Source organism: Micromonospora sp. SCSIO 07396, assembly GCF_053667945.1.
In genome coordinates this window covers 112384-227052 of the sequence record NZ_CM132210.1, presented here as the reverse complement: position 1 = coordinate 227052, position 114669 = coordinate 112384, and the positions used below count along the sequence as shown (strand labels likewise).

102 protein-coding genes and 5 pseudogenes (2 of these 107 cut by a window edge) are annotated in these 114669 nt (G+C 72.6%); 48 read left to right on the top strand and 59 right to left on the bottom strand.

All coding sequences use genetic code 11. The features are described 5' to 3' along the window. A protein-coding gene (locus ACWCHM_RS01095; RefSeq protein ID WP_454221280.1) for a S8 family serine peptidase crosses the window boundary here: on the bottom strand, nt 1-1387 show its beginning. 1955 nt of this gene lie to the left of the window's left edge; the window shows 1387 of its 3342 coding nt (coding positions 1-1387); the start codon lies at nt 1385-1387; its stop codon lies off the left edge, out of view. A gap of 217 nt (nt 1388-1604) precedes the next feature. Here ACWCHM_RS01095 and ACWCHM_RS01090 point away from each other — a divergent pair, with 217 nt between their 5' ends. Further along, nucleotides 1605-2162, top strand: a complete 558-nt coding sequence (locus ACWCHM_RS01090; RefSeq protein ID WP_281894408.1) for a sugar O-acetyltransferase — start codon at nt 1605-1607, stop codon at nt 2160-2162. Between the two features lie 91 nt (nt 2163-2253). After that, complete coding sequence (locus tag ACWCHM_RS01085) at nt 2254-4824, top strand: hypothetical protein (RefSeq protein WP_454221279.1); 2571 nt, start codon at nt 2254-2256, stop codon at nt 4822-4824. On the opposite strand, the gene ACWCHM_RS01080 is transcribed toward ACWCHM_RS01085, so the two are convergent. The 5 genes from ACWCHM_RS01080 to fdxA form a co-directional block, all read right to left on the bottom strand. After that, nucleotides 4807-5448, bottom strand: coding sequence for a nucleoside/nucleotide kinase family protein (locus ACWCHM_RS01080; RefSeq protein WP_204957834.1), 642 nt, complete (start codon nt 5446-5448; stop codon nt 4807-4809). The two genes, ACWCHM_RS01085 and ACWCHM_RS01080, sit on opposite strands and share 18 nt — an antisense overlap. Beyond that, a complete protein-coding gene (locus ACWCHM_RS01075) occupies nt 5448-6086 on the bottom strand; it encodes an SIMPL domain-containing protein (RefSeq protein ID WP_421490126.1) in 639 nt (212 codons plus the stop codon). Before ACWCHM_RS01075 ends, ACWCHM_RS01080 begins: the two co-directional genes overlap by 1 nt. Before the next feature lie 47 nt (nt 6087-6133). Continuing rightward, complete coding sequence (locus tag ACWCHM_RS01070; RefSeq protein WP_421490125.1) at nt 6134-7138, bottom strand: prephenate dehydrogenase; 1005 nt, start codon at nt 7136-7138, stop codon at nt 6134-6136. 10 nt (nt 7139-7148) lie between these two features. Continuing rightward, complete coding sequence (gene dapC, locus ACWCHM_RS01065) at nt 7149-8252, bottom strand: succinyldiaminopimelate transaminase (RefSeq protein ID WP_421490124.1); 1104 nt, start codon at nt 8250-8252, stop codon at nt 7149-7151. Between the two features lie 95 nt (nt 8253-8347). Beyond that, complete coding sequence (gene fdxA / locus ACWCHM_RS01060; protein ID WP_007072862.1) at nt 8348-8674, bottom strand: ferredoxin; 327 nt, start codon at nt 8672-8674, stop codon at nt 8348-8350. Nucleotides 8675-8753: 79 nt separating this feature from the next. Between fdxA and ACWCHM_RS01055 the strand changes: the two genes are divergently transcribed. Beyond that, a complete protein-coding gene (locus tag ACWCHM_RS01055) occupies nt 8754-9791 on the top strand; it encodes a GNAT family N-acetyltransferase (protein ID WP_421490123.1) in 1038 nt (345 codons plus the stop codon). Between the two features lie 139 nt (nt 9792-9930). Here ACWCHM_RS01055 and ACWCHM_RS01050 read toward each other — a convergent pair whose 3' ends face one another. The 3 genes from ACWCHM_RS01050 to mshB form a co-directional block, all read right to left on the bottom strand. Beyond that, nucleotides 9931-10395, bottom strand: coding sequence for a hypothetical protein (locus tag ACWCHM_RS01050; protein ID WP_421490122.1), 465 nt, complete (start codon nt 10393-10395; stop codon nt 9931-9933). Nucleotides 10396-10476: 81 nt separating this feature from the next. Continuing rightward, nucleotides 10477-10920, bottom strand: a complete 444-nt coding sequence (locus ACWCHM_RS01045) for a hypothetical protein (RefSeq protein WP_204958193.1) — start codon at nt 10918-10920, stop codon at nt 10477-10479. 17 nt (nt 10921-10937) lie between these two features. Next, the gene (mshB, locus tag ACWCHM_RS01040; RefSeq protein WP_421490121.1) at nt 10938-11927 is read right to left on the bottom strand and encodes an N-acetyl-1-D-myo-inositol-2-amino-2-deoxy-alpha-D-glucopyranoside deacetylase; all 990 of its coding nucleotides are present in this window, start codon (nt 11925-11927) and stop codon (nt 10938-10940) included. Between the two features lie 86 nt (nt 11928-12013). Here mshB and ACWCHM_RS01035 point away from each other — a divergent pair, with 86 nt between their 5' ends. Then, complete coding sequence (locus ACWCHM_RS01035) at nt 12014-14158, top strand: S9 family peptidase (protein WP_204957828.1); 2145 nt, start codon at nt 12014-12016, stop codon at nt 14156-14158. A gap of 119 nt (nt 14159-14277) precedes the next feature. Here ACWCHM_RS01035 and ACWCHM_RS01030 read toward each other — a convergent pair whose 3' ends face one another. Next, entirely contained in the window at nt 14278-15039 is a 762-nt protein-coding gene (locus ACWCHM_RS01030; protein ID WP_421490120.1) for a class I SAM-dependent methyltransferase, read from the bottom strand. Between the two features lie 340 nt (nt 15040-15379). On the opposite strand from ACWCHM_RS01030, the gene ACWCHM_RS01025 reads away from it, so the two are divergent. After that, the gene (locus ACWCHM_RS01025; RefSeq protein ID WP_454221278.1) at nt 15380-15853 is read left to right on the top strand and encodes a hypothetical protein; all 474 of its coding nucleotides are present in this window, start codon (nt 15380-15382) and stop codon (nt 15851-15853) included. Nucleotides 15854-15944: 91 nt separating this feature from the next. Here ACWCHM_RS01025 and ACWCHM_RS01020 read toward each other — a convergent pair whose 3' ends face one another. After that, on the bottom strand, nt 15945-17132 hold the full coding sequence (locus tag ACWCHM_RS01020; RefSeq protein WP_454221277.1) for a helix-turn-helix domain-containing protein: 1188 nt from the start codon (nt 17130-17132) through the stop codon (nt 15945-15947). Continuing rightward, nucleotides 17122-17328: a hypothetical protein gene (locus tag ACWCHM_RS01015; RefSeq protein ID WP_204958238.1), complete on the bottom strand. Its 207-nt coding sequence runs from the start codon at nt 17326-17328 to the stop codon at nt 17122-17124. Before ACWCHM_RS01015 ends, ACWCHM_RS01020 begins: the two co-directional genes overlap by 11 nt. Nucleotides 17329-17440: 112 nt before the next feature. Between ACWCHM_RS01015 and ACWCHM_RS01010 the strand changes: the two genes are divergently transcribed. Further along, nucleotides 17441-18178 carry a helix-turn-helix domain-containing protein gene (locus tag ACWCHM_RS01010; RefSeq protein WP_204957825.1) on the top strand — a complete coding sequence of 246 codons (738 nt, stop codon included), beginning with the start codon at nt 17441-17443 and terminating at the stop codon, nt 18176-18178. Between the two features lie 37 nt (nt 18179-18215). Here ACWCHM_RS01010 and ACWCHM_RS01005 read toward each other — a convergent pair whose 3' ends face one another. From ACWCHM_RS01005 to ACWCHM_RS00975, 7 genes are all read right to left on the bottom strand, one after another. Beyond that, complete coding sequence (locus ACWCHM_RS01005; RefSeq protein WP_454221276.1) at nt 18216-18740, bottom strand: PIN domain-containing protein; 525 nt, start codon at nt 18738-18740, stop codon at nt 18216-18218. Between the two features lie 3 nt (nt 18741-18743). Next, nucleotides 18744-19202: an excisionase family DNA-binding protein gene (locus ACWCHM_RS01000; protein ID WP_204957823.1), complete on the bottom strand. Its 459-nt coding sequence runs from the start codon at nt 19200-19202 to the stop codon at nt 18744-18746. A 278-nt stretch (nt 19203-19480) separates the two neighbouring features. Then, the gene (locus tag ACWCHM_RS00995; RefSeq protein WP_454221275.1) at nt 19481-21223 is read right to left on the bottom strand and encodes an ABC transporter substrate-binding protein; all 1743 of its coding nucleotides are present in this window, start codon (nt 21221-21223) and stop codon (nt 19481-19483) included. A gap of 119 nt (nt 21224-21342) precedes the next feature. Then, the gene (locus tag ACWCHM_RS00990; protein ID WP_281894441.1) at nt 21343-22329 is read right to left on the bottom strand and encodes an ABC transporter permease; all 987 of its coding nucleotides are present in this window, start codon (nt 22327-22329) and stop codon (nt 21343-21345) included. Between the two features lie 12 nt (nt 22330-22341). Next, nucleotides 22342-23346: an ABC transporter permease gene (locus ACWCHM_RS00985; protein ID WP_421490114.1), complete on the bottom strand. Its 1005-nt coding sequence runs from the start codon at nt 23344-23346 to the stop codon at nt 22342-22344. Continuing rightward, nucleotides 23343-24473 carry an ABC transporter ATP-binding protein gene (locus ACWCHM_RS00980; RefSeq protein ID WP_454221274.1) on the bottom strand — a complete coding sequence of 377 codons (1131 nt, stop codon included), beginning with the start codon at nt 24471-24473 and terminating at the stop codon, nt 23343-23345. The genes ACWCHM_RS00985 and ACWCHM_RS00980 overlap by 4 nt, the downstream gene beginning before the upstream one ends. Further along, a complete protein-coding gene (locus tag ACWCHM_RS00975) occupies nt 24470-25516 on the bottom strand; it encodes an ABC transporter ATP-binding protein (protein ID WP_204957819.1) in 1047 nt (348 codons plus the stop codon). Before ACWCHM_RS00975 ends, ACWCHM_RS00980 begins: the two co-directional genes overlap by 4 nt. A 195-nt stretch (nt 25517-25711) precedes the next feature. Here ACWCHM_RS00975 and ACWCHM_RS00970 point away from each other — a divergent pair, with 195 nt between their 5' ends. The 6 genes from ACWCHM_RS00970 (at nt 25712) to ACWCHM_RS00945 (ending at nt 33225) form a co-directional block, all read left to right on the top strand. Then, nucleotides 25712-26260: a Uma2 family endonuclease gene (locus tag ACWCHM_RS00970; RefSeq protein WP_421490112.1), complete on the top strand. Its 549-nt coding sequence runs from the start codon at nt 25712-25714 to the stop codon at nt 26258-26260. Between the two features lie 32 nt (nt 26261-26292). Beyond that, the gene (locus ACWCHM_RS00965) at nt 26293-27729 is read left to right on the top strand and encodes a TldD/PmbA family protein (RefSeq protein ID WP_454221273.1); all 1437 of its coding nucleotides are present in this window, start codon (nt 26293-26295) and stop codon (nt 27727-27729) included. Continuing rightward, the gene (locus ACWCHM_RS00960; RefSeq protein WP_454221272.1) at nt 27726-29153 is read left to right on the top strand and encodes a TldD/PmbA family protein; all 1428 of its coding nucleotides are present in this window, start codon (nt 27726-27728) and stop codon (nt 29151-29153) included. The genes ACWCHM_RS00965 and ACWCHM_RS00960 overlap by 4 nt, the downstream gene beginning before the upstream one ends. A gap of 271 nt (nt 29154-29424) precedes the next feature. Continuing rightward, nucleotides 29425-30231, top strand: coding sequence for a hypothetical protein (locus ACWCHM_RS00955; protein WP_204957815.1), 807 nt, complete (start codon nt 29425-29427; stop codon nt 30229-30231). A 13-nt stretch (nt 30232-30244) separates the two neighbouring features. Next, nucleotides 30245-32158 carry a fumarate reductase/succinate dehydrogenase flavoprotein subunit gene (locus tag ACWCHM_RS00950; RefSeq protein ID WP_204957814.1) on the top strand — a complete coding sequence of 638 codons (1914 nt, stop codon included), beginning with the start codon at nt 30245-30247 and terminating at the stop codon, nt 32156-32158. Then, complete coding sequence (locus ACWCHM_RS00945; protein WP_204957813.1) at nt 32158-33225, top strand: succinate dehydrogenase/fumarate reductase iron-sulfur subunit; 1068 nt, start codon at nt 32158-32160, stop codon at nt 33223-33225. Before ACWCHM_RS00950 ends, ACWCHM_RS00945 begins: the two co-directional genes overlap by 1 nt. A 197-nt stretch (nt 33226-33422) precedes the next feature. Here ACWCHM_RS00945 and ACWCHM_RS00940 read toward each other — a convergent pair whose 3' ends face one another. Then, nucleotides 33423-33863: a (deoxy)nucleoside triphosphate pyrophosphohydrolase gene (locus tag ACWCHM_RS00940; protein WP_204957812.1), complete on the bottom strand. Its 441-nt coding sequence runs from the start codon at nt 33861-33863 to the stop codon at nt 33423-33425. Nucleotides 33864-34045: 182 nt separating this feature from the next. On the opposite strand from ACWCHM_RS00940, the gene ACWCHM_RS00935 reads away from it, so the two are divergent. Continuing rightward, on the top strand, nt 34046-34354 hold the full coding sequence (locus ACWCHM_RS00935) for a 4a-hydroxytetrahydrobiopterin dehydratase (protein WP_204957811.1): 309 nt from the start codon (nt 34046-34048) through the stop codon (nt 34352-34354). Nucleotides 34355-34512: 158 nt separating this feature from the next. Here ACWCHM_RS00935 and ACWCHM_RS00930 read toward each other — a convergent pair whose 3' ends face one another. Next, nucleotides 34513-35721, bottom strand: coding sequence for a septum formation family protein (locus ACWCHM_RS00930; RefSeq protein WP_454221271.1), 1209 nt, complete (start codon nt 35719-35721; stop codon nt 34513-34515). Between the two features lie 112 nt (nt 35722-35833). Here ACWCHM_RS00930 and ACWCHM_RS00925 point away from each other — a divergent pair, with 112 nt between their 5' ends. Further along, nucleotides 35834-36196 carry a PH domain-containing protein gene (locus ACWCHM_RS00925; RefSeq protein WP_088647519.1) on the top strand — a complete coding sequence of 121 codons (363 nt, stop codon included), beginning with the start codon at nt 35834-35836 and terminating at the stop codon, nt 36194-36196. Here ACWCHM_RS00925 and ACWCHM_RS00920 read toward each other — a convergent pair. Continuing rightward, nucleotides 36184-36600: a MerR family transcriptional regulator gene (locus ACWCHM_RS00920; protein WP_454221270.1), complete on the bottom strand. Its 417-nt coding sequence runs from the start codon at nt 36598-36600 to the stop codon at nt 36184-36186. The genes ACWCHM_RS00925 and ACWCHM_RS00920 overlap by 13 nt on opposite strands. Before the next feature lie 60 nt (nt 36601-36660). On the opposite strand from ACWCHM_RS00920, the gene ACWCHM_RS00915 reads away from it, so the two are divergent. From ACWCHM_RS00915 to ACWCHM_RS00905, 3 genes are all read left to right on the top strand, one after another. After that, entirely contained in the window at nt 36661-37554 is an 894-nt protein-coding gene (locus ACWCHM_RS00915; protein ID WP_454221269.1) for an NAD(P)-dependent oxidoreductase, read from the top strand. An 80-nt stretch (nt 37555-37634) separates the two neighbouring features. After that, nucleotides 37635-38141 carry a GNAT family N-acetyltransferase gene (locus tag ACWCHM_RS00910; protein WP_204957807.1) on the top strand — a complete coding sequence of 169 codons (507 nt, stop codon included), beginning with the start codon at nt 37635-37637 and terminating at the stop codon, nt 38139-38141. Between the two features lie 197 nt (nt 38142-38338). Beyond that, on the top strand, nt 38339-39067 hold the full coding sequence (locus ACWCHM_RS00905; protein ID WP_204957806.1) for a class I SAM-dependent methyltransferase: 729 nt from the start codon (nt 38339-38341) through the stop codon (nt 39065-39067). Between the two features lie 99 nt (nt 39068-39166). Here ACWCHM_RS00905 and ACWCHM_RS00900 read toward each other — a convergent pair whose 3' ends face one another. After that, nucleotides 39167-39739: a hypothetical protein gene (locus ACWCHM_RS00900; protein ID WP_454221268.1), complete on the bottom strand. Its 573-nt coding sequence runs from the start codon at nt 39737-39739 to the stop codon at nt 39167-39169. A 95-nt stretch (nt 39740-39834) separates the two neighbouring features. On the opposite strand from ACWCHM_RS00900, the gene ACWCHM_RS00895 reads away from it, so the two are divergent. After that, on the top strand, nt 39835-40176 hold the full coding sequence (locus ACWCHM_RS00895; RefSeq protein ID WP_454221267.1) for a Uma2 family endonuclease: 342 nt from the start codon (nt 39835-39837) through the stop codon (nt 40174-40176). A gap of 45 nt (nt 40177-40221) precedes the next feature. Here ACWCHM_RS00895 and ACWCHM_RS00890 read toward each other — a convergent pair whose 3' ends face one another. The 6 genes and pseudogenes from ACWCHM_RS00890 to ACWCHM_RS00865 form a co-directional block, all read right to left on the bottom strand. After that, nucleotides 40222-40734 carry an N-acetyltransferase family protein gene (locus ACWCHM_RS00890; RefSeq protein WP_454221266.1) on the bottom strand — a complete coding sequence of 171 codons (513 nt, stop codon included), beginning with the start codon at nt 40732-40734 and terminating at the stop codon, nt 40222-40224. A 189-nt stretch (nt 40735-40923) separates the two neighbouring features. Further along, complete coding sequence (locus ACWCHM_RS00885) at nt 40924-41337, bottom strand: hypothetical protein (protein ID WP_454221265.1); 414 nt, start codon at nt 41335-41337, stop codon at nt 40924-40926. After that, nucleotides 41319-41603: a hypothetical protein gene (locus ACWCHM_RS00880; RefSeq protein WP_282344024.1), complete on the bottom strand. Its 285-nt coding sequence runs from the start codon at nt 41601-41603 to the stop codon at nt 41319-41321. Before ACWCHM_RS00880 ends, ACWCHM_RS00885 begins: the two co-directional genes overlap by 19 nt. A gap of 70 nt (nt 41604-41673) precedes the next feature. Then, the gene (ychF, locus tag ACWCHM_RS00875; RefSeq protein ID WP_454221264.1) at nt 41674-42759 is read right to left on the bottom strand and encodes a redox-regulated ATPase YchF; all 1086 of its coding nucleotides are present in this window, start codon (nt 42757-42759) and stop codon (nt 41674-41676) included. A gap of 58 nt (nt 42760-42817) precedes the next feature. Beyond that, nucleotides 42818-43553: pseudogene (locus ACWCHM_RS00870) on the bottom strand (Type 1 glutamine amidotransferase-like domain-containing protein). A gap of 72 nt (nt 43554-43625) precedes the next feature. Continuing rightward, nucleotides 43626-44087: a hypothetical protein gene (locus ACWCHM_RS00865; RefSeq protein ID WP_454221263.1), complete on the bottom strand. Its 462-nt coding sequence runs from the start codon at nt 44085-44087 to the stop codon at nt 43626-43628. Nucleotides 44088-44230: 143 nt separating this feature from the next. On the opposite strand from ACWCHM_RS00865, the gene ACWCHM_RS00860 reads away from it, so the two are divergent. The 9 genes and pseudogenes from ACWCHM_RS00860 to valS all read left to right on the top strand — a co-directional run bounded on the left by ACWCHM_RS00860 (nt 44231) and on the right by valS (nt 55868). Then, entirely contained in the window at nt 44231-44740 is a 510-nt protein-coding gene (locus ACWCHM_RS00860; RefSeq protein ID WP_454221262.1) for a SigE family RNA polymerase sigma factor, read from the top strand. Then, complete coding sequence (locus ACWCHM_RS00855; RefSeq protein ID WP_454221261.1) at nt 44737-45324, top strand: hypothetical protein; 588 nt, start codon at nt 44737-44739, stop codon at nt 45322-45324. Before ACWCHM_RS00860 ends, ACWCHM_RS00855 begins: the two co-directional genes overlap by 4 nt. 112 nt (nt 45325-45436) lie before the next feature. Continuing rightward, a pseudogene (locus tag ACWCHM_RS00850) lies at nt 45437-46474 on the top strand (bifunctional transcriptional activator/DNA repair enzyme AdaA); the annotation flags it as partial. 198 nt (nt 46475-46672) lie between these two features. Further along, nucleotides 46673-47047: pseudogene (locus ACWCHM_RS00845) on the top strand (DNA-3-methyladenine glycosylase family protein); the annotation flags it as partial. Beyond that, nucleotides 47044-47556, top strand: a complete 513-nt coding sequence (locus ACWCHM_RS00840; protein WP_454221260.1) for a methylated-DNA--[protein]-cysteine S-methyltransferase — start codon at nt 47044-47046, stop codon at nt 47554-47556. The pseudogene ACWCHM_RS00845 and the gene ACWCHM_RS00840, both read left to right, overlap by 4 nt. 37 nt (nt 47557-47593) lie before the next feature. Continuing rightward, nucleotides 47594-49402 carry an ABC transporter ATP-binding protein gene (locus ACWCHM_RS00835; protein ID WP_454221259.1) on the top strand — a complete coding sequence of 603 codons (1809 nt, stop codon included), beginning with the start codon at nt 47594-47596 and terminating at the stop codon, nt 49400-49402. A gap of 95 nt (nt 49403-49497) precedes the next feature. Then, on the top strand, nt 49498-51330 hold the full coding sequence (locus ACWCHM_RS00830; protein WP_281894553.1) for an ABC transporter ATP-binding protein: 1833 nt from the start codon (nt 49498-49500) through the stop codon (nt 51328-51330). Nucleotides 51331-51541: 211 nt separating this feature from the next. Beyond that, nucleotides 51542-53116, top strand: coding sequence for a trypsin-like serine protease (locus ACWCHM_RS00825; protein ID WP_454221258.1), 1575 nt, complete (start codon nt 51542-51544; stop codon nt 53114-53116). A 136-nt stretch (nt 53117-53252) separates the two neighbouring features. Next, nucleotides 53253-55868, top strand: coding sequence for a valine--tRNA ligase (gene valS, locus ACWCHM_RS00820; protein ID WP_454221257.1), 2616 nt, complete (start codon nt 53253-53255; stop codon nt 55866-55868). 102 nt (nt 55869-55970) lie between these two features. Here the strand turns inward: valS and ACWCHM_RS00815 are convergent, their stop codons facing one another. From ACWCHM_RS00815 to ACWCHM_RS00785, 7 genes are read right to left on the bottom strand one after another with little or no spacing between them, the layout of a single operon-like run. Beyond that, nucleotides 55971-56681: an ABC transporter permease gene (locus ACWCHM_RS00815; RefSeq protein ID WP_204957795.1), complete on the bottom strand. Its 711-nt coding sequence runs from the start codon at nt 56679-56681 to the stop codon at nt 55971-55973. Continuing rightward, complete coding sequence (locus ACWCHM_RS00810) at nt 56681-57631, bottom strand: ABC transporter ATP-binding protein (protein WP_281894489.1); 951 nt, start codon at nt 57629-57631, stop codon at nt 56681-56683. The genes ACWCHM_RS00815 and ACWCHM_RS00810 overlap by 1 nt, the downstream gene beginning before the upstream one ends. Continuing rightward, nucleotides 57628-58509: an ABC transporter permease gene (locus ACWCHM_RS00805; protein ID WP_281894491.1), complete on the bottom strand. Its 882-nt coding sequence runs from the start codon at nt 58507-58509 to the stop codon at nt 57628-57630. Before ACWCHM_RS00805 ends, ACWCHM_RS00810 begins: the two co-directional genes overlap by 4 nt. Further along, on the bottom strand, nt 58502-59473 hold the full coding sequence (locus ACWCHM_RS00800; RefSeq protein WP_421490098.1) for an ABC transporter ATP-binding protein: 972 nt from the start codon (nt 59471-59473) through the stop codon (nt 58502-58504). Before ACWCHM_RS00800 ends, ACWCHM_RS00805 begins: the two co-directional genes overlap by 8 nt. A 52-nt stretch (nt 59474-59525) precedes the next feature. Next, the gene (locus ACWCHM_RS00795; RefSeq protein ID WP_454221256.1) at nt 59526-61283 is read right to left on the bottom strand and encodes a CotH kinase family protein; all 1758 of its coding nucleotides are present in this window, start codon (nt 61281-61283) and stop codon (nt 59526-59528) included. Then, nucleotides 61283-61960: a DUF4956 domain-containing protein gene (locus ACWCHM_RS00790; protein ID WP_454221255.1), complete on the bottom strand. Its 678-nt coding sequence runs from the start codon at nt 61958-61960 to the stop codon at nt 61283-61285. Before ACWCHM_RS00790 ends, ACWCHM_RS00795 begins: the two co-directional genes overlap by 1 nt. Nucleotides 61961-61966: 6 nt before the next feature. Beyond that, nucleotides 61967-62893 (bottom strand): polyphosphate polymerase domain-containing protein, encoded by a 927-nt coding sequence (locus ACWCHM_RS00785; RefSeq protein ID WP_421490095.1) that lies wholly within the window; start codon nt 62891-62893, stop codon nt 61967-61969. A gap of 175 nt (nt 62894-63068) precedes the next feature. Here ACWCHM_RS00785 and ACWCHM_RS00780 point away from each other — a divergent pair, with 175 nt between their 5' ends. The 4 genes from ACWCHM_RS00780 to galT all read left to right on the top strand — a co-directional run bounded on the left by ACWCHM_RS00780 (nt 63069) and on the right by galT (nt 67306). Then, on the top strand, nt 63069-63665 hold the full coding sequence (locus ACWCHM_RS00780; protein WP_454221254.1) for a DM13 domain-containing protein: 597 nt from the start codon (nt 63069-63071) through the stop codon (nt 63663-63665). A 128-nt stretch (nt 63666-63793) separates the two neighbouring features. After that, nucleotides 63794-65323 (top strand): adenylyl-sulfate kinase, encoded by a 1530-nt coding sequence (gene cysC, locus ACWCHM_RS00775; RefSeq protein WP_454221253.1) that lies wholly within the window; start codon nt 63794-63796, stop codon nt 65321-65323. Between the two features lie 103 nt (nt 65324-65426). Beyond that, nucleotides 65427-66233: a DeoR/GlpR family DNA-binding transcription regulator gene (locus ACWCHM_RS00770; RefSeq protein ID WP_204957789.1), complete on the top strand. Its 807-nt coding sequence runs from the start codon at nt 65427-65429 to the stop codon at nt 66231-66233. Further along, on the top strand, nt 66230-67306 hold the full coding sequence (gene galT, locus ACWCHM_RS00765; protein WP_204957788.1) for a galactose-1-phosphate uridylyltransferase: 1077 nt from the start codon (nt 66230-66232) through the stop codon (nt 67304-67306). Before ACWCHM_RS00770 ends, galT begins: the two co-directional genes overlap by 4 nt. Nucleotides 67307-67609: 303 nt before the next feature. On the opposite strand, the gene ACWCHM_RS00760 is transcribed toward galT, so the two are convergent. The 3 genes from ACWCHM_RS00760 to ACWCHM_RS00750 form a co-directional block, all read right to left on the bottom strand. Continuing rightward, nucleotides 67610-68827 (bottom strand): NADP-dependent isocitrate dehydrogenase, encoded by a 1218-nt coding sequence (locus ACWCHM_RS00760; RefSeq protein ID WP_204957787.1) that lies wholly within the window; start codon nt 68825-68827, stop codon nt 67610-67612. Between the two features lie 696 nt (nt 68828-69523). Then, nucleotides 69524-70474, bottom strand: coding sequence for a malate dehydrogenase (mdh, locus tag ACWCHM_RS00755; RefSeq protein ID WP_421490092.1), 951 nt, complete (start codon nt 70472-70474; stop codon nt 69524-69526). A 186-nt stretch (nt 70475-70660) separates the two neighbouring features. Continuing rightward, entirely contained in the window at nt 70661-71521 is an 861-nt protein-coding gene (locus ACWCHM_RS00750) for a bifunctional methylenetetrahydrofolate dehydrogenase/methenyltetrahydrofolate cyclohydrolase (RefSeq protein WP_204957785.1), read from the bottom strand. Between the two features lie 403 nt (nt 71522-71924). On the opposite strand from ACWCHM_RS00750, the gene ACWCHM_RS00745 reads away from it, so the two are divergent. From ACWCHM_RS00745 to ACWCHM_RS00725, 5 genes are all read left to right on the top strand, one after another. Continuing rightward, nucleotides 71925-73529, top strand: a complete 1605-nt coding sequence (locus tag ACWCHM_RS00745; RefSeq protein ID WP_454221252.1) for a peptide ABC transporter substrate-binding protein — start codon at nt 71925-71927, stop codon at nt 73527-73529. Between the two features lie 151 nt (nt 73530-73680). After that, the gene (locus tag ACWCHM_RS00740; protein ID WP_204924948.1) at nt 73681-74619 is read left to right on the top strand and encodes an ABC transporter permease; all 939 of its coding nucleotides are present in this window, start codon (nt 73681-73683) and stop codon (nt 74617-74619) included. Nucleotides 74620-74637: 18 nt separating this feature from the next. Next, the gene (locus ACWCHM_RS00735) at nt 74638-75594 is read left to right on the top strand and encodes an ABC transporter permease (protein ID WP_204957783.1); all 957 of its coding nucleotides are present in this window, start codon (nt 74638-74640) and stop codon (nt 75592-75594) included. 40 nt (nt 75595-75634) lie between these two features. After that, the gene (locus tag ACWCHM_RS00730) at nt 75635-76672 is read left to right on the top strand and encodes an ABC transporter ATP-binding protein (protein WP_281894514.1); all 1038 of its coding nucleotides are present in this window, start codon (nt 75635-75637) and stop codon (nt 76670-76672) included. After that, nucleotides 76656-77693: an ABC transporter ATP-binding protein gene (locus ACWCHM_RS00725; RefSeq protein ID WP_281894516.1), complete on the top strand. Its 1038-nt coding sequence runs from the start codon at nt 76656-76658 to the stop codon at nt 77691-77693. Before ACWCHM_RS00730 ends, ACWCHM_RS00725 begins: the two co-directional genes overlap by 17 nt. 90 nt (nt 77694-77783) lie before the next feature. Here the strand turns inward: ACWCHM_RS00725 and purH are convergent, their stop codons facing one another. Both purH and purN read right to left on the bottom strand, forming a co-directional pair. After that, nucleotides 77784-79355 (bottom strand): bifunctional phosphoribosylaminoimidazolecarboxamide formyltransferase/IMP cyclohydrolase, encoded by a 1572-nt coding sequence (gene purH, locus ACWCHM_RS00720; protein ID WP_454221251.1) that lies wholly within the window; start codon nt 79353-79355, stop codon nt 77784-77786. Then, nucleotides 79352-79972 carry a phosphoribosylglycinamide formyltransferase gene (gene purN, locus ACWCHM_RS00715; protein ID WP_088647168.1) on the bottom strand — a complete coding sequence of 207 codons (621 nt, stop codon included), beginning with the start codon at nt 79970-79972 and terminating at the stop codon, nt 79352-79354. Before purN ends, purH begins: the two co-directional genes overlap by 4 nt. Before the next feature lie 185 nt (nt 79973-80157). Here purN and ACWCHM_RS00710 point away from each other — a divergent pair, with 185 nt between their 5' ends. Next, nucleotides 80158-80454 carry a CD225/dispanin family protein gene (locus tag ACWCHM_RS00710; protein WP_454221250.1) on the top strand — a complete coding sequence of 99 codons (297 nt, stop codon included), beginning with the start codon at nt 80158-80160 and terminating at the stop codon, nt 80452-80454. A gap of 26 nt (nt 80455-80480) precedes the next feature. Next, the gene (locus ACWCHM_RS00705; protein WP_204957779.1) at nt 80481-81083 is read left to right on the top strand and encodes a DUF4190 domain-containing protein; all 603 of its coding nucleotides are present in this window, start codon (nt 80481-80483) and stop codon (nt 81081-81083) included. A gap of 236 nt (nt 81084-81319) precedes the next feature. On the opposite strand, the pseudogene ACWCHM_RS00700 reads toward ACWCHM_RS00705, so the two are convergent. Next, a pseudogene (locus tag ACWCHM_RS00700) lies at nt 81320-82594 on the bottom strand (cell division protein PerM); the annotation flags it as partial. 156 nt (nt 82595-82750) lie between these two features. Between ACWCHM_RS00700 and ACWCHM_RS00695 the strand changes: the two are divergent. Further along, nucleotides 82751-83008, top strand: coding sequence for a hypothetical protein (locus ACWCHM_RS00695; RefSeq protein WP_281894526.1), 258 nt, complete (start codon nt 82751-82753; stop codon nt 83006-83008). 61 nt (nt 83009-83069) lie between these two features. Here ACWCHM_RS00695 and sucD read toward each other — a convergent pair whose 3' ends face one another. From sucD to ACWCHM_RS00680, 3 genes are all read right to left on the bottom strand, one after another. Continuing rightward, a complete protein-coding gene (sucD, locus tag ACWCHM_RS00690; protein ID WP_454221249.1) occupies nt 83070-83957 on the bottom strand; it encodes a succinate--CoA ligase subunit alpha in 888 nt (295 codons plus the stop codon). 2 nt (nt 83958-83959) lie between these two features. Continuing rightward, a complete protein-coding gene (gene sucC, locus ACWCHM_RS00685) occupies nt 83960-85138 on the bottom strand; it encodes an ADP-forming succinate--CoA ligase subunit beta (protein WP_454221248.1) in 1179 nt (392 codons plus the stop codon). Between the two features lie 498 nt (nt 85139-85636). After that, nucleotides 85637-86041, bottom strand: a complete 405-nt coding sequence (locus ACWCHM_RS00680; RefSeq protein WP_454221247.1) for a cobalamin B12-binding domain-containing protein — start codon at nt 86039-86041, stop codon at nt 85637-85639. A 385-nt stretch (nt 86042-86426) separates the two neighbouring features. Between ACWCHM_RS00680 and ACWCHM_RS00675 the strand changes: the two genes are divergently transcribed. Next, on the top strand, nt 86427-87143 hold the full coding sequence (locus ACWCHM_RS00675; protein ID WP_145921671.1) for a M23 family metallopeptidase: 717 nt from the start codon (nt 86427-86429) through the stop codon (nt 87141-87143). Between the two features lie 343 nt (nt 87144-87486). Continuing rightward, on the top strand, nt 87487-88254 hold the full coding sequence (locus ACWCHM_RS00670; protein WP_454222990.1) for a M23 family metallopeptidase: 768 nt from the start codon (nt 87487-87489) through the stop codon (nt 88252-88254). A 58-nt stretch (nt 88255-88312) separates the two neighbouring features. Here the strand turns inward: ACWCHM_RS00670 and pcrA are convergent, their stop codons facing one another. Then, a complete protein-coding gene (gene pcrA, locus ACWCHM_RS00665; RefSeq protein ID WP_454221246.1) occupies nt 88313-90715 on the bottom strand; it encodes a DNA helicase PcrA in 2403 nt (800 codons plus the stop codon). Nucleotides 90716-90929: 214 nt separating this feature from the next. On the opposite strand from pcrA, the gene ACWCHM_RS00660 reads away from it, so the two are divergent. Beyond that, nucleotides 90930-92780 (top strand): bifunctional metallophosphatase/5'-nucleotidase, encoded by a 1851-nt coding sequence (locus ACWCHM_RS00660; RefSeq protein WP_454221245.1) that lies wholly within the window; start codon nt 90930-90932, stop codon nt 92778-92780. Between the two features lie 268 nt (nt 92781-93048). Further along, the gene (locus ACWCHM_RS00655) at nt 93049-93417 is read left to right on the top strand and encodes a chorismate mutase (protein ID WP_204957772.1); all 369 of its coding nucleotides are present in this window, start codon (nt 93049-93051) and stop codon (nt 93415-93417) included. 139 nt (nt 93418-93556) lie between these two features. On the opposite strand, the gene ACWCHM_RS00650 is transcribed toward ACWCHM_RS00655, so the two are convergent. The 8 genes from ACWCHM_RS00650 to ACWCHM_RS00615 all read right to left on the bottom strand — a co-directional run bounded on the left by ACWCHM_RS00650 (nt 93557) and on the right by ACWCHM_RS00615 (nt 103400). Continuing rightward, entirely contained in the window at nt 93557-94570 is a 1014-nt protein-coding gene (locus ACWCHM_RS00650) for an ABC transporter ATP-binding protein (protein ID WP_204957771.1), read from the bottom strand. Next, entirely contained in the window at nt 94563-95591 is a 1029-nt protein-coding gene (locus ACWCHM_RS00645) for an ABC transporter ATP-binding protein (protein ID WP_421490520.1), read from the bottom strand. Before ACWCHM_RS00645 ends, ACWCHM_RS00650 begins: the two co-directional genes overlap by 8 nt. Nucleotides 95592-95617: 26 nt before the next feature. After that, nucleotides 95618-96589, bottom strand: a complete 972-nt coding sequence (locus ACWCHM_RS00640; protein WP_204957770.1) for an ABC transporter permease — start codon at nt 96587-96589, stop codon at nt 95618-95620. 75 nt (nt 96590-96664) lie between these two features. Beyond that, nucleotides 96665-97591, bottom strand: coding sequence for an ABC transporter permease (locus ACWCHM_RS00635; RefSeq protein ID WP_204957769.1), 927 nt, complete (start codon nt 97589-97591; stop codon nt 96665-96667). A gap of 156 nt (nt 97592-97747) precedes the next feature. Beyond that, nucleotides 97748-99391, bottom strand: coding sequence for a peptide ABC transporter substrate-binding protein (locus ACWCHM_RS00630; protein WP_204957768.1), 1644 nt, complete (start codon nt 99389-99391; stop codon nt 97748-97750). 715 nt (nt 99392-100106) lie between these two features. After that, nucleotides 100107-101306, bottom strand: a complete 1200-nt coding sequence (locus ACWCHM_RS00625; protein WP_239484973.1) for a thioester domain-containing protein — start codon at nt 101304-101306, stop codon at nt 100107-100109. Between the two features lie 164 nt (nt 101307-101470). After that, complete coding sequence (locus tag ACWCHM_RS00620) at nt 101471-102157, bottom strand: response regulator (RefSeq protein WP_421490084.1); 687 nt, start codon at nt 102155-102157, stop codon at nt 101471-101473. Nucleotide 102158: 1 nt separating this feature from the next. Further along, nucleotides 102159-103400, bottom strand: coding sequence for an ATP-binding protein (locus ACWCHM_RS00615; RefSeq protein ID WP_281902857.1), 1242 nt, complete (start codon nt 103398-103400; stop codon nt 102159-102161). Nucleotides 103401-103596: 196 nt separating this feature from the next. On the opposite strand from ACWCHM_RS00615, the gene ACWCHM_RS00610 reads away from it, so the two are divergent. The 3 genes and pseudogenes from ACWCHM_RS00610 (at nt 103597) to ACWCHM_RS00600 (ending at nt 107013) form a co-directional block, all read left to right on the top strand. Then, nucleotides 103597-105171, top strand: a complete 1575-nt coding sequence (locus ACWCHM_RS00610; RefSeq protein WP_454221244.1) for a PspC domain-containing protein — start codon at nt 103597-103599, stop codon at nt 105169-105171. Beyond that, nucleotides 105168-105354 (top strand): annotated as a pseudogene (locus ACWCHM_RS00605) (hypothetical protein); the annotation flags it as partial. The gene ACWCHM_RS00610 and the pseudogene ACWCHM_RS00605, both read left to right, overlap by 4 nt. 411 nt (nt 105355-105765) lie before the next feature. Further along, on the top strand, nt 105766-107013 hold the full coding sequence (locus ACWCHM_RS00600; protein ID WP_281902853.1) for a phosphatidylserine decarboxylase: 1248 nt from the start codon (nt 105766-105768) through the stop codon (nt 107011-107013). Nucleotides 107014-107079: 66 nt separating this feature from the next. Here ACWCHM_RS00600 and ACWCHM_RS00595 read toward each other — a convergent pair whose 3' ends face one another. From ACWCHM_RS00595 to ACWCHM_RS00585, 3 genes are all read right to left on the bottom strand, one after another. Then, nucleotides 107080-108009, bottom strand: a complete 930-nt coding sequence (locus tag ACWCHM_RS00595; protein ID WP_281902851.1) for a CDP-alcohol phosphatidyltransferase family protein — start codon at nt 108007-108009, stop codon at nt 107080-107082. Nucleotides 108010-108376: 367 nt separating this feature from the next. Further along, a complete protein-coding gene (locus ACWCHM_RS00590) occupies nt 108377-109378 on the bottom strand; it encodes an NUDIX domain-containing protein (RefSeq protein WP_454221243.1) in 1002 nt (333 codons plus the stop codon). Between the two features lie 70 nt (nt 109379-109448). Then, entirely contained in the window at nt 109449-110399 is a 951-nt protein-coding gene (locus ACWCHM_RS00585) for an NUDIX hydrolase (RefSeq protein ID WP_088645791.1), read from the bottom strand. 144 nt (nt 110400-110543) lie between these two features. Between ACWCHM_RS00585 and ACWCHM_RS00580 the strand changes: the two genes are divergently transcribed. Beyond that, nucleotides 110544-110852 carry a PspC domain-containing protein gene (locus ACWCHM_RS00580; protein WP_204957763.1) on the top strand — a complete coding sequence of 103 codons (309 nt, stop codon included), beginning with the start codon at nt 110544-110546 and terminating at the stop codon, nt 110850-110852. Nucleotides 110853-110859: 7 nt separating this feature from the next. Here the strand turns inward: ACWCHM_RS00580 and guaA are convergent, their stop codons facing one another. Continuing rightward, on the bottom strand, nt 110860-112416 hold the full coding sequence (gene guaA, locus ACWCHM_RS00575; RefSeq protein ID WP_204957762.1) for a glutamine-hydrolyzing GMP synthase: 1557 nt from the start codon (nt 112414-112416) through the stop codon (nt 110860-110862). A gap of 68 nt (nt 112417-112484) precedes the next feature. Then, nucleotides 112485-114194, bottom strand: a complete 1710-nt coding sequence (locus ACWCHM_RS00570; RefSeq protein WP_281902848.1) for an FAD-dependent oxidoreductase — start codon at nt 114192-114194, stop codon at nt 112485-112487. A 130-nt stretch (nt 114195-114324) separates the two neighbouring features. On the opposite strand from ACWCHM_RS00570, the gene ACWCHM_RS00565 reads away from it, so the two are divergent. Beyond that, on the top strand, nt 114325-114669 hold the 5' end (the start) of the coding sequence (locus tag ACWCHM_RS00565) for an LCP family protein (protein ID WP_204957760.1). The gene runs 780 nt beyond the window's last position; 345 of the gene's 1125 nt are visible here — the first part of the coding sequence; the start codon lies at nt 114325-114327; the stop codon falls past the right edge of the window.

The following is a 114669-nucleotide window of genomic DNA, read 5'->3' as shown; positions in this document are numbered from 1 at the left end:
CCTTGAGCTGCCCGGCCTTCCAGCCCGGGTGCTGCTGGGCGAGCAGCGCCACCGAGCCGGCCACGTGCGGGGTGGCCATCGACGTGCCGGAGAGTGCGACGTACCTCGTGCCGACCGGGTCGCCGATCTGGCCGTCGACGGAGCGGGCGGCCACGATGTCGACGCCGGGGGCGGTGATGTCGGGCTTGAGCGCGTCGTCGCCGAGGCGGGGGCCCCGGCTGGAGAAGTCGGCGAGTTCGTCGTCCCGGTCGACCGCGCCGACGGTCAGTGCGGCGTCGGCGGTGCCCGGTGAGCCGACCGAGCCGTCCCGGCCGTCGTTGCCGGCGGCGATGACGAAGAGGCTGCCGGTCTGGGCGGTCAGCGTCTGGACGGCCTCCTCCAGCGGGTCGACCTCGGGGGTGTCGCCGCCGCCGAGGCTCATGTTGACCACGGCGGCCTTCTTCTCGGTGGTGGCCCACTGCATGCCGGCCAGGATCGCCGACTCGGCGCAGCCGAACTCCTCGCAGACCTTGCCGTCGAGCAGCGTCGCGTCCGGCGCGACGCCCCGGTACTTCCCGCCGGAGGCGGCACCGCTGCCGGCGATGGTGGAGGCGACGTGGGTGCCGTGCCCGACGATGTCCCGCTGGTCGGGCAGGTCGCTGAAGTTGCGGGCCTCGGCGACCTTGCCGGCGAGGTCCGGGTGGGTGGCGTCGATGCCGGTGTCCAGCACCGCGACGGTCACCCCCTTGCCGGTCCAGCCGGCCGCCCAGGCGGTGGGCGCGCCGATCTGCGGCACGCTGTGGTCGAGGGAGAGCGCGCGCCGACCGTCCAGCCAGATCCGCTCGACGCCCCCTGCCGCGTCGAGCCGGGCTCCGGCGTCGCCGCCGGTCAGCGTCGACCAGACCGCGCCGGTCGAGGACTTGCCGGCGGTCAGCGCCGCGCCCTGGATCGCCGGCAGGTCGCGGGTCACCCGGGTGCCCGGCAGCCCGGCCGCGCCGCGCCGGGCCTGCCCCTCGCGGTACGACACCAGCAGCGGCAGGTTGTCGCGGTGGGCGTCGTCGTAGCGGGCGGCGATCAGGCCGGTGACGTCGAACAGCCGCTTGTCGACCTGCCCGGAGCGCACCAGCGGCACCGCGTCGCGGGGCACCACGGACAGGTGGCCGCGTTCCCGGCGGACCAGGAACTGCTGGTGTTCCCGGCCGGGGCCGGGGCGCACGGCGGCACCACCGGTGCGGGTGACGGTGACCTGGTCCCCGGTGATCAGGGTGACGGTGCTGGAGCCGGCGGCCGGCGTGATGGGCCGGGGCGCGGTGGGGCCGGCGGGCGCGGCGTGCGCGCCCGTCGCCGGCAGACCGAGGGCCAGGGCGAGCACCAGCCCGCCGGCCGCGGTTCTTCTGCTTCGGTGCAACGGAACCTCCTTCTGGGACGTTTACCTGACGTGAGCCCATCGAGCCACGTGAACCATCGACGACCGGCCACATCGACGACCGGGCCACATCGATGCCCCAGAATTACATACTCGGTATGTAAAAAGAAGTCCGCGGGATGACCGTCCGGACACATTGCCGAGACACGACCGACGCGATTTCGTCCCACCGGCCCGCCCGATCGGCGACGATCGCCTGGTGACGTCCATGAGGGAACGCATGCTCGCCGGCGAGCCGTACGTCGCCGACGACCCCGAGATCGTCGCGGATCTCGACCGCGCCGCGCGGCTGGCCGAACGGTTCAACCGCAGCCCCGCCGACGACCCGCAGGGCCGGCTCGCCGCCCTGCGCGACCTGCTCGGCAGCGTCGGCGAGGACGCCCAGGTACGTCCACCGCTGTACTGCGACTACGGCTGGCAGACCCACCTCGGGGACCGCAGCTTCGTCAACTTCAACGCCGTCCTGCTCGACGTCGCCCGGATCACCATCGGCGCGGACGTCCAGATCGGACCGAACGTGCAGCTGCTCACCGCCACCCACCCCGTCGAGGCCGAGGCGCGGAGAGCCAAGTGGGAGGCCGCCCAGCCGATCACCATCGGGGACAACGTCTGGCTCGGCGGCGGGGTGATCGTCCTCGCCGGAGTGACGGTCGGGGAGAACACGGTGGTCGGCGCGGGCGCGGTGGTCACCCGCGACCTACCCCCCAACGTGGTCGCCGTGGGTAACCCCGCACGAGTGATCCGTACCCTGCAATAACAGCTTGAGCTGCGAAAACACCGACGCAACCGTGGGCGAACGGCAAATTCCGATGCACTCTGGGTAGTGACTTCGTCACCAGGGAGCACCGATGGCCGAGCGGGTACTCGAACTCCGGGTACACGGCGTGTCCAACACCCCGCCCGACCAGATCCTCGGCCTGCCCGCCGACCCGACCGGCACCGGCCCGCAACCCCGGCTCGTCTCCGGCGGCGACGTCACCGGCTTCTACCGCGCCAGCGACTCCGCCCCGGACGACCCCGTCGTCGTCGAGGCGTACAGCTGGGGGCAGTTGACCTCGGGGGCGCGGACCGCGCGGGACGTCGAACGCGCCCTGTGGACGCTGCTGCTGCCGTTCACCCTGGCCAACGTCGCCCTGTACGCCCGCCCCGGCATCCCGCCCGACCCGGACACCGAACGCTGGGGCAGCCGCTCCGGCATCACCGCCTGGCTGATCCGGCTGTTCTGCCTCAGCCTCACCGGCACCCTGGTCCTCGCCGCCACCGGCATCGGGGTCGACCTGATCGCCTGGCAGTGCGTCGACCAGGAGTGCCTGCGGCAACTGCCCGGCCCGTGGGAGTTCCTCGGCCGGGGCTGGTGGCGTGCCGACGCCCACGCGCTCGCCGTCGGCCTGCTGGTGCCGTTGGCGATGCTGCTGGTGCTCGGCCTCGTCTCCTGGCGCACCTACCAGTACGAGGCCGAGATGCCCGCCGAACCCCGCCCCCCGGCGGGCGACGGGGAGCACCCGGCCGAGCCGGCGCCCAACCCGGCCAACCCGTTGCAGGACCCCACCTTCTGGGGCGGGGAGGGACAGCTGCGCCGGGCCGCCGTGCTGCACCTGTGCGTCGGCGCGGCGCTCGCCGCGGCGGTACCCGTCGGCGCGGTGCTGGTGCTGGACCCGGCCCGGGGCGTCCGCGCCGTGGTCGCCGTCCCCACCGTCGCCGCCCTGGTCACGGTCGTGGTGATCGCCGTGGTGGCGGTCGGCCGTCCCTGGCTGACCCGACGCAGCGGGGCCGCCCCGCTCGGCCGGTGGAGCCTCGCCGTCGGCGTGCTCACCGGCCTCGCGCTGGCCGGCACCTTCACCCTCCTGCTGCTGCCGGACGGCCCCGCCGGCACCCCGCTCGCGCAGTTCCGCCCACCGGCCGGCTGCATCCGCGACCCCGGCCTGGCCGGCTGCCGCGCCGACCACTCGCTGCCCGGCTACGACGGGCTGGTCGCCTGGCTCGCCACCTACCAGGTGCTGCTGCTGATCGCCATCGGCACGGTCGCCCGCTCCGGCCGCCGCGCGCTGCCCGTCCCCGCTGCCGCCGCCGTGCTGCTGCCCCTCGGCATGGCCTGGCTCGACGGCCGGCTGCCCGGCCTCCCCGCCGCCCCCGACGGGCTGCGGATCTGGATGCTCGCCGCACCCGCCATCGCGCTCGCCACGACCGGACTGCTGCTGCCCCGCACCGGCAGCGACGCCGGACAGCAACCACTGGGCGTGCACACCGACGTCGCCTGGGGCGGACGCGGGGCCGCCGTGATCGCCGGCTTCGGCTGGATGATGGCCATCGCCTACTGCGCCGGCCTGCTCTACTGGGTCACCGACCGGCTCGACGGGGCCGCCTCACCCAGCGGTTTCTCCCCGATCGTGCCACCCCTGCCGGTGATCTGGGCCGGACTGGCCTTCACCGTCGCCACCGCCGCCCTGCTCGGCACGCTGATCCGCGCCGGGGTGCTCTTCCACCGGCTGCGCCGCGTCGAATACCACCGGCTCACCGCCGCCGGGCAGGCCCTCTCCGCGCACGACCTGCGCCGCTGCCGGCACGTCAGCACCTTCCGCGCGCTGCACCGCCTGGTCGGCGAGCACGCGGTACGGCTGATCGGCTGCTACGCCACCATCGCGGCGGTGCTGGTGGCGCTGTCCTGCGTGGCGGCGCTGACCCGGGCCCGCCCGGTCCCGGCCGGCGCGTCGGGCTGGCCGGGGCTGGTGCACGCCGCCGCCGACCTCGGGGACACCCTGCTGGGCTGGCTGCCGCTGGTGGTCGCCGGGCTCGGCATGCTCGTCTACCGCAACGACACCGTCCGGCGCAGCGTCGGGGTGCTGTGGGACGTCGGCACCTTCTGGCCGCGCGCCGCGCACCCGCTCGCCCCACCCAGCTACGCCGAACGCGCCGTCCCCGAGTTGCAGACCCGGATCGCCGGCCTCCTGGCGCTGACCGAGCGCGACCCCCGCCGGATGGACGGGGTGATCCTCTCCGGGCACAGCCAGGGCACGGTGATCTGCGCGGCGACGCTGCTGCAACTGCCGACCCGGTGGCGGCGACGGATCTGGTTCCTGTCGTACGGCTGCCAACTCACCCGACTCTACGGGCGGGTCTTCCCCGCCTACTTCGGCCCGGCCCGGCTCCGGGTGCTCGCCGACGCCCTGACCTGGCCCTCCGGCCACGTCGCGTGGACCAACTTCTGGCGGGACACCGACCCGCTCGGCTGGCAGGTCAACGCCGGGGAACGGGACGTGCCGGTGACCGACCCGGAGGCGCTGCACCCCAGCGGGGGCGAGGTCGCCGACCCGCCGATCCGCAACCACAGCGGCTACCCGGAGGCGTGGGAGTTCCACCGGGAACGGGCCCTGGTGGCCCGGCTGCTGCGGCGTAGCGTCCCGTCACCCCGGGTCGGTTGACCGGATCACCAGGTCGGCCCGGTCGGCGGTGCCCGCCACCACGGCGGCGTTCGCCTCGTCGCTGCCGTACGCCCAGGCCTGCGCCGCCTCCGGTGACCGCCCGTACGCCACGTGCCGGGCCACCAGTCGACGCAGCCGGGCCCCCGCATCCAGGTCGAGGAACCACGCCTCGTGCAGCAACGACCGCACCTCGTCCCACGGCGGCTCGCCGAGCAGCAGATAGTTGCCCTCGGTCACCACCAGCCGGACCGAGGGCGGCACCTCCACCGCCCCGGCCACCGGCTCCTCCAGGTCACGGCGGAACAGCGGCGCGTACACGGTGGTCGGCTCCAACCGGTGCAGCCGGCGCAGCAACGACACGTACCCGTTGGCGTCGAACGTGTCGACCGCGCCCTTGCGATCGGCCCGGCCCAGCCGGACCAGCTCCGCCTGGGCGAGGTGGAAGCCGTCCATCGGCACCAGCCGGGCGCTCGGGCCGACCGCCGCGACGATCCGCTCGGCCAGGGTGGACTTGCCCGCCCCGGGCGCCCCGGCGATGCCCAGCAACTGCCGGGGGCCGGCGTCGGCCAACGACCGGGCCCTTGCCACCAGGTCGTCGAGGGAGAACGGACGTGCCCCGGGCATCAGGTCAGGACCGGCTCGCTGATGGTGAACCGGGCCCGCACCACCGCGTGCACCGACTGCGGACGGGGGTCCAGATCCAGCTCCGGCGGGCCACCCTGGCGGGCCTGACGGGCGAACAGCGCCCCGCCCATGCCGGAACTCTCGTCGCTGTCGGCCAACTCCAGCAGCGCGGTCACCCGGACGCCGAGCGCCTCGGCGTACTCCCGGGCCCGGCGCAACGCGTCGGCGATCGCCGCGTGCCGGGCCTCCCGGTGGGCCGGGCTGTCCGGGCGCAACGACCACCAGGGGCCGGCCACCTCGACGTGGTCCAGTTCGGCCAGCCGCAGCATCAGCTCCGCCAGGGAGCCGAAGTCGGTGACGGTGACGGTGGTGGAGACGCTGCCCAGGTAGCCGACGACCCGTTCGCCGGACCGGTTCGTCTCGGGGCGGACCCGCAGCTCACCGGCCTCCCGGCGGTCCACCGCCGGCTCGTGCTCGTCGAGCAGCACCCGGACGGCGGCGGCCCGCTCGGCGAGCCGGGCCAACGCGACCTGACGGTCACGTTCCCGGGCCGTCGCGGTCACCTCGAAGCGGGCCAGCTCGGGCGGCACCTCCCGGTACGCCTCACCGCGCACCGCCACCACCGGTCCGTCCGCCACGCCCCCACCCTAGCGGCGCGACCGGCGTGCCGCCGGTATCCGCGCGGTCAGGCCGGCCGCAGCCCGGTGTACGTCACCGTCCCCCGTGCCACCACGCAGCCGGTCAGGTGCCCACCGGACTCGCCCACCGACCTGACGAACGCCAACTCCCCGGCGGGATCGGCATCGAGGTCGAACGCCCGCTGGACGGGCTGTTCCCGGCCCGACCCGGCCGCCCGCACCGCGCCGGCCCGCTCGTAGTGGGCCACCAGCGTGGGCAGGTCGTCGTCGCGGACCGCCTCGGCGAGCACGTCGAGCGCGGCCCGCACCTCGGCCAACTGCCGCAGCACCTGGTCCCGGTTCGCCAGCAGCATGGCGGCGGTCCGCCGGGCCGGGGTGGTCGCCACCCGGGTGCCGTCGCGGAAGCTGCCGGCGGCGAGCCGGACCACCGCGTCGCGCACCGTCGAGTCGGCGGCGGCCCCGGCCAGACCGCCGGCCAGCAGGTGCGGCACGTGCGAGGACAGCGCCACGACCCGGTCGTGCACCTGCGGCGACATCGGCACGACGTGCGCGCCGAAGACGTCGACCACCAGCCCGACCAGCGCCCGGAACGGCACCAGCCCGTCGGCGCTCGGGCAGAGCACCCAGGCCGCGTCGGCGAACAGGTCCTCCCGGGCGGCGGTGAGCCCGGCCCGTTCGGTCCCGGCCATCGGGTGCCCGGGGACGAACCGGCCGGTCAACCCGTGTGCCCCGGCGAACCCGGCGACGGCCTCCTTGGTGCTGCCCACGTCGGTGACGATGCATCGGTCACCGGTCAGCCCCGCCACCGTGAGCAGGGTCTGCGGCAGGCTGGGCAGCGGGCCGCCGAGGAACACCACGTCCCGGTCGCGGACCGCGTCGCCGAGCTCGTCGGCGAAGTCGAGGCCCCGGCGGCGGCCCTCGGCCCGGGTCGCCGGGTCCGGGTCCCAGCCGGTCACCGGGACGCCCGCCGCGTGCAGGCGCAGCAGGATCGACCCGCCGATCAGGCCGGTGCCCACCACGGCGACCCGGGGTCGGCCGACGTCGTCACCCACCACAGCCGCCCTACGGCTGGGCGAGCCGCTGCGCGACCGCCCCGACGTGCGCGTCGGACCCGGTCAGCGCCACCCGGACGTGCCGCTGCCCGGCCGGGCCGTAGAACGCCCCGGCGGCGACCAGGATGCCCCGGCGGGCCAGCCAGTCGACGGTGTCCCAGCAGTCCTCGTCGCGGGTGAGCCAGAGGTAGAGGCCCGCCTCGGAGTGCTCCAGCCGGAACCCCGCCCCGATGAACGCGGCGAGCAGCGTCTCCCGCCGGGCCCGGTAGCGTTCCCGCTGCTCGTCGGCGTGCGCCTGGTCGCCGAGCGCGGCCACCATGGCGGCCTGCACCGGCGCCGGGACGATCATGCCGGCGTGCTTGCGGATCTTCAGCAGCTCGGCGACGAGCACCGGGTCACCGGCGACGAACCCGGCCCGGTAGCCGGCCAGGTTGGAGCGCTTGGACAGCGAGTGCACCGCCAGCACCGAGTCGTACGACCCGCCGCAGACCTCCGGCGCGAGCACCGACACCGGGGCGGCGTCGGCCGTCCAGCCCAGCGGGAGGTAGCACTCGTCGCTGGCCACCACGGCACCGCGCTCCCGCGCCCAGTCGACCACCTTGCGCAGGTGGGCGGCGGGCAGCACCCGACCGGTCGGGTTGCCCGGCGAGTTGACCCAGACCAGGCGTACCCGTGAGGTCGGGCCGACCGCGGTCAGCGCGTCGGCGCGGACGACAGTGGCGCCGGCCAGCCGGGCACCGTCCTCGTATGTCGGATAGGCGACCGTGGGCACCACGACCACGTCGCCGGGGCCGATCCCGAGCAGGGTGGGCAGCCAGGCCACCAGTTCCTTGGAACCGATGGTCGGCAGCACCCCGAGCCCGTCGACACCGGCGGCGCAGGCGCGCGCCACCCAGCCGGCGATGGCCTGCCGCAACGCCGGGGTGCCCGCCGTCAACGGGTAACCCGGCGCGTCGGACGCGTCGGCCAGGGCCTGCCGGATCACCGTGGGCACCGGATCGACAGGGGTGCCCATGGAGAGGTTGATCAGGCCGTCCGGGTGCGCCGCGGCCAGGGTGGCCGCGGCGTCCAGGGTGTCCCAGGTGAACTCGGGCAACCGGGCCGACACCGGCACGGCCGGTGCCGGCCCGACCTGACGCTCCGGCGCGGCCCCGGCCGGTGCCGCTGCGGGCCCGGCCGGTGCCCCCGGTGTCGCGGCGGCGGGCCGGTTCAGTGGCCCTCGCCGCGCGGCGGCTGGCCGGCGACGAACGTCGCGTCCTTCTCCACCTTGCCGATCTTCGACGCACCGCCCGGCGAGCCCAGGTCCTCGAAGAACTCGTAGTTGGCGCCGGTGTAGTCCTTCCACTGCTCGGGGACGTCGTCCTCGTAGAAGATGGCCTCCACCGGGCAGACCGGCTCACAGGCACCACAGTCGACGCATTCGTCGGGGTGGATGTAGAGCATCCGGTTGCCCTCGTAAATGCAGTCGACCGGGCATTCCTCGATGCATGCCTTGTCGAGCACATCCACGCACGGCTCGGCGATGATGTAGGTCACCGGTCTTCTCCTCCGCAAGACTCGTCGCGATCACCCGCGACGCTAAGAGCCTAGTATCTCGCCGGGGAGGAGGTCGATCGTGCTCCGACAGCAGGATGTGGGACACCGGATCGTGGTTCGCCGCATTGTGGGGATTCGTGAGGGCCGGCCCCTCTTCTCGGACGCCCTCGGTGAACTGGTCGAGCTGAGCGAGACCCATCTCACCATCGCCACCGCGCAGGGCCGGGTCCGGGTGCCGGTGGCCGAGGTGCACCGGGCCAAGCGGGTGCCGCCCACCCGCCGGCCCACCGCGTCCGCCGTGGTCGAGCTGGAACTCGCCGCCGACGAGGCGTGGCCCGCGCCGGTACGCGGCCGGCTCGGCGACTGGCTGCTGCGTTCCGCCGACGGCTGGACCGGACGCGCCAACTCGGCCCTGCCGGTCGGCGACCCCGACCGGCCGCTGCCGGCGGCGATCGACGCCATCGAACGCTGGTACGCCGGACACGGCCAACCCGCCATGGTCAACACCCCGTTGCCGCTGGCCGTGCCGGTCGGTGCCGAACTGGACGCCCGGGGCTGGACCGCCCGCCCGCTGACCCTGGTCCAGACCGTCCCGCTGGCCACCCTGCTCACCCCGCAGCCACCACCCGCGCCGGATACGCCGGACCCGGCCGACACGCCGGGCGCGGCGATCCAGGCCGACACGCCGGGTGCGGCGGACCCGGCCGGCGGGCTGCCGGTCGGGCTCGACGCCGCGCCGTCCGAGGAGTGGCTCGCGGTCGCCGCCGGGCGCAAGGGCGGGCTGCCCGACTCCGCCCGGCACATCCTCACCGCCGTGGCCCGGGTCCGCTTCGCCCAGGTGTACGCCGACGGCAGGCTGCTGGCGACGGGCCGGGGCACGGTCACCGGGCAGGGCCGCTGGCTGGGGCTCAGCCTGATCGAGGTGACCCCGTCAGCGCGCCGGCAGGGGCTGGCCGCCCGGGTGATCCGGGCCCTGGCCGAGTGGGGCGCGGCAGAGGGGGCGACACACGCCTTCCTCCAGGTGGAGCAGCGCAACACCGCGGCGGTGACGCTCTACCGCAAGCTGGGCTTCACCACCCACCACACCTACCTGACGCGGGTCGCCCCGCCCACCTGACCCGCCCCGTCCCATCCCGCGACCTGACCCGGCCCGGGCGCCTTGATCGGCTCCTGGGGGCCGATGTTGCGACATCGCACCGGTCCGGATACCGCTATGTGCGCCCCCAAGAGTTGATCAAGCCCGGCGGGCGCGCGGGTCAGCGCCGGACCACCCGACGGGGCTTGCCCACGTTGCGCTCGGCGTACCGCCGCAACTGCTGCGAGCGGTAGTCCGACCCGAGCGCGACCAGCACCAGGTAGCCGAGCGCCACGCCGGCCCCGGCGGCGACGAGGTAGAGCCAGATCTGGGCGAAGAACAGCCCCGCGCCCCCACCGAACGGGTTGTTCCCGACCAGCAGCGGGCCGACGAGCACCGTCAGCAGCAGCGCCACGGCCACCGCCGCAGCCACGTCGGCACCCCACCGCGCCGCCGGAACAGCCTTACCCCAGGTGAACACCACCCCGGCCAGGACCAGCCCGATCACGACGAACATGCCCAGCGAGACCCGGTCGGCGGCGGCGTCGTTCCCGTCGAAGCCGAGTTTGATGATCACCCGGGCCACCACGTTGACCGCGAACAGGGCCGCCGCGAGTACGCCGACCGCCCGCCACCGCTGTGTCATCACACGCCTCCCGCCGTACCACCCGCCCCGTCGGCGGGTCTCCTGGCAGGAATATCTACCACCGCAGGCTGTGTGTCGTCATCACCCGTCGTGGCGACGCGGCTGCGGGCTGAGCATCTGCCGGAACGCCATCACCGCGAACGTCATCGCCCCGGTGGTGATCATCGCCAGTCCGACCCAGTTGTCCCCCGCCACCAGCAGGTCACCCTCGGCGGTCCGGACCGCCGCCACCGCCATCAGCACGAACCACGGCAGCGCCGGCAACGCCACCGCCCACTTCCGGCCGACCGCCGCGTACGCGAACCAGCTCACCGCGACCGCGCCCAGGATGGTGACCACCACCGACACCCCGATCAGCTGCCCGCCGGCCCGGACGGTGGACAGCAGCAGCCCGGTCACGGCGGTGAGCACCCCACCGACCACGGCGACCAGCCCACCGACCACCCGCAGCACGACGTCGAGCAGGCGTACCGTCCAGCCGGGCGGCGGCGGGACGGCGGCGGCCTCCTCCTCGACGACCGGCATCGGCGTGGCGGGCAGGGTCACCGGAGCCCGGCCGACGCCGTGGCCGCCGACGCGTCACCCGCCGGGGTCGCCTGCTCCGGCCGACGCGCCGCCGCCACCGGCCGGCCGTCCGGCAGGTCCACCGGGTCCGGGTCGATCCCGGCGAAGAGGTCGTTCTCCCAGCCGTTCGGGCCGCCCGCCGGGCCGGGCTCCCCCACCGCCAGGGTGAAGTACTCGACGCCCATGAACTCCGCGCCGAAGTTACCGGCGATCGCGTACAGCCAGGAGTCGGCCGGGATCTGGGTGGCGTGCGCCCGCATCGCCGCCTCCTTGGCCGCGTGCTGGTCGGTGGCGTCGATCCGGGCGGCGATCTGCTCGTCGGGGGTGCCGAACGGCAGGTCGTCGACGCTGTCGATGGCGGCGAAGGGGTTGTCCGACGACTCGGTGAACTGGCTCATCCCGGCCTCCAGGACGCTGCGCGGCAGCGCCGTCCAGTAGACCTTGGCCGGGGCGATGCCCTCCGCGCCGGCCAGCTCGTGGGCCCGCATCGCCACCCGGTGCGCCTGGATGTGGTCCGGGTGCCCGTAGAAGCCGTTCGGGTCGTAGGTGACCAGGACCTGCGGGCGGATCTCCCGGATGACCTCCAGGAGCAGCCCGGCGGCCTCGTCGAGGTCGGCCCGCCAGAACGCCCGAGGATGCTCGTTGGTGGGCATGCCCATCATCCCCGAGTCCCGGTAGCGGCCCGCGCCGCCGAGGAAACGGTGGTCGGTGACACCGAGCGCGGCGCAGGCGGCACCCAGCTCGCCGATCCGGAACCCGCCGAGCTGGTCGGCCTCGGCGGCGACGAGCTGCGCCAGCGCCGGAACGTGGACCTCGCCCTCCTCGCCGAGGGTGCAGGTCACCAGCGTGACGTGGGCCCCGGCGGCGGCGTAGTGCGCCATCGTCGACCCGGTGCCGATGGACTCGTCGTCGGGGTGCGCGTGGACCAGCAGCAGGCGTCGGTCGGGCAGCGTCGTCACGACCGTCACTCTAACCGGCGGTCCGGCGGCACCGGGGCGTACGCGTCCACGCAGGTCGGCCACATCACGCCCGACACGGCTCTACGATCCGGGTTGTGGACTTTCCCGAGCTGGCCGCCCGTACCCGTCGGTTCAGCCACGGGGCGCCGCGCGCCGTTTCCGTGGCCGACGACGGTTCCCGGGTGGTCTTCCTCCGCTCGGGCGGCCCGCAGGACCCGGCCGACGCGCTCTGGGCGCTGGAGACCGCCTCCGCCGAGGAACGGCTGATCGCCGACCCGGCCGTGCTGCTCGGCGAGGACGCCGACCCGGTGGCGCTGGCCCCCGGCGAACGGGCGTTACGCGAACGCCGCCGGCTCAGCGCCGCCGGCATCGGCTCGTACGCGCTGGACGGCGCGGGCCGGGTGGCGGTGTTCGCGCTGGCCGGCCGGTTGTTCCGGGCCGACCTGGTGCACGGCGACGTGATCGAGGTGAGCACCGTCGGGCCGGTGGTCGACCCGCGCCCCGACCCGACCGGGCAGCGGGTGGCGTACGTGACCGATGCCGCCGACGGGGTACGCCGGGGCGAGCTGCGGGTGGTCGCCCCGGACGGCACCGACACCCTGCTGGCCGGCGAGGACGGCGGGGTGACCTGGGGGCTCGCCGAGCACGTCGCGGCAGAGGAGTTCGGCAGGTTCCGGGGCTACTGGTGGGCCCCGGACGGGCGGATGGTGCTCGCCGCCCGGGTCGACGAGTCCCGGCTGCCCCGCTGGCACCTGCACGACCCGGCGGACCCGGCGACCCCGCCGACCACCGTCGCGTACCCCCGGGCGGGTGGGCCGAACGCCGAGGTCAGCCTGCACCTGCTCGACCTCGATGACGGCTGGGTCGACGTGCACTGGGACCGGGAGACCTACCCGTACCTGGCCTCGGTCGACTGGGCCGACGGGAACCCGCTGATCACCGTGCTGCGCCGGTCGCAGCAGCACGGCCTGGTGCTGGCGGTGGACCCGCGTACCGGGGAGACCCAGGTGCATGCCGAGCTGGCCGACCCGCGCTGGGTGGAGCCGATCCCGGGCACCCCGGCGCACCTGCCCGACGGCCGGGTGCTGGTCGGCGGTGAGTTGGCCCACGACGGGTACGACGCCCGCTGCCTGTTCGCCGACGGCACCCTGCTCACCCCGCCCTCGCTGTACGTGCGGCGGGTGGTGGGCCGGCTGCCCACCGGCCCCGGCCCGGCCGACCTGCTGGTCGAGGCGAGCGAGGGCGAACCGAGCCAACGGCACCTCTACCGGGTCCGTACGGTGATCGGCGGTGGGGTGGACGCCCGCCGGATGAGCAGTACCCCCGGCTGGCACACGGCGGTGGTCGGCGGGGACACCCTGGTCGTCGGCACCGCCTCGCTGGACGAGGCGGGGACGACCTGGTCGGTGTGGCGCGGCGACGGCGAGGTGGCCCGGCTGCGGTCGCTGGCCGCCACCCCGTCGTCGGCGCCCCGGCCGATGCTGGTCCGGGTGACCGACAGGCGGTTGCCGACGGCGGTGCTCTACCCGTCCGAGCACGTCAAGGGCACCCGGTTGCCGGTGCTGCTGGACGTCTACGGCGGCCCCGGCCACCAGGAGGTGGTGGCCGCCCGGTCGGCCTGGCTGGAGCGGCAGTGGTGGGCGGACTCCGGGTTCGCCGTGGTCACCGTCGACAACCGGGGTACGCCGGGCGTGGCACCCTCGTTCGAGAAGGCGATCCACCGGCGGGTGGCCGACGTGATCCTGACCGACCAGGTGGACGCGCTGACCGCGCTCGCCGGCAAGCATCCCGACCTGGACCTGGACCGGGTGGCGATCCGGGGCTGGTCGTTCGGCGGCTGGCTCGCCGGGCTGGCGGTGCTGCGCCACCCGGAGCTGTTCCGGTGCGGCATCGCCGGTGCCCCGGTCACCGACTGGGCGCTGTACGACACCGCGTACACCGAGCGCTACCTCGGCCTGCCCGACGACGGCATCGACGTGTACGGGCACCACTCGCTGGTGGAGCTGGCGGCGGAGCCGCTGCATCCCGGCGAGCCGGCCCGACCGCTGCTGCTGGTGCACGGCATGGTCGACGACAACGTGGTGGCCGCGCACACGCTGCGGCTGTCGGCGGCGCTGCTGTCGACCGGCCGGCCGCACGCGGTGCTGCCGCTGACCGGTGCCACCCACATGGCAGCCGGGGGGTTGTCCGAACGGCTGCTCCGCCTGGAACTCGACTTCCTCCGCACCCACCTGGGCTGAGCCGTGGCCGGACCGTCCCGCCGGACCGGGTCGGGGGTCGCCGGGCCGCCGACCGGGCGGGTCAGCGGGCGGCGGCCGGGCAGGTCAGCCGGCGGGTCAGCAGGCGGCGGCCGGGCAGGTCAGCCGGCGGGGCGGCGGGCCAGCAGGGCGAACGCGTTGGGCAGGCGGCCCCGGAAGGCCGCCGCGTCGACGTCGCCCATCCGCCAGAACGGCTCCGCGTACTCGTCGAGCTGCCGGATCTCCAGGCCGGCGGTGACCACGGCGGTGACGATCCGGCCGAGCGTCCACTGCCACATCACCGCCCCGTGGGCCGGGAAACTGTCGTCGGGGCAGACGAACGAGCGGCCGAAGTAGCTGCGGTCGGGTCGGATGCGCGGCTCGTCCAGGTCCCAGGTCCACAGGTCGGTGGCCGGGTGACCGTCGTGGACGAACAGGTGGCCGCCGGGGCGCAGCAGCCGGGCCATCTCCCCGGCCCAGGCGTCGATGTCGGGCATCCAGATCAGCGCGCCCTTGCCGGTGTAGACGAGGTCGGCACAGCCGTCGCGCAGCGGCACACCGGGGACCGTCCCGAGCAGGTAGTGGCAGGCGGCATCGAGGGCGTCGGCGCGCCCGCGCGCACCCTGGATCGCGTGCTCGCTGTAGTCGACGCCGATCACCATCCGGGCGCCGGCGTGGACCAGTGCGACGTCGTCCTGGCCGTTGCCGCTCTGCGGGTGGACCACCAGCGGGCGGGTCGCCAGGATGTCCCGGAGCAGCGCCCGTTCACTGGGGATGAGCGTGACACCGGCCGCCGCCTCGGCCGTCATCTGGTCGTCGGCCCAGACCCGCTCCTGGTGGGCCAGTTCCCAGGCGGTCCGGTTGGCACGCGACGTCGGGTCCATACCCGAACTGTCCCGACCGACGGACCGGCGGTCAATCGAATTGCGTCCCTGTCCGAGGGTCGACGCCGGCCCGGATCGACTCAACGTCACGGATATAGCGGTATCCGAGCCCCATGACACCCCAACATCGCCCCAATGACCCCACCCGCCCGCCCACGCCCCGCCTTGCCCCGGTGATCAAGAGGTTCGCGTCATCCTGCGGCCGGAATCTGACGCAAAGCTCTTGATCACCGGGGTCGGGTGGTGGACGAAGCGACCGAACGTCGAAACGGGGCTGCGGGAGAGGGCAGCGTCGATCACACTTTCGGGGGTCCCGCCCGCCCCACACCCCGGAGACCACATGCAGCCCTTGTACGAGGAGCGGACCGTACGACGTCGTCCCGGGTGGATGTGGGCCGGTGCTGCCGCTGGGCTGCTGCTCGCCGGGGGCATGTTCGTGGGCAACAGCACCAGGGCCCGAACCCCGGTCGCGGCGAACCGGCCGCCGGGAGAGACGTTCACGGCCTCCGGCACGGTGCTGCTCGGCGACAGGGGGTCCTTCGTCGCCGACGGTCATGGTGGCTGCGCCGGGACGGGCGGCCACGCCGACGTCCAGGCGGGTGCCCAGGTGGTCATCTTCGCCGGTCTCGGATTCGCCGGTGGACGGTTGACCGACGCCCGTGCACTCGCCGACGGCACCTGCCAGTTCCGGTTCTCGGTGTCGGGAATTCCGGCCCGCCAGGACAGCTACCTGCTGATGGTCGCCGACCGGGATTCCCGGCAGTACGTCGAACAGGAACTGAAGAGCACCCTGCTGGCCCTGCGGGTCGACTGACCGCCGGCCCGTCGCGCGACCCGGTCAGCGGATCATCTTCACCGCCCGGGTCGACGCCGCCGGGCGATCCGGCAGGCAGGACCGCTTCTCGTCAGAGCAGCCCGAGGCTGACGGCGAGCGGGGTGATCGTGGTGGGAGCACGCGGGTCGCGGGCGAGTTGATCGACCACCTTCCGTACCGCCGGCCGGTGCCGGACCTCGGCGGGCGCGACACGGTCGGCGCGGATCAGCGCCCGCGCCGCGCCGACCGGATCGCCGGTCAGCAGGTACCCGCGCGCCGCGTCGATCAGGTGGGCGGCTCGGTGCTCGACCGGCAGCCAGCGCCACCCGTCCCACCCGATCACCTCCTCGTGCCGGGCGACCGCCTGCGGGCCGTCGCCCAGTTCCACGGCGGCGGTGACCAGTCCCGCCTCGACGGCCGCCGGCCCGAACCCCGTCCGGTGATGGTCGTGACCGTCGCCGACCTGGGCGGCCATCTCGGTGGCCTCGTCCAACAGGCCGTCGGCCGCCCGATCGTCCCCCGTCCGTGCCGCGATCAATGCAGCCTGCACCAGTAGCGATCCGCACAACGACCACTCCTGCGGCATACCACGGTTGGGGTCGACCGGGGCGATCTGGTACGCGGCGGCCAGCATCACCGACCGCGCCCGCGCCACCGTCCGCAGCACCTGACCGAGTTGCACCGCCGCGCCCGCCAGCAACACCCGGTCACCGGTGGCGGCGGACATCGCCCGATCGGCGGCCAACCAGGCAAGGCTTCCCTCGTCCAGCTTCACCAGCAGCGCCGCCGTCAGCCGGTACGCCTGCACCACCGCCGCCCGGCCCGCCTCCGGGTCCCGCACGTGGGCACGATGCACCTCGGTCAACAATCCCGGCAGCAACTCCACCAGGCGCGGATACCGGGCCTGCTGGTACGCCGTCCACGCGTGCCCCAGCGCCCGCGCCAGCCGATCCGTCGACATCGTTTCCCGGCCCGTCGCCCGGCCAAGAGCCATCTCGTACGTCGACAGCGCCGCCCTGATCCGGGCGACGCTCGTATCGCGCGTGGCCATCTCGGCGGGTTGGGCGTCCCGACCGAGCAGCGTCGCGGTGTCGACCCGCAGCACCGCCGCGACCTCCCGGATGGTCGACATCCGTTCCAGCGGACGGACTCCACGCTCGACCTTGTCCACCCAACTCTTCGACTTGCCGAGCCGGTCGGCGAAGGACTGCTGCGACAGCTTCCGCCGCACCCGCAGGTACGCCACCCGCCGACCGATCGGCAACGCGTCACCGCTCACCGCGCCACCGCCGATCCGGCACCGCCCGGGTTGTTTCCTCCACGGGTATCCGCTCCGCCTCGGCCTGCGCCAGAATCCGCTGCCGGGCCGCCTCCCGCTCGGCGGCGTCGATCTGCTCACCCCGGCTCCCCGCCGATCCGTCGCCACGACGCTCCATCGCCACCTCCATCGACAACGCGGCAGCAGGTTCAGCCACCGCGCACTACGTGGATTCGACGCTGAAATGTCGCTGCGCACGACGTCATAGCAAGTGACAAAACGGTCGCCGATAGGACGACATTAGGGCGACAAATCGGTACCGTGACGGCATGGCTGCCCCCAACATCGCACTGCGCGCCGTTCGGACCAGGATGCGCATGAGCCAGGACGACTTCGCCCGCGCGCTGCAGGCCGCCGGCTACCGTGCCGGCGAACCCAACGACGCCAACAAGCGGCTCGTCCAACGCTGGGAGTCCGGGATGACCGCCGCCCCTCGGCCCGTGTACGCCCGTGCGTTGGAGGTCGTCACCGGCCTGCCCATCACACTGCTCGGCTTCGCCACGACCCCTGACGGCGACGCGGTCGACGACCAGGACGGCGGCGACCGCTCGCCCATGTCCGACCTGGCCACCCCGACGCCCAGATCAGCCGCCGCGCACGGGTCACACGAGGGGGTGTGGCTCAGCCGCTATCAATACCACTCCAGCAGTCGCGGCGAGTCCTTCGCCGGACAGCACTTCGTGGTGGTGCTCCAGCACGGCGACCGGTTGACCGTGCGCAGCCTGCCCGGCTCGGCGGCATCGTCGCTGTCGCTGGATCTCAGCGTGGACGGCGCCGTCGTCACCGGGACCTGGGTGGAGCAGACCGACCCCGCCGGCCACTACCGGGGAGCCCGCTACCACGGCGCGATCCAACTGCTGGTGGAGCCGACCGGTCGACGGATGGCCGGGAAGTGGGTCGGGTTCGGCAAGGACATGGACGTCAACACCGGCCCCTGGGAGCTGACCTTCCAGGACGCTTCCACGTCCAAGGCGACGCTCGACCGCTACAACGCCCCGCCCGAGTAGTCTCTCGACGCCGTGTGCCTCCCCGGTCGAGATCCGACTACTCACCTACCGAGGCGCGGGGGTGCGATTCCCTCGCCGCCACAGGGCCGTCCATGGGTAGCGTGCTGCGTCGGCCCGTACCGGCCGCTTGCTCGCCGAGAATCCGCAGCAGGGTTCGCGGCTCACGGGCCCACAGATCGAGGAGAACGGTGTCGGGGTGTTCGGCGACCACCCCGTGCGGTTCGCAGGCGGCGAGGGGGAAGTCCCGCAGGTTGCAGGTGATGATCGAGTCCGCTCCGGCTGCCACCGCGGCGGCCAGCACGTGCCGGTCCTTGGTGTCGTTGCGCATCTGGTCGATCAGGGTTTCGTAGCCGGTGACCAATGCGTCCTCGAAGGCAGCGTTCATGAACGCGATTCGCCGGTCGATCGCGGCTGCCGGCACCGGCACGTGCCGTCGGACCTCCGCAAGAATGTCCGGTGACCAGCGCGGCTGATAGAGGTCTTCCTCGGCCAGCCGCAACAGGAAGTCGCACAGTGCGTTGGGGATCAGAACGTTGGCGTCCAGGACCGCGATCGTCGTCACCCGTCAGGCCGCGTCATCCGTCTCGACCGGCGCGGGCTGCCCGTACATGCCCATCTCGACCGCGTCTGCAGTCAACTCGTCGAGGAGCGCCCGCCGGGCCTGCCCACGCCGATCCCGATAGGCCAGAACCTGGTCAAGCGGGATGCGGCGCGACGAGTTCGGCCGCGAATAGCCGATCTCGCCAGCCTCCAGCAGCTTGATCAGGGTGGGACGGGACACTCCGAGCAACCCCGCCGCCTCGGTGGTCGTCAACTCCCGGTCCACCGGCACGATTGCCACCCCCCGACCGGATGCCAGGACATCGGCGATCCGGGTCAACACGTCCCGCACGGACGACGGCACCTCGACCTGCGCCCCACCACGGGTCATCGCCAACGCCCCCGAGCCGTCGTGGAGCAAGCCGACCAACTCGGTAAGCGAATGGCGTTCGCTGTCCCCCGGCATGATCGCTTTCGCAGCCATAGCCCCTCCCTACCATTCGACGCCATCTCCATCATCCCCCGAAGTGAAAAAAGTGCAACCACCTTCGCGGTTCGGAGCGGCCCGAGCCGGTGGCGAGCGGGGTGGTCGTGGCGGGGCCACCCGGGCAACCGGGCCCGCTCGTGGCACCAATTGTGCAAATCGCGTGATTCACACGAGCGTTGACGGGCCAGCCAGCACCACGCAGCGCGCCCACGAGAGCCGACGGGCTCCCTCCCGATCGGCGTCGGGAGGGAGCCCGGTTCCGGCTCAGTGCGACGTCACTGCTTGACGTGGGCGTTGACGAAGGACGGGTAGCCGAAGACGCTGGAGATGAACACCCCGCCCACCTTCGAGCCGTGCACCGTGTAGGCCACATCCACGAAGAGCGGCACCACCGGGGCGTACTCGGTCATGATCCGCCGGTCGAGCTTGCCCCACTCGGGGCCCTGGTCGGCCGGGGGCATGGCCTGGATGCGGTCGATCTCGGCGTTGACCGCCGGGTCGTTGAAGTACGCCTGGTTGCTGTTGCCCTCGGCCTTGATCGTGCGGCCGTCGTAGAGCACCGGCAGGATCGACGCGCCGCTGGGCCAGTCGGCGGCCCAGTTGCCGATGTAGAGGTCCCACGGGTTGTTCTTCTTCTTGATCTCGTCGAGCTTCGCGTCGTCCGGGATGTTCCGCAGCGTGATCCTGAACCCGGCACGTTCCAGGTTGGCCTTGAGCTGGGTGCCCATCTGCTGCTCGGTGGTGTTGTCGGCGACCCCGAGGACCAGTTCCGGGGTCTTGCCGGCGAGCAGTTCCTTGGCCTTATCGACATCGCCGTTGGCGCCGGCCGGGTAGGCGTCGTACGCCTGGTAGCCGATGGTGGACGGCGGCATCAGGGTGGTCATCGGCTGGGCGACGGTCTGCCCGCCGAGCGCCTTGACCAGGCCGTCGCGGTCGATGGCGTAGTTGAGCGCCCGGCGGACGGCGAGGTCGGTGACCCGCTGGTTGTTGATGACGAGCTGGTTGGCGCTCGGCGTCGGCGACAGGACGCTGCGCGACTTGAGACCCCGGTCCTGGGCGACCCGGGCGACCAGCGAGGCCGGCACGTAGTTCCAGGCCAGCGCGCTCTGGTCGGCACCGTTGTCGGCGATCACCCGGTTGACGGCCGCGTCGGCGGTCGGCCCGAAGGTCCAGACGAACTGGTCCGGGTACTGGTGGCGGACCGGGTCGGTGGCCGGGTCCCAGTGCGGGTTGCGCTCCAGGGTGAGCTGCACGCCCGCCTGGTTCTTGGCGATCTTGTACGGCCCGGAGGAGAACGGCCGCTGGTCCAGGTTGACGCCGGTGTCCTGGTCCGGCCGCAGCGGCGCGGTGGTCGGCAGCGAGACCGCGAACGGCAGGTCGCAGCGGGGCTTGGCGAACTCGAACCGCAGCGTCTTCGCATCCGGGGTGGTCAGCCCCGGCGGCAGCGACGTCTTGTTCTTCGTGAAGTCCCACTTCGTGTCGTACTGCGGGGTGTCGGCCAGCCACTCCTGGAGGTAGGTGGGGCCGCCGGTCAGGTCGGGGTCGAAGGAGCGGGCGATGCCGTATGCGATCTCCCTGGACGTGACGGGGCTGCCGTCCTCGAACTTCACCCCGTCCTTGATGGTGTACTCCCAGACCCGGCAGTCGCTGTTCACGTTGTTGCCCGGGTTCTGGGCCAGGTCACCGACGAGGACCAGACTACCGTTGCCGTCGTCCTTCCAGGTGGTGAGGTAGCGGGCGAACAGCGGGTTGGCCATCAGGCCGGCGAACGAGTACGTCCGCTGCGGGTCCAGGTGGGAGATCGGGGTCTCCCGGATGATGGTGAAGGTGCCGCCCCGGGTCGCCCCCTCGATCTCGGCGGCGGGGCCCTGGGAGTCCTTCGGGTCGGTGGCGATCACCCCGGTCTGCTGCCGGTCGGTGTCCACGGTGGTGCCCTCGCCCGTGTTCTCCGAGCAGGCCCCCAACGCCACCACCAGGGCGATCGCCCCGCCCACGGCGGCTGCTGCGCGTGGTCGCATCTCCTACCTCCTCCACCCGGTCACCGGCGGAGGTGGCCGCCGACACCCGGGGATCGTCAAGAAGAAAAACTTCGGACTGTCTAGCAGATTCCGGTAACTTCCACCGCCCGACGGGCCGGTCAGCGCAACCGCACCCGGGGGTCGATCGCCGCGTACAGCAGATCCACCAGCACGTTCGCCAGCACCACGAAGACCGCCGCGATCAGCACGGTCGCCATGATGGTGGGCAGGTCACCGGCGCGTACCGCGTCGACCGCCGTACGGCCCATACCGTTGAGGCCGAAGGTCGTCTCGGTGATCACCGTGCCGCCCAGTGCGCCGCCGACGTCCAGGCCGGCGATCGTCACCACCGGCGTGATCGCCGCGCGCAGCGCGTGCCGGCCGTACACCGTGCGTTTGGCCAGGCCCTTGGCCCGTGCGGTCCGCACGAAGTCCTCCGAGAGTGTCTCCAGCATCTGCGCCCGGGACAGCCGGGCGTAGATGGCGGAGAAGAGGAACGCCAGCGACAGCCAGGCCAGCACCAGCCCGCCGGCCCAGCGCACCGGGTCGTCGAGCAGCGGCGTGTAGCTCGGTACCGGCAGCCAGCGCAGCGTGTAGACGAACACCAGCAGCAGCACCGCGCCCACGAAGTAGAGCTGCAACGACGCCCCGGCCAGTGAGAAGCCGATCGCCGCCCGGTCCAGCCAGGTGCCCCGGCGCAGCGCCGAGACCATGCCCAGGCCCACCCCGAGCAGCAGCCACAGCACCGCCGCCGGCACGACGATGCTCAACGTCACCGGCAGCACCCGGGCGATGGTGTCGCTGACCGCCTCGTTGGCGACGTACGACCATCCCAGGCAGGGTGCGTCGCACCTGCCGCCCTGGGCGCTGCCGAGGTCCCGGCCGGTCACGATGCCCTTCATGTAGCCGGCGTACTGGCTGATCAGCGGATCGCGCAGGCCCAGCTCCTGACGGACCCGCTCCAGCCGCTCCGGGTTGCAGTTCTTGGGGCACATCCCGGTGACCGGGTCGCGGGGCAGGGCGAAGAACATCAGGAAACTGAGCACGCTGACCGCGAAGAGCGTCAACACCGCCGAGAAGAGCCGCTTGACCAGGAACCGCGCCATCGCCGGGCCCTCCTACCGGGACGACTTCGGGTCGAGCGCGTCGCGCAGCGCGTCGCCGAAGAGGTTGAAGGCGAACACGAGCGCGAAGATCGTGATGCCGGGGAAGAAGACGTACGCCGGGTCGGTCTGGAGGTAGTCCAGGCTGCGGTAGATCATCCGGCCGAAGCTCGGGGTGGCGTCGGTCAGCCCGACCCCGATGAACGACAGCGCCGCCTCACTGGTGATGTACGCCGGCACCGCCAGCGAGAAGGACACCAGGATCGGCGCCCAGAGGTTGGGCAGCAGTTGTCGGAACAGCATGTGTCCCAGCCCCGCGCCGCTGGCCCGCGCCGCCTCCACGAACTCCCGTTCGCGCAGCGCGATCACCTGCCCCCGGACCAGCCGGGCGGTGCTCGTCCAGCCGAACAGCGCGAAGATGGCGATCAGCACGCCGATCTGGAACGCGGCAGGCACCTCCTCGCGCTGGCCGTAGAAGCGCAGCGCGACGGTGGGCGTCAGCGCCAGCGCGATGATCAGGAACGGCATCGCCAGGGTCAGGTCGGTGACCCAGTTGACCACCGCGTCCAGCCAGCCGCCCAGGTAGCCGGCCAGGGTGCCGAGCACGACCCCGATCGCCGCCGTGGTCACCGCCGCCGCGAACGCGATGAACAGCGAGGTACGCAGCCCGTGCACCATCCGGACGAAGATGTCCCGGCCCAGCCCCGGCTCAAGCCCGAACCAGTGTTCCCCGGTCACCCCGCCGGCGTAGCCGAGCGGCATCCCGAACCCGTCCAGCCGGGACTGGAACTGCTCCCGGGGGCCGATCCCGTACGCCCACTCGATCAGCGGCACGGCGAGCGCCACCAGCACGAAAAAGACCAGCATCCCGCCGCTGACCAGGCCGGTCCGGTCGCGCCGCAGCCGGGCCCAGGCGAGTTGGCCGGGCGAGCGCCCGACGAACCCGGAGCCGGGCCGGTCGCCACCCGTTGCGGCCTCGGCCTCGGCCAGCGTCGCCGGATCGACCGGGGACACACTCATCTCGGCACCTCCTCGGCGTTCCCGTCCGCCCGGCCCGCGCCCGGGGTGGCCGGGCCCGTCCCGCCAGCCGTGCCCGCCCGTGCGTCGCCGGGACCGGACGGGGTCGGTCCGGTCTCCGGGAAGTGGCAGGCGGTGGCGTGCCGGCCCCCGGCGTCGACCACCAGCACCGGCTCCTCGCGGGCGCAGACGTCGCGCGCCCGGGGGCACCGGGTGCGGAACCGGCAGCCCGACGGCGGGTCCAGCGGCGTGGGCACGTCCCCGGTCAGCCTGATCCGCCCCACCGCACCCGTGGCGGTCACGTCCGGAACCGCCGACAGCAGTGCCCGGGTGTACGGGTGCCGGGGCCGCCGGTAGATGTCGTCCCGGTCGCCGATCTCGACGATCCGGCCCAGGTACATCACCGCGACCCGGTGGCAGAAGTGCCGCACCACGGCCAGGTCGTGTGCGATGAACACGAACGCCAGGTCGAGGTCGCGTTGCAGGTCGCGCAGCAGGTTCACCACCTGTGCCTGGATCGAGACGTCGAGCGCGGAGACCGGTTCGTCGGCGACGATCAGCCGGGGTCGCAGGGCCAGCGCGCGGGCGATACCGATCCGCTGCCGCTGCCCGCCGGAGAACTCGTGCGGGTAGCGGTTGTAGTGCTCCGGGTTCAGCCCGACCACTTCCAGCAGTTCGCGGACCCGCGCCTTCACCCCGCCCGGCGGGTCGATCCGGTTGACCTGTAACGGCATCGCCACGATCCGTCCGACGGTGTGCCGGGGGTTCAGCGAGGCGTACGGGTCCTGGAAGATGATCTGGAGGTCCTGCCGCAGTGGACGCAGCGCACGCCGACGGGCGTGGGTGATGTCCCGGCCGGCGAACTCGATCGTCCCGGCGGTCGGCTCCAGCAGCCGGGCCAGCATCCGGCCGGTGGTGCTCTTGCCACAGCCGGACTCCCCCACCAGGCCCAGCGTCTCGCCGGGTCGCACGTCGAAGTCCAGCCCGTCCACCGCCCGCACCAGCCCCCGGGACCGCAGGCCGGTGCGGACCGGGAAGTGCTTGGTCAACCCCCGTACCCGCAACAACGGCTCACCGGCGCTCACCGGCCCGCCCTCCGCTCGCGACCGCGGCACGTCCGTCGTGCTCACCGGGACACCCCCGCCCCGGGAACGGCCTGGTGGGAGAGGGCCGCGCGGTCGCCGGCGGGAAGGTGGCAGGCGACCAGGTGGCCGGCCGCGCCCGCCGGGCCGAGCGCCGGCACCACCGTACGGGAGCGGTCACCTGCGTACCGGCAGCGCGGGTGGAACGCGCAGCCGGGCGGCGGGTCGATCAGCGAGGGCGGGTTGCCGGGGATGGGCACCAGGTCCGCGTCCGGGTCGCCGTGCAGCGACGGCACGCTGGAGAGCAGCCCCCAGGTGTACGGGTGCTGCGGCCGGCGGAGCACCTGCGGCATGCTGCCCTGCTCGACCACCCGCCCGGCGTACATGACCAGCACGTCGTCGGCGACCTGGGCGACCACCCCCAGATCGTGGGTGATCAGCACGATCGCGGTGCGGAACTCGGCCTGGAGGTCGGCGAGCAGGTCGAGGATCTGGGCCTGCACCGTCACGTCCAGCGCGGTGGTCGGCTCGTCGGCGATGACCAGGGCCGGGTCGTTGACCAGCGCCATCGCGATCATCGCCCGCTGCCGCATGCCGCCGGAGAACTCGTGCGGGTACTGGTCGTAGCGGCGGGCCGGCTGCGGGATGCCCACCCGGTCGAGCATGTCCACGGCACGGGTCCGTGCCGCCCGCCGCCCCGTCCGGGGGTGGTGTACCCGGTACGCCTCGGCGATCTGTCGCCCCACGCTGTAGTAGGGGTGCAGTGCGGAGAGCGGATCCTGGAAGATCATCGCCACGTCCCGGCCGCGCAGCCGGCGTACCCGGTCCTCGGCCAGGCCGACGAGTTGCCGCCCGCCGACGCTGATCGTGCCGGTGACGGTGCCGCGTCGGGGGTCGTGCAGGCCGAGCACGGCCAGCGCGGTGGCGCTCTTGCCGGAGCCCGACTCGCCGACGATGCCGAGCGTCCGACCGCGCGGCACGGCGAAGGACACCCCGTCCACCGCACGTACCACGCCGTCGGCCGTGTCGAACCGCACCCGCAGGTCGTCCACCCGCAGGTACGGGTCGTCGCCTGCCTTCGGACTGTCCACGACCGCCTCCCCGGGGTTGTAGGGAACCTACAACAAAGAGCCGAGGCTGAAAATAAGCTACGGAGCGGGAGCTGTCACCGGACCACAGCGTAGTCGCCGCACGGTGTCGTCGCCGTCCGGTCGCACCCGGGGTGCGACCATGGGCGAGGTGCCCGGTGGAGGATGCCCGGCGACACGAGGTGGAGGTGACCGACCATGACCGCAGCGGTGTTCGGCCACGACGGACCGTGGACCGAAGAGGAGTACCTCTCCCTCGGCAAGACGTCCCAACGCGTCGAACTCTTCGACGGGAGCCTCCACGTGACCCCAGCCCCAACCCCCCGCCACCAGAACATCTCGGGAGAACTCCGGGCCGCGCTACGGCAGCCGGCCCGCAGTGCGCACCTGCGGGTCCTGGAGGCGGTCAACGTCCGCCTCAAGCCGGGTCGGATCACCATTCCCGATCTCGTCGTCACCGGCGAGATCGACTTCGACGAGGTCTACGTCGAGGCACACGACGTCCACCTGGTGTGCGAGATCATCTCGCCCGGCAACGCGGCGACCGACAAGGTCCTCAAGATGCACTATTACGCCACCGCCGGGATCGAGTGGTACCTGCTGGTCGAGCAGCAGAACGGCAACCTGCACCTCTACCGCCGACACGGCCGGCACTACCTGGAGCACGCGGTCGCCAAGGTCGGGGAGACGCTCGACCTCACGGAGCCGGTGCGGGCCACGATCCGGCCCGAGGATCTGCTGCCCTGACGGATGTCGGTGGACTGGCCTAGGGTCGGTCCATGACCGAGTTCGATGCGGCGTCCGCAGCCGTCCAGGCCGCTCTCGACGCGGGCGCCCGGTACGCCGACGCCCGGGTGATGCACCTGCGCTACGAGTCGATGTCCGCGCGCAACGGCGACATCGAGGAGCTGACCCAGGACGAGAGCCTCGGCCTGGGGGTGCGTGCGCTGGTCGGGTCGGGGTGGGGCTTCCACGCCGTACCCGAGCTGTCCGACGCGGCGGCCCGCGCGGCCGGCCGGCGGGCCACCCAGGTCGCCGCCGCGAGCGCCCGGGTGCCCGGCCCACCGATCACGCTGACCCCGGCCGAGCCGGTGGTGGCGAGCTGGGCCTCCGACTGCGCGGTCGACCCGCTCGGCGTGCCGTTGTCCGACAAGGGCGACCTGCTGGTCCGGGCCACCGAGGCGGCCCGTGGGCAGGGGGCCGACCTGGCCCAGGGGCTCTACCAGGTCTGGGACACCCGCAAGTGGTTCGTCTCCAGCGAGGGGCACCGCATCGACCAGCACATCCGCGAGTGCGGCGGCGGCATCTCGGCCACCTCGATCGGCGAGCACGAGACCCAGCGCCGCTCCTGGCCGAGCTACCGGGGCCAGTACGGCACCACCGGGTGGGAGCTGGTCGAGTCGCTCGACCTCACCGGGCACGCCGCCCGGATCGCCGACGAGTCCCGGGCGCTGCTCACCGCGCCGGAGTGCCCGGCCGGCGAGACCGACCTGATCCTGGGCGACGAGCAGCTCGCGTTGCAGATCCACGAGTCGGTCGGGCACGCCATCGAGCTGGACCGCATCCTCGGCTGGGAGGCCGCCTTCGCCGGCACCTCCTGGCTCGACCTGGCCCAGCTCGGGTCGCTGCGCTACGGCTCCGAGCTGATGAACGTCACCATCGACCCGACGATCCCCGGCGCGCTGGGCAGCTTCGGCTTCGACGACGAGGGCTCCCCGGCGGTGAAGCGCGACGCGGTCCGCGAGGGCCGCTGGGTCGGGGTGCTCGCCGGCCGGGACTCGGCCGCCGTCGCCGGCCTCGGTCACGGCGGCAGCGTACGCGCCGACGGCTGGTCCCGGCTGCCGATGGTGCGGATGACCAACGTGGGCCTGGAACCCGGCCCGCACACCCTCGACGAGATCATCGCGGCCACCGACGACGGGGTGCTGATGGACGTCAACCGGTCCTGGTCGATCGACGACCGACGACTGAATTTCCAGTTCGGCTGTGAGATCGCCTGGGAGGTGCGCAACGGCCGGCGCGGCCGGATGCTGCGCAACCCCACCTACACCGGCATCGGCCCACTGTTCTGGCAGTCGATGGACATGCTCTCCTCCGAGATCGTCCCGTGGGGCACCCCGAACTGCGGCAAGGGCCAGCCGGGCCAGATCGGGCACACCGGGCATCCGGCGGCGCCGGCCCGGTTCCGGGGCGTCCGGGTGGGGGTGCGGGCATGACCGGCCTGCGCGACACCGGGGCGACCGAGCTGGACGTCGCCGCCCGGGTGGTGGAGCTGGTCCACGAGATCGCCGGTCCGACCGCCGAGGCCGAGGTCACCGTCGTCCGGCACGATCTGGCGTTGACCCGGTTCGCCAACTCGTTCATCCACCAGAACGTTGCCGAGTCGCAGGTGACGGTCCGGCTGCGGGTGCACGTCGACGGTCGGACGGCCGCCGGGGGCGGCAGCCTGATCGGCCCCGACGGGCTGCGGGCCCTGGTCGGGCGGACCCTCGCCGCCGCCCGGCTCTGCCCGCCCGATCCGGCCTGGCCGGGGCTGACCCCGCCGTCGGCGGTGCACTCCAACGGCCTGCTCGACGAGGCCACCGCCTATGCCGAGCCGGCGGCCCGGGCCGACCGGGTGCGCGCCTTCGTCGACGCGGTGGGCGGGCTGGAGGCGGCCGGGTACTGCCGGACCGCGTACCGGTCGGGGGCGTTCGCCAACTCGGCCGGCCAGTCGGCGCAGGGGCGCACCACCGAGGCGGCGATGGACGGCATCGCCCGGGTGGACGGCGCGGACGGGGTGGCCCGGCTCTGCGCCGGTCGCCTCGACGAGCTGGACGGCGCGGCCCTGGGGGCGCGGGCGGCGGCGAAGGCACGGGCCGCCGCCGACCCGGTCGAGCTGCCCCCGGGCCGGTACGAGGTGGTCCTCGAACCGGCCGCCGTGGCCGACCTGCTACAGAATCTCGCCTGGTACGGCTTCAACGGCAAGCGGCACGTCGAAGGCCAGTCGTTCGCCCGGCCCGGCGTCGCCCAGTTCGATCCGGCGGTGACCCTGGTCGACGACCCGACGTACGGCGGGGCGATGCCGTTCGACCTGGAGGGCACCCCGCGTACGGCGTTGACCCTGGTCGAGGCGGGCACCACCCGCGCGGTGGCCCACGACCGGCGCAGCGCCGCCGGGGCGGGCACGTCGTCGACAGGGCACGGGACGCCGGGCGGCGCCACCTTCGGCCCGATCCCCCGCAATCTCCTGATGCCCGGGTCGGCCGGCGACCCGGTGGACCCGGCGGTCGGCGGCGACCCGGCCGGCGGCCCGGTCGCGGGGGCGGTGGCGGACGCGGACACCGCCGCACTGGTCGCGCCGATGGCCCGAGGGCTGCTGGTCAGCGACTTCTGGTACACCCGGGTGCTCGATCCGTTGAGCCTGGTGGTCACCGGGTTGACCCGCAACGGGGTGTGGCTGGTCGAGGACGGCGTGCCGGTGCGGGCGGTGCGGAACCTCCGGTTCACCGAGGCGTACCCCCGGGCGTTGGGGCCGGGGGCGGTGCTCGGCCTCGGCCGGCGGCCGGTCCGCCAGCCGGACCGGTTCGACGGCGGCTGGTGGGAGGGGCCGGCACTGCGGCTGGCCTCGTGGAACTTCACCGGCGGCGCGTCGGGCTGACGGTGCCGCAGCGCCCGCGCAGCCGACTGACGCCGACTACACATTGATCATGGTTCGGGTCTTTCCAAGGTGCGGGACACACGGGACACTGCGTTGCGCGGCCCGAACGTGATGATCGGCGTAACGTGTGTCACTTAGCTGCGCCGATGTTTCGGCGTGGTCGCCTGCTTGCGCACGACGCGGCAGTGGACACGGTCCGGCCGGTCCACTGGCCGGCACGGAACGTGAACCGCCGCCCGCGAGGGCCCGTCCCGTCAGGAAGACGACTCGAATGACATCAACGGCAACGAAGCCGCGGGGTGCGCGGGCGCGCGCCGCCATCGCGGCGAAGACGTTGCGGACCGACCGCTGGTGGTTCGCCCCCCTGATCACCGTCGTCGGGCTCAGCGCCTGGGTGGCGTACGCGACCGTCCGGGTGTTCATGCACAAGTGGTACTGGGTGGACCAGTACCACTACCTGACGCCGTTCTACTCCCCCTGTGTGACCGACAGGTGCGTCGAGGGCTCCTCGCACTTCGGCACTCTCCTGCCCGGCTGGTGGATCATCCCGGACGCGGCGCTGACCCTGCCGTTCCTGCTGCTGTTCCGGTTGACCTGCTACTACTACCGCAAGGCGTACTACAGGTCGTTCTGGCTGTCGCCGCCGGCCTGCGCGGTTCCCGACGGGCACAAGTCCTACTCCGGGGAGACCCGGTTCCCGCTGCTCGGGCAGAACCTGCACCGCTACTTCTTCTACGCCGCCGCGATCATCTCGCTGATCAACACCTGGGACGCGGTGCTGGCCTTCCACTCGCCGGAGGGCTTCGGCTTCGGGCTGGGCAACATCGTCCTGCTGGTCAACGTGGTGATGCTCTGGGCGTACACGATCTCCTGCCACTCCTGCCGGCACATCATCGGCGGGCGGCTCAAGCACTTCTCCGCGCACCCGGTGCGGTACCGGGCCTGGACGTTCGTGTCCAAGCTGAACACCCGGCACATGCAGCTCGCCTGGATCACCCTCGGCACGCTGGCCTTCACCGACTTCTACGTGATGGCCATCGCCGCCGGCTGGTTCACCGACCTGCGGTTCATCAACTAGAGGGCGCGGCGACATGACCACTACCACTCGCATCGAACGACACCACTACGACGTCGTCGTGATCGGGGCCGGCGGCGCCGGCCTGCGCGCGGCGATCGAGGCCCGGCTCGCCGGCAAGAAGACCGCGATCATCTCCAAGTCGCTGTTCGGCAAGGCGCACACCGTGATGGCCGAGGGCGGCGCGGCGGCCGCGATGGGGAACGTGAACAGCCGGGACAACTGGCAGGTGCACTTCCGTGACACCATGCGCGGCGGCAAGTTCCTCAACAACTTCCGGATGGCCGAGCTGCACGCGAAGGAGTCGCCGCAGCGGATCTGGGAGCTGGAGACGTACGGGGCGCTCTTCGACCGGACGAAGGACGGCAAGATCTCCCAGCGCAACTTCGGCGGGCACGAGTACCCCCGGCTGGCGCACGTCGGTGACCGCACCGGCCTGGAGCTGATCCGCACCCTCCAGCAGAAGATCGTCTCCCTCCAGCAGGAGGACAAGCGCGACCTCGGCGACTACGAGGCCCGGATCCGGGTGTTCTCCGAGACGACCATCACCGAACTGCTGCTCGACGGGGACCGGGTGGCCGGGGCGTTCGGCTACTACCGGGAGTCCGGGGAGTTCATCCTGTTCGAGGCCCCGGCGGTGGTGCTGGCCACCGGCGGGGTCGGCCGGTCCTACAAGGTCACCTCGAACTCCTGGGAGTACACCGGGGACGGGCACGCGCTGGCGCTGCGCGCCGGGGCCACGCTGATCAACATGGAGTTCCTCCAGTTCCACCCGACCGGCATGGTCTGGCCGCCCTCGGTGAAGGGCATCCTGGTCACCGAGTCGGTCCGGGGCGACGGCGGCGTGCTGAAGAACTCCGAGGGCAAGCGGTTCATGTTCGACTACGTCCCCGACGTCTTCCGCAAGCAGTACGCGGAGACCGAGGAGGAGGCCGACCGCTGGTACACCGACCCGGACAACAACCGACGTCCGCCGGAGCTGCTCCCCCGCGACGAGGTCGCCCGCGCGATCAACAGCGAGGTCAAGGCCGGTCGGGGTACGCCGGCCGGCGGCGTCTACCTGGACATCGCCTCCCGGCGTTCGGCCGACGAGATCCGCCGTCGACTGCCGTCGATGTACCACCAGTTCAAGGAGCTGGCCGACGTCGACATCACGGCTGAGCCGATGGAGGTCGGGCCGACCTGCCACTACGTGATGGGCGGCGTCGAGGTGGACCCGGACTCCGGGGCCGCGTTCGGCACCGTGCAGGGGCTGTTCGCCGCCGGTGAGGTCTCCGGCGGCATGCACGGCTCCAACCGGCTGGGCGGCAACTCCCTGTCCGACCTGCTGGTCTTCGGCAAGCGGGCGGGCGGACACGCGGCGTCGTACACCGATCAGCTGGCCTCGCGCCCGAAGGTGCCGGTGGCCGCGGTGGAGACCGCCGTGGAGACGGCGCTGGCGCCGTTGCAGCGGGACACCGGGGAGAGCCCGTACACCCTCCAGCAGGATCTCCAGGCGGTGATGGGGGATCTGGTCGGCATCATCCGCCGGGAGGGCGAGCTGGTCGACGCGCTGCGCCGGCTGACCGAGCTGCGGGAGCGGGTGGCGAAGGTGAGCGCGGCCGGCGGCCGGCGTTACAACCCGGGCTGGCACCTGGCGCTGGACCTGCGCAACATGCTGGTCGTCTCGGAGTGCACCGCGAAGGCGGCGCTGGAGCGGCAGGAGTCGCGCGGCGGGCACACCCGGGAGGACTTCCCGACCATGGACCCCCGCTGGCGGCGGATCAACCTGGTCTGCACGCTCGACGGTGACACCGTCCGGCTGGAGCACAAGCCGCTGCCGAAGATGCGGGCCGAGCTGATCGGCCTCTTCGACCGTACCGAGCTGGCCAAGTACCTGACCGACGAGGAGCTGGCCGACGTCGACGCCGTCGGCGAGGAGGCGAACTGATGGGAAGCAAGAGGGAGTTCCGCATCTGGCGGGGCGACGAGACCGGCGGTGACCTCCAGGACTACTCGGTCGAGGTGAACGAGGGCGAGGTCGTCCTCGACGTCATCCACCGGCTCCAGGCCACCGACGCGCCGGATCTGGCCTGCCGGTGGAACTGCAAGGCCGGCAAGTGCGGCTCCTGCTCGATGGAGATCAACGGCAAGCCCCGGCTGAGCTGCATGACCCGGATGTCGACGTTCGAGGAGTCCGAGACCGTCACGGTCACCCCGTTGCGTACCTTCCCGGTGATCCGGGACCTGGTCACGGACGTCTCGTTCAACTACGAGAAGGCGCGCGAGACGCCGGCCTTCGCCCCGCCGGCCGACCTGGCGCCTGGTGAGTACCGGATGCAGCAGGTCGACGTGGAACGCTCGCAGGAGTTCCGCAAGTGCATCGAGTGCTTCCTGTGCCAGAACGTGTGCCACGTGATCCGCGACCACGAGGAGAACAAGCCGGCCTTCTCCGGCCCCCGGTTCTTCATCCGGGCCGCCGAGCTGGACATGCACCCGCTGGACGCGAAGACCGACCGCAAGCAGTACGCGCAGCAGGAGCAGGGGCTCGGCTTCTGCAACATCACCAAGTGCTGCACCGAGGTCTGCCCCGAGCACATCAAGATCACCGACAACGGGATCATCCCCATGAAGGAACGGGTCGTCGACCGCAGGTACGATCCCCTGGTATGGCTCGGTAGCAAGATCTTCCGTCGGGGCGAGACGCCCCAGAGCACCGCGAACAGCGCGGGAAAGGGGTCCGTGGTGCACAGCGGCGCACGTCAGGCTGGAGTCCACTCGCACGCCGGCGGCTCCGGCGACCCGGCCGCGGAGGCCCAGGCCCAGCAGGGCGTGAACTGGCACCGCGAGGTCCCGCACCCGACCATGCCGGCGGTCGACGACCGGGGCAAGCTCCCGCTGACGGAGTTGACCTTCGACCGGGCGGCGGCCCCGTCGCCGTTCGGTGACGACGTCACCTTCCCGCTGCCGCCGGAGCACCTGAACTTCGCCCACCCGAGCCAGGACGACAAGCACTGAACCGGCCCGACGGGCACGAGACCGGCACGACAGGCACCGGGCCGGCCTGACGGCACGGGCCGGGCGAACGGCACGGGCCGGGACGGCCGGCATCGCTGCGGCGCGACATCCGCCGCAACGGGCACGACGAGGTCGACGGGGGTCGACGGCACACGCCGTCGACCCCCGTCGCCGTGTCGGCCGGGCACCCGCCGCCGTCAGCCGGCGGCCAACAGCGGGCGGAGGGCGGCGACGATGGGCACGTCGGCGGGGAGCCAGGTGACACTGTGTAGTTCGTCGGCGGTCAGCCAGCGCAGCGCGGAGTGTTCCAGTGCGCGCGGCTGGTCGCCGTGCAGCAGGCGTGCCGCGTACACCTTCAGCACCGACCGGCCGTGGGCCATCCGGACGTCGCGGCCGATCCGGTCGCCGACCTCCACCCGGACGGCCAGCTCCTCGGCGCACTCACGGACCAGCGCCGCCGTCTCGCTCTCGCCCGGCTCGACCTTGCCGCCGGGGAACTCGAACATGCCGGCGACCTCGGGGGGCGCGGTACGCGCACAGGCGAGCACCCGCCCGGCGGAGATGATCGCCGCTCCCACGACCACCCTCGGCTCGCGCCGGTCGGTCGGTCCGTTACCGCTACTCCGTTCGGTCTGCACGGGCGTCCAGCGTGCCAGATCAATCGTCGGTTTGGGTACCGTGGCCGACCGGTAGGCCAATAAGAGACGGAAGTGTGGGCGTGGACACACCGCCATCAGGTCGACAGACTGATAGCACCACGAGGACACGGGACGGCGACGATTTGGCCACAAGCCGGCAACGGCGCCTGGGAGGTGCGGTGATGCGCGCGCTGTTCACCAGTCGAAGCAAGCACGACTATCTCAGTGACGCCCTCACGCTCCTGCACGGGTGGACCCGCGACGGTGAGCAGATCCGCCGCACCCTGGTCATGGACGACAGCCAGCACGCCGCGCTCACCGAACGGGTCAAGGTCGTCGCGGACGCGCTGCGGCTGCGACCGGACATCAGCCGGCGGGACACCGAGACCCGCATCCGGGTCGGGCACGGCGACGGGGAGCCGCTCACCGAGGGTGAGGTGCTGCTCGCCGCCCGGATCGAGGACGCGTACCGCGCGGTGACGGCGGACTGACCAGCCGGCCGCGGGTGACCGGCGGTTCCCGTCATCGTCGACCCCCGTCGTCGCCAGCCGCACCCTCCCCGCCAGCTTAGAGCCGTCCGGGGCCCGCCCCCTCGGCGAAACGTCCGACCCGTCCGCGCCGAGTGGTCGGAACACCACCCTCGGTCAGCTCAGCGCATCGGCTCACCCTGCGCCGTCGGCAACCCCAGCGCCTGGCGTACGGCCAGCTCGGTGGCCGGGTCCGGATGCTGCCCGGCCTGCGCGACCACCTGGAGCAGCCGGCCCCGGTCGGGTTCGCCGTCGGCGTCCCGCCAGGCCGGCTCGTCCTGCTCCATCTCGGTGAGCAGCCGCTCCATCGCCGGGCGGACCGCCTCCGGCCAGGTCTCGCGGCGCAGCCGGAACCACATGTCGGTGTGGATGGTCTCGGCCCGACGCACCGCGTCTCGTAGCCCGGCCGGGGTGCTGGTCGGCGCACTGGCCACCAGAGCGGCCCGCGCCTCGGTCCAGTCCCGGCTGGCCAGCAGGTAGCCGAGCTGCGCCGGGTCGAGCACCGTGGTGTCCATCCGCAGCGACCGGGACAGCCCCGCCGGGGAGGTCAGGTAGCAGGTGATGGTGGGGTCGGTGGACCAGTCGACCCGGGTCGGCAGGAACCAGCTCAGCCGCACCTCGGTCGGCAGTCCCAGCGGGTCCACCACGTAGCTGCGCTGCCGCTGCCGGCAGAGCGTCTCGGCCCGCTGGGAGAGCGCCGCCGCACCCGGGTACCGCTCGTCGGTGGAGCGCTCGTAGGCGGGGAAGTCGTCGACGTACTCGGCGTGGTGCGGGGTGTCACAGGCCACCCGGGTGACCTTCTCGGGGGCGGTCCGGCTGGCGGTGGCACCGGAGGACACCCGGAAACAGTCCCCCACCCGCAGCCCGCGCAGCCCCGGGTCGGGGTCGGAACCGGTCATCGTGACGCCCAGCGCCACCAGACCGGCCAGCACCCAGCCACCGAGCAGCACCAGGCCGGCGATCACCAGCCCCCGCCCCCGCTCGCCGTCCCGCCTGATCCGGCGTAGCGCGAACCCGGCGGTGACCGGTGCCAGCACCCCGCCGAGCAGGCCGAGCAGCAGCGTCACCACGGCCAGCCGGTTCAGCCGGCCCCGGACTGCGGGGCGCTGCGGCCACGGCTCCCAGTCGGGCACGGCATGCGACGCCGGGCCCGCCTCGGCGTCCCCGGTACCGCCCGGGGCCGTGTCGGCACCGCCGTTGGCCGCGTCGGCACCGCCGGGAGCCGGAGGCGTCGCGTCGGGCGGGGCCGCGTCGGCGGTGCCGGCCGCGGTCGTCGGCGGCACCGGCCGCGACTCGTCGGCGGGCTGCGTCTCGGAACGTTCGCTGGTCACACCGCTTCCCTCCCCCGTCGCCCCGCGTCCGGCCAGGCATGGGGAGACTAGTCGACCGGGCGGACGGGCAGGCAACGGCCGACGCTGGCGCCCACTTCCTACCGTGGAACCCATGGCAAATGTGACGTACGACCGCAAGGAGCAGTTCCAGCAGATCCGCAGTGGACTGCTCGACGGGGAACAGATCATCGCCGTCTACGACGCCATCGGCACCGGCACCGGGTTCATCGGCCTGACCGACCGGCGGGTGATCATCCAGGACCGCTCGTTCGTGGGCAAGAAGTTCGCGATCACCAGCATCCCGTACTCGAAGATCACCAGCGTGAGCGTGGTGAGCAACAAGTCGTGGGGCGGGGAGTTCTTCTCCACCGGCGCGATCGCCGTACACGTCGGCACGCACACCTACGAGGTGGAGTTCCGGGGCGCGCAGAAGAGCCACCACGTGCACAACGTGATCCTGCACTACATCTCCTGACCTGCCCCCGCCCGCCGACACGCCGCCCCGTCCCGCCTCACCGTTGGCGGGTCGGGGGCGCCGGTGGCGATGAGGGAGTCGAGGATGTCCCGGGCCGCGGCGAGCCGCTGCATGGCCGCGGTGATCCGCGCCCGTTCCTCGGCGAGGCCGTCGAGCAGTTCGGGGCAGGTGGGGGCGAGCACCGTGGTGTCGTCCGGCACACAGGGCAGGATCTCGGCGATCACGGCCGTCCCGAGCCCGGCCGAGAGGAGCAACTGGATCCGCCGCACGGTGGCCAGGGCCTGCTCGCCGTAGTCGCGGTAGCCGCTCGGCCGCCGTTCCGGCCGTAGCAGGCCCTGCTCCTCGTAGTAGCGCAGGGCCCGGGTGCTCACCCCGGCCCGCCGGGCCAGTTCACCGATCCGCATGCCGTACAGGAGAGCGCGGACTTGACCTTCACGTCAACGTGAACGTCTACCGTCGCCGGCATGAGCGATCGACAACTCACGCACCACGACCCGGTGGCGGTGCTCGGTCTCGGCCCGATGGGGCAGGCCCTCGCCACCGCCCTGATCTCGGCCGGCATTCCGACCATCGTGTGGAACCGTACGCCGGAGCGGGCCGAACCCCTCGTCACGCGGGGCGCGGTGGCTGCGCCGACCGTTGCCGGGGCGGTCCGGGCCGCCGCCGTCGTGGTCACCTGCCTGCGGAGCCCGGCAGCGGTCGACTCGGTGCTCGCCGCGCACGACGACTGGGCCGGCCGGACCGTCATCGACGTCACCACCGGTCAACCGGACGAGGCGCGCAAGCTGGCGAAATGGGCCGAAGGCAACGGCGTCGACCTGGTGAAGGGCGCGATCCTGACCCCGACGCCGACGATCGGCACACCGGCCGCCGTGACGCTCTGGTGCGGCGACCGGCCCACCGTCGACGCGGTCATGCCCACCCTGGCGGCCTTCGGCGGCACACCCGCCCACCTCGGCCCGGACCCGGGGGCGACGGCGGCGTACGAGATGGCGCTGTTCGATCTGTTCGGCACCGCGGTCACCGGCCTGCTGCACGCCTTCGCGCTGGCCTCGGCGGAGGGCATCGACCCCCGGTCGTTCGCCCGGTACGCCGCCGGGATCGCCCCGATGCTCGCGGAGCTGGTCGGCCGCTTCGCCGACGACATCGCCGCAGACCAGTTCCCCGGCGACCGGTCCACCGTCGCCTCGGTCGGCGCGAGCATCACCCACGTCATCGAGGCCACCGACGCCCACGGGATCGACTCTGGGATGCTGCGCGCCGCCCGGTCCGTCATCGAACGGACCATCGCCGCCGGTCACGGTGAGGACGGACTGGCCCGGCTGGCCCAGGTTCTCACCCCGGCCCGCTCCGTCTGACACCCGGCCGGCCCCGGTCCCTGGAATACTCGGGCCCATGCGGACGACTCTCCACAATGGTCATCGGGGGCTGGTGCGGCGTGTTCCTGCGTGACGTGCTGGCCACCGATGTCGAGGCGTACCAGCGGATGCGCTGCGACCCGGCGATGATGGTCGAACTCGGCGGGCCGCTGCCGGCCGCCCACGTGGCCCGGCAGGTCCGCCGGGACGCCCGACTGGCCGCCGACGGCGTCGCACTGATCAAGATGATCGTGGTGGACGACACGGTCGCCGGGACCGTCACCCTCTGGCGCGGGCCGGACGACGGGGCGGTCGCCGAGGTCGGCTGGATGGTGCTGCCCGAGTTCCAGGGCCGGGGACTGGCCAAGCAGGGCGTACGCGCGCTACTCGACCAGGCCCGCACCGAGGGACGGGAGGACACCGTGCACGCCTTCCCGGCGGTCGGCAACGCCCCGTCGAACGCGATCTGCCGGTCGCTCGGGTTCACCCTGCTCGGCGAGGAGGACGTCGAGTTCAACGACCAGGTCATCCGTACCCGGCACTGGACGCTCGACCTGACCCGGCCGGAAACCGGGTTGCCCCGCTGACCGGCCCGCTGCTTGGCTGGGGACGAAGCCGACCGGAGGGAGCAGACGACATGTCGTACGCCACGAGGTCCACCCAGGCACCCACCATCGACCAGCAGCGGGAATCGAGGCTTCGTGACCACCAGCACCACGGCAGTGACGGCGCGACCATGCGCCGGTGACACCGGACCGGCCGGCACCCCGAACGGGGGTCGCTGATGTCGGTGTTCGATGATCCGGGCCACTTCGGCAGGATGTGGGCCGACAGGTACGACAGCCCCGGCAACCCCGACCCGGGCCCGGCGGTGGACTTCCTCGCCGAACGGGCCGGCGACGGGCGGGTGCTCGAACTCGCCGTCGGGACGGGTCGGGTGGCGTTACCGCTCGCCGCCCGGGGCGTACCCGTCGACGGGGTCGAGGCGTCACCGGAGATGGTGGCGAAGCTGCGCGCCAAGCCCGGCGGCGACGGCGTCCCGGTCACCATCGGCGACATGGCCGACGTGCCCGTGACAGGCCCGTACCGGCTGGTCTACCTGGTGTTCAACACCCTGTTCAACCTGGTCCGTGCCGAGCGGCAGCAGGACTGCCTGCGCAACGTGGCCCGGGTGCTGGCCCCCGGCGGCGAGTTCGTCGTCGAGGCGTTCGTCCCCGACCCGGCCGGCTTCGACCGGGACGAACAGGTGCAGATGCGGTCGGTGACCGAGGACTCGGCCACCATCCGGCTGCACCAGTACGACCGGGCGGCGCAGACCTTCGTCCGGCAGACCATCACCTTCGACCGCGACGGCGTGCACCTGGAACCCTTCGCGATGCGCTACTGCTGGCCGGAGCAGATCGACGAGCTGGCCCACCGGGCCGGCCTGCGCCTCGTCGAGCGGTACGCCGACTGGCACCGGCACCCGTTCGACGACACCAGCACGTCGCACATCTCGGTCTACCGCCGCTGAGGGGTGGACCGGCCGGGGTCGGGGCACCTGCCCCGGCCCCGGGGTGTGCCGGCGTACTACAGCCGTTTGATCATGCGGATGGCGGCGGCCTCGGCGGCCTCAGAAGTCGATGAACCCGGCCACGACCTCGTCCACCGTACCGTCGTCCCGCAGCGTGCCGTAGAAGTACACCGAGCCGTATCCCCAGAGGTAGGACTCGACCATGTCCGCCAGTTCGCCTGCCACCGGCCAGCCTTCCTCGTCGACCTGGAACAGGAAGTCGTGCCCGTCGGCGAGCACCGCGTCCGCGTAACCCGGTTCGTTCTGGATGAGCACCGGTTCGGTGCCGAGGCGTACGAACGGAACGACGTCGCCGTCGCACTCCGTCAACGCGGCGCAGCGCAGCCCGGGCCAGCCGAGCTCCGTACGCGAGCCCCGTGGCGACGGCCGGTGCAGGACGGCCCGCATCGCCATGCCCGGATATTCGAGGTCGTCGTCGGTGATCTCGAACCCTTCGCGCAGCAGCACCGACACCTCACGACCGCCCGTCCAGGACGCGCAGTCGGCCGGGAGCGTCAGGAGGTAGCGGTGCGTCGCCAGCACCGGATCGGACTCGATCGCCACCGGCGGTGCGCCGCCGATCCGCCCGCCGCTGCGGCCGTCCGGGAGCGCGGGCGTCAACGTCGTGACCATGGCGCGACCGTACCGGGAGGGTCGGACGTCGACCTGACCAGTCAGGCACCGCCAGGCGTCGAGGTCGACCGGGAGATCACGGTCCGGCTCGACAGATGGAACCGTCCCGAGCCCGACCTCGTGGCAGCGGCAGCACCGTACGATCCGTCTCGGACCTCTACGTCCCCGAGGAGACCCTCCTGGTCGTGGAGGTGGTGTCGCCGGAGTCGACCCACCGTGACCGCACCGTCAAGCTACGGAAGTACGCGGAAGCCGGCATCGCCAACTATTGGCGTATCGAGGAGGAGAACGGGGCACCCGTGGTCCACGTCTACGAACTCGACGAGCCCACCCGGTCGTACGTGCCGACCGCGATCCATCGACGCGAGCTGCGCACCACGAGGCCGTTCACGATCACGCTCGACCTGGACGGGCTGGTGCCGGGCCGCAGGAACTGAGCCCGGCGGCCACCAGACGTCGACGCGGAACCCCACCGCGTTCCGTCACCGCTCGACGGCGCGGCCGGTCGACCCCAGATCCAGGAACATCACGTGCAGCCCCACCAGGCCGTGCTCGGGGTGGTCGAAGGCCTCCGGGACGGTGGCGAGCACCTCGAAGCTCAGCGAACGCCACAGCCGCACCGCGACCTCGTTCGTCTCGACGACCGCGTTGAACTGGATGCTCCGGTAACCGGTGGCCCGCGCCCGGTCGACGACGTGCTCAGCGAGAGCACGACCGACACCACGGCCGGCATGCCGTGGATCGACCATGAAACTGGCCGTCGCCACGTGCGCGCCCCGACCGGGCCGGTTCGGACCCATCTTCGCGCTTCCGAGCACGGTCGACCCGTCCACCGCGACGACGGTGCACCCCGGCGGGGACTCCATCCACCACCCGCGACCCTGCTCCAGCGACAGGTTCTCGGGGAACGCGTACGTGCGCCCCTGCGCCACGATCTCGCTGAAGAAGGGGTAGATCGCGGGCCAGTCGCCGTCCTCGGCGTCTCGGATCAGCATCGGACCACCGTAGATCCGGTCAACCGACCTGACAACGCGGTTCGGGCGCCGGGGCCGTCCGACGCGGCTCCCAGCCGGGAACCGTCCGCGACACGGTGGACCGCGCCTGGACGTTGAAGCGGAGCTCGACCGGGTTGCGTCGCCGGACAACATCACCTGGCGCGCGGTCGACGACGCCGAAGCCGGGACTCACACCGCCACAAGCCGGATACGATCGCCGCAGAGCTTGGCCATGTCGTCGATGTCGGAAGTCAGCATTACCACCGGGCGATGCTGGCGCAGCGCAGCCTCGGCGACTGCCGCATCAATCGCGTACTTGTGCCCGTGCAGACCAGCGTTCATCAGCAACTCCGAGGCCCCCCGCGCTTCCTCGTCGCCAACCGGAATCACTCGCAGCCCAGAAAGCACCCAGTTCAGGCGTGCCTTATGCGTGCGGGCATGGACGGCCTCGATGATGGTGAGTGCGCTGATCACGGCCTCCATGCCGCGCGAGCGCGCCTCGGCCGTCATCGCCACCACTTGCTCGTCATCGGCGAGCAGCTTTGCGAGTCCTTCGCTGTCGAGGACCAGCGTTCCTTCGTGGATCAGCTTGCGGCGGGCCACTCGCCCTCCTCGGCGAACGCCTCGTCGAAGACCTGCCGCGCTCGCTGACGAGCTCCCTCGGAGACCGGCCCCTTGCGAACCTCATAGTCGGCCAGGTACTCGTCGAGCACCTGCCCGCGCAGCTCACGCTCGACTGCCTCGGCAATGAACGCGGAGAACTCCCGCTTGCCGACCCGCGCCCGGATCGCCTCCGCTGTCCCCTCGGGCAGGGACAGACTCACCCGCGTCGCCGGCCCCTCACCGATCCGGTACACCGCTTCACTCATCAACCCAGTGTGTCAAACGAGTAGGAAAAGCGCCACGGGATCGAGCTGGACGGCAGACGGTGGACCGAAATCAGACATTGAACCTGAATTCCACCACGTCGCCGTCCTGCATGACGTACTCCTTGCCCTCGATCCGGACCTTGCCGGCGGCCTTCGCCGCCGCCATCGAACCGGCCGTGACCAGGTCGTCGTAGGAGACCACCTCGGCCTTGATGAAGCCGCGCTGGAAGTCGCTGTGGATCACCCCGGCGGCCTCCGGGGCGGTCGCGCCGACCGGCACCGTCCAGGCGCGCGCCTCCTTCGGCCCCGCCGTGAGGTACGTCTGGAGCCCGAGCGTGCGGAAGCCGACCCGGACGAGCTGGTCCAGCCCCGGCTCCGACTGCCCGATCGACTCCAGCAGCTCGCGGGCCTCCTCCTCGGGCAGGTCGACCAGCTCGGATTCGATCTTGGCATCCATGAACACGGCCTCGGCGGGAGCCACCAGGGCGCGCAGTTCGTCGAGGAAGGCGGCGTTGCCCAGCTCGGCCTCGTCGACGTTGAACACGTACAGGAACGGCTTGGTGGTGAGCAGGTGCAGCTCCCGCAGGTGCTCCAGCTCGATCTTGGCGGCGGCGGCCCCGGCGTACAGGGTGGTGCCGCCGTCGAGCACCTCGACGGCCTGCTTCGCGGCGGCCACGGCGGCGGCCCGGTCCTTGCGGAGCTTGGCCTCCTTCTCCAGCCGGGGCAGCGCCTTCTCCAGGGTCTGCAGGTCGGCCAGGATCAGCTCCGTGTTGATCGTCTCGATGTCGTCGGCGGGCGAGACCTTGCCGTCGACGTGCACCACGTTCGGGTCGGAGAACGCCCGCACCACCTGGCAGATCGCCGAGGCGTCGCGGATGTTCGCCAGGAACGCGTTGCCCCGGCCCTGCCCCTTCGACGCCCCCCGGACCAGACCGGCGATGTCGACGAACGACACCGGGGCGGGCAGCACCTTCTGCGACGAGAAGATCTCGGCCAGCTTGTCGAGCCGCGCGTCCGGCAGCCCCACCACCCCGACGTTGGGCTCGATCGTGGCGAACGGGTAGTTCGCCGCGAGCACGTCGTTCTTGGTCAACGCGTTGAACAGGGTGCTCTTGCCGACGTTGGGCAGGCCGACGATGCCGATGGTGAGACTCACGACGGGCCAGCTTACGCCGTCACCCGGCAGGCGGCCCCGTCGGCACCGCCGGGGCGGCTCAGGCGGTGAGCAACCGGGGTTCGATCCGGGTCTCCCGCACCCCGCCGGCACCGTCCGGCACCACCTCGTACGCGGCCACCCCGGCCCGGTCGGCGACCGCCTCGGCCAGCCGGGTGCCCCGGTAGACCAGCCCCACCCCGTCGTCGGTGCAGAGGCTGGCCGGCAACGTGCCGTCGGCGACCAGCCGGTGCAGCAGCGGCCGGCGCTGCGCCTCGCTGTCGTAGTGCAACCCCGTTGCCGTACGGCAGCCAGCCCAGGCCGTCGGTGTAGGCCCGCAACCGCCGGCCGTAGCTGTCGGTGGTGCCGCCGACGTGCCAGCAGATCGAACCGGCGGAGACCCCGCCGAGCACCACCCCGGCCTCCCAGCACTCGCGCAGGATCTCCGGCAGCCCGTGCACCCGCCACACCGCGCAGAGGTTGGCCACGCTGCCGCCACCGACCCAGATGATGTCCTGGCCGAGCAGGTGCGCCCGGACGTCCTCGACGTTGGGCATCGGGAACAGCGCCAGGTGCGAGGGGCGGTAGCGGGTGCCGGCGAACGCGCCGTGGAAGACGGTCAGCGCGGTGGGTTGGTCGCCGACGGCCTGGTTGAGGTAGCAGATCCGCGGCTCGTCGGCCTGCGCCAACTCGGCCATCAGGTCGAAGACCGGTCCGGGATCGGCATCCCAGGGGCCCCGGCCACGACTGGTGAAACCCATGCTGGTGGCGACGATCGTCGGTTCGGTGGCGGGCATGTCGGTCCTCTCTGCGGCTGGCTCCGCTGCCATCCTGCGCCACCGCCACCTCCCCCGGCCCGCCGGCCGGGGTCACCCGGCGAGTCGCCAGGCCGCCCCGCCGTCGGCCACCCCGGGCAACTCGGAGGCCGCCGCCAGCGGCAGGGTGAGCCGGTCCCCGGCACTCGGGCCGGCCCGTTCGGACTCGCCGAGCATCCAGCGCACCTCGTCGACCGTCCAGCCCAGCCCCCGCCGGCCCGCGATCTCCCGGACCAGCCGGCGGCCGACCCGGGTGTCGTCGTCGTAGAACCGCATGCACCAGTGGTGCGCCCACATGCCCAGCGCCCGCAGGCCGGCCGCGTCGAGGGAGCCGACGAGCCGACCGCAGGCGGTGTCGGCGAACGGTCGTGCCGGATCGTCGGCCCGGTCCCGCTCGATCGCGCCGAAAGCGGCCGGCGCGACCACCCGCATCCGGTCGTAGAGGCCCTGCGCGGTGGCGTCGTCCAGCCGCCCCGGCCCTGACCGAGGGTCGCCCCGCCCGGTCACGCTCGCCATCGCCGCACCCTTTCTGGAGTTGGTGCCGGGACGCTACCGACCACTACCGACACTTTCCGGGCCGGAAACTGATCCCCGGGACCGGGATAGGCGGGGTGAGCTGGGGCGTCTGTATCGGTGACAGACAATGACGGGGAGGGTGGGTGGACGAGGACGATCGGGCCCGGCTGGCCGAGTTCGTGACCAGCCGGGCACCTGCCCTGATGCGGGTCGCGTACCTGCTCACCGGGGACCGGCACGCCGCCGAGGACCTGTTCCAGTCGGCGCTGGCCAAGACCATTCCGAGGTGGCGTGACCTGCGCCATACCGACCCGGAGGGCTACCTGCGCACGGTCATGTACCGGGAGCAGGTCAGCTGGTGGCGGCGGCTGCGCCGGTACCGGGAGACGCTGCTCACCGGCGTCGACGACCCGGCCGGTCCGGACCTGTTCGGCGGCACCGACGTACGGCTGGCGATGCGGGCCGCGCTGCGCGCGCTGCCGGCGGCCCAGCGCACCGTCGTGGTCCTGCGCTACTACGAGGACCTGACCGAGACCCAGGTGGCCGCCGCGCTCGGCTGCTCGGTCGGCACCGTACGCAGCCGCACCCACCGGGCCGTGGCCCGGCTGCGGCAACTCCTGCCGGACATCGAACTGCTGGAGGTACGGCGGTGACCACGCCCATCGAGAACCTCATCCGCGCCACCCTCTCCGACCTCGCCGAGGAGGCACCGACAGTGCACGACCACCTGAACCGGGCGGAACGCCGGGCCCGGTCCCGCCGCCGCGCCACGATCACGATGAGCGCGGCGGGGGTCCTCGCCGCCATGCTGATCGCCACCCCGTTCGCGATGGCCGCCGGCAGAGGCGGGGACGCCCCGCCCGCCGTACCGGCGTCGACGCCGAGCGGGCCGCCCGCCGCCCCCGTCCCGGCGGCGGTGACCGAACCCCCCGTCGACCAGGGCGCCCGGACCGGCCGCGACGGTGGGCCGGCGGCACCCGTTCCGGCCCGGAGCACCACCGCGTCCCCGGGCAGGCCGGCCTCGACCGCCGTACCCGCGTCGCCGATTCCGGCGTCGCCCGCCATCCCCGCGTCGCCCGTTCCGGCGACGACCGCCATCCCCGCGTCGCCCGTTCCGGCGACGCCCGCGCCGCGCGTCGACGGACCGCGCACCGGCCCGGTCACCGCGCCGGCCCCTGCCCGCAGCGCACCGCCCGTCGACCAGGGCCCCGCGACCGGCCCCGTTCCCGCGCGCTGACGCACCACCTCCCCACCCCGGGACGGCCGGGGTGGGGAGGTCAGCGCCGCCCGCACGCTCAGGTCCGATTCCCGCGAGCCACTGCCGGTGAGCTGCGGGCATGATCGGTGGCGTGGAGTTGGACTTCGAACGGTGCTACCGCGCCGTGGACAGCCGTGACCAGCGGTTCGACGGGTGGTTCTACACGGGCGTCACGTCGACCGGGATCTACTGCCGGCCGTCCTGCCCGGCGATCACCCCGAAGCGGCGTAACGTCCGCTTCTTCCCGTCGGCAGCCGCCGCGCAGGGGGCCGGCCTACGGGCCTGCCGCCGGTGCCGCCCGGACGCCGCGCCCGGCTCACCGCAGTGGGACGTCCGCGCCGACGTGGTGGGTCGCGCCATGCGGCTCATCGCCGACGGGGTGGTCGACCGGGACGGCGTACCCGGGTTGGCCGCCCGGCTGGGCTACACGCAACGGCACCTGCACCGGATGCTCCGGGCGGAGCTGGGCGCAGGACCGCTGGCGCTGGCGCGGGCCCAACGCGCCCAGACCGCCCGAACGTTGATCGAGACGACCGGGCTGGGCCTCGCGGAGGTGGCGTTCGCAGCCGGGTTCGGCAGCGTACGGCAGTTCAACGACACCGTCCGGCAGGTGTACGGGACGGTGCCGTCGCAGTTGCGCACCGGGCGGGGCGGCCCGCCGACGCCGGGTGGGGCGGGCACGATCACGCTCCGGCTGGCGTACCGGCCGCCGCTGCACGCCGCCGCCCTGCTGGGGTTCCTGGCCGCCCGGACGCTGCCCGGCCTCGACGAGGTGCGCGACGGGACGTACCGCCGGGGGTTGTGGCTGCCGCACGGCCCGGCGCAGATCGCGCTGACCCCGACGACCGGGTACGTCGGGGCGACGCTGCGCCTGGCCGACCTGCGGGACCTGGCCCCGGCGGTGGCCCGCTGCCGTCGCCTGTTCGACCTGGACGCCGATCCGGAGGCGGTCGACCAGACGTTGGCCGCCGATCCGGCCCTGGCCGGGGTCGTCGCCGCCGAACCCGGCGTGCGGGTGCCCCGGGCGGTGGACGGCTTCGAGATGGCGCTGCGGGCCATCATCGGCCAACAGGTCTCCCTCCCCGCCGCCCGCACCACCCTCACCCGCCTCCTCACCCACCCGGCCCTCACCCCCGGCCCCCACCCCCGCTCCGGCCCCCGCCCCGGCCCCGGCTCCGGCTCCGGCTCCGGTGATCAAGAGGTTTGCGTCACGGAGAGCGCTTCCCGGCGACGCAAACCTCTTGATCACCGCGCCGCGGCGGACGGGGGCGGCGCGGCCGACGGGGGCGGCGCGGCGGACGGGGGCGGGGCAGGCGGGTGGGGGGTGTGGGGGTTCCCGGGGGCGGAGGAGGTGCTGGGGTTGCCGGATGCGGCGTTCGGGATGCCGGCCGCCCGGCGGGAGACGATCCGGGCGCTGGCCCGGGCGGTCGCCGCCGGGGAGGTAGACCTGGAGCCGGGCGGCGACCGGGCGGAGACGGTACGACGGTTGACCGCGCTGCCCGGGATCGGCCCGTGGACCGCCGGTTACCTGGCCATGCGGGCCCTCGGCGACCCCGACGTGCTCCTCCCCACCGACCTCGCGGTACGTCGGGGCGCTGCCGCCCTCGGCCTGCCGGCCACCCCCACCACCCTGGACACGTACGCCGACCGCTGGCGACCCTGGCGGTCGTACGCGGCGATCAGACTCTGGAGAGCGGCATGACGACCCTCGGCACCACCACCATGGACACCCCGGCCGGCCCGTTCAGCGTGCTCGTCGACCCCGACGGCGCAGTCCGGGCCGCCGGTTTCACGGCAGACCCGGACAGCCTGCTGCCGCTGGTGCACCCGAGCCTGCGCGGCCCGCTGACGCCGTACGCCGACCTCGGTCCGGTGACCGCCGCCGTCCGCGCCTATCTCGACGGGGACCTGACCGCGATCGACGTGGTGCGGGTACGGCAGCACAGCGGCGGGGCGTTCCAGACCCACGCCTGGACCGTGCTGCGCGACGTCAAACCGGGCGAGCCGGTCACCTACACCGGGTACGCCGCACTGGCCGGCCGGCCCGCCGCGGTCCGGGCAGCCGCCGCCGCCTGTGCCCGTAACGCCGCCGCCCTCTTCGTGCCCTGCCATCGGGTGCTGCGCACCGACGGCACCCTCGGCGGCTACCGGTACGGTCTGCCGGTGAAGAGGTGGTTGCTCGGTCACGAGCGGCGGCTGACGGCAAGCTGACAGCGGAATCGACGCCGATCGACGCTACCGTCGGGTAGTGCCTGCGCAGCGCGACGGCGACCCGGCCAACCCCAGGGCGGACGGTCGGGTCCGGTCGCTGCGCAACCTCTGGCGGCTGCGCCGCTACCTGCGTCCGTACGCCGCCGCGTACGTCCTGCTGTTGCTGGCGGCGTTGGCCGCCACCGGGGCGGGTCTGGCCGTACCCCTGGTGGTGCAGCGGGTGGTGGACGGGCCGATCGCCCGGCACGACCCGGCGGGGCTGCTCCGCCTCGGCGGGCTGGCCCTGCTGCTCGGCCTGGTCGAGGCGGTGCTGATCTTCATCCGGCGGTGGAGCCAGTCCTCCTCCTCGGTCGGCATGGAGGCGACCATCCGCGCCGACCTGTACGCCCACCTGCAACGTCTGCCGGCCGGATTCCACGACCGCTGGCAGTCCGGGCAGCTGCTCTCCCGGGCGATCAGCGACCTGTCGGTGCTGCGCCGGTTCCTCTCCTTCGGGCTGCTGTTCCTGGTGCTCAACGTGGTCACCTACGTCGCCGTGGTGATCCTGTTGATCCGCCTGCACGGGCCGCTGGGGCTGCTGGTGGCGGCCAGCGCGGTGCCGCTGTTCCTGATCAGCCGCCGGTTCGGGCGGCACTACCACACCTCGTCGCGGCGGATGCAGGACCAGCAGGGCGACGTGGCCACCCTGGTCGAGGAGACCGCGCAGGGGCTGCGCACCATGAAGGCGTACGGGCGGGGGCCGGAGCTGGCCGACCGGTTCGCCGGGCGGGCCCGCGCGCTGCACGACACCGGCGTGGCCAAGGGGGCGCTGCTGGCCGGCGCGTCGGCGCTGTTCGACCTGGTGCCCAACCTGACCCTGGGCGCGACGCTGGTCGGTGGCGCGACGCTGGTCGCCCGGGACGCGTTGACCATCGGTGAGCTGGTCGCCTTCGTCAGTCTCCAGCTCATGCTGATCTGGCCGGTGCAGTCGCTCGGCTGGATCATCGCCAACGGGCAGGAGGCGGCCACCGCCGCCGACCGCATCCAGGAGGTGCTGGACACCCCGCCGTCGATCGTGGACGCCCCGGACGCCGTGCCGCTGGCCCGCTCGGCGGTGCGCGGCCGGCTCCGCTTCGAGGGGGTTTCGTTCCGCTACCCGGGCAGCGCCGAACCGGTGCTGCGGGAGATCGAGCTGACCGTCGAGCCGGGCGAGACGCTGGCCCTGGTCGGGGCGACCGGCTGCGGCAAGAGCACCCTGCTCTCCCTGGTGCCCCGGCTGCACGACGTCACCGGTGGCCGGATCACCCTGGACGGGCACGACCTGCGCGGGGTACGCCTGGACGCGCTGCGCCGGCTGGTCGGGGTGGCCTTCGAGGAGCCGACGCTGTTCTCCATGTCGGTCTGGGAGAACCTCACCCTGGGCTGCCCGGACGCCACCGACGACGAGGTCCGGGCCGCGCTGGCGCTGGCCCAGGCCGACTTCGCGTACGACCTGCCGTGGGGGTTGGCGACCCGGGTGGGCGAGCAGGGGCTGTCGCTCTCCGGCGGGCAGCGGCAACGGCTGGCGCTGGCCCGCGCGGTGCTCGGCCGGCCCGCGCTGCTGGTTCTCGACGACCCGCTCTCCGCCCTGGACGTGCACACCGAGGCACTGGTCGAGGCGGCGCTGCGCCGGGTGCTGCGGGACACCACCGCGCTGCTGGTGGTGCACCGGCCGTCGACGGTCGCGCTGGCCGACCGGGTGGCGCTGCTCGACGGGGGTCGGATCACCGCCGTCGGCCGGCACGGCGACCTGCTGGCCACCGTGCCGGCGTACCGGGCGGTGCTCGCCGCCGAACCCGCGCCGGCACCGGGCCTGGTGCGTTCGTGATCCGCCGGCCGGCCCGGCAGCACCGCACGACCGCCGGTGACGGCCGCCCGCCCCGGCAGCACGGCACCGCCGGGGGTGACGGCCGGTCGGTCGCGCTGGACCACTGGCGGGGCCGGGCCACCGACCCGGACGCCGACCGCAGCCGCGCCGAGGACGACTCCCCGGAGGCGGTGGCCCGGCTGCGGGGGCGCAGCCGGGCGCTACTGCGCGACCTGCTCCGCCCGCACCGCAGGTCGCTCGGCGTGGCGGTGGGCCTGCTGCTGGCCCAGAACGCCGCCGCGATGGCCGGGCCGTACCTGGTCATGCTCGGCATCGACCGGGCGGTGCCGCCGCTGCGCGCCGGGGACCCGGGTCCGCTGGCCGCCGTCGCGGGCGCGTTCGCCGTCGCAGCGGTCACCGAGTACGCCGCCCGGCGCAGCTACCTCACCCGCTCCGCCCGGATCGGCCAGGCCGTCCTGCTCGATCTGCGCCAGCGGGTGTACGGCCACCTGCTGACCCTCTCGGTCGGCTTCCACGAGCGCTACACCTCCGGCCGGGTGGTGTCCCGGCTCACCAGCGACGTCGACTCCATCGCCGAGCTGGTCGACGGGGGGATCGACACCCTGGTCGCCGCCGCGCTGTCGGTGCTGTCGGTGGCCGCCATCCTGCTCTGGCTGGACCTGCCGCTGGCGGCGGTGACGCTGCTGGCGTTCCCGTTCCTGTTCTGGCTGTCCCGCTGGTTCGCCCGCGCCTCGGCCCAGGCCTACCGGCACAGCCGGGAGGCGGTGGCCCTGGTGATCGTCCATTTCGTCGAGTCGTTACGCGGCATCCGGGCGGTGCAGGCGTTCCGCCGTGAGCCGCGCAACCAGCAGATCTTCGTGACGGTCAACGACGAGTACCGGCGGACCAGTCTGCACGGGTTCCGGCTGATCGCCACGTACTCGCCGGGGATCAAGGTGATCGGCAACGTCACCGTGGCCACCGTGCTCGGGTACGGCGGCTGGCGGGTGCTGGGCGGCGACACCGAGGTGGGGGTGCTCGCCGCGTTCCTGCTCTATCTGCGCCGGTTCTTCGATCCGATGCAGGAGCTGAGCCAGTTCTACAACTCGCTCCAGTCGGCGACCGCCGCCCTGGAGAAGCTCGCCGGGGTGCTCGACGAACGGCCGGGGGTGCCCGAACCGGCGTCGCCGGTGCCGTTGCCGGCCGGGCCGGGGCGGGGCGCGGTGACGTTCCGCGCGGTCTCCTTCGGTTACCGGCCGCAGACGCCGATCCTGACCGGGCTGGACCTGGCCGTGCCGGCCGGTCAGACGGTGGCCCTGATCGGCCCGACCGGCGCCGGCAAGTCGACGGTGGCGAAGCTGCTCGCCCGCTTCCACGACCCGGACGCCGGCACGGTCGAGTTGGACGGCGTCGACCTGCGGGACCTGTCCGACGCCGAGCTGCGCCGGGCGGTGGTGCTGGTGACCCAGGAGAACCACCTGTTCGGCGGCACGGTGGCGGAGAACATCCGGTTCGGCCGGCCGGACGCCTCCGACGCGGCGGTGCAGGCGGCGGCGCGGGCGATCGGCGCACACGACTTCATTGCCGCCCTGCCCGACGGGTACGCCACCGAGGTGCACCGGCGCGGCGGCCGGCTCTCCGCCGGGCAGCGGCAGCTCGTCGCGTTCGCCCGCGCGTTCCTGGCCGACCCCCGGGTGCTGATCCTGGACGAGGCGACGTCGTCGCTGGACGTGCCGACCGAGCGGCTGGTGCAGCGGGCGCTGGCCAGCGTGCTGCGGGACCGCACCGCGCTGGTGATCGCGCACCGGCTCTCCACGGTGGAGACCGCCGACCGGGTGCTGGTCGTCGACTCCGGACGGATCGTCGAGGACGGTGCGCCGGCGCGGCTCGCCACCACCGGCGGCCGGTACGCCACGCTGCACCGGCAGTGGCGCGAGTCGCTGAGCTGACCGGCGGACGCCTCGCACCCGGCCGCCGCCCGGTCCCGGCGGGTGAGCAACGCGGTCGGGACCGAACCGGACGGTACGGGGCAACCGGTGCCCGCCGGGGACGGATAGACTCTGCCCGCATCGACGGCCCCGACCCTGTTCCCACCGGTCCGACCGGCCGGGCGGGCGTGGCGGGGTCGGTCGCGTCGCCGGCATACGGGGAGGTTGCGGCGTGCGGATCCGTGGACGAGTGGTGCTGGCAGCGGCGTTGACGCTGAGCACGATGGGGACGACCGGGGTGGCGTTGGCCATGGACCGGGGCACCGGTCCGACCGGCGGACCGGCAGGTGGCACCTGGGCGGCCGGGGCGGCCCCGGTCGCCGTGGAGGCCCGGGTGGCGGCCGGCACCGACGTCGGTGGCCGGGCCGCGACGCCCGCCGCACCGCGTCCGGCACCGGTGGCGACCCGCCCGGCGGCCCAGGTCGCGCAGGCCGCCCCCGCCTCGGTGAGCTACCTGAGCGACCGTTACCGGGTCGCCCCGGGCGAGGCCGCCCGCCGGCTGGCCCTCCAGGAGCTGTCCGCGCCGCTGGCCGACACCCTCGCCACCCGTTTCCCCGACTCGTACGCCGGGATGTGGCTGGACCAGGCGGGCGGCGGGGTGCTCACCATCGCCGCCACCGACCCGGCCCCGGTCGCCGGGGCGGTCGCCGGGCTGCCGGACGCCCGGCACGTCACCGTCGTGCCGGCCCGGCACTCGCGGCGCGACCTGGACGCGGCGGCGACCCGACTGGCCGGGACGCTGGGCGTCACCGCCGGGCGGGACGTGGTGGTCGACGAGCGGGCCAACGAGGTGCTGGTGCTCACCGGCGACGCGGTGCCCGCCGGTGACACCCGGCTGGCCGGTGCGCTCGACTCGGCCGGGGTGCCGGCCCGGGCCCGGGCCCGGCTCGACGAGGGCGCGATCCCCAAGGCGTGCGACCCGCGCTACTGCGCGCAGGCGCCGATGCGCGGCGGCATCCGGCTGGACGTGCCCCGCGACGACGGCACCGTCGGCGGCTGCACCACGGGCTTCAACGTCCGGGCGAAGTCCGGGCAGTACTACGTGCTGACCGCCGGGCACTGCGTGGTGGGCGGCCGGCACCAGCGGGTGGACGACACCTGGCACCAGTTCCTCGGGCCGAAGGTGCCGGTGGGCGTCGAGTCGACCAACCCGGTGCTGGCCGAGAACGACTTCCCCAACGACTACGCGGTCCTGCCCTACGCCACGGGGGCCAGCACCCGCTGGGCGTACCCGAGGCGCAGTGTCGGCAACACGCCGAGCCTGGTCAACTACTGGTGCGTGGCCGACAATCCGGCCTGCGCCGGCAGGGGCAGCCGCGACGTGCCGATCACCGGCGTCACGCCGTACGCCGCCGTGCAGGCCGGCTGGGTGGTCTGCGCCACCGGCTCGGCGTACACCCCGAAGGCCGGCGAGCAGTACGTCGACTCGGGTGCCGGGGTCGGCTACCTGCCGGGCACCCGCTGCGGCGAGGTCATCGGCAAGGCCGGCGGCGGCATCGACGTGCGGGTGTGCGCGCGGCCCGGTGACAGCGGCGGCCCGCTGTTCACCGAGTCCGACGGGCGGGCGCTGGGCATCCTGAACAACGGCGATCCCGGCGAGGGGCCGTGCACCAACCCCGACGAGACGAACACCTACGCGTCGGTCTCGGTGATCCTCGACCGGGTCAACGACCGCACCGGGCTCGACTTCCAGATCGCCACCAAGGGGCCGCTGCTCGCCCCGCCGGTCGGCTCTTCGAACCGGTAGCCCACCGGGTCCGGCCCACGTCGCACCGGGCACTCGGCCCGCCACGACCCATGTCGTGCCGGGCACCCGGTGCGGTGCCGCCGGCACGCCCGGTAAAGCCGTGGGCGGGAGGTCGACGGCTGCCTACGATCGACCGATGACTGATACGGCGAGGACGGCCCGCGCCGGTGTTCCCGAACGTCCCACCCTGGACGGCATCGAGGAACGCTGGGCGCGCCGCTGGCAGGAGGAGGGCACGTACGCGTTCGACCGGGAGAAGGCGACCGTAGCGGGTCGCGGGTCGACGGCGGGGACCCCGCGTCGGCACGGTCGCGGCGACGACGTGTACGCCATCGACACCCCGCCGCCGACCGTATCCGGCGAGCTGCACATGGGGCACGTCTTCTCGTACACGCACACCGACACGGTGGCCCGGTTCCAGCGGATGCGCGGACGCAACGTGTTCTACCCGATGGGCTGGGACGACAACGGCCTGCCCACCGAACGCCGGGTGCAGAACGTCTACGGGGTGAGTTGCGACCCGTCCCTGCCGTACGACCCGGCGTGGCAGCCGCCCGACGCCCCGGTCACCGAGGCCCGACGCCGGGAGCCGACGCCGATCTCCCGCCGCAACTTCGTCGAGCTGTGCGAACGGTTGACCGCCGCCGACGAGCAGGTCTTCGAGGCGCTCTGGCGGCGGCTCGGGCTGTCGGTGGACTGGTCGCTGACGTACACCACGATCGGGCGTACGGCGCGGGCCACCTCGCAGCGGATGTTCCTGCGCAACCTGGCCCGGGGCGAGGCGTACCAGGCGCAGGCGCCGACGCTGTGGGACGTCGGGTTCGGCACCGCCGTGGCGCAGGCGGAACTGGAGGACCGGGAGCGCCCGGGGGCGTACCACCGGCTGCGGTTCACCGGGCCGGACGGGCGGGAGGTGCTGATCGACACCACCCGACCGGAGCTGCTGCCGGCCTGCGTGGCGCTGGTCTGCCACCCGGACGACGAGCGGTACGCCGATCTGGTGGGCACGACCGTGCGTACCCCCGTGTTCGGGGTCGGGGTGCCGGTGCGCGCGCACCCGCTGGCGGACCCGGGCAAGGGCACCGGCATCGCGATGGTGTGCACGTTCGGCGACCTGACCGACGTGACCTGGTGGCGGGATCTCGACCTGGCGACCCGGGTGGTGATCGGCCGGGACGGCCGGCTGCTGGCCGAGCCGCCGGCCGGCGTGCCTGACGGACCCTACGCCGCGCTTTCCGGGCAGTCGGTCAACGCCGCCCGGCGGGCCGTGGTGGAGCAGCTGCGCGACGCCGGTGACCTGGTGGGTGAGCCGCGCGAGATCACCCATCCGGTGAAGTTCTACGAACGCGGCGACCGGCCGTTGGAGATCGTCTCGACCCGGCAGTGGTACCTGCGCAACGGCGGCCGGGACGCCGGGCTGCGGGCGGAGCTGCTGGCCCGGGGCGACGAGCTGCGCTGGGTGCCGGAGCACATGGCGCACCGCTACGCGCACTGGGTGGGCGGGCTGACCGGGGACTGGCTGGTCAGCCGGCAGCGCTTCTTCGGGGTGCCGGTGCCGGTGTGGTACCGGCTCGACGCCTTTGGCGAGCCGGACCATGCCAACCCTCTCACACCGGACGAGGCGTCGTTGCCGGTCGACCCGTCGGCTGAGCCGCCGCCCGGCTACGACGAGTCGCAGCGCGGCGTGCCCGGTGGGTTCGTCGGCGACCCGGACGTGCTGGACACCTGGGCCACCTCGTCGTTGACCCCGCAGATCGTCGGCGGTTGGGAGACCGACCCGGAGCTGTTCGACCGGATCTTCCCGATGGATCTGCGCCCGCAGGGGCAGGAGATCATCCGGACCTGGCTCTTCGGCACCGTCGTGCGCGCCCACCTGGAGCACGGGGTGCTGCCCTGGCGGGACGCGGTGCTCTCCGGCTGGATCCTCGACCCGGACCGCAAGAAGATGTCCAAGTCCAAGGGGAACGTGGTCACCCCGATGGCGCTGCTGGAGCAGCACGGCTCGGACGCGGTGCGCTACTGGGCGGCCAACGGCCGGCCCGGCATGGACCTGGCCTTCGACCCGGCGCAGATCAGGGTGGGCCGGCGGCTGGCCACCAAGCTGCTCAACGCCTCGAAGTTCGCGTTGGGGCTGGGGGCCGCCGACGCCCTGCGCACCCCGGCGACCACCCCGCTGGACACCGCCCTGCTCGCCGAGCTGTCCACCGTGGTCGCCACCGCGACCGCCGCCTTCGACGGGTACGACCACACGGCCGCGTTGCAGGCCACCGAGGCGTTCTTCTGGCGGTTCTGCGACGACTACATCGAGTTGGTGAAGGAACGTGCCTACGGCACCGGGCCGGGTGCCGACTCGGCCCGGGCGGCGCTGGCCACCGCCCTGTCGGTGCAGTTGCGGCTGTTCGCCCCGGTGCTGCCGTACGTGACCGAGGAGGTCTGGTCGTGGTGGCGGTACGGCTCGGTGCACCGGGCCCCCTGGCCGACCACCTACGAGGTGGGGCGGGCGATCACCGGCACCGGTGACCCGGCCCTGCTGCGGCTGGCCGGAGACGCGCTGGGCCAGGTCCGGCGGGCCAAGTCCGAGCGCAAGCTGTCGATGCGGGCGGAGGTCCCGCTGGCCGAGGCGCTGGGCCCGGCGGGCCTGCTCGACCAGCTCACCCTGGTCGCCGACGACGTGCGCGCCGCCGGCCGGATCACCACCCTCGACCTGCTCCCCGACCGCGCCCCCGAACTCGTCATCGCCAGCGCGTTCTGAGCCGGGTCGGGCTCGAACGCCGGTGTGGCGGTATCCGGGGCACCTGGATACCGCCACACCGGCGCAATCGTGTCGATCGAAGTCCGGGCCGGCCGGACCGGATCAGCTGGTTTCGCCGGCGATGCTGAAGGAGCGGAGGCGGTCGATGGCCAGCACGGTGAAGCCGACGCTCACCAGGGCGGTCAGCACCGCCGCCACCGGCACCGAGACGGTGGTCGACAGCAGGTCGGTGGGGGCCATCCGGTCGGCCAGGGCGATCACCCACTGCTGGATCGACAGCACCCGGGTGCCGCTGACGAAGTTGCCCAGCAGCCCCTCCCAGATCAGCACGTAGACCAGGCCGAGCAGCACCGGCCGCCGGGTGACCAGGCTGAGCGCCAGGAACAGCGCCGAGTAGGCCAGCGCGCCGAGCGCCGAGGCGACGACCAGGCCCAGGCCGAGACGTACCGAATCGGCGAGCACGCCCGCGACGTAGAGCGGCACGGCGACGGTGACCGCGCTGACCCCGGCGGCCACCGCGAGTTTCGGCAGCACGATCTGCCAACGCGGCAGCGGCTTGGTCAGGATGTGCACCACCGTGCCGTCGTCGATCTCCGCGCCCAGCACGCCGGTGCCGACGATGAGCGCCACCACCGGCAGCACCACGGCCAGGCCGAGACCGACCAGCACCGGCGGGGCCCACTGGCCCGGGTCCACCCCGAGCGACCGGCACAGGACGGCCAGCAGCACCAGCACCGCCGGCAGCGGCAGCAGCATGAGGAACCGGCGACGGCCGAACAGCCCGCGCGCGGTGATCCAGGAAACGGTCGACATCAGGCCTCCACCAGGTAGGAGAAGACGCTCTCCAGGGACTCGTCCTCGGGGGTCAACTGCCGGACCCGGATCTGCCGGGCGAGCGCGATCTTGGGCAGCGCCCGGGTGAACGCGCCGTAGTCACCGGCGCGTACGGTCAGGCCGGTCTTGTCCAGCTCGACGCCCGCGACCGACGGGTCGGCCATCAGCGCCACGGCCAGCGCCCGGTCGTCGGTGGAGCGGACCGCGAAGACGTGCGGCCGGTTGGTCATCAACCGGCGGATGGTGCGGAAGTCGCCGGAGGCGGCCAGCCGGCCGGCCACCATCACCTGCACCGTGCCGGAGACCTGCTCGACCTCCTCCAGGATGTGCGAGCTGAACAGGATCGTCCGTCCGGCGTCGCCGAGGGAGTGCAGCAGGCCCATCATGTGCAGCCGCTGGCGCGGGTCCATCCCGTTGAACGGCTCGTCGAGCAGCAGCACCTGCGGGTCGTGCACCAGCGCGGCGGCCACCCGGGTCCGCTGCCGCATCCCCTTGGAGTACGTGCCGATCCGGCGGTTCTGGGCGTCGGTCATCTCGACCAGCTCGATCGCCCGGCGGGCCGCGGCCTCCGGATCGGGCAGCCGGTGCAACTTCGCGCTGGCCAGCACGAACTCGCGGGCGGTGAGGAAGGAGTGCACCGCCTCCCGCTCGCTGACCAGCCCGAGCCGCCGGTAGACCGCCGGGTTGCGCCAGGTGGACTCCCCGTCGAGGGTGAGCGTGCCCCGGGACGGGGCGAGGAAGCCGGCCATCATGTGCAGCAGGGTGGTCTTGCCGGCGCCGTTCGGGCCGAGCAGGCCGGTCACCCCGGGGCCGAGCCGCATGGTGACGTCGTTGACCGCCACCACGTTGCCGTACCAGCGGGAGACCCCGGCGAGGTCCAGGGTGCTGGTGGTGACCACCGGCCGGGCGTCGGTGTCGAGTGTGGTCATCGGGCGGCCACCTTCCGGTATCGCAGCAGCAGCAGGGCGGTGCAGGCGGCGACCAGCAACACGGCGACCACCGCGTAGACCGGGCCGAAGCCGCCGATCGGCGGGCCGGTGCCGGCACCCGGGTAGAGCAGGTCCTGCAACGCCCACGAGCCGACCCCCTGTACCAGCGTCGACGGCGAGGCCAGCAGGGCCAGCTCGTTGACGGCCCGCGAGGGCAGGATCGACAGCACGCCGACGACCGGGGTGGTCATCAGGAAGACCGCCACGATGCCACCGGCGGCGAAGGCCCGCTTGCCGGTGAGCGAGGCGACCAGCAGACCGATCGAGGCGAAGACCGCCGCCCACAGCCCGGCGTAGAGCAGGCCGGGCAGCAGGTCCAGCAGCTCGTTCCAGGTGCCGCGCAGGCCGTCGGGGGTGGTGAACGCAGCCCCCAGGAACATCACCAGCTGCGGCCCGCCCAGCAGCAGCCACAGCGCGCTGGCCAGGGAGAGCAGCTTGGCCAGCGCGTAGTCGTCACGCGGCAGCGGCCGGGAGAAGTACAGCGGGAGCACACCGCTGCGCAGGTCCCGGGAGACCAGCTCGGGGGCGGCCACCGCGACGAAGAAGATGACCAGCCAGCTCATCGCGTCGGCGAACTGGGCGTACGTCATCACCACCTCGCCGATCTGGCTGCGGACGGCGGTGAGGCCGGCGGCCACCACCGTCACGATGCCGACCACCAGCCAGGGGAAGATCTTCGCCTTGGCGCTGCGGCCCAGCCCGAAGACCGTCCGCAGGCCGTGCAGGTAGAGCGCGCCGAAGACGTGCCGGCGGCCCAGCCGCGGGCCGGTGTAGCGCTGGTAGCCGATGTCGTGGATGACGCCGGTCGGCTCAGGCATTGCTGGGCTCCCTCGGGGCGAAGAGTTCGGCCACCCGGTGCCGGCGCTGGTCCAGCCGGTGCAACGGCAGGTCCAGCTCGGCGACCGCGCCGAGGATCAGGTCGTAGGTACGCTCGTCGGCCAGCGGGACGAGCAGCATCCGGCCGTCGCGGGTCACCGGCAGGTCGAGCGCGGCGAGCCGGCCGGCCAACTGGTCGGTGCCCTCGCTGACCTCGACGGCGAGCAGGTCGGTGGCCGAGGTCATCGCGTCGATCCGGTCGGCACGCAGCAGCCGCCCCCCGTCGATGGCGACCAGGGTGTCGCAGATCCGCTCCACCTCGCCCAGCAGGTGCGAGCAGACCAGGACGGAGATGCCGAACTCGGTGCCGATCCGGTGGACCAGGGCGAGCATGGCGTCCCGGCCGGCCGGGTCGAGCCCGTTGGTGGGCTCGTCGAGCAGCAGCAGGTCCGGGTCGTGCACCAGAGCCTGGGCGAGCTTGACCCGCTGCTTCATGCCGGTGGAGTAGCCGCCCACCGGGCGGTACCGCTCCTCGTAGAGACCGACGTGGCGCAGCGTCTCGGAGGCGCGCTCGCGGGCCACCGTGCGGGGCAGGCCGCTCATCCGCCCCAGGTGGGTGACGAGTTCGGCGGCGGACAGGTCGGGCGGGAGCGCCTCGTGTTCGGGCATGTAGCCGACCCGGGCGCGGACCGCCGCCGGGTCGGTGGTGGGGTCGAGGTCGAGCACACGGACCCGTCCGCTGGTCGGCGGGAGCAGGCCCAGCAGGATCTTTATCAGGGTCGACTTGCCGGCGCCGTTCGCGCCGACCAGTCCGATGATCCCCGGCTCGACCGCGACGGTGAGGTCGGCCAGCGCGGTGACCCGGCCTCCGTACGTCTTGGTCAGCGACTCGGTCGCGATCAGTGTCACGTCCGCCAGCCTAGGGAGCCGGCACCCTGGCGGGTATCCGGATTCGCCCGGGGACATCCCTGAGGTCGGCGGTGGGACGCGGGCCCGTCGGACCCGCGTCCCACCGGGTTCAGCCTCGGGCGATCACCTCGTGCTTGGCCAGGCTCTCGGTCCGCTGGCCGATGAGGGTACGCAGCCGGGCCGCGTCGGAGTCGACGGCGGCGGCGTCGACCCCCTCGACGCCCTTCAGCGTCGTGCTGATCGCGGTGAGCGACTCCGCCGCCTTCCCGCTGCCGTAGACCTGCTGGTACAGCTCCCGGTAGGCGTCCTCGTAGGTCGCCTTGAAGGCGTCGGCGGCGAGGAAGCGCTCCTTGAGCTTGTGGCCCGTCATCATCCCGCCGCGCGGACCATCCCCGTCGCCAGCACCCCGGGCGCCCGGTCCGGCCGGCTGTCCGGCCTGACCGGCGGGCTGACCCGGTTGCCCGGGTTGCTGACCGGTCCCGCCCGGTGCGGCCTGGCCCGGGGCCGCGCCGTCGGCACCGGCTGCGCCGGGCCCGCCCCGGCCCATGCCCAACCCGCCGCTGTCGTGCGGGCCCTGGCTGGCGTTGCCGCTGAAGGTCAGATTGTGGTCCCAGCTGATCACGCTGAACCTCTTCGTCCCCAGGTCGTACCAGAGGTAGTAGTTCTTCCCCGGGCCGGCCATGTCGTCGAAGTTGAGCAGCAGATTCTGCAACGCGACGTACCGGGCGAAGGACGCCACGTCGACCCTGTCGGCGAGCTGCGCGGCGAACTCCTCGTCGCTGGCCGACGTCACCCACCGGATCAGGTTCATCACCGGTTGCAGGTCCTGGCTGCCCTTCATGGTGATCTGCTTGAAGTCGTCGGCGTACGCGGTCGGGTCGTCGCCCTGGTCGGTGAAGCTGCCGCTGGCCAGTGACTTGTAGAGCACGCCGGTACCGTCCATCTGATCGGCGAAGTGCTCGTCCGGGTGCTCGACCAGCAGTCGGGCGGTGGTGGGCCGGTCGTTGACGGTGAACGAGGAGTACGCGTACCGCTGCGCGGGCTCACCCGTGGCGTCGAGCAGCGACAGCGACAGGGCCTCGTTGAGCACTGTCGAACCGCCGCCCATGCCACCGACCCGGACGGCCACCTCCCGGTGCCCCTGGTAGCGCCGGCCGTCGACGAACTCGTCGAAGCTGAGCAGCCACGGCAGCGTCTCCGGCTCCTCGGCCTTCAACGCCGTCCGGGTCATCCCACCGGGAAACTGACCACCACCGGCCTGCTGACCGCCACCCGGCTGCTGACCACCGCCGGCCTGATCGCCTGCTGCGGGCTGCTGGACGCCGGAAGCAGCATCGTCCGGCGGCCCGCCACCGGGGAACCCGGCGCCCTGCGGCGGCCCGCCCGGGAACCCGCCGCCCGGTCGCTGCCCACCGCCGTCCTCACCCCGGCCCCCGAAGGACCGCGTCTCGCCCTTCCAACTGAGCTGGCCGAGCGTCGAGTTGCCCTTGAGCCGGATGCCCACGCTGGGGATCGTGGTCCCGTCGACGGTCAGGTCGGCCTCGACGTACCCCTTCTCGCCCTCCTTCCAGTAGGCGTCGAGCATCCGCTCGTAGTCGGCGTCGCGGAACGTCAGCGACATCTCGTGCGCCCGACCGGCGTCGAAGAGGTCGACGGTGCCGGGGATGTCCACGCTCACCACGTCGCCCCCGGAGTCCCCGGCGCTGGTCACGTAGGGGCGGATCCGTTCCGTACCCAGCACCAGGGTCAGCACGGCGAGGAAGGCCGCACAGGTGGTGAGCAGCTTCCAGTTCTGCCGCACCCGGACCGGCAGCCGGCGACGCAGCCGGGGCGGCAGCACCGACCGGGTACGCAGGGAACGCGCCATCACAGGTCCGTCTGGTCGTAGCCGGTCAGCACGGTCACCCGTTGGCCCGAGGTCCGCTCACTGAGCGCGCTGATCAGGTCGCCCGGCTCGCCGCCCTTCTTCAACCGGACCGTGTACGTCATCTCGGTGAGCGCACCGGCCCGGATCGTCTCCATGCTGACCAGTTCGAACTCGGTGGTGTGCCGGACCAGCACGTCCTGGATGTCGGCGGTGTGGTTGCCCCCGGCGGGGACCTGGACCTTGACGACCTGCCGCTGCACGTTGAGCGCGAACCAGTTGAACCGGTACATCACCACGATGATCAGGCTGATCGCCACGGCGGCGGCGACGGCCAGGCTGTAGAACCGGGTGCCGCAGGCCATCCCGACGCCCATCACCAGGAAGATGAAGCCGACGTCGCGGGTCTCCTTGATGGCGTTGCGGAACCGCACCACCGACAGCGCGCCGACCAGGGCGAACGCCCGCGCGATGTTGGAGCCCACCACCAGCATGATCAGCGAGATCAGCATGCCCAGGATGATCAGCGTCTGGACGTACGACTGGCTGTACGACACGTTGCGGTGGGTGGCCCGGTAGACCCAGCCGATCATGGCGCTGAGCAGGAAGGACAACGACAGCGTGAGGGCGATGTCGCCCGAGCTGAAGGTGCCGGACAGGTCCTGGAACGTGATGTCCATCGGGGTTCAGGCCTCGTTTCTCGGGGTGGGGGCCACCAGGTCGGCGGCGGGATCGGCATCCTGGACGTGGAAGATCGAGCGCGGCACGCGACCGAACGCCTCGACGCTCTGGCAGTACTTGGAGACCCGCACCACCGACAGCTCGGCCCGGCCGGCCAGGTCGGTGAGCCAGTACGGGACCCGTTCGTTCGCCTTGACCTCGACGATCGACTTCGAGGCCGGAATGATCAGGCGGTTCTCGGCGTCCGCGCCGAGGTGGAAGTCGCGGTCCCGGCCGCGTACCCGGTGGTCGAGGGTGACCCGCAGGCCCAGGTCGGCCGCCTGACCGACGAACGCCTCACGCTGGTAGCCGGTCATCGCCACCGGACGCAGGTCGAGGCCGGAGACGAGTCCCAGCACCTCCTCGACGAAACCGCGCTGGGAGGGATCGTGGTCGATCATGACGCGCTCGTCGCAGAGTCGGCGGGCCACCCGGTAGGGCACGGCGATCCGGCGCTTCTGGGTGACCCGGTTGACCCGTTGCTTGATCTCGACGTGCACCGTCGCGTCGTCGGTCACGCCGGACCGGTCGCCGTAGTGGCGTACCCGCAGCTTGCGACGGAACTTCAGCCCCTCGATCTTCTCCCAGTAGAACCGCAGGTCGGTGGTGTCGTAGTAGACGCTCCAGACGCCGTAGCCACCGTCACCGCCGTGCGCGTCGGGCACCATCCGGGCGGCGAGTGCGGCCCGCAACGCCGGCACCTTCGTCGTCTCGACCAGGTACTTGATCTCGTACCGGTTGAACGCGTGCAGTTTGCTCGGTGCCCGGAGGGCGTGGCCGGTGTGGTCGGTGTCGCCGGGAGGGGGCGACGACTCGCGGTGCCCGCCGGCGGAGGGTTCGGCGGTGGTGGGCGGATCGGATCTGGGGGTCCGGCGGAGGAATCGTGGTCGCATGCGGTGGGCGCTCTCTGGTCGCGAAAGGGTCGCCGGCAGCTAAGGTGACCGGACCGGAAAGTCGATGTGAACGACCTATGAACGAGCTATGGATCGCGAATGTCCGACGGCGGTAAGGCTTTCGTAACGCCGCCGGCCGGCACCCGGCCGCCGTGCTCCGGCGAGACTGGGTGGCATGTCCCGTCGTCTGTTCCGTGCCCCGTTGACCTGGGTCGCCGTCGTCGTACTCGGTGTCGGGGCCGCCTTCGGCCTGTACTGGTTCCAACCCTGGAAGGTGGTGACCGACAACCAGGTCGACGAACAGCTCTCCGCAGTGGGCACCACCCCGGCCGAGGCGTCCGGCACCACCCCGACCGACGCCCCCGGCGTCACGCCCACCGGGGCCACCCCCGCCGGCAGTCCCACCAGCACCCGCCCGGTCGTGGTCAGCCGGGGGGAGTTCGTCAGTCACGAACACGACACCTCGGGCACCGCCCGGATCGTCCGCACCGCCGACGGCCGGCACCGGCTGGAACTGGTCGGGCTGGACACCTCCAACGGCCCGGATCTGCGGGTCTGGCTCTCCGACCAGCAGGTCCGCACCGGCCGGGCCGGTTGGCACGTCTTCGACGACGGCCGCCGGGCGGAACTGGGCCGACTCAAGGGCAACCGCGGCGACCAGGCGTACGCCGTCCCGCCCGGCACCGACCTCGCCGAGCTGACCAGTGTCACCATCTGGTGTCAGCGATTCGCGGTCTCGTTCGGTGCCGCGTCCCTGGTCCCGGCCGGTTGACGCTCCCCCACCGACCGGTCGGGACACGCCACCGATGATCCACTCCCGGGTCGGGAGTGGAGTGGCACTCTCGACCGATCGCCGGCCGGCTGAGAAACTGTGATCCGGCCAGCGAGTGAGGGGTACGGATGAGCAACGGTGCAGTGCTGCCCGAGGACGTGCTGCGGGACGCCCCCGCGTACGCGCCACGCCCCGGTGAGCTGGCCGATCTGGAGCTGCTGCTGAGCGGGGCGTACACCCCGCTGGCCGGCTTCATGACCCGCGCCGACCTGGCCTCGTTGCAGCGTCGCGGCAGACTGGCCGATGGCACGTCCTGGCCGGTCCCGGTGACCCTCCAGGTGCCCACCGCCGTCGCCGACGGGCTGGACCCGGCCGACCCGGGCCGGCGGACGCTGGTGCTCACCGACGGCGAGGGCGCCCCGGTGGCGGCCCTGGAGGTGACCGACGTCTGGCCGGTCCGCGAGGGCGTGGCCGGGCTGGGCGGCCCGGTGCGTCGGCTCGGCGACGGCGGGCACGGCCCGTTCCAGCGGCTGCGCCGGGGCCCGGACGAGATCCGTCCGCTGCTGCCTCCGGGCCGGGTGCTCGGGGTGATCGCCGACCGTCCGCTGCACCGGCCGCAGCTGGCGCAGATCGCGCACGCGGCGCGGACCCTCGGCGCGCATCTGCTGGTGATGATCCCGGTCGGCGAGGACGGCGTGGGCGGGCTGCCCACCGAGGCCCTGGTCCGCAGCATCTTCGCCGCCCGCGACCGGATGCCCCCGGCGACCCTGGTCGCGGTGCCGCTGCCCCGCCGGGCCGACGAGATCAGCGACGCGCTGCTGCGGGCCCGGATCTCCGCCGCCTACGGGGTGACCCACCTGCTGTCCACGGGCGGCATGCTCTCCGGGGCGGGGCTGCGGGTGCTGGTCCCCCGCGAGCTGGCCTACGACAGCCGGGACGGCCAGTGGCGCTGGCGGGACGACATCCCGCCGCGCAACCGCAAGCTCGCGCTGAGCGAGGCGGAGATCGACGACCTGCTCGACCGGGGTTTCCCGCTGCCCGAGTGGCACACCCCGCCGGCGGTGGCCAAGGAGCTGGGCCGGGCCCGCCCGCCGCGTCGGCACCGGGGGCTGGTGGTCTTCCTCACCGGGCTCTCCGGCTCCGGCAAGTCGACGATCGCCCGGGGCCTGGCCGATCTGCTGCGCGAGCAGGGCGACCGGACGATCACCCTGCTCGACGGCGACGTGGTGCGTCGGGAGTTGTCGGCCGGGTTGACGTTCAGCCGGGCCGACCGGGACGCCAACGTCCGCCGGATCGGCTGGGTGGCGGCCGAGATCGCCAGGCACCGGGGGGTGGGGATTTGCTGCCCGATCGCCCCGTACGCGCAGGCGCGGGCCGCGGTGCGGGAGATGGCCCGGTCGGCCGGGGCGGGTTTCCTGCTGGTGCACGTCGCCACCCCGTTGGAGGTCTGCGAGCAGCGCGACCGCAAGGGCCTGTACGCCCGCGCCCGCGCCGGCCTGCTCACCGGGATGACCGGCATCGACGACCCGTACGAGACGCCCACCGACGCCGATCTGGTGGTCGACACCACCGACCAGAGCATCGACGAGGCGGTGCAGGCGGTGATGACCCATCTGACCGAGACCGGCTGGGTGGAGCCGCGGCTGCCGTCCGCCTGACCTCGGGGTTCCACTTCCACCGCTGCCTGCTGCGCGCTAGTGTTCAATCTTGTTGGAACACGTGCGAGCGCGTGCAGGTGCGGGGGCCCGGGAGGTACGGCGGATGCTGGCGCGGCAGCGGCAGGCGACGATCCTCGACCGGGTCCGCACCGCCGGTGGCGTCCGGGTCACCGAGCTGGCCGCCGAGTTCGGTGTCTCCGACATGACCATCCGGCGTGACCTGGACGCGCTGCACGACCGGGGCCTACTGGCCAAGGTGCACGGCGGGGCCACCGTCACCGACCCGGGCTCGACCGACGAACCGGGCTTCCACGCCAAGTCCGTCCGGCAGGCCGCCGAGAAGGCCGCGATCGCCACCCGGGCCGCCGAGTTGGTGCGTCCGGGTGCGGCGGTCGCCCTCTCCGCCGGCACCACCACCGCCGAGCTGGCCCGACGCCTGGTCGACGTGCCGGGGCTGACCGTGGTGACCAACTCGCTGCCGGTGGCCGAGATCCTGCACACCGCCGGCCGACCCGACCAGACCGTGGTGCTGACCGGCGGGGTACGCACCCCGTCCGACGCGCTGGTCGGCCCGCTGGCCGTGGAGGCCATCCGCTCGCTGCACCTGGACCTGCTCTTCCTCGGCGTACACGGGATCACCGAGCGGGCGGGTTTCACCACCCCCAACCTGATGGAGGCGGAGACCGACCGGGCCCTGGTGGAAGCCGCCGACCGGCTGGTCGTGCTCGCCGACCACACCAAGTGGGGCACCGTCGGCATCTCCTCCATCGTCGGCCTGGGCGCCGCCGACGTGCTGGTCAGCGACGACCGGTTGGCCCCCGAGGCGCTCCGGGTGATCGACGAGAAGGTGGGCGAACTGGTGATCGTGACAGGCACGGGCCGGGCGACCGGGCGGGAGACGACGCGGTGAAGCGTACGGCGATCGAGCTGGCCGACGGCCGTGAGCTGATCTACTTCGACGAGCGGGACGACGCCGTCCGGGACCAGCCGGACCGGCGGGAGCTGCCGCCGCCCCCACCCGCCTCCCAGCTGCGCTACGACCCGCTCACCGACGAGTGGGTGGCGGTGGCGGTGCACCGGCAGACCCGGACCTTCCTCCCGCCGGCCGACCAGTGCCCGCTGTGCCCGTCGCGGGGCGACCGGCACAGCGAGATCCCCGCGCCCGACTACGATGTGGCGGTCTTCGAGAACCGGTTCCCCTCGCTGAGCCAGCGGATCGCCGACGAGCCGGCCGAGATCACCGGGTTCACCCCGGTCCGCCCCGGCCAGGGGCGCTGCGAGGTGGTCTGCTTCACCGACGACCACCAGGCGTCCTTCGCCAGCCTCTCCCCCGCCCGGGTCCGGCTGGTGCTCGACGCGCTGGCCGACCGGACCACGGCGGTCGGCGCACTGCCCGGGGTGGAGCAGGTGTTCTGCTTCGAGAACCGGGGCGTGGAGATCGGCGTGACCCTGCACCACCCGCACGGGCAGATCTACGCGTACCCGTTCGTCACGCCGCGTACCCGTTCGCTGCTGGCGGCGGCCCGCCGGCACGCGGAGCGCACCGGCGGCGGCAACCTCTACGCCGACGTGCTCGCCGCCGAGCGCGCCGCCGGTGACCGGGTGGTAGCCGCCAACGAGCACTGGACGGCGTACGTGCCGGCGGCGGCCCGCTGGCCGTTCGAGGTGCACGTCGCGCCGCACCGGCCGGTGCCGGACATCCCGGCGCTCGACGACGCCGAACGGGACGCCTTCGGCCCGCTCTACCTGGACCTGCTGCGCCGGTTCGACGGGCTGTTCGACCTGCCCATGCCGTACATCGCGGCCTGGCACCAGGCGCCGGTGCGGATCGACCGGGAGTTGGGTCACCTGCACCTGCAACTGTTCAGCGTCCGGCGGGCGAGGGACAAGCTGAAGTACCTGGCTGGTTCCGAGTCCGGGATGGGGGTCTTCATCAACGACATCGCCCCCGAGCGGGCCGCCGAACTGCTGCGCGCCGCCTGACCCCGCAGGCAGGGCGCGGGGGGCCCCGGAACAGGGCCCCCCGCGGGGAAGGGACGGCTGGCTGTGCTCGACAGCCGGGAAGGCTGGCCGGCCGGCACCGGTGCCGTGCGACGGCCGACGACAACCTCCCTGGACGCGACTGGCACCACGTCCACCCAGCTCAACGACCTTTTTCCGGGCCGGTGACGCGCCCGTCACCCGGACGGGTGGCGGCTGCGGCCTCCCGGTGCGGGGGCAGCGCGCGCCGGAGACGACGGAACCCGTCGGCGGTCCGCCGACGGGTTCCGTGGGTACGGGCGAGGGTCAGGCGCCGAGCTTGCGGGCCAGGTTCTCGTCGAGGGTGTTCATGAACTCGTCGGTGGTCTGCCACGGGGCGTCCCGCGAGATGAGCAGCGCGAGGTCCTTGGTCATCTGGCCGCTCTCGACGGTGTCGACGATGACCTGCTCCAGGGTGTCGGCGAACTCGGTGACCGCCGGGGTGCCGTCCAGCTTGCCCCGGTGGGCCAGGCCCCGGGTCCAGGCGTAGATCGAGGCGATCGGGTTGGTCGAGGTCTTCTCGCCCTTCTGGTACTGCCGGTAGTGCCGGGTGACGGTGCCGTGGGCGGCCTCCGCCTCGACGGTACGGCCGTCCGGGGAGAGCAGCACGGAGGTCATCAGGCCGAGCGAGCCGAAGCCCTGCGCGACGGTGTCGGACTGCACGTCACCGTCGTAGTTCTTGCAGGCCCAGACGTAGCCACCCTCCCACTTGAGCGCGGCGGCGACCATGTCGTCGATGAGCCGGTGCTCATAGGTGAGGCCGGCGGCGGCGAACTCGGCCTTGAACTCGTTCTCGAACACCTCGGCGAAGAGGTCCTTGAACCGACCGTCGTACGCCTTGAGAATGGTGTTCTTGGTCGACATGTAGACCGGGTAGTTGCGGTCCAGGCCGTACCGGAACGAGGCGCGGGCGAAATCCCGGATCGACTCGTCGTAGTTGTACATGCCCATGGCGATGCCGCCGCCGGGGAAGTTGGCGACCTCCATCTCCATCGGGGTGCCGCCGTCGGCCGGGGTGTAGGTGATGGTCACCGTGCCCGGGCCGGGGACCACGAAGTCGGTGGCCTTGTACTGGTCGCCGTGGGCGTGCCGGCCGATGATGATCGGCTTGGTCCAGCCCGGGACGAGCCGCGGCACGTTCGACATGATGATCGGCTCGCGGAAGACCACGCCGCCGAGGATGTTACGGATGGTGCCGTTCGGCGACCGCCACATCTTCTTGAGGCCGAACTCCTCGACCCGGGCCTCGTCCGGGGTGATGGTGGCGCACTTGACGCCGACGCCGTGCTCCTTGATCGCGTTGGCGGCGTCGATGGTCACCTGGTCGTCGGTGGCGTCCCGGTGCTGGATCGACAGGTCGTAGTAGTGCAGGTCGACGTCGAGGTAGGGCAGGATCAGCTGCTCGCGGATCTGCTTCCAGATGATCCGGGTCATCTCGTCGCCGTCGAGCTCCACGACCGGGTTGTTTACCTTGATCTTCGCCATCGGCCGGCGCTCCTCTCGGGGGACACGTGCTCAAGCAGTACGAGCGTACTGGAAACTGGTTCGCGGCACCGAGCCGGCCTCCACCCGGCGGCACCGGCCGGCGGAAAACGCCCTGTGCGCCACGGCCGGATCTGCCAGGACCACCGGATGCCGGCCAGCCGCACCCTCGGGTCTATCACGGTCCCCGCCCCACCGACGGTGAGGGACCGTTCTTCCAGCCCTGGACGGAGGCATTCCCCGGGGCGACCGCCGCACACCGGCGCGAAACCGACCGACGCGAACCCGCCTCGGTGACCGCCGACGGCCGGTGGTGGCTGCCGTTCCGCGCCTTCGCGCTACGCGACCGTTCCGCGCCTCCCGCGCCTCCCCGGTGATCAAGAGGTTCAGGTCACGCCAGACCGATCTCCTGACCTGAACCTCTTGATCACCCGGAGTCAACCGACCTGACATCCGCGATCAAGAGGTTTAGGTCACGTTGGGCCGGCCTTCTGACCTAAACCTCTTGATCACTCCAAGCCAGGCGGTCCTGCGGCGGTGATCAAGAGGTTTCGGTCATGCCAGCCGGGATTCCTGACCTAAACCTCTTGATCACCGGGGCGGGGGGCCGGGTGGGGCGAGGCGGGGTGGGGTGGCGGGGACGGCGCAGGGGCGGGACGGCTCCCGCCGTCCCGCCCCTGCGGCGGATGGTTCAGTGGATCACATGCTGGCGACGTCGGCCTGCTTGGCACGGACGGCCTCGGCGGCCTCCTTGAGGCTGGCCAGCTCGTCGGCGTCCAGGTCGGTCTCGACGACCCGCTTCACGCCCTCGGCACCGATCTCGGCCTCGACACCCAGGTAGACCCCGGAGATGCCGTACTCGCCGTCGACCCAGGCGCAGACCGGCATAACCGCGCCGGAGTCCTCGGCCACGGCCCGCGCCATCCGGGCAGCGGCGGCGGACGGCGCATAGTACGCCGAACCGGTCTTGAGCAGCGCGACGACCTCGGCACCACCGTTGCGGGTCTTGACGACCAGCTCCTCGATCTGCTCGGCGGGCATCGCGTCGCGCAGCGGCTTGCCGTTGACGGTGCTCTGCGAGGGCACCGGGACCATCGTGTCGCCGTGCGAGCCGAGGGTCAGCGTCTTCACCGACTTCACCGGTACGTCGAGGGCCTCGGCGACGAAGTTGGTGAACCGCGCGGTGTCGAGCATGCCGGCCTGGCCGAGCACCCGGTTCTTGGGGAACTGGGTGGCGAGCTGGGCCAGCGCGGTCATCTCGTCGAGCGGGTTGGACACCACGATGACGACGGCGTTCGGGGCGTACTTGGCGACGTTCTCGGCGACCTGCCGCACGATCTTGGCGTTGGTCTCCAGCAGATCCATCCGGCTCATGCCCGGCTTACGGGGCAGGCCGGCGGTGATCACGACGACGTCCGAGCCCTCGATGGCCTCGTAACCCTCGCCGCTGGGGCCGGTGGTGACGCCGACGACCTTGGTCTCGAAGCCCTCGACCGCGCGGGACTGGTTGAGGTCCAGCGCGAGACCCGCCGGCTTGCCCTCCACGATGTCGGTGATGACGACGGTGTCGAAGACGTCGTACTCGGCCAGGCGCTGTGCGGTGGTGGAGCCGTAGAAGCCGGCCCCGACGACAGTGACCTTCTTACCCATGGTCGTCCCACTCCCTGCTACCAGTCGGTTTTCCCGACCGTAACAGTCACCCCGGCACGGTTTCGGCCAGGGGCGGTGACCATCCCCGGGATGGGGCCAACGTCACCACCGCCCGGTTCCCGACGAACGGCGCGACGGGTGCCGGGCCGGGGAGACGGGCGGGGGCGGGGAGACGGGCGGGGGCGGTCAGCCGCGCTCGGCGCGTTCGACGACGTTGGTGAGCAGCATGGCCCGGGTCATCGGCCCGACGCCGCCCGGCATCGGGGCGAGCCGGCCGGCGACCTGGGCCACCTCCGGGTCCACGTCGCCGGTGTAGCGGCCCTTGCCGTCGTCGCCGATCACCCGGGTGATGCCGACGTCCACCACGGTCGCCCCCGGCGTGATCATGTCGGCGGTGAGCAGGCCGGGCACCCCGGCGGCGACGATGACGATGTCGGCGGCGCGGGTGTGTGCGGCGAGGTCGAGGGTGCCGGTGTGGCAGAGGGTGACCGTCGCGTTCTCGCTGCGCCGGTTGAGCAGCAGGCCGAGCGGGCGGCCGACGGTGTTGCCCCGGCCGACGAGCGCGACGTTGGCGCCGCGCAGCGGCACGTCGTACCGGCGGAGCAGCTCGACGATGCCGCGCGGGGTGCAGGGCAGCGGACCGTCGTAGCCGAGCACCAGCCGGCCCAGGTTCACCGGGTGCAGGCCGTCGGCGTCCTTGTCCGGGTCGATCATCTCCAGCGCCCGCTGGGTGTCCAGGTGCGCCGGCAGCGGCAGCTGGACGATGTAGCCGTGGCAGCCCGGGTCGGCGTTCAGTTCGGCGAGGACGTCGTCGAGCTGTTGCTGGGTGGCGTCGGCGGGCAGCTCGCGGCGGATCGAGGCGATGCCCACCTCGGCGCAGTCGCGGTGCTTGCCGTTGACGTACGCCTCGGAGCCGGGGTCCGCGCCGACCAGGACCGTGCCCAGGCCGGGGGTGACGCCCCGCTCGGCCAACGCCTTGACCCGTACCCGCAGCTCGTCCTTGATCTTGGCTGCGGTCGCCTTGCCGTCCAGGATGATCGCCGTCACGACCAGATCGTCTCATGGCCGGCGGACGGCAGGCCGACGACGGGGAACCCGTGACTTTCCGTGAGGTGCCATTACTCACCCTGAGTGAGGGTTTTCGGCCGACCCACCTGCCGTACGGGACGGACGGGCCGGGTCGGACCCGGTCCGGACATCCGGCGACCCCGTGCCGGGACAGGCGATCCGGGGCGACGTAGCACCGGAACCGCCCTCGACACCCCGCCAGCACGCAGGGATTTTGCCCAAAGCGCTATACCAGCGAAGGTCGTCGTCGACAAGGGCGTAGCCGGTGATCGCAACACTGTCGTTGTCGTCGGGCCGAGCCCGGCCTACCGTTGCTGAACGTTGCGCAGAGTCACCCAGCGCCGGGTCCGGCTGCGCTACGTCATGAGATGAGGAGACCCCCATGCGTGTGCGCAGGCTTGCCGCCTGGACCGCTCTCCCGCTCGCGGTGACGCTGGGCCTGGCGGCCTGCGGCTCGGGCGGCGGCAGCGGAACCGGCCAGTCCGACCCCGACGCGGCCGTGCGGATCGAGATCGCCGAGCCGCAGCACCTGGTGCCGACCAACACCAACGAGACCAGCGGCTCCCAGGTGCTCGCCGCCCTGTTCAGCCCGCTGGTCGACTACGACGAGGCCAACAAGCCCCACGAGGTGGCGGCCGAGTCGGTCACCTCGTCGGACAACAGGGTCTGGACGGTCAAGCTCAAGGACGGCTACACCTTCCACAACGGCGAGCAGGTCACCGCCGACAACTACCTCGACGCCTGGAACTACGGCGCGTACGCCCCCAACGGGCAGAACTCCAGCTACTTCTTCGAGAAGATCGCCGGGTACGCCGACCTCCAGGGCGACAAGCCGGCCGCCGAGCGGCTGTCCGGGCTGAAGAAGGTCGACGACCTGACCTTCACGGTGACGCTGACCGAGCCGTACAGCGAGTTCAAGTCGATGCTCGGGTACACCGCCTTCTACCCGCTGCCGAAGGCCGCCTTCTCGGCCCCCGGCGTGCTCAGGGAGGGCTACGAGCAGGCCCCGGTCGGGCAGGGCCCGTTCCGGATGAAGGGCTCCTGGCAGCACGACGCCAAGGTCGAGGTGGAGCGCTACGACGCCTTCCCCGGCGAGCAGCCGAAGGTGGGCGGCGTCGAGTTCCGGATCTACCAGCAGCCGACCGCCGCGTACGCGGACGTGCTCTCGGACAACCTCGACGTGATCAAGACGATCCCGACCGAGAACCTGTCCACCGCCGGCACCGACCTGGGTGACCGGTTCCAGCAGAGTCCCGCGTCGTCGTTGCAGGTGCTGGCCTTCCCGACCTTTGAGAAGGAGTTCAGCAAGCCCGAGGTGCGCAAGGCGATCTCGATGGCGATCGACCGGGACGAGATCACCAAGTCGATCTTCAAGGACTCGCAGCAGCCGGCCCGCTCGTTCGTCTCGCCGGTGGTCGCCGGCTACCGGGAGAACACCATCGGCGCGGCCGGCGAGTTCGACCCGGCCAAGGCGAAGGCGGCGTACGAGGCGGCCGGCGGCCCGAAGAAGATCGAACTGTCGTACAACGGCGACGGCGGGCACAAGGACTGGATCGACGCGACCTGCAACCAGCTCAAGGCCAACCTGGGCGTGGACTGCGTCGGCACCGCCGAGCCCAAGTTCGCCGACCTGCTGACCAAGGTCAAGGCGAAGCAGCCGGTGGGTCTGTTCCGGATGGGCTGGGTGATGGACTACCCGTCGATGGAGAACTACCTCGGCCCGCTGTACAGCACCAACGGCTCGTCGAACTACTACGGCTACAGCAACCCCGAGTTCGACAAGCTCCTCGCCGAGGGCGCCAAGGCACCGAACGAGGAGGCCGCGATCGCCAAGTACCAGGCGGCCGAGGACCTGCTGGCCGAGGACCTGCCGGTGATCCCGCTGCGCTACGGCCAGAACAACTTCGGCCACTCGACCAAGGTGAAGAACGTCCAGATGGACCTCTTCGACCGGGTCGACCTGCTGAAGATCGAGGCGGTCAGCTAGTCCGGGAGGGCGTCGGCGGCGAGCGGGCCGCCGGCACGTGCAGGCGCGTCGGCGGCAACGGGGCCGCCGGCGGGAGCAACGGGTCGGGTCATCGGTGGACGGTGACCCGACCCGCCTCCGTCTCCGCTACTTTTGGGCAAGACTGCACAGTATGTTCCGCTTCGTTCTGCGGCGTCTGCTCCAGATGGTCCTGGCCTTCTTCGGGACCACCCTGATCGTGTACGCCCTGATGTTCGCCGGCCAGGGCGACCCGATCCAGGCGCTGGCCGGGGAACGGCCGGTGACCCCGGCGCAGCGGGCGTACCTGACGGAGAAGTTCCACCTCGACCGCACCGGCGTCGGCGGCTTCCTCTACCGCTACCTCGACTACCTCAAGAACCTGCTCCAGGGTGACCTCGGGCAGTCGCTGACCGGCCGGTCGATCGGGGACATCCTCGCCGCCGCCTGGCCGGTCACCGTCAAGCTGGCGCTGATCGCGATGGCCGTGACGATCCTGTTCGGGGTCACCGCCGGGGTCCTCGCCGGCATCCGCCGGGCCAGCCTCTTCGACAACGCCACCCTGGTGCTGACCCTGCTGGTGCTGGGCATCCCCACCATCGTGCTGGCCCCGCTCGCCCAGTACCTGCTCGGCGTCCGCTGGCCGGTCTTCCCCCCGACCGCCGGCGCCGACCCCGACCTGTGGGCCCTGCTGCTGCCCGGCATCGTGCTCGGCTCGCTGTCGCTGGCCACCGCGCTGCGGCTGACCCGTACCTCGGTCGCCGAGAACCTGCGCGCCGACTACGTGCGAACCGCCCGGTCGAAGGGGCTGGCCCGGCGGCGGATCATCGGCGTGCACGTGCTGCGCAACTCGCTCATTCCCGTGATCACCTTCCTCGGCGTCGAACTGGGCAACCTGATGAGCGGCGCGATCATCACCGAGGGCGTGTTCAACATCCCCGGCGTCGGCTTCAACCTGTTCCGGGGCATCCGCACCGAGGACGGCCCGCTGGTGGTGGGCATCGTCAGCGTCCTCGTCGTGGTCTACCTCGTCGCCAACCTGGTGGTCGACGTCCTGTACGCCGTCCTCGACCCGAGGATCCGCTATGAGTGAACGCAGCGAGGTGCCGGCATGAGCGACTTCGAGACGGTGGCGGCGACGGAGGACCAGGCCGCCCGGCGCGGGGTCTCCGGCGAGCCCGGGACGCCCGACCGGGTCGGCGTACCGCACAAACCCCGCAGCCTGGCCGGGGACGCCTGGCGCGACCTGCGCCGCAAACCGGTCTTCTGGATCAGCCTGGTGCTGGTCGTGCTGGTCGCCGCGATGGCCGCCGTGCCGTCGCTGTTCACCGCGAACGACCCGCGCGACTGCGTGCTGTCCCGCCAGCACGCCGGGCCGTCCGGTGGAGCCGTCTTCGGGTACGACTTCCAGGGCTGCGACACGTACGCCCGCGCCGTCTACGGGGCCCGCGCCTCGCTGCTGGTCGGCGCGCTGTCCGCCCTGCTCACCGGGGCGATCGCGCTGGTCGTCGGGATGGTGGCCGGGTACTTCGGCCGCTGGGTCGACGCGGTGCTCTCCCGGGTGATCGACATCGTGCTCGGCATCCCGCTGCTGCTGGCCGCGATCGTGCTGCTCAAGCGGGTCAGCACCAGCAGCGACACGGTCCGGCTGTTCGCGGTGATCTTCGTGCTGGCGGTGCTCGGCTGGACCACCGCCGCCCGGGTCGTCCGATCCTCGGTGATCACCGCCAAGGAGCAGGACTACGTGGCCGCCGCCCGGATGCTCGGCGCGGGCCACGGCCGGATCATGTGGCGGCACATCCTGCCCAACGCGCTCGCCCCGGCGATCGTGGTGCTGACCATCGCGCTCGGCTCGTTCATCGCCGCCGAGGCGACGCTGAGCTTCCTCGGCATCGGGCTGAAGGCCCCGACCATCTCCTGGGGCATCGAGATCGACGCCGGCCGGGTGCACATGCGCGAGTCGGCGACGCCACTGGTCGTCCCGTCGGCCTTCCTCGCGCTGACCGTGCTCGCGTTCATCATGCTCGGCGACGCGATCCGCGACGCCTTCGACCCGAAGCTGCGGTGAGGCCGATGTCCACCCCGGGCGCGAGCGAGAGGCAGATCCGGTGACCGAGTCCGCACCCCGGCCCACGCCGGCCTCACCCACCCCGCCCGGCGGCCACCTGCTGGACGTCCGCGACCTGCACGTCGAGTTCCGTACCGGCGAGGGGGTGGCCAAGGTGATCAACGGGGTCTCCTACCACCTGGACCCGGGCGAGACGCTCGCCGTGCTCGGCGAGTCCGGCTCCGGCAAGTCGGTCACCGCCCAGGCGGTCATGGGCATCCTGGACACCCCACCGGCGGTGATCCGTTCCGGTCAGATCCGCTACCGGGGCCGCGACCTGCTCACCCTGCCCGAGGAGCAGCGCCGGCAGGTACGCGGCAAGGAGATCGCGATGATCTTCCAGGACGCCCTGTCGGCGTTGAACCCGGTCTTCCCGGTCGGCTGGCAGATCGGCGAGACGCTGCGCCACCGCGACGGGCTGTCCCGCGCCGACGCCCGACGGCGGACCGTCGAGCTGATGGACCTGGTACGCATCCCCGGTGCGGCCGGACGGCTCGGCGACCACCCGCACCAGTTCTCCGGCGGCATGCGGCAACGCGTCATGATCGCCATGGCGCTGGCGCTGAACCCGAAGGTGCTGATCGCCGACGAGCCGACCACCGCCCTCGACGTCACCGTGCAGGCCCAGATCATGGACCTGCTGGCCGACCTGCGCCGCGACCTCGACATGGCGATGATCCTGATCACCCACGACCTGGGCGTGGTGGCCGGCGTCGCGGACCGGATCGCCGTCATGTACGCCGGCCGGATCGTCGAGCACGCCGACGTCCGCCCGCTGTACCGGGCACCGGCCCACCCGTACACCAGGGGGTTGCTGGCCTCGATCCCCCGACTGGACGTGCGCGGCCGGGAACTGTCCACCATCCGGGGCCTGCCGCCGAACCTGATGCGCATCCCGGACGGCTGCCCGTTCCACCCCCGCTGCCCGTACGTGCAGCAGGTGTGCGTGGACGTGGTGCCCGACGACCTGGTCCTCGCCGACGGCCGGACCAGCGCGTGCCACTTCGCGCAGGAGGTCCACGATGACCGCGACCGCTGACCCGACCAATGTCCGGGGCGAGACCATCCTCGCCGTCGACGACCTGGTCAAACACTTCCCGATCACCCGGGGGGTGCTGTTCCGGCGGCAGGTCGGCGCGGTCCGCGCCGTCGACGGGGTCAGCTTCACCCTGCGCCGGGGCGAGACGCTCGGCATCGTCGGCGAGTCCGGCTGTGGCAAGTCGACCCTCGCCCGGGTGCTGATGCGGCTGGAGACACCGACCTCCGGCCGGGCCACCCTCCAGGGCCGGGACCTGCTCTCCGCCGCCGGGGGCGAGCTGCGCCGGCTGCGCCGCAACATGCAGATGGTGATGCAGGACCCGTACACCTCGCTGAACCCGCGGATGACGGTGGGCGACATCATCGGCGAGCCGTTCGACATCCACCCGGACGCCGCCCCGAAGGGCAGCAAGCGCGGCCGGGTGCAGGAGCTGCTGGACGTGGTCGGCCTGAACCCGGAGCACGTCAACAGGTACCCGCACCAGTTCTCCGGCGGCCAGCGGCAGCGCATCGGCATCGCCCGCGCGCTCGCCCTGCGCCCCGAGGTGATCGTCTGCGACGAGCCGGTCTCCGCCCTGGACGTCTCGATCCAGGCCCAGGTGATCAACCTGTTGGAGCAGCTCCAGGACGAGTTCGGGCTGTCGTACGTGTTCATCGCGCACGACCTGTCGGTGGTCCGGCACATCTGCGACCGGGTCGCGGTGATGTACCTCGGCCGGATCGTCGAGATCGGCACCGAGGAGGAGATCTACGAGCGGGCCACCCACCCGTACACCCAGGCGCTGCTGTCGGCGGTGCCGGTGCCCGACCCGCAGGCCCGGGGCGCGGCCGGCATCATCCGGTTGACCGGCGACGTGCCCAGCCCGGCCGACCCGCCGTCCGGCTGCCACTTCCGCACCCGCTGCTGGAAGGCCGAGGAGATCTGCGCCCGGGAGGACCCGCCGACCGTCCCCCGCCCCGCCGACCCGCACCCCAGCGCCTGCCACTTCGCCGCCCTGCGCGACCCGCCGGGCGGGGGGTGACACCGCCCACCGCCGCCGGACACACCTGCGGCCGAGCGCGGATGCCGCTCGGCCGCAGGTGGTACGCCGGGTCGGGCCCGGCCGGGTGGATCAGTGGAAGAAGTGCCTGGTGCCGGTCAGGTACATGGTGACGCCGGCCTGCTGGCAGGCGGCGATGGTCTCCTCGTCGCGGACCGAGCCGCCGGGCTGGACGATCGCCCGCACCCCGGCGTCGATCAGGATCTGCGCGCCGTCGGCGAACGGGAAGAAGGCGTCGGAGGCGGCGACGGAACCCCGGGCCCGCTCCGCACCGGCCCGGCTGACCGCCAGCCGGGCCGAGTCGACCCGGTTGACCTGGCCCATCCCGACCCCGACCGACGCGCCGTCCTTCGCCAGCAGGATCGCGTTGCTCTTGACCGCGCGGACCGCCCGCCAGGCCAGCGCCAGGTCCCGCAGGGTGGCCTCGTCGGCCGCCTCGCCGGTGGCGAGCTTCCAGTTGGCCGGGTCGTCGCCCGCGGCGTCGATCCGGTCCCGCTGCTGGACGAGGACCCCGCCGGTGACCTGCCGCCACTCGGCCGGCAGCGGGGCGAAGGCCGGGGCGCGCAGCAGCCGGATGCTCTTCTTGCCCTGGAGGATCTCCACCGCGCCGGGCTCGAACTCCGGTGCCACCAGCACCTCGGTGAAGATCTCCGCGACCTGCCCGGCCAGCTCCACCGAGACCGGCCGGTTGACGGCGATCACCCCGCCGAAGGCGGAGACCGGGTCGCAGGCGTGCGCCTTGCGGTGCGCCTCGGCGACGTCCGCGCCGACGGCGATGCCGCACGGGTTGGCGTGCTTGATGATCGCCACCGCCGGCTCGTCGGGGAAGTCGTTCGCGGCCCGCCAGGCGGCGTCCGCGTCGACGTAGTTGTTGTAGGACATCTCCTTGCCGTGCAACTGCTCGGCCTGGGCCAGCCCCGGTGGGCTGCCCGGGTCGGCGTAGACGGCGGCGCCCTGGTGCGGGTTCTCGCCGTAGCGCAGCGTCGCCTGCCGGCGCAGCGCCAGCCCGGCGAAGTGCGGCCAGCCGTCCTCGGCCGGGGCGGCGGTGCCGGCGAACCAGTCGGCGACCGCGACGTCGTACTCGGCGATGTCGGCGAACGCGCGGGCGGCCAGCGCCCGCCGCTGGGCCAGCGTGAACCCGCCCTCGGCCAGCGCGGCGACCAGCGCCGGGTACGCGGCCGGGTCGGTCACCACGGCGACCGAGGCGTGGTTCTTGGCGGCGGCCCGGACCATCGCCGGCCCGCCGATGTCGATCTGCTCGACGCACTCGTCCGGGGACGCGCCGGAGGCGACGGTGGCCTGGAACGGGTAGAGGTTGGAGACCAGGACGTCGATGCCGGCGATGCCGTGCTCGTCGAGCTGCGCGCCGTGCGACTCCTTGCGCAGGTCGGCCAGGAGCCCGCCGTGGATCTTGGGATGCAGGGTCTTGACCCGGCCGTCGAGGATCTCGGGGAAGCCGGTCACCTGCTCGACCGGGGTCACCGGCACCCCCGCGCCGGAGATCGTCGACGCGGTGGAACCGGTCGAGACGATCTCGACCCCCGCCTCGTGCAGCGTCCGGGCCAGCTCGACCAGACCGCTCTTGTCGTAGACGCTGACCAGCGCCCGCCTGATCGGGCGGCGGGAGTCCTGCGGGGCACTCACGGAACCGTGACCTTTCTTCCGGTGATCGTCCAACCTGCACGGACCAGGCGACCGACCTGCTCGACGAGCTGGCGGCGCTCGGCTTCCTTGATGCGCTCGGTGAGCGTCTCCTCGTCGTCGTCGTCGAGGACCGGCACCGCCACCTGCGCGACGATCGGGCCGGTGTCCATCCCGGCGTCGACGAAGAAGAGGGTGGCCCCGGTGACCTTGACGCCGTAGGCGAGCGCGTCGCGGGGGCCGTGGATGCCGGGGAACGCCGGCAGCAGCGTGTTGTGCGTGTTCAGGTAGCGGTCGCCGAAGGCCGCCAGGAACTGCGGCCCGACCAGCTTCAGGAAACCCGCCGAGATCACCAGGTCGGGCCGGTGCTCGGCGACGTGCGCGGTGAGCGCCTTGTCCCAGTCGGCACGGGTGGGATGGTCCTTCACCCGGTCGACGAAGGTCGGCACCCCGGCGGCGGCGGCCCGGTCCAGCCCGACGATGCCGTCCCGGTCGGCACCGACGGCCACCACCCGGGCCCCGTAGCCGGGGTCGGCGGTGGCGTCCAGCAGCGCCTGGAGGTTGCTGCCGGAGCCGGAGACGAGGACGACGAGGCGGGCGACGGACGCGGGCTCGGTCACCCGGCCACCCTAGCGGGCAGGTCGGCACGCCCATCCTGCGGGCGGCGACGTTTCGGGTGATCACGCGTGTCGCCCCGGCACGGTACGCTGCCGGTCGCCCGGTGGCCGGGTCGTGCCCGCCACCGCACCCCATAGCCAATGATCAGGTACGGACGCCGTACCGACGTGAACGAGGAGCACCTCAGATGCAGCCCGGTTTCCCCAACCCGCAGCAGCCGATCAACAACAACATGACCGCGTCGATCGTGGCCATCTTCTTCTTCTGGCCGCTGGCGATCCCCGCCATCATCAACGCCTCGAAGGTCAACCCGGCCCTGCAGCAGGGCGACTACGCGGGTGCCGAGGCCGCCGCCCGGGAGTCCAAGAAGTGGTCGAAGCTGGCCTTCATCATCGGTGGTGTGTGGCTCGTCATCGTGCTGCTGTGCTGCCTCTTCGGTGGTGTGATGGGTGCCATCGACGGCAGCAGCACCAGCAGCTACTGACGGCCCACGACTGAGGAGCAGCCGAGATGCAGCCCGGAAACCCCGGCCACGACCCGTACGGCCAGCAGCCCCCGCACGATCCGTACGGGCAGCAGCCCGTCCCGGGCCAGCCGCAGGACCCGTACGCCGCGCCGCAGGCACCGTACGGGCAGCAGCCGGCGACGCCGTACGGTGAACAGCCGCCGTACGGCCAGCAGCCCCCGCACGACCCGTACGGCCCCCAGCCCACCTCGGGCCAGCCGTACGGTCAGCCACTCCAGCCGGACCCGTACGGCCAGCCCGTCCACAAGGACCCCTACGGGCAGCAGCCGTACGCCGCGGCGGCCGGCTCCTACCCGGGGGCCGGCTACCCGACGCCGCAGGGGCAGCAGAACACCCTCGGCCTGGTGTCGCTGATCCTCGGCATCGCGTCCCTGCCGCTGCTCTGCTGCCTCTTCCTGGGCCTCCCGGTCGCCATCGGCGCGGTGATCACCGGCTGGCTGGGCATGCAGAAGGCGAACCAGGGCCTGGCCAGCAACGGCGGTCAGGCCAAGGCCGGCCTGATCTGCGGGGCGGTCGCGGTCGGCCTCGGCATCCTGCTGCTGCTGCTCAACCTCATCGGCAGTTTCACGCTCCCCACCTCGCCCTGACCCGGGCGGGCACGATCGAGGGGCGTCCCGGCACCGTCCGGGGCGCCCCTCGCCGCGTGTCCGGCAGGGCCACCCGGCGGTCGGGCCGCCGGTCAGTCCGGAACCGGGCGGGCCGGCCGTTCCTCGGTGCCCCGGGTCGGCCGGTGCCGCTCCCCGGCCGGGTCGGACCGTTCCGGAGCCCTCCGGGGGCGGCCGGCGGGCGGGCGGGGCCGGGCGGCCGGGCGGGCCGACGACGGCCGGTCGAGCACCTTGGCGGCGGCGGCCCCGAGCAGCGCGCCGACGGTGACCACCGCGGTCGCCACCGCCGCCACCTGCCACGGCACCGGGCCGATCACGGCCAGCCGGCCGCCGCCGAGCGGGCCGCCGGAGGCCGCCGCGGCGAGCCCGACGACCAGGCCGACCACCGGACCGGCGAGCGCGGCCGGGCCGAGCAGCGCCGGCCAGGCCGGCGGGGTCCACTCGTCGGCGTCCGGGCGGAGCAGCCGGCGAGCGAGCAGCCAGCCCGCCGTCATGCCGGCCAGCACCGGCACCGCCAGCAGCGCCGCGCCGAGCCCGTCGACCGGGCCGCTGGGCAGCCCGGCGAGCAGCGGTACGGCCGGCAGCGACCCGACGGAGACCTCGCTGAGCCGGACCGCCGTGCCGGTGCCGACGGCGAACCCGGGGCCGAGCAGGTAGGCCGTCGACCAGACGGTGGCGTTCGGCGCGTAGGCGAGGCTGACCAGGGTGATGCCGGCCTGCCCGGCGACCCCGGTCCGGTAGGCCCCGATCAGGTCGGCGGCGTCTCCGCCGCCGGTCGCCACCGCAAGGCCCGCCGCGCTCGCCCCGGCGGCGAGCAGCAGCAGGGCGGCGACCAGGCCGGTGCGGACCCCGTCCCGCAGCACCGGTGCGGCACGGTCGGCGACCAGGCGGGTGACCCCGGTGGTGCGGGCCGCCCCGACCAGCGCGGCCAGCGTGCCGAAGAGCAGCAGGGTCAGCCCGGACCGGACCGGGGACACCCGCAGGCCGCTGCTGTCGACGAGCAGCGCGGCCAGGACGCCGAACACGGCGTATCCGAGGCCGACCGCGAGGGCGACGGTGGCCGCCCGCCGGGGTGACCGGCCGTCGCGCGCGCCGACCGCGCGGCTGGCGTGCACCCCGGCCCGGGTCAGCCGCCAGAAGGCGAAGGCGCAGAGCGTCAGCGGGACGAGGCCGAGCCGGCCGGCGGTGGTCTCCAGCGGCACCCCGTGACCGAGCAGCCAGCCGGCGAGCCCGGCGCGCAGCGCACCGACCAGCGAGCCGGCGTCCTCGCTGAACTGGGCCAGCCCGAGCACCACCGCCACCGGCAGGTACGAGGTGACGGCGGCGCCGGCCGCGGCCACCCCGGCGGCGACGGGCAGCGGCGCCCGGGAGCGCCCGGACTGCTCCGGCCGGCGGGGTGCGGGTACCCGGGCGCCGCCGGCACGGCCTGGCGGCCGGCCGCCGGTGCGGGCACCGCTGGGCCGGCGGGGCTGATCAGGGGTGGTCGAGGACATCGGCTCTACTCTGGCATGCCGCGCCGGTGGTGGCTGCCCGTCGGGGCCGCCCGGGGCCGGCGAGTTCCGTGATCCACCGCCGTGGGGCCCCGATCCGGTCTAGCCTCGGCGCAGGGACGCGACCGAAGTCGTGGCACCGATCGCCCGGAGGAAGCCGTGAACGCTCCGTACCCACCGCCACCGGCCGCGGCCGGGCGGGACCGCACCACGCTCTGGGGGGTGCTCGGCATCGTCCTCGGCCTGATCTGCTGCGGAATCCTGGGCATCATCTTCGGTTACCTGTCGATCCGCGACGCCAAGCGGTACGGCCAGTCGCCGGTCCTCGGCTACCTGGCGATCGCGTTCGGCGTGATCAACATCATCGGCACCGCGATCTGGCGGGCCAGCGGGAACTACCCGCTCTGGAACAACTGAGGGGGCCGACCGTCTCCGGTCGACCCCCTGCGTCGCTCGCTCGGGTGGTGCGGTGCACGGCTCAGCGGCCGGACATCAGCTCCCGCATCAGCTTGGCGGTCTCGGTCGGGGTCTTGCCGACCTTGACGCCGACCGCCTCCAGGGCCTGCTGCTTGGCCTCGGCGGTGCCCGCCGAGCCGGAGATGATCGCGCCCGCGTGCCCCATGGTCTTGCCGGGGGGCGCGGTGAAGCCGGCGATGTAACCGACCACCGGCTTGGTGACGTTGTCCTTGATGAACTCGGCGGCCCGCTCCTCGGCGTCGCCACCGATCTCGCCGATCATCACGATGGCGTCGGTCTCCGGGTCGGCCTCGAACGCGGCGAGCGCGTCGATGTGGGTGGTCCCGATGATCGGGTCACCGCCGATGCCGACGCAGGTGGAGAAGCCGATGTCGCGCAGCTCGTACATCATCTGGTAGGTCAGCGTGCCGCTCTTGCTGACCAGGCCGATCCGGCCGGAGCCGGTGATGTCGGCCGGGATGATCCCGGCGTTGGACGCGCCCGGCGAGGCGATGCCGGGGCAGTTCGGCCCGATGATCCGGGTCTGCTCACCCTTGGCCACGTTGTACGCCCAGAACGAGGCGGTGTCGTGCACCGGCACGCCCTCGGTGATCACCACGGCGAGCGGGATGCCGGCGTCGATCGCCTCGACCACCGCCCCCTTGGTGAACTGCGGCGGTACGAAGATCACCGTGACGTCCGCCCCGGTCTCCCGCATCGCGTCCGCCACGGAGGCGAACACCGGCAGCTCGGTGCCGTCGAAGTCGACGGTGGTGCCGGCCTTGCGCGGGTTCACCCCGCCGACGACCGAGGTGCCGGCGGCGAGCATCCGCCGGGTGTGCTTGGAACCCTCGGATCCGGTCATCCCCTGCACGATGACCTTGGACTCCTTGGTCAGCCAGATCGCCATCGTCAGACCCCCGCAGCTGCCAGCTCGGCGGCCCGCTCGGCCGCGCCGTCCATGGTGTCGACCCGCTGCACGAGCGGGTTGCCGGCGCCGTCGAGGATCGCCCGACCGGCCTCCGCGTTGTTGCCGTCGAGCCGGACCACGAGCGGCTTGGTGACCTTCTCGCCACGCTCCTCCAGCAGGGCCAGCGCCTGGATGATGCCGTTGGCGACCTCGTCGCAGGCGGTGATGCCGCCGAAGACGTTGACGAAGACGCTGCGCACCGACGGGTCGGAGAGCACGATCTCCAGGCCGTTGGCCATCACCGCGGCGCTCGCGCCGCCGCCGATGTCGAGGAAGTTGGCCGGCTTGACGTTGCCGTGCCGCTCGCCCGCGTAGGCCACCACGTCGAGGGTGGACATGACCAGGCCCGCGCCGTTGCCGATGATGCCGACCTCGCCGTCGAGCTTGACGTAGTTGAGGTCCTTCTCCTTGGCGGCCTGCTCCAGCGGGTCCACGGCGGCCTGGTCGACCAGGGCCTCGTGGTCCGGGTGCCGGAAGCCGGCGTTCTCGTCCAAAGTGATCTTGGCGTCGAGCAGCAGCAGCGTGCCGTCGCCCGTCTTGGCCAGCGGGTTCACCTCGACCAGGGTGGCGTCCTCGGCGACGAGGGCCTTCCACAGCCCGACCGCGACCGCGACGACCTGGTCGGCGACCTCGGCCGGGAACCCGGCCGCGTCGACGATCTCCCGGGCCTTCGCCTCGTCCACACCCTCGACCGCGTCGATCGGGGCCTTGACCACCTTGTCGGGGGTCTCGGCCGCGACCTGCTCGATGTCCATGCCGCCGGCCACGCTGGCGATGCAGAGGAAGGTGCGGTTCGCCCGGTCGAGCAGGTAGGAGAAGTAGTACTCCTCGGCCACGTCCGCGGTCACCGTGATCATGACCTTGTGGACGGTGTGGCCCTTGATGTCCATGCCGAGGATGTCGGTGGCCCTGGCCACCGTCTCGTCGGCGCCCTCGGCCAGCTTGACGCCGCCGGCCTTGCCTCGGCCGCCGACCTTCACCTGCGCCTTGACGACCACCCGGCCGCCGAGGCGTTCGGCGATCGCGCGGGCCTCCTCCGGGGTCGTGGCGACGCCGCCGGCGAGCACGGGCAAGCCGTGCCGCTCGAACAGGTCCCGCCCCTGGTACTCGTACAGGTCCACGATTGCGCGTCCCGTCCCGTCTCCGCGGCGCGCCGTCGCGCCGCCGCCAGCGTTGTGGAAACTCCGTTGACGCCTGTCATCAGTTGAAACAGGCCATTGGCCGCAGCCTAGCGAGGTGGGCACCGGCGGCAACCGAGCGGGTGCGCGGTGTGCGGTAATGCACAGCGCGCCGCCGACGACTCGCCGGTGGCACAAATTGGTCCACAGGTTGTCCCACGCAAGGCGTAACCCCACCGTACGGGCGTCGTTGAGTCTGATGTCGGAGCGCTGATCAGCGCGAAGACGGGAGCGGCCGATGCCCTGTCGGTCGAGGGGTGGCGGCGGGGCATCGTGCATAGAAGGGCCGGGCGTGTGAGGGGTGCGTCCGGCCCTTCACCCTGCCCGGATTCGGCAACCCGCCCCTCCCGGCCACCGCCTCACCGTACGACGCGACGGCGGCGGCCCGGAACGGGTCCACCACCGTCGGTGTACGGACGGGTGCGGCGCACCCGCAGGTCGTCAGGCGACCGGCTGGGCCACGTTGGCGCGGACCCACTCGACGATCGACTGGGTGGTCGCCCCCGGCGTGAAGATCTTCCTGACGCCGATCTCCATCAACTCGGGGATGTCGGCGTCCGGGATGATGCCGCCGCCGAAGACGACGACGTCCCGCGCGTCCCGCTCGGCGAGCAACTCCAGCACCCGGCGGAAGAGCGTCATGTGCGCACCGGAGAGCACCGACAGGCCGACCGCGTCGGCGTCCTCCTGGATGGCGGTCTCGACGATCTGCTCCGGGGTCTGGTGCAGGCCGGTGTAGATGACCTCCATACCCGCGTCACGCAGGGCACGCGCCACCACCTTGGCACCCCGGTCGTGGCCGTCGAGGCCCGGCTTCGCGACGACTACCCGGATACGAGAGTTCATCAGCGCACACCCTTCACGGCTCCGCGGCTACCAGCTGAACGAACGGTAACCCGGCCCACCGGGGGTGGAGAACCCGGGCCGGACCCCTACCGTCCCGGCCCGCCCCGGGGAAGCCGGACGCCTCCGCCGATCGGTCACTGTGCGCGACGAACGGGCAGGAAGGGGGACAGCCGTCCGGCGCGTGGAGCTATGACAATGATGGACGGAAAGGGACAGAACGAATCGCCGATCCGGGGGGCACGCTTGTGACCGGAGCGGCGGAGGGCTAACGTGTCCACGGTTGTCATCAGGTCCACGGACGGGTGATGACGCGATCAACGATCGTCGGGGCGGCTGCGCCGATCGGTCGGAGGTTGCATCGGATCCCCGACAACGGAGGGTGTGCGTGCGCCAGCGCCTGTCGTCTGAGCCCGATAGATATCGCGGCCGTCGCCGCGTGCCCACCCCCCCGCGGAGCCGCTACGCGGCGGTCGTGACCACCGCTTTCGTCGGCGCCGGGATCGTCGCGCTCGGCGCGGGGGCGATGCCGGACGCCAAAAGCGTCAGCCCGTCGGTCCTCGACGAGCTGCGGCAGGCCTCGATCACCAGCCAGGACGCCGCCGCCCGTGCCGACGCCGCCGACCGGGCCACCCGCAGCGACGCCCGGGACAGCCAGCCGGGCGTCAGTGAGCAGGACCCGTGGCTGCTGCCCATGCAGGGCTACGACTTCAACTCCCCGTACGGCATGCGCTGGGGCAAGCTGCACACCGGCATCGACCTGGTCGCGCCGGAGGGCACCCCCTACGTGGCCATCCACTCCGGCACGGTCACCAAGGCCGGCTGGTTCGGCGGCTACGGCTACGCGGTGATCGTGCAGCACGCCGACGGCAGCGAGGCCATCTACGGCCACTCCTCGGCGGTGAGCGTGCACGAGGGCCAGCAGGTGAAGGCGGGCGACCAGCTCGGACTGGTCGGCAACACCGGCCACTCCTACGGCGCGCACCTGCACCTGGAGGTCCATGTCAAGGGCCAGCCCCTCGACCCGGTGCCGTGGCTGCAGGAACGCGGAGTGGACATCAAGCTGCAAGTCGAGGCGTACTACACCGAAGCAGCCGCTTCCTGACGCTCGGTAACGCCTGCTCACCGCCCGGATCTACGGATCCGGGCGGTTTTTCGTGCGGCCAAGTCTGCTGCGTCACACTCCGCAGTGTGACCGAGCCCACGGTCGGGCCGGTGGAGGCAACAGGTCAGACGACACCCCGACGGGACATAGCCGGTCAGGCCGCCGGACGATCCGGGCTACCCGTCGGTACCCCTACCCGGCCAGGCGCGCTTCGACACCCAGGATGGTCCGGGTCCGAAACCCCCTGAGTAGTTGAAGGTCCACCGTGCTGGAAGACAACAACCGCCCGGACGACGGCACCACCCGCGCCGGGAACCCCACCCGCACCGGCCCCGGAGCCCGGATCTCGGCCGCCGTGGTCCGGCACCGCAGGCGTCACCCGCGGGGCGTACGCACCCTGACCCTCGGCCTCGCCGCGCTGGTCGGCCTCGGCCTGGCCGGGGTCGCCACGGTCACCGCCCTGGACCGGGACGACACCCCCGAACCGGCGGCCGTCGCACTCGACGCCCGGGAGCGGGCCGAGGCCGCCGCCCGCGCCGACCGGTCTACCCGCGAGTCGGCCGCCCCGGCCAGCCCCACCGCCGTGCCGAGCCCCACCAGCGCCAGTCCCACCCCGACGGCCACGGCCACCCGAAAGGCCGCCGTGAAGCCGAAGGTCGCCGCGAAGCCCAAGGTCACCGCGCGGAAGACGACCGCGCCGAAGCCGAAGCCGTCCTGGGTGATCCCGATGGCCGGCGCGCAGATCACCTCCTGCTACGGGGAGCGCTGGGGCACCCTGCACGCCGGCATCGACTTCGCCCTGCCGGCCGGCACCCCGATCCGCGCCGCCGCCGCCGGCACGGTCGTCAAGGCCGGCGACGTCGGCGACGGCTACGGCATCTCGGTCTTCATCGACCATGGCAACGGCTACCTGACCCACTACGCCCACCAGAGCAGCGTGAAGGTCGCCGTCGGAGACCGGGTCGGCGTCGGCGAGGTGATCGGCTACGAGGGCTCCACCGGCGACTCCACCGGCCCGCACCTGCACTTCGAGGTGCACCAGGGGCAGATGTGGAACCAGATCGACCCGGCGCCGTTCCTGCGCGCCCGGGGCATCGACGTGGCCTGCTGAGCCGTACCACCGACGGGCCCGGCCGGCAGCACGCCGGACCGGGCCCGTCGGTGTCGGCTCAGAGCTTGTCGAGCGGGGCGTGCCGCAGCACCAGCCACATGGTCTGGTCGCCGAAGTCGATCTGTGCGCGGGCGCTCGGCCCGTGCCCCTCGACCGCGAGCACCCGCCCCAGGCCGTAGCGCTGGTGGTTGACCCGGTCGCCGGCCGACACCTTCGGCCCCTGCGGCAGCTCGCTGGCGGTGGCCAGCCGACTGGCGTCCACCCCGAGCCGTTTCGCCAGCTCCGCCGCTCTCGGAGTGCCCCCGGTGAAGCCGCTCCGCCCGCCGGGCGCGCGGTCCGCGCGCCCGCCGACGCCGCCGCCCCCACCGGCCCACGAGGTGTACGTCCCCTCGGTGCGCTCCCAGCGCACCAGCTCCGGCGGCAACTCCTCCAGGAAACGCGACGGCGGGTTGTACGACGGCTGTCCCCAGGCCGAACGGGTGACCGCCCGGGACAGGTAGAGCCGCTGCCGGGCCCGGGTGATGCCCACGTACGCCAGCCGCCGCTCCTCCTCCAGTTCCCGGGTGTCGCCCAGCGACCGCAGGTGGGGGAAGACGCCGTCCTCCAGGCCGGTCAGGAACACCACCGGGAACTCCAGGCCCTTGGCGGTGTGCAGGGTCATCAGGGTGACCACGCCCTGGTGGTCGGGGTCGTCGGAAGGGATCTGGTCGGCGTCGGCGACCAGCGCCACCTGCTCCAGGAAACCGGCCAGGGTGGCCCGCTCGTCGTCGGCGCCCAGCGCCTCGATCCGCTCGGTGTACTCCCGGGCGACGCTCACCAGTTCCTGGAGGTTGTCGACCCGGCCGGCGTCCTGCGGGTCGACGCTCTCCTCCAGCTCGGTCAGGTAGCCCGAGCGGGTCAGCAGCGCCTCCAGCACCTCCTCCGGGGTGCCCTCCTCGGCCAGCTCGCGGGCCCCGTCGAGCAGGGCGACGAACTCGGCGATGGAGTTGGCGGCCCGGGTGGAGATGCCCGGCGCCTCCCGGGCCCGGCGCAGCGCCGCGCCGAAGGAGATCCGCTCCCGGCTGGACAGCGCCTCGACGCACGCCTCGGCCCGGTCGCCGATGCCCCGGCGCGGGGTGTTCAGCACCCGGCGGAGGCTGACCGTGTCGTCGTCGTTGACCACCGCGCGCAGGTAGGCCAGCGCGTCGCGGACCTCCTTGCGCTCGTAGAAGCGCACCCCGCCGACCACCTTGTAGGGCAGGCCGACCCGGATGAACACCTCCTCGAAGACCCGGGACTGGGCGTTGGTGCGGTAGAAGACGGCGATGTCGCCGGGGCGGGTCTCCCCCGCGTCGACCAGCCGGTCGACCTCCCGGCCCACCCAGTCGGCCTCGGCGTGCTCGGTGTCGGCGACGTAGCCGACGATCTGCTCGCCCGCCCCGGCGTCGCTCCACAGCCGCTTGGGCTTGCGGGAGGTGTTCCGGTCGATCACCGCGTTGGCCGCGTTGAGGATGGTCTGGGTGGAGCGGTAGTTCTGCTCCAGCAGGATGGTGCGGGCGTCGGTGAAGTCCCGCTCGAACTCCAGGATGTTGCGGATAGTCGCGCCCCGGAACGCGTAGATCGACTGGTCGGCGTCGCCGACCACGCACAGCTCGGCCGGGGCGAGCCCCTCGGTGCCGGCGACCAGCTCCTTGATCAGGGTGTACTGCGCGTGGTTGGTGTCCTGGTACTCGTCGACCAGGACGTGCCGGAATCGGCGGCGGTAGCTCTCCGCGACGTGCGGATGCGCCTGGAGCAGGTGCACCGTCGTCATGATCAGGTCGTCGAAGTCCAGCGCGTGCGCCTCCCGCAGCCGCCGCTGGTAGAGCGTGTACGCCTCGGCCAGCGCCCGCTCGTTGGGGCCCGTGGCCCGGCCGGCGAACTCCTCCGGGTCGGTCAGCTCGTTCTTCAGGTTGGACACCTGGGCAGCCAGCCCCCGGGCCGGGTAGCGCTTCGGGTCGAGATCCAGTTCCCGGGCGACCAACTGCATCAGCCGGCGGGAGTCGTCGGCGTCGTAGATGGAGAAGGTCGACTTCAGGCCGGCGTGCTCGTGCTCGGCGCGCAGGATGCGCACGCAGGCGGAGTGGAACGTCGACACCCACATCAGCCGGGCGCGCGGACCGACCAGGTGGGTCACCCGCTCCTTCATCTCCCCGGCGGCCTTGTTGGTGAAGGTGATCGCGATGATCTCGCCGGGGTGGACGTCCCGCGCGGCGAGCAGGTAGGCGATCCGGTGGGTGAGCACCCGGGTCTTGCCGGAGCCGGCCCCGGCCACGATCAGCAGCGGTGAGCCGGCGTGGACGACCGCGTCCCGTTGGGGACCGTTCAGGCCCTCCACCAGGTCCTGCGGATCGAGGCGACGGGCGGGGCCGGGCCGGCGCGGCGGAACCGACTCGGGCTCGGGCGCGGGCGGGGACGCGGGGATGTCGAAGAGAGGATGCATCGCACGGCGAGTCTATGCCGTCGGCCGGACACTTCCCGCCCGCGCACGCCCGGCACGGATCGTGCCCCGCCACCGGGCGCACGCCCCGGCCGCCGACCGGCCGGACTGAGACGAACCTGTCACGGTGGCCCCACTGGCATCTTCCGCCCCGAGGCGCGACGATGACCCGGGAAATCCCCGCCTGCTCCCCCGTAGACGACTTGGGAGAACAAATATGAGTCACCCGCGCTCGCGCGGTCGGGCCGTGCTGCGTCACCTCGCCGCACCGGCCCTCGCCCTGGCCGTCGTGGCCAGCCTGCCCATCACCGGCCGCGCCACCACGCCGCCGGCCGACGCCGCCCCCGGTGCCGGCCTCGCCCCGGTCGCCGTCTCGTACGCCACCGCGACGGGTGGCGAGGTCAAGGGCCAGTTCCTCAGCTACAACGACTTCCACGGCGCGATCGACCCGCCCGGCGGCAGCGGCGCCACCGTCAACGGCACCCCGGCCGGCGGGGTGGAATACCTCGCCACCTGGCTGAAGAAGCTGCGGGCCGAGGCGAAGGCCGAGGGCCGGGTCACCACCACCGTCGGCGCCGGCGACCTGATCGGGGCCACCCCGCTGGTCAGCGCCGCCTTCCACGACGAGCCCACGATCGAGCTGATGAACCAGGTCGGCCTCGACGTCAGCTCGGTCGGCAACCACGAGTTCGACGAGGGCGTCAAGGAGCTGCTCCGGATCGACAAGGGCGGCTGCCACCCGGTCGACGGCTGCCAGGACGGCGACGGCTTCGCCGGCGCGAAGTTCACCTACCTGGCCGCCAACACCATCAACAAGAAGACCAAGCTGCCGATCCTGCCCCCGATCGACGTGAAGTTCGTCGGCGGCGTGCCGGTCGGCTTCGTCGGGGTCACCCTGGAGGGCACCCCGGGCATCGTCAACCCGGCCGGGATCAAGGACGTCACCTTCACCGACGAGGTGCAGACCGCCAACAAGTGGGGCGGCCTGCTCAAGCTGTTCGGCGTCAAGGCGATGGTGCTGCTGGTGCACGAGGGTGGCGCGCAGTCCGCGCCGCCGGCCACCCCGGGCGTCTCCGACTGCGCCAACTTCTCCGGCCCGATCGTCGACATCGTCAAGGGCCTGCGGCCGGAGTTCGGCGTGGTGGTCTCCGGACACACCCACCGCTTCTACTCCTGCTCGCTGCCGAACTCCTCGGGCAAGCCGAGCGTGGTCACCAGCGCCGGCAACAACGGTCAGCTGGTCACCGACATCGACTACTCGCTGGACCGGCGTACCGGCCGGTTCACCGGCATCACCGCGAAGAACGTGATCGTGGAGAACGGCGTGCGCAACGCCGACGGGACCTGGCAGCAGACCGGCGGGGTGTTCGCCAAGAACCCGGCGCTGGTCGACGCGGGCGCGAAGACGCTGGCCGACAAGTACCGCACCGCGGTCGCCCCGATCGCCAACCGGGTGGTCGGGAAGATCAGCGCCGACATCGTCCGGGATGCCCGGCCCAACGGGGAGAGCCCGCTGGGTGACGTGATCGCCGACGCGCAGCTGGCGTACACCAGGGGCGACGGGGCGCAGCTCGCGCTGATGAACCCGGGTGGCGTGCGGGCCTCCCTGGCGTACGGGGCGTCGACCGGTGGCGAGGCGCCGGGCGAGGTCACCTACGGCGAGGCGTTCACCGTGCAGCCGTTCAACAACCTGGTGGTCACCCAGACGTTCACCGGCGCGCAGCTCAAGGACGTACTGGAGCAGCAGTTCGTCGGCTTCAAGGGGCAGACCACCCAGCGCATCCTCCAGCCCTCGGCCGGGCTGACCTACTCCTACGACAGCACCGCGCCGGCCGGCTCGCGGGTCAGCGCGCTGGCCCTGAACGGCACCCCGGTCGACCCGGCGGCCAGCTTCCGGGTCACCACGAACGACTTCCTCGCCAACGGCGGGGACGGGTTCACCGAGCTGGCGGGCGGCACCGGCCGGACCACCGCCCCCGGCTTCGACGTGGACGCTCTGGTGGCGTACCTGGGTGCCGGCACGCCGGTCGCCCCCACGGCGGCGGACCGCATCACCCGGCTGGGCTGACCGGCGGGAAGGGCCCCTCGTCGGCGCGGGCGCGCGGCGACGAGGGGCCCTTCTCTCAGCCGTCCGGGTGCTTGCGCGCACCGGCCACCGGTCGGCATACTCGACGACGTGATCGAGCGGCAGTTCTTTTTTTACTACGGCACCGGGAGTCCGGCAGCCGTGGGTCGCGCCTGATCGACAGACCTACGAAAGCCCCGGGCTCGGAGAGCCCGGGGCTTTTTTCGTCCCGGGATCCGAACACCGGGCCCGAGACCCGAGGGGTACGACGATGATGACTGACGTGGTGGAGTCCAGCGGTGGCCCCGCGCGGCACGACGATCCGGCCGGGGCCGAGCCCACGGAGGCGGACCCGACCGGTGCCGCTGCCGCCCGGACCGGCACCGGCGACACGGTGGCGGCCGAACGGATCGTGGCGATCAGGGAACGGATCGACGAGATCGACCGTACGCTGATCGCGCTCTGGCAGGAGCGGGCGGCGCTGTCCCAGGAGGTCGGGGTGACCCGGATGGCTTCCGGGGGCACCCGGCTGGTGCTCTCCCGGGAGCGGGAGATCCTGGAGCGTTTCCGCAGCGAGCTGGGGGCCGACGGCACCCAGTTGGCGTTGCTGCTGCTGCGGGCCGGGCGCGGGCCGCTGTAAACGGCGACCCGGCGGACACGGGGTGCGGTAGCGGCACTGCGGTGGACGCGGGCCGCGGTGAGGGCGTCCCGGGGACCGTGGTGGAACGACGGACCGCCTGCCGCCGTCGGGTGGACGGTGGCAGGCGGTCCGGGTGGTGTCACGCCTCGTGCGTGGCGACGATCTCCCGCTTCTCGGCGAAGTGGCAGGCGCTCGGGTGGTCCGAGCCGGGGCGGATCTCCAGCAGCGGCGGCTGCTCGGCGCAGACGTCCTGCGCCTTCCAGCACCGGGTGCGGAACCGGCAGCCCGACGGCGGGCTGATCGGCGAGGGCACGTCACCGGTGAGCCGGATGATCGCCTTGTTCTCCCGCAGCGTCGGGTCCGGCACCGGCACCGCCGACAGCAGCGCCTGGGTGTACGGGTGGGTCGGCCGCTCGTAGATCTCGTCCTCGGTGCCGATCTCGACGATCTTGCCGAGGTACATCACCGCGACCCGGTCCGACAGGTGCCGGACCACCGACAGGTCGTGCGCGATGAACACGTACGACAGGCCCAGCTCGTTCTGGAGCTTCTCCAGCAGGTTCATCACCTGGGCCTGGATCGAGACGTCCAGGGCGGAGACCGGCTCGTCGCAGACGATCACCTCGGGGCGCAGGGCGAGCGCGCGGGCGATGCCGATGCGCTGCCGCTGGCCGCCGGAGAACTGGTGCGGGTACCTGTTGATGTGCTCCGGGTTGAGGCCGACCAGGTCGAGCAGTTCCTTGACCTTGTCCCGGCGGCTGCCGCGCGGCGCGACCTCCGGGTGGATCTCGAACGGCTCGCCGATCAGGTCGCCGACGGTCATCCGCGGGTTCAGTGAGGTGTACGGGTCCTGCATGACCAGCTGGATCTGCCGGCGCAGCCGCCGCAGCGCGCCACCGGAGAGCTTGGCGATGTCCTGGCCCTTGTAGTGCACCGTGCCGGCGGTCGGCTTCTCCAGGTTCATCAGCACCCGGCTCAGCGTCGACTTGCCGCAGCCCGACTCACCGACCACGCCCAGCGTCTCGCCGGCCTTGAGGTCGAACGAGACGCCGTCGACGGCCTTGACCTGGCCGATGGTCTTCTTGAACACGATGCCCCGGGTGACCGGGTAGTGCTTGACCAGGTCGCGGACTTCGATGATGTTCTCAGTCACGGTTCACCAGTTCCTCGGCGAAGTGGCAGGCGCTGGCCCGACCGGTGCCGATCTGCAACAGCGGGGGGACGGTCTCCCGGCACACCGGCTGCGCCATCGGGCAGCGCGGGTTGAACGGGCAGCCCGGCGGGATGTTCATCAGGTTCGGCGGGAGGCCCTTGATGGTGCGGAGCTGCTGCCCCTTCTCGTCCAGCCGGGGGATCGAGTTGAGCAGGCCGAGGGTGTACGGGTGCGCCGGCTTGGCGTACAGGTCGTAGACGTCGGCTTCCTCGACGATCCGGCCGGCGTACATGACCGCGATCCGGTCCGCGACGTCGGCGACCACGCCGAGGTCGTGGGTGATCAGGATCATGCCCATCCGGCGTTCCCGCTGGAGTTCGCCGAGCAGGTCCATGATCTGGGCCTGCACGGTCACGTCCAGCGCGGTGGTCGGCTCGTCGGCGATCAGCACCTCGGGGTCGAGCGCCAGCGACATCGCGATCATCGCGCGCTGCCGCATGCCGCCGGAGAACTGGTGCGGGAAGTTGCTGAAGCGGCCCTTGGCGTTCGGGATCTTGACCTGGTCGAGCATCTCGATCGCACGCTTCTTGGCGTCCGAGCGGCTCATCCCGCGCCGGACCCGGAACTGCTCGGCGATCTGGAACCCGACGGTGAAGACCGGGTTCAGGGCGGAGAGCGAGTCCTGGAAGATCATCGCGATGCCCTCGCCACGGATGCGGCGGCGCTCCTCGGCGGACATGGTGAGCATGTCCTTGCCGTGGAAGCGGACCTCGCCGCCGGTGACGAAGCCGGGGGGCATGTCCAGGATGCCCATGATGGTCTGCGCGGTGACGCTCTTACCGGAGCCGGACTCGCCGAGCACGGCGAGGGTCTCCCCCGCGTCGACGTGGTACGTGACCCCGTTGATGACCTTGGCGACGCCGTCCCGGGTGCGGAACTCCACCCGCAGGCCGTCGACCTCGAGCAGCCGACCGGAGGGGCGGCCGGATCCGTCGGCGCCGGGCGCGGACTGCTCGGACACGAGAATGTCGGACAACTCAGTCTCCCCTATCGGAGCTTCGGGTCGAGGGCCTCGCGGACCGCCTCGCCGAGCATGACGAAGCTCAGCACGGCGGTGACGAGGAACGCGGAGGGGAAGAAGAGCAGGAAGGGCGAGACCCGGAGGTAGTTCTGCGCTTCATTGATCATGATGCCCCAGGAGACCACCGGGCTCTGCAGGCCGATGCCCAGGAAGGACAGGGTGGCCTCGGCGCCGATGAAGGAGCCGATCATGATCGTCCCGTAGACCAGCAGCGGTGCCAGGCAGTTCGGCAGCAGGTGCTTGAAGATGATCCGACCGGTGCTGGCACCCATCGCCCGGGCCGCCACGATGTAGTCGGCCTCCTTGGTGGCGAGCACCGAGGAACGCATCAGCCGCATCACCACCGGCCAGCTCAGCAGCACCAGCGAGCCGATCACCAGGAGCTTGATCTCCCACTCGCCGTTGTCGGAGCCGGCGCCGTTGAACGTGGTGAGGATGACGATCGCACCGAGCACGAACGGCAGACCGAAGAAGATGTCGGTGATCCGGGAGAGCAGGCCGTCGATCCAGCCACCCTTGTAGCCCGCGATGATGCCGACCGTCCCGCCGATCAGCAGGGTGCCGATCGTGGAGAGCAGCGAGACCACGATCGAGGCGTTGGCGCCGTAGATGACCCGGGCGTAGACGTCACGGCCCTGCACGTCGTAACCGAACCAGGCGTCCGACGACGGCTCGACCCGGCTGCGGGCCAGCACGCCGTCGGTCGGGTTGCCGGAGGTGAACAGCGACGGGAAGGTCGACATCACCACGAAGAGCACGATGAAGACGGCGGAGATCCAGAACAGCGGCTTGCGACGCAGGTCGAGCCAGGCGTCGCCGAGCAGGCTACGCGGCTTCTCCTGCTTGCCGCCGGGGCCGGCGGTGGCCGGGGAGCTTGCCTCAGTCAACTGCTCGGGACGGGGCGTGCTCACGATCGAAGCGGCACTCGGGTCGCTCATGCCTGCACCTCGCTGCGCTCGGCGCCGGCCTGGTTGCCCGCGCACACTGCAATGACGGTTCGTTCGCTGCTGCGCTCACTCATAGCGGATCCTCGGGTCCAATGCGGCGTAGAGCAGGTCCACCAGCAGATTCATCACCAGGTAGACGAGCACCAGCACGACCACGATGGAGACAACGGTAGCGCTCTCCTTGGTGACGATCGCCCGCAGCACGGTGCGGCCGATGCCGTTGATGCCGAAGATGCCCTCGGTGATGATCGCGCCGCCCATCAGGGCGCCGAGGTCGGTGCCGAGCAGGGTCACCACCGGGATCAGCGAGTTGCGCAGCAGGTGGATGCCGACCACCCGGCGCATCGGGAGCCCCTTGGCGATCGCGGTACGCACGTAGTCGGCCCGGCGGTTCTCCGCGATGCTGGTGCGCGACACCCGGGCGATGTACGCCATCGACGCGCTGCCCAGCACGAAGCCCGGTAGGAGCAGTTCGGTGATCCGCATCTCGTTGGAGACGGTCGGCTTGACGATGCCGAGCTTCACGCCGAAGAACCACTGGAGCACGAAGCCGACCACGAAGACCGGCAGCGCGATCAGGAAGAGCGTGGAGACCAGGACCAGGTTGTCCAGGAAGCCGTTGCGGCGCAGGCCGGTGAGCACACCTGCGGTGAGGCCGATGACACCCTCGATGATCAGGGCCACCAGGGCCAGCTTGAGGGTGTTCGGGTACGCGGTGGCGATGATCTCGCCGACGTCGCGCCCCGACCAGGTGGTCCCGAAGTCGCCTTGCAGGAGGTTCTTCATGTAGGTGGCGTACTGCACGAACCAGGGCTGATCCAGCTGGAACTTCTCGGTCATCATGGCCCGGTAGTTGTCCGGGCAGCCACGGTCACCGCACTTGCCGGCGAACGGGTCCCCGGGGACCTTCCACACCAGCAGGTAGATCATCAGCGTCGTCCCGATGAACACCGGGACGAGTTGGAGCAGCCGTCTCACCAGATAACGGCCCATGGGGTGGTCCTCCTGACAAGGGGTGTGCCGGGGGCGGGGGTGCGGCCGACACGGGTGGCGACAACGTGGCGAGGGGGTGGGGTGCACCCACTCGCGGAACGGCCCCGGGTCGGGCTCACCGGTAGGCGAGCCCGACCCGGGGTCAGACCGTTCGGATCAGAGCTCGACGGAGGTGATGTCGAGCTCGCCGACGTTGGTCAGCTCCATCTTCTTGATCTTCTCGGAGTGACCGGACTGCTGGCCACCGAAGTAGATCGGCATCGACGGAACGTCCTGGTCGACCTTCTCGACCGCCTTGGCGAACAGCTCGTGCGAGGCCTCCAGGCTCGGGGCGGAGCTGGCCTGCTTGGCCAGGGCGTCCACCTCGGGGTTGCTGTAGAGACCGTCGTTCGAGGAACCACCGGTCACGTAGAGCGGGTTGATCCAGTTCTCCACGTCCGGGTAGTCCTGCTGCCAGCCGGCACGGTAGGCGCCGTCCATCTTGTGGGCGTTGATGTTCTGCCGGAAGACCGCGAAGGTCGGCACACCGACGGCGACCGCGTCGATACCCAGGTTGGTCTTGATCTGCTGGGCGACGGCCTCCATCCAGTCCTTGTGGCTGGCGTCGGCGTTGTAGTACATCTTCAGCTGCCCGGTGAAGCCACCGGCCTCGGTCAGCAGGGTCTTGGCCTGGGCCGCGTCGAAGGAGCACGCGGTGCAGTTGCCCGGCTTGGCACCCGGGGTCAGCGGGTTGGCCCAGCTGTCGGCCGGCTTGCGGTTACCGAAGAAGATCTTGTCGGTGATCTCCTGCCGGTTGATCGACAGCGAGATCGCCTTGCGCAGCTTCGGGTTCTGGAAGCGCTTGTCGTAGATCGGGAAGGCGATGATGCCGGTCGACGGCGTGGTCGACGGGATCGCCCGGTCGCCCAGGTCGGCCTTCCACTTGTCGCCGGCCAGCGAGGAGACCGGCACCTGCTGCTGGAAGTCCAGGTTGTTGGAGACCAGGTCGTTGTAGGCCGCCGTGTCGTCCTGGTAGATCTTGACGGTGACGTCCTTGATCTTCATCTTGTCGCGCAGGTTGTAGTCGTCGAACCGCGTCAGCTTGATCGCGACGTTGTTCTCCCACGAGACGAAGCTGACCGGGCCGTTACCGATCGGCTTCTTGCCGAAGGTCTCGGCGCCCTGCGAGAAGAAGGCGTCCGGCAGCGGCATGAAGGTGCTGTAGCCGAGCTTGGTCGGGAACACGGCGGTCGGCGCGGCGAGCGTGACCTCGAAGTTCCAGTCGTCGACGACCTTGAGGCCGGACATCTCCTTGGCCTTGGGCTCGGGGGCCTTCTTCGGGCCGTCGCCGTCCGGGTCGGAGGTGTTGACGTCGGCGAAGCCGGCGATGTCGGCGAAGAAGCTGGCGTTCTGCGCGCCGTTCGGCGAGTACGCGCCCCAGTTCCAGGCGTCCACGAAGTTCTTGGCCTTGACGACGGTGCCGTCGTGGAACTTCGTGTTCTGCTTGATCTTGATCTTGTAGACCTTGGAGTCGCTGGTCTCGATCGACTCGGCCAGCGCGTTCTGCGGCGCACCACCGTTGTTGGGGTACTCGACCAGACCGGTCCAGAGCCAGTCGATGATCTTGCCGCCACCGGTCTCGGTGGTGTTCGCCGGAACCAGGGGGTTCTCCGGCTCGGTGCCGTCGATGACGATGGCACCGTCCGAGCTGCTGGCGCCGCTGCTGCCTTCGTCGTCGCTACCGCTGGAGCAGCCGGACGCGATGAGCGCGAACGCCGCACCCATCGCGATGGCGCCGCTCGCCCGCTTCGAGACTCTCATTCCGAGGGGCCTCCTCTTTCTAACCTGGTTCCGTCGTGGGTTTCACGCACGTTGGGGGGTGACACCGCACGGCGATCATGTGTTACAGATCACCGGTTACCGCAGAGAAATCGGGACACCCCAGGGGTACCGATCCGCCGGGCCACCACACTCCCGCACTCGGCCCCCGGGCAGGCTCGACGACCACGATCCGTGCCATGGGCAGCGGTGACGTGGTCGGTCGGGACACACGGGTGCCTCACGTCAGGGGTGAGGTGCTGCCACTGTGACACCCACCGGCCCATTACGTGAAGGTGCCGTTATCAAGCCGTTAGTTGCCCGCCATGTTGCCGATACTTGAGAAAAGATCATGAGATGCCCTGGTCGTACCGCTCTGAGCAGGAAAGACAGCAAGTCTGCTGCAGCAGGTAGTGACCGACGGGTAGCAAGTGTGAGCTTTCCCGCCGTCCCGTCACGACGGTTGGACGTCCACCGAGAGTTGCCCGATTTCGACCATCCGGATGATGGCAACTTCCGCCGCGCGGAGACAAGTCCCGGCCGGCCGGCCGACGACACCGGCGCAGGTCCGCACCGGTCCCTCCGGACCGCGTGACCACCCGGACGGCGTCGCCGGACCGGAACACCCCCCGACCCGACGGAAACGCGCCGGAGCACCCCCGACGGAAACGGGCCGGCCCCGGCACCATCGGGGTGCCGGGGCCGGGGTGTCCGTACCTCAGACGGTGAAGCGGATCCGGCGGCGGCGGACCAGCAGCACCGCCACCGCGCCGAACGCGAGCAGCGCCATCCCGGCCAGGGCGGCCAGGGCGATCGGCGACCCGGTCAGCGGCAGGCCGCCGCCGTTGCTGGCCGGCGAGGTCGACGGAGCCGGGCTGGCCGGCGGCGACGAGGAATCCGCCGGGGTCGACGGCGACGGGGACGCCGCCGAGGACGACGGGGAGGGCGACGGCGACGGCGACCCGGACGGCGAGGCCGACGGCGACGGCGAGGCCGGGGCGGCGGCGAAGGTCGCCGCCGCGTCGGCGGTGACCGAGGTGCCGGTGCTGCCACCCAGGATCAGCTTCTGCTTGGCGTTCTTGCCGCCGGAGAAGAGGAAGACCCGCCCGAAGGAGACCGAGTCCGGGGCGGAGACGGTCACCGTGACCCGGCCGGCGGCGGTGGCGGTCAGCCAGAACCGGCCACCGTTGGTGGTCGCGGCGACGGGACGCCCCTCGGCGTCGACGGCGCTGCCGCCCTCGACCTTGAGGGCGATCTCCCCGGCCGGTCCGTGCACGGTGAACGGCCCGGCCCGCCCGCCGGTGGTCGCGCTGGCCGAGGCCGGATCGAGGCTCAGCTCGGCCTTCGGCTCCGGCTGGTCGGTGGCGTTGCGCACCAGGTAGTCGTGCACCCGGCGGATCACGTCGTACTCGGCGGCGACGGTCAGCCCCCGCTCCCAGTCACCCAGGGTGATGCCGTCGCTGAACTGCCAGACGGCCGTCTGGGTGCCGAAGTAGAGCAGCGTGTCGCGCCGGGAGTCGGGCAGCCCGGCGGGCAGGGTGGCACCGGCCGCGGCGAGCAGCTTCGCCCGGTCGGCGTTGGGGTAGCCGTGGGTGAGCACCCACTGCACCCGGCCGAGGTTCTTCACCTCCGACTCGTCCCAGCTGCCCTCGGCGTACTCGCCGTTGCGGGCCACCGGGGTGTGGAAGTCGATGCAGAAGACCGGCACGGTGCCGTCCTTCAGTTCCAGGGCCAGCGCCGAGGTCTTCTGCGCCCGACCGTCCAGCTTCAGGGTGACGCTGGTGCCCGGCACCGCCCGCGCCACGCCCTTCGTCGCCGGCTCGGCGGCGGCCGGACCGGCTGCGGCGAGCACCAACGCGCCACCGGTGACGAGCGCCGTGACGGTACCCGCCCAGCGTCGTCCTCGTTCTCCGAACATCAGTTCCGTGCACCTCTCCCCAGGGGTTGGCCCGCTCCGGGCCGGTGTGCGTCGCCCCCGGGCGGGGTCGTGACACCACCCGCACGCGCGAAGGCGACGGGGCATTATGCGACACGAATTGATCTCTTGTCAGCCCTGGGATGATGCTCCCGGAATGGGAGGTGTCAGACGAGTCGTCGGTCCGCCGCCCAGCGGGACAACTCATACCGGTTGGACATCTGGAGCTTGCGCAGCACGTTCGACACGTGCGTCTCGACCGTCTTGATCGAGATGAACAGCTCCTTGGCGATCTCCTTGTACGCGTACCCCCGGGCGAGCAGGCGCAACACCTCGCGCTCGCGGTTGGTGAGCTGGTCCAGCTCGGGGTCGGCGACCGGGGCGTCCGGCCGGGCGGCGAAGGCGTCCAGCACGAATCCGGCCAGCCGGGGGCTGAACACGGCGTCCCCGTCGGCCACCCGGCGGATCGCGTCGGTCAGCTCGTCCGGGGAGATGGTCTTGGTCACGTAGCCCCGGGCGCCCGCCCGGATCAGCCCGATCACGTCCTCGGCGGCGTCGGACACGCTCAGCGCGAGGAACTTCACCTGCGGGTGGCTGCGGCGCATCGCGTCCAGCACCGCCCGCCCGCCGCCGTCGGGCATGTGGACGTCGAGCAGCACCACGTCCGGCCCGGTGGCGGCGATCCGGGCGACCGCCTCGGCCACCGTGCTCGCCTCCCCCACCACCTCGACGTGCGCGCCCAGCTCGGCCCGGACCCCGGCCCGGAACATGGCGTGGTCGTCGACCAGGAAGACCTTCAACCGGTGCGCCCGGTCCGCCGTGCCCGCCCCCGCATCCATCGGCTGTTCCGCCATCTCAGCTGCCCCTTTCCGCCGTGGAGCCGGTGCCGGTGATCGGCAGCATCAACCGGACCTCCGTCCCCTCTCCGGGCTCGGAACGGATCTCCGCCCGGCCACCGTGCCGCTTCATCCGCCCGATGATCGACCCTCGGACCCCGTGCCGGTGATCCTCCACGGTATCCGGGTCGAAGCCCTTGCCCCGGTCCCGGACGAAGACGCTCACCTGCTCCGGTTCGACCTCGGCATAGAGCGACACCGTCTGCACCCCGGCGTGCCGGGCCGCGTTGACCAGCGCCTCCCGGGCCGCCGCCACCAGCGCGCCGACCCGCTCGTCGGTCCCCCGGTCACCCACCACCACCGCCTCGACGGTGATCGCGAAGGTGTCCTCCACCTCGGCGGCGGCCTGCTCCAGCGCCGCCGCGAACCGCTCGGTCGGCGAGGCGGTCGGTTTGTAGAGCCAGTTGCGCAACGACCGCTCCTGGCCCCGGGCGAGTCGCTGCACCGTCTTGACGTCGCTGGCGTTGCGCTGGATCAGGGCGAGGGTGTGCAGCACCTGGTCGTGCACCATGGCGGCCAACTCGGCCCGCTCCTGCTCACGGATGCGCCCCTCCCGCTCCGAGCGGAGCTGGTTCCAGATGCGCCACAGCATCGGGGCGGCCACCACCCCGACGCCGACCAGCCCGACCAGCGCGAAGATCACGCCGTTGACCACCGCGTCGAGGTTCTGCACCGGGGAGTAGACCGCCGCCACGCCGATGATGCCGACGGCGACCAGCACCGCGCCACCGGCGAACCGGAGCACGAGTGCCCGCCTGTCGGTCTCCTCCACCACCGCGCCGAGCCACGGCACCGGCATCGAACCGCTCCACTGCCGACGACGCTCCGGCGCGGCCTGGTGCCAGATCACCCCGGCACCGACCGCGATGATCGCCACCAGCCAGCCGGCGGTGCCCGCCGCGCCGACCGAGTCGAAGACCAGCACCTGGACCAGCAGCACACCGAGGCCGATCGCCACGAACGGCAGCAGCTGCCCGGGGTCCCGCCGGGGCGGCACGGCGGTGTCACCCGGCCGCAGCGGCACCACCGCCCAGAACGCCGCGTACAGCAGCAGGCCCAGGCCGCTGAGCCCGAGCAGCACCATGAACGCGACCCGGACCCGCAGCACCGAGATGCCGAGGTGGTCGGCGATGCCGGCGGCCACCCCGGCGGCCAACCGGTGCTCCGGCGCCCGGTAGAGGCGGGGTGGCGGCGGGGTCACGACGCTGATGGGAGGCTCCCCTGATCACGGTGGGTGGCGGACGGACACCTGGCGGTACGGTGCCGCTCCGATCGTCACACGCCCGGGACGCCGCCGACCACGGGGACGCCCCCGACATCCGCCTCCCGGGATCTCAGGGTGGGGTCAGGGTCGGTTCCGGAGGTGACCCGGCCCGACTGCGGCGCAGGATCGAGTCATGACCGAGGACCCCGCCCTGCCGCCGTACCCTCCGGTGGCCACACCGGGTGGTACGCCGCCGCCCGGTCCCGCCGCCGGGCCGGACCCCACGGCGCCCGCGTCGCCCACGGGGGGCGACGACGCGCCACCACCGCCCGGTGGCTATCCCCCGCCGTCCGGCGGGGCCAGCTTCACCTCCCGGTACGGCCTGGTCCGGCCCCGCGACGGCCGCTACCTCGCCGGCGTCTGCGCGGCGATCGGCCGGGCCACCAACACCGACCCGGTGCTGTGGCGGGTGCTGCTCGCCGTGCTCGGGTTCTTCGGCGGGGTCGGCATCCTGGTCTACGTGGCCGCCTGGTTGATCATCCCGGGCGAGGGCGACAGCGCCTCCCCGCTGGAGTCGATGCTCGGGCGGGGCCGGTCGAGCATGTCCCCGATCACCGTGATCGTGCTGACCATCCTGGTCGCGGTCAGCTTCGGCTACATCGTCACCGACGCGTTCCGGGCGGTGCTGCTGGGCGCGGCGATCCTGATCGGCGGCGCGCTGCTGCTCAACCGGGACGGCCGGTCCGGCTTCGCCACCGCCGGTCCGGCACCCGCGCCGGCCGGACCGCCCGGACCGGTGCCCCCGGTCGGTTACCCGGCACCCACGCCGTTCACCCCGCCCGCACCCGCCGTGCCGTTCCCGGCCGGTGCCCCGACGGCCGCCCGGGCGGGCGGCGCGGTGGGCTGGCCGGCGCAGGGCCCCACCGCTGCGCTGCCGCCCTGGCCACCCGCCCGGCCGATGGAGGTCACCGCGACCCGGGCGGAAGCGCCGGGCTGGCCGCCGCGCCCACCGGTGCCCGGCCGATCGGCCGGCACACCGGTGGCCGTCCCGCCACCACCCGGTACGGGCTACCGGCCGCCGTTCGCCCCGCACGGCCCGTACGCCGGGTCGGGCCCGCCGCCGCCCGCACCCCGGGTCAAGCCGCCGAAGAAGCCGAAGGAACGCTCGGCCCTGGGTGCCGCCACCTTCTCGCTGATCTTCCTGGTCCTCGGCGTGGTGGCCATCCTGGACCTGCTGGACGTCTTTCCGATCGGCGCGGCCGGCTACTTCGCGGCGGTGCTCGCCACGATCGGGCTCGGCCTGCTGGTGGGCACCTGGTTCGGCCGGGCCCGCTGGCTGATCGCCCTCGGTCTGGTCGCCGCCGCCGCTCTCGCCGTCGCCACCGTCGCCGAGTCCTACGACCGGGTCAGGGGCGTCGACGGGGCGGTCACCTGGGCACCGGCCAGTTACCGGGAACTGGCCGACCGCTACGAGAACAGCTTCGGCGACACCACCCTGGACCTGCGCGCGGTGGACTTCGACAAGCAGGACACCGACCTCACCGTGGTGGTCAACTTCGGGGAGGCCACCATCGTGGTCCCGCCGAACGTGGACGTCACCGTGGTGACCAACGTCAAGGCCGGGGAGGCGACCGTGTTCGGGCGACGTAGCGCCGGATTCGAGGGACAGGCACGGCAGGTCACCGACCTGGGTCCGGACGGGACCGGCGGTGGCACGCTACGGCTCACCGTCCAGGTCAACGCCGGCAACCTGGAGGTGACCCGGTGAAGGCCCACCGCACCGACCTGGTGTCGTTCGTCTTCGGGCTGCTCTTCGTCGGCCTTGCCCTGTGGTGGCTGCTGGCCCAGATCCTCGGGTTGGCCCTGCCGGCCGTGGGCTGGTTCCTGGCCGGCGCGCTGGTGCTGATCGGGCTGCTCGGCCTGGTCGGCGCGGTGCGATCGGCGCGGACCGTCGACGCCGGGTCCCCGGCCGCCGACAGCGCCGCGACCCCCACGCCGGCCCCGGTCGACCCGGTGGGCGGGCAGGTCGGCGACCCGGCGGACGAGCCGGGGCGGCCGGACACGGTGGAGCGTCGACCGGACGAGCCGGCCCGGATCGGCGACGGGGACACCCGGCGGTGGCCGGCCGACGACCCGGTCACCGGGCCACCCGGCACCCCACCACCGCCGCCGAGCTGACCGCGCCGGTGCGGACGGCCGCCGCCGGCTCGTATGCTGGCCGGGGAGATCCCGCCTCCGTCGGCCGAGCCCCGCCGGTGGCCGCGCGCGAGAGGCGGCCCGGCACCGGCCCGGGTGCGCCTCGTCGGGCACCCGAGGCGGTCCCGCCGCGACGTCCGCCTACCCCGTCAGGAGCCCGCCCGACATGACCCAGTCCCCCGCCGTGCGCCCCTCCGGTCCGTCCGGTCCGGTCCGCATCGGCGAGCGTGCCGCCCGTACCCTCGTCGCCGAACTCGCCCGCCGCAACGACCCGAAGGCCGCCCTGCTGGTGGGCGCGGCCCCCGGGGCCACGGTCCTCGCCGCGGCGATCGACGCGCTGCTGCCGGGCGACACGCTGACCGTCGTGCCGGCCGCGACGACCGACGCCGCCACGCTGCGCGACCACGTGACGGCCCAGGGCCGCTGGGTCGCCGACCGGGTACGGGTGGTCGACTCGCTGGCCGAGGCGGACGCCGCCGAGCTGGTCATCGCCGCCGAGCCGTTCACCGGCACCGGTGAGCAGACCCGCGACGCCGTCGACGGCCTCACCAAGTACCTGACCGACGGCGCGGTGCTCAGCGTCGCCGCGCCGGTGTTCCGTACCGGAGGGGCCGCCGCCGAGCTGGACCGGTACGGCGTGCTGCACGGCGTCCGGACCGACCTGGTGGTGCGCAACTCCCCGCCGGTACGGGTGCACCACCTGCGGTTCACCCCGGCCGGTGCCGCGTCGGCCGCCCGCCTCGCCCCGGCGTACCGGCCGTCGAGCGTGCCGCTGACCCGAAGCATGCACATCGACTCGAACGGGGTCGCCGCGGCAGGTATCGCGCTCGGCCTGGCCGCCGTCGCCCGGGTCGCCCGGCCGAAGTCGAAGCTGTGGCTGGTGCCGGCGCTGGCCGCCGCCCCGGTGGCCGCGTTCTTCAGGGACCCGCAGCGGGACGTGCCGGAGGACCCGTCCGCGGTGGTCGCCGCCGCCGACGGTCAGGTGCTGTCGGTGCAACGGCTGCACGACGAGCGGTTCGGCGACGGCGAGTGGCTGCGGATCGCGGTCTTCCTGTCGGTGCTCGACGTGCACGTCAACCGTTCGCCGGTGGCCGGCAAGGTGGTCGACTACTTCGTCGCCGACGGCGGCTTCGTCAACGCGATGAAGCCGGACGCGGAGCACAACGTCGCGGCGTACACGGTGCTGGACACCGAACACGGCACGGTGGTGGTGGCGCAGCGGACCGGGTTGATCGCCCGTCGGATCGTGCAGCGGGCGCCGGTGGGGGCGCTGCTGGCCCGGGGGGAGCGGTTCGGGCTGATCCGTTTCGGTTCCCGTACCGACGTCTACCTGCCGGCCGACGCCGCCACACCGCTGGTCGGCCCCGGCGACAAGGTGGTCGGCGGTTCCTCGGTCATCGCCCGCTGGAGCTGAGCCGGCACCGGTACGAAAACAGGGGCGCCGCGGTCGCGGCGCCCCTGTCGTGTGACTGCGGACGGGTCAGGCGGTGCGGCGCTGGTGCAGCCAGAGCAGCGGCCCGCTGACCAGGTAGCCCACCACCACGAGGGCGAAGGTGAGCCGGATGTCGACCAGCGCGCCGACGGCCGGGGCCAGCCAGAGCCACGGCGGCAGCTTGACCAGCCGGGCCAGCTTGGCGTACGGGAAGCTGGAGACCATCGCGAAGGCGAGCAGCGCCACCCCGCCGATCTGCACGATCGCCGGCAGCGGCAGCCCGATGGCCACACCGAGCGCGAGCACCGCCGCCGCCATCGTGGTGGGCACACCGCAGAAGAACCGGCCGTCCTTGGGCGAGACGTTGAACCGGGCGAGCCGGATCGCGGCGCAGGACGCCACGAGCGCTGCCGCGACCGCCGCCGCAGGAGCGGGGGCCGATCCGGCCAGCGAGGCGTAGACCACCACCGGGGCGGCCAGGCCGAAGGAGCACATGTCGGCGAGCGAGTCCATCTGCGCGCCGAACGGGCTGGCCACGCCGAACTTGCGGGCGAGCGCGCCGTCGAGGCCGTCGAAGACGACACAGGCGATCAGCAGCAGGGCCGCGAGCCGGGGCTGGCCGTTCATGGCGACGAAGATGGCGTTGATGCCGAGCACCAGGCTGGCCAGGGTGCAGGCGTTGACCAGCGCGAACTTCATCCGCCGGGCGGGGGTACGCGCGCCGGGAAGCAGCGGGATCGCCATCGCCGGCGAGTCGTCGACCGATGTGGTGGGGCCCAGGGCCGGGCTGACCGGGGCGACCGCCTCGATCTCGGCGCGGTCGAGGGTGATGCCGCGACGGTCGAAGCCGTACCGGCGACGCTGGCGGTCGACGCGGTGCTCGGGAAGAACCAGGTCGGTGCCGTTGAGCTGGTCACCGTCCCGGCGACCCACCCGAACCAGCAGTACCTGGCGGGCGAATGTGCTGCTGCGGCGCAACCGGCCCGCCCAGCGACGCCCTGCGGGGCGCGGACTGTCAGTCGTACGACGCCGGCGCCATGGGGCTCTCGGCACGTTTCCTCCATCACCGGATCGGCTGGCCGCCCGTGCGGGCGGGTGTCCGGCTGTCTCGTGCCGGACCGCTTCTGGCCCGGCAGCCGTTCAAGCGGAGTACACCATTGCACAGCGGCGTGGTGGTTGGCGATAGCTGCCGGCGGTACTTATAACCTCGTTAACCGCGCAAACCGCTGCCTTGTTCCCATCTCGGACTTTCGGGTCCGTTTTTCGGGCTTCATCGCCCATTTTCTTCGCCAACCGCAGGGCCGACTTTACCGGAGCACCACCCAGTCGGCTCGTCGAGCGTCCGTCAGCCGACCGGCCACCTGGTGGCCAACATCGCGACGTTGGTCATCTTCAGGCCGCTGAGCTGGGCATACGTGAACCAGGCAGCGTCGGCTGTCGATCCTCCGGCCTGTTCGGTCACCACCGGCCCGGTCGGCTCGTCGACCAGCACCCGGTAGATCACCCGTACGCCGTGCCAGTCCAACGGCCGACCCTCAGGGCCCACCGCACCCGGATTGTGTAGATTGTCGGCCAGGATCAGCCTGTCGACCCGGCCCCGCTGACCCGATTCCTCCACCAGTTCCCGTAACAGACCGTCGACCGGTTGCTCACCGTGATCGGTCCCGCCGCCCGGCAGATGCCAGAGTCCGGCACCCGGATAGCCGGGCGCGATCAGCGTGAGCAGCACCCGCCCGTCAGGATCGGTGACCAGCCCGTACGCGGCGAACCGCTGCCGCCGGTCAGTCGACTCCACCACCGCCGGCGCGACCGGCGCACCGGGTTCCGGGCCGACCGGAGGCTGCGGGCCGGGCAGGCCGAGCAGATCGGCGGTGAACGACGCCAGCGGCAGCGTCGCCGCCTCCTGCGGGGTGCACCAGACCAGCTCACCGGGGCCGTCGCCCCCGCCGACCCCCGGCGGTGGCGTCGCCCCGGCCACCGGCAGGTCACCCGGGATCGTGACGTCGAACACCAACCGGTCGGTGTGCACCGGCCCTGCGGCGTCCGCCGGGTCCGCAGCGGTCAGGTCGGCGACGGCGGCACGTATCCCGGCCACCACCACGACCAACCCGACCTGCCCGGCGTACGCGCGGACCACGGTGTCGGCCGGATGCTCCGCGTGCCGCACGGCACCCCCGGGCAGCCGCCAGAGCACCGCCGCCGGATCGGACGCCGCCGCACCGCTGCCGTCGCCGGCACCGCGTACCAGCAGCACCCGGCCGGATTCGTCCGCACACCAGCCGTACGCCGCGATCCGTCGTCGCCCCTGCACGTCACCCTCCCCCGCCCGCGCTCCGCCGTCGATCATGAGGCTAGCGGTAGTCCGGGCGGGGCGGGCGCCGTCGTGCCGGGCCGACGCCGCCGGCGGGCGGGGCAGGTCAGGCGGTGAGCCGGGCGGCCTGGACGGCCTCGGCGGTGACCTCGGTGAGCCGGTCGGTGGGCAGGGCACCCAACTCGTCCCGGGCGAACCAGCGGGCCTCGCAGGTGGAGCCGCCCACGTCGGTGACGGTCGGCGGGGCGGGCTGGTCGACCATCACCCGGTAGAAGGCCCGCACGCCGTGCCAGTCGATCGGATAGCCCTCCGGGCCGAGCGAGGCGGCGTCGCGGTGGCTGGCCACCCCGAGCAGCTCGACCAGCCGGCCGGTCTGCCCGGTCTCCTCGACCAACTCCCGGATCAGCGCCGCGCCCGGCTGCTCGCCGTAGTCGGTGCCCCCGCCGGGCAGGTGCCAGCAGCCCGCGCCCGGGTAGCCGTCGGAGACCCGGGTCAGCAGCACCCGGCCCTCCGGGTCGGTGGCCACCGCGTACGCGGCGAAACGCTGCGCCCGGTGCAGCCCGTCCGGGCCGGGCACGGCGTAGAACGAGGGGAACTCGGGGGCCTCGTCGGGAACCACGTCGGCCGAGGACGCCGGCAGCCCCAGCGCGCGGGCGGTGAAGGCCCGTAGCGGCAGCTCCCGCGCCTCGTCGAGGGTGTACCAACGGGCCAGGTCGGTGGAGCGGTCCACCCGGTCGGTGAGGGTGCCACCACGCACCGACACCTGGTAGATCAGGCGGTCGGTGTGGATGGTGATGCCCCGCTCGGGCAGGGCACGCATGTCGGCCAGGACGTCCGCCAGGCCGGCGACGGCGACGGAGAGGCCGGTCTCGGCGGCGGTCTCCCGGACGACCGTGTGGTTCGGGTCCTCGCCGTGGTCGACCGCACCACCGGGCAGGGACCATACGCCGGGGGTGCCGGAGCGCTCCGATGCGCGGACCAGCAACACTCGGCCGACTGAATCAGCACAGACTGCATATGCCGCGATCCTGCGGAGCGGCTCCAGCAAGGTGGTCACGGGGCCAAATTCTCCCCGGGTAGCGTTACCGACGCGGAAAAGAGTCGGATTCCTGACTCAGGGCTGGCTACTCAGGGATCGATCAGGGTATGCCTCCGGGCGGTCACCGAGGTCGACGGGGCGTCCGGCGCGGACCGTGGAGACATGACCTCGACGAGCACCCCCCACGCCCCGTACAAGCAACTCCGCAGGCCGACCACCGACCGGATGGTGGCCGGCGTTGCCAGCGGCCTCGGTCGCTACTTCGCCGTCGACCCCACCCTGGTCCGGGTGCTGTTCGCGGTGGCGACCCTGGTCACCGGCGGTCTCGCCGCGCTGGCGTACCCGATCATGTGGTTCCTGATGCCCGAAGAGCCGGCCGGCGCGCCGGCCTGGCCGCACCCGACGGACCCGGCGGCGACCGCTCCCACCACCTGGCCGCAGCCGCCGACGACCCCGCCGACGGCCGGCTGAGCCCGGCTCACTCCCACTCGATGGTGCCCGGCGGCTTGCTGGTCACGTCCAGGACCACCCGGTTGACCTCGGCGACCTCGTTGGTGATCCGGGTGGAGATCCGGGCCACCACCTCGTAGGGCAGCCGGGACCAGTCGGCGGTCATCGCGTCCTCGCTGGAGACCGGGCGCAGCACCACGGGATGCCCGTAGCTGCGCCCGTCACCCTGCACCCCGACGCTGCGCACGTCGGCCAGGAGCACCACCGGGAACTGCCAGACGCCCCGGTCCAGGCCGGCGGCCGTCAGCTCCTCCCGGGCGATCAGGTCGGCCTGGCGCAGCAGCGCCAGCCGCTCCCGGTCGACCGCGCCGATGATCCGGATGGCCAGCCCCGGCCCGGGGAACGGGTGCCGCCAGACCATCGCCTCGGGCAGGCCCAGCTGGAGCCCGAGCGCGCGGACCTCGTCCTTGAACAGCGTGCGCAGCGGCTCGACCAGGGCGAACTTCAGGTCGTCCGGGAGGCCGCCGACGTTGTGGTGGCTCTTGATGTTGGCGGTGCCGGTGCCGCCGCCGGACTCGACCACGTCCGGGTAGAGGGTGCCCTGCACCAGGAACTCGACGTCACCGTGCGCGGCGACCTCGCGGGCGGCGGCCTCGAAGACCCGGATGAACTCCCGGCCGATGATCTTGCGCTTCTGCTCGGGGTCGGTCACCCCGGCCAGCGCGCCGAGGAACCGGTCGGCCGCGTCGACCACCTTCAGCTTGATGCCGGTGGCCGCGACGTAGTCCTTCTCCACCTGCTCGGCCTCGCCGGCGCGCAGCAGGCCGTGGTCGACGAAGACGCAGGTGAGCTGGTCACCGACCGCCTCGTGAACCAGCGCGGCGGCGACCGCCGAGTCGACCCCGCCGGACAGGCCGCAGATGACCTCCTTGTCGCCGACCTGGGCCCGGATCCGGGCCACCTGCTCGTCGATGATGTTCTGCGGCGTCCAGGTGGGCTCGATGCCGGCGATGTCGTAGAGGAAGCGGCGGAGCATCTCCTGCCCCTGCGCGGTGTGCCCCACCTCGGGGTGGAACTGCACACCGGCCCGGCGGCCGGCCAGGTCCTCGAAGGCGGCGACCGGGGCACCCGCCGACTCGGCGGTCACCGTGAACCCGGCGGGGGCCTCGGTCACCGCGTCGCCGTGACTCATCCAGACCGGCAGGTCCGCCGGCAGATCCCGCAGCAGCACCCCCGGGTCGAGCAGCCGGGGACGCAGCGGGGTGCCGCCGTACTCCCGGTTGCCGGTCCGGGCGACCGTGCCGCCGAGCGCCTGGGCCATCGCCTGGAAGCCGTAGCAGATGCCGAAGACCGGCACGCCCGCGTCGAACAGGCCGGCGTCGATCTGTGGGGCGTCCGGGGCGTAGACGCTGGACGGGCCGCCGGACAGGATGATCGCGGCCGGGTCCTTCGCCAGCATCTCGGCGACCGGCATGGAGTGCGGGACGATCTCCGAATAGACCTTCGCCTCGCGCACCCGGCGCGCGATGAGCTGGGCGTACTGGGCTCCGAAGTCCACCACGAGGACGGGGCGAGGCGTGCTCATGTGGGCAAAGCCTACCGACAGTCACACCCGCCCCGGGCACGGGCCGCCCCCGGGCGCGCCGGGCCCGGTCAGCACCGGTCGGTGCGCAGCGCGCCGGGGGCGTCCGCCGGGACCGCCGGGTGCCGGGGCACCACCGCCGCCACCCGGGTGTACGCCGACCCGAGCGGCGGCCGGGGGTCCGCTTCGCCCTTGTTCGGCCAGTACGACATCGCCCGCTCCGCCTGCGCGGTGATCGTCAGCGACGGGTTCACCCCGAGGTTGGCCGAGACCGCCGCCCCGTCGACCACGTGCAGCCCCGGATGGCCGTACACCCGGTGCCAGGGGTCGATCACCCCGTCGGCCGGGGTCCCGCCGATCACCGCCCCGCCGAGCAGGTGCGCGGTCAGCGGGATGTCGAACGGTTCGGTCAACGCCCCGCCCGGGGTGCCGCCGACCTCCTCGGCGAGCAGTCGGGCGGCCCGGTTGCCGGCCGGAATCCAGGTCGGGTTCGGTGTGCCGTGCCCCGGCCCGGAGACCAGCCGCCGCCGGCCCAGCCACCCCCGCCGCCACCGGGTGGTCAGCGAGTTGTCGACCGACTGCATCACCAACGCGATGACCGTCCGCTCGGACCAGTGCCGCACCGACAGCATCCGGGCGGCCTGCCCCGGGTGCCGGGCCAGGCCGGCCAGCCAGCGCCGGACCCGGTGCGGGCCGCCGTCGACCAGCAGCGACTGGAGCAGCCCCATCGCGTTCGCGCCCCGGCCGTAGCGGACCGGCTCGACGTGGGTCTGCGGGTCGGGATGGAACGAGCTGGTGATCGCCACCCCGTCGGTGAAGTCCAGCCCCCGCCGCCGGGCCTGCCGCCGGTCGACCGACGCGCCGAGGATCGCCTCCGAGTTGGTGCGGGTCAGCGCGCCGAGGCGGTCCGACAGGTGGGGCAGCGCGCCGGTCTGCTTCATCGCGTGCAGCAGCCGCTGGGTGCCGAGCGCCCCGGCCGCGAAGACCACCTGGTCGGCGTGGAACACCTGGCGTCGCCGCCGCAGCCAGGCCCCGGTCCGTACGGTGTGCACCAGGTAGCCGCCGCCGTCGGCCGGCCGCACGGCGGTGACCGTGGTCAGCGGGTGGACCCGCGCGCCGAGCCGTTCGGCCAGCCACAGGTAGTTCTTGACCAGGGTGTTCTTGGCACCGTGCCGGCAGCCGGTCAGGCACGACCCGCAGTGCGTGCAGCCGGTGCGCTCCGGGCCGGCCCCGCCGAAGTACGGGTCCGCCACCCGCTGCCCGGGCCGGCCGAGGTGCACCCCCACCGGGGTCGGCACGAAGGTGTGCCCGACCCCCATCCGCTCGGCCACCGCCCGCATCGCCCGGTCCGCGCCGGTGTGCCGGGGGTACGTGGTGACCCCGAGCATCCGGCCGGCCTGGTCGTAGTGGCTGGCGAGTTCGGCCCGCCAGTCGGTGACGTCGCGCCACTGCGGATCGGTGTAGAAGGCGTCCGGTGGCCGGTAGAGGGTGTTCGCGTAGACCAGGGAGCCGCCGCCGACGCCGGCGCCGGAGAGCACCAGCACCCCGCCGCCGGTCCTCCGGTCGGCCGGGCGGAGCAGGGTGATCCGTTGCAGCCCGTAACAGCCCAGCCGGGGGGCCCAGAGGAACCGGCGCAGCCGCCAGGAGGTCTGCGGGAACTCGTCGTCGGCGAACCGCCGGCCCGCCTCCAGCACCCCGACGGTGTAGCCCTTCTCGGCCAGCCGCAGCGCGCTGACGCTACCGCCGAAGCCGGAGCCGATGACGAGCACGTCGTACCGCATCAACGCATCATTACCCGCGGGTAGCCATCGCGCCAGTGCGGGATTTCGCGCGATCATGCTCACCGTCGCCGATCGACGCCCGCAACCCGGAGGCCCGGTCGAAGCGTTGTGCAGACGGGGGTGGCGAGCGATGACTCAGGAAACCGGAACGGGACGACCACGCTGGGTGTGGGGGCTGGCCGCCCTGGCCGTGGTCGTCCTGGTGGGGGTGGCCGCCCTGGTGGTGACCCGGGTGGTCCGCGACGACGGGCCACGGCGTACGGCCGGGCCGGCCGCCACGACCGCCGGCCCGACGCCGACGCCGAGCCCCACCCCCAGCCCGACCCCGCCCCCCGGGGCCTCGATCACCGGCCCGCTCAACCTGCTCCTGGTCGGGGTGGACACCCGGGTCAGCGTGCCCGGCTGGGAACCGCACGGCGACGCGGTGCTGATCCTGCACGTGCCGGCCGGACTGGACCGGGCATACCTCTTCTCG

Bases quoted from the DNA above. Each gene is read 5' to 3' on its own strand.
- ACWCHM_RS00950 (WP_204957814.1), top strand. From the start codon at position 30,245: ATGACCACTACCACTCGCATCGAACGACACCACTACGACGTCGTCGTG.
- mdh (WP_421490092.1), bottom strand. From the start codon at position 70,474: ATGGGTAAGAAGGTCACTGTCGTCGGGGCCGGCTTCTACGGCTCCACC.
- ACWCHM_RS01000 (WP_204957823.1), bottom strand. From the start codon at position 19,202: ATGGCTGCGAAAGCGATCATGCCGGGGGACAGCGAACGCCATTCGCTT.
- ACWCHM_RS00600 (WP_281902853.1), top strand. From the start codon at position 105,766: ATGACCCAGTCCCCCGCCGTGCGCCCCTCCGGTCCGTCCGGTCCGGTC.
- cysC (WP_454221253.1), top strand. From the start codon at position 63,794: ATGAGCAACGGTGCAGTGCTGCCCGAGGACGTGCTGCGGGACGCCCCC.
- guaA (WP_204957762.1), bottom strand. From the start codon at position 112,416: ATGAGCACGCCTCGCCCCGTCCTCGTGGTGGACTTCGGAGCCCAGTAC.
- ACWCHM_RS00705 (WP_204957779.1), top strand. From the start codon at position 80,481: ATGCAGCCCGGAAACCCCGGCCACGACCCGTACGGCCAGCAGCCCCCG.
- pcrA (WP_454221246.1), bottom strand. From the start codon at position 90,715: ATGCATCCTCTCTTCGACATCCCCGCGTCCCCGCCCGCGCCCGAGCCC.
- ACWCHM_RS01025 (WP_454221278.1), top strand. From the start codon at position 15,380: ATGCAGCCCTTGTACGAGGAGCGGACCGTACGACGTCGTCCCGGGTGG.
- ACWCHM_RS00680 (WP_454221247.1), bottom strand. From the start codon at position 86,041: ATGAACTCTCGTATCCGGGTAGTCGTCGCGAAGCCGGGCCTCGACGGC.
- ACWCHM_RS00955 (WP_204957815.1), top strand. From the start codon at position 29,425: ATGACATCAACGGCAACGAAGCCGCGGGGTGCGCGGGCGCGCGCCGCC.
- sucD (WP_454221249.1), bottom strand. From the start codon at position 83,957: ATGGCGATCTGGCTGACCAAGGAGTCCAAGGTCATCGTGCAGGGGATG.
- ACWCHM_RS00745 (WP_454221252.1), top strand. From the start codon at position 71,925: ATGCGTGTGCGCAGGCTTGCCGCCTGGACCGCTCTCCCGCTCGCGGTG.
- ACWCHM_RS01030 (WP_421490120.1), bottom strand. From the start codon at position 15,039: ATGGACCCGACGTCGCGTGCCAACCGGACCGCCTGGGAACTGGCCCAC.
- ACWCHM_RS00710 (WP_454221250.1), top strand. From the start codon at position 80,158: ATGCAGCCCGGTTTCCCCAACCCGCAGCAGCCGATCAACAACAACATG.
- ACWCHM_RS00735 (WP_204957783.1), top strand. From the start codon at position 74,638: ATGAGCGACTTCGAGACGGTGGCGGCGACGGAGGACCAGGCCGCCCGG.
- ACWCHM_RS00995 (WP_454221275.1), bottom strand. From the start codon at position 21,223: ATGCGACCACGCGCAGCAGCCGCCGTGGGCGGGGCGATCGCCCTGGTG.
- ACWCHM_RS00985 (WP_421490114.1), bottom strand. From the start codon at position 23,346: ATGAGTGTGTCCCCGGTCGATCCGGCGACGCTGGCCGAGGCCGAGGCC.
- ACWCHM_RS00905 (WP_204957806.1), top strand. From the start codon at position 38,339: ATGTCGGTGTTCGATGATCCGGGCCACTTCGGCAGGATGTGGGCCGAC.
- ACWCHM_RS00580 (WP_204957763.1), top strand. From the start codon at position 110,544: ATGACCTCGACGAGCACCCCCCACGCCCCGTACAAGCAACTCCGCAGG.
- ACWCHM_RS00840 (WP_454221260.1), top strand. From the start codon at position 47,044: ATGACGACCCTCGGCACCACCACCATGGACACCCCGGCCGGCCCGTTC.
- ACWCHM_RS00760 (WP_204957787.1), bottom strand. From the start codon at position 68,827: ATGGCGAAGATCAAGGTAAACAACCCGGTCGTGGAGCTCGACGGCGAC.
- ACWCHM_RS00920 (WP_454221270.1), bottom strand. From the start codon at position 36,600: ATGCGGATCGGTGAACTGGCCCGGCGGGCCGGGGTGAGCACCCGGGCC.
- valS (WP_454221257.1), top strand. From the start codon at position 53,253: ATGACTGATACGGCGAGGACGGCCCGCGCCGGTGTTCCCGAACGTCCC.
- ACWCHM_RS00610 (WP_454221244.1), top strand. From the start codon at position 103,597: ATGACCGAGGACCCCGCCCTGCCGCCGTACCCTCCGGTGGCCACACCG.
- ACWCHM_RS00895 (WP_454221267.1), top strand. From the start codon at position 39,835: ATGGAACCGTCCCGAGCCCGACCTCGTGGCAGCGGCAGCACCGTACGA.
- ACWCHM_RS00590 (WP_454221243.1), bottom strand. From the start codon at position 109,378: ATGATCGACGGCGGAGCGCGGGCGGGGGAGGGTGACGTGCAGGGGCGA.
- ACWCHM_RS00780 (WP_454221254.1), top strand. From the start codon at position 63,069: ATGTCCCGTCGTCTGTTCCGTGCCCCGTTGACCTGGGTCGCCGTCGTC.
- ACWCHM_RS00990 (WP_281894441.1), bottom strand. From the start codon at position 22,329: ATGGCGCGGTTCCTGGTCAAGCGGCTCTTCTCGGCGGTGTTGACGCTC.
- ACWCHM_RS00960 (WP_454221272.1), top strand. From the start codon at position 27,726: ATGACCGGCCTGCGCGACACCGGGGCGACCGAGCTGGACGTCGCCGCC.
- ACWCHM_RS00935 (WP_204957811.1), top strand. From the start codon at position 34,046: ATGCGCGCGCTGTTCACCAGTCGAAGCAAGCACGACTATCTCAGTGAC.
- ACWCHM_RS00785 (WP_421490095.1), bottom strand. From the start codon at position 62,893: ATGCGACCACGATTCCTCCGCCGGACCCCCAGATCCGATCCGCCCACC.
- ACWCHM_RS00725 (WP_281894516.1), top strand. From the start codon at position 76,656: ATGACCGCGACCGCTGACCCGACCAATGTCCGGGGCGAGACCATCCTC.
- ACWCHM_RS01085 (WP_454221279.1), top strand. From the start codon at position 2,254: ATGGCCGAGCGGGTACTCGAACTCCGGGTACACGGCGTGTCCAACACC.
- ACWCHM_RS00900 (WP_454221268.1), bottom strand. From the start codon at position 39,739: ATGGTCACGACGTTGACGCCCGCGCTCCCGGACGGCCGCAGCGGCGGG.
- ACWCHM_RS01010 (WP_204957825.1), top strand. From the start codon at position 17,441: ATGGCTGCCCCCAACATCGCACTGCGCGCCGTTCGGACCAGGATGCGC.
- ACWCHM_RS00965 (WP_454221273.1), top strand. From the start codon at position 26,293: ATGACCGAGTTCGATGCGGCGTCCGCAGCCGTCCAGGCCGCTCTCGAC.
- ACWCHM_RS00620 (WP_421490084.1), bottom strand. From the start codon at position 102,157: ATGGCGGAACAGCCGATGGATGCGGGGGCGGGCACGGCGGACCGGGCG.
- ACWCHM_RS00625 (WP_239484973.1), bottom strand. From the start codon at position 101,306: ATGTTCGGAGAACGAGGACGACGCTGGGCGGGTACCGTCACGGCGCTC.
- ACWCHM_RS00925 (WP_088647519.1), top strand. From the start codon at position 35,834: ATGGCAAATGTGACGTACGACCGCAAGGAGCAGTTCCAGCAGATCCGC.
- ACWCHM_RS00795 (WP_454221256.1), bottom strand. From the start codon at position 61,283: ATGGCGCGTTCCCTGCGTACCCGGTCGGTGCTGCCGCCCCGGCTGCGT.
- ACWCHM_RS00810 (WP_281894489.1), bottom strand. From the start codon at position 57,631: ATGACCACACTCGACACCGACGCCCGGCCGGTGGTCACCACCAGCACC.
- ACWCHM_RS00790 (WP_454221255.1), bottom strand. From the start codon at position 61,960: ATGGACATCACGTTCCAGGACCTGTCCGGCACCTTCAGCTCGGGCGAC.
- ACWCHM_RS00915 (WP_454221269.1), top strand. From the start codon at position 36,661: ATGAGCGATCGACAACTCACGCACCACGACCCGGTGGCGGTGCTCGGT.
- ACWCHM_RS01050 (WP_421490122.1), bottom strand. From the start codon at position 10,395: ATGACACAGCGGTGGCGGGCGGTCGGCGTACTCGCGGCGGCCCTGTTC.
- ACWCHM_RS00630 (WP_204957768.1), bottom strand. From the start codon at position 99,391: ATGAGAGTCTCGAAGCGGGCGAGCGGCGCCATCGCGATGGGTGCGGCG.
- ACWCHM_RS00635 (WP_204957769.1), bottom strand. From the start codon at position 97,591: ATGGGCCGTTATCTGGTGAGACGGCTGCTCCAACTCGTCCCGGTGTTC.
- ACWCHM_RS01045 (WP_204958193.1), bottom strand. From the start codon at position 10,920: ATGCCGGTCGTCGAGGAGGAGGCCGCCGCCGTCCCGCCGCCGCCCGGC.
- ACWCHM_RS01080 (WP_204957834.1), bottom strand. From the start codon at position 5,448: ATGCCCGGGGCACGTCCGTTCTCCCTCGACGACCTGGTGGCAAGGGCC.
- ACWCHM_RS00945 (WP_204957813.1), top strand. From the start codon at position 32,158: ATGGGAAGCAAGAGGGAGTTCCGCATCTGGCGGGGCGACGAGACCGGC.
- ACWCHM_RS00880 (WP_282344024.1), bottom strand. From the start codon at position 41,603: ATGAGTGAAGCGGTGTACCGGATCGGTGAGGGGCCGGCGACGCGGGTG.
- ACWCHM_RS00660 (WP_454221245.1), top strand. From the start codon at position 90,930: ATGAGTCACCCGCGCTCGCGCGGTCGGGCCGTGCTGCGTCACCTCGCC.
- ACWCHM_RS00890 (WP_454221266.1), bottom strand. From the start codon at position 40,734: ATGCTGATCCGAGACGCCGAGGACGGCGACTGGCCCGCGATCTACCCC.
- ACWCHM_RS00815 (WP_204957795.1), bottom strand. From the start codon at position 56,681: ATGTCGACCGTTTCCTGGATCACCGCGCGCGGGCTGTTCGGCCGTCGC.
- ACWCHM_RS00640 (WP_204957770.1), bottom strand. From the start codon at position 96,589: ATGAGCGACCCGAGTGCCGCTTCGATCGTGAGCACGCCCCGTCCCGAG.
- ACWCHM_RS00805 (WP_281894491.1), bottom strand. From the start codon at position 58,509: ATGCCTGAGCCGACCGGCGTCATCCACGACATCGGCTACCAGCGCTAC.
- ACWCHM_RS00970 (WP_421490112.1), top strand. From the start codon at position 25,712: ATGACCGCAGCGGTGTTCGGCCACGACGGACCGTGGACCGAAGAGGAG.
- ACWCHM_RS00740 (WP_204924948.1), top strand. From the start codon at position 73,681: ATGTTCCGCTTCGTTCTGCGGCGTCTGCTCCAGATGGTCCTGGCCTTC.
- ACWCHM_RS00570 (WP_281902848.1), bottom strand. From the start codon at position 114,194: ATGCGGTACGACGTGCTCGTCATCGGCTCCGGCTTCGGCGGTAGCGTC.
- ACWCHM_RS00865 (WP_454221263.1), bottom strand. From the start codon at position 44,087: ATGGCGAGCGTGACCGGGCGGGGCGACCCTCGGTCAGGGCCGGGGCGG.
- ACWCHM_RS00800 (WP_421490098.1), bottom strand. From the start codon at position 59,473: ATGTCCCCGGGCGAATCCGGATACCCGCCAGGGTGCCGGCTCCCTAGG.
- ACWCHM_RS00655 (WP_204957772.1), top strand. From the start codon at position 93,049: ATGATGACTGACGTGGTGGAGTCCAGCGGTGGCCCCGCGCGGCACGAC.
- ACWCHM_RS00770 (WP_204957789.1), top strand. From the start codon at position 65,427: ATGCTGGCGCGGCAGCGGCAGGCGACGATCCTCGACCGGGTCCGCACC.